This is a genomic window from Streptomyces sp. NPDC086835 (assembly GCF_044745705.1).
Classification (GTDB): Bacteria; Actinomycetota; Actinomycetes; order Streptomycetales; family Streptomycetaceae; genus Streptomyces.
In genome coordinates this window covers 703,433-818,775 of the sequence record NZ_JBIVAU010000003.1, presented here as the reverse complement: position 1 = coordinate 818,775, position 115,343 = coordinate 703,433, and the positions used below count along the sequence as shown (strand labels likewise).

The following is a 115,343-nucleotide window of genomic DNA, read 5'->3' as shown; positions in this document are numbered from 1 at the left end:
GGTGTCCTCGAGGGCGTCGAGGAGGCGGTCGGCGGCGTGCCGGACGCGGGGCAGCATGGCCTGGGTGCGGCGGCCGGTGAAGGCGGGGGCGACGAGTTTGCGCAGCCGGCGGTGTTCGGGGCCGTAGGCGGTGTCCATGTTGTGGACGCCGACCCAGGTGCGGATCCAGGTGTCGTGGTATTCGCCGCGCTGCCAGGCGGGCCAGTGGCGGCGCGGGTCCTTGGAGACGCGGTCGTCGGTGAGGAGGGTCTTGAGGAGGTCGTGGGTGTTGATCGACCAGGCCTGGATGCCGGCGGGGAGTTCGACGAGGACGGCGGGGCCCAGCGCGCGCAGGCGGGCGGCTTCGCCGTGCAGGTCGCGGCCGGCGGGGTCCAGGACGAACGGCCGGGGGCACGACGTGGTGGCGGCGCCGGGCGTGGCGGGCAGGGGCGGGTGCGGGTGGGCCATGGGGTACTCCTCGGGGCTCGGCTCATTCCGGGCGGGGGGCGGTGTCGATGCGGGCGAGGCCGCGGGCGTGACGGCGGGCCTTGCCGCGGGAGACGGCGAGCGGGTCGAAGTCGTCGCCCCGGTGCGGCAGCAGGGACCGGTCGGCGAGGACGGCGCCGCGGGTGACCTCGGGGACGAGCCGGCGGCCGAGGATGCTGGAGGCGCACATCATGGCGCCCGTGGCGACGCCTTCGATGCCGGAGCCGTAGCGGATGCTGGTGCCGACGACGTGCAGTCCCTCGACGCAGGTGGTGGTGTCGGGGCGTTCGCCGGTCGCTCCCCAGCCGGCCAGGCCGTAGGGGGTGCCGCCGCGGGAGTGGATGTAGCGCTCGTGGGTGAGGGGGGTGGCGGCCTCGAGGTGGGTGATGTGGCCGCGGAAGGGGCCGAGTGCCTCCTCGGCGGCGTTCAGCATGGCGTCGGTGAGTTCCTGTTTGCGGCGCCGGTAGAGGTCGGTGCGGCGGTAGCGGCCGCCGTCGGCGGGCGCGGCGTCGGCTCCCCAGTAGGCGTGGTCGGGCGGGACGAGGGTCATCACCTGGAAGTTGCTGTGGCCTTCGGGGGCGATGTTGCGGGCGCCGGGGTCCTTGAGGGAGGAGAAGGACACGAACAGGAACGGCACCGGGTCGATGCGGTGTTCGGCCAGCTGTTGGAAGCCGGTGTCGATGTCGGTGTGCCGGTACCACCACAGGTTGGCGTTGGGGCGCTCGGGGAGGGTGGTGTCGAGGGCGACGTACAGGACGGCGAAGGGCAGCGACATGGTGGAGCCGCGGGTGCGTTCGGCGGTGCCGGGCTCGAAGTGTTCCTCGCCGACGAGGTTCTGGACGGTGCGGGTGTAGTCGGCGTTGGAGACGACGAGCGGTGCGGTGAGGACTTCGCCGTCGGTCAGGGTGACGCCGTGGGCGCGACCGTCGGTGACGAGGATGCGTTCGACCCGGGTGCCGGTGCGGACCTCGCCGCCGTGCGACTCGATGACTTCGACGAGGCCGGCGGGCAGCATCTGGCCGCCGCCCTTGGGGTAGTAGGCGCCGTGGAGGTAGTGGTCGATGATCGCCGCGTGGGTGGGCAGCGGGCACCGGGCGGGCGGCAGTCCGTAGGTGGGCGCGTGGGCGGCGAGGACGGTACGGGCCCGGGTGGACAGGCCGCAGTGGTCGAACAGGTCGGCCAGGGTGCGCTGTTCCCAGGCGGTGAAGGCGGGGCTGCGGGCGGCGAACTGCTCGTCGGTGAGGTCCGTCTCGCTGAGCAGGGCGCTGCGTCCTTCGGCGCCGACGGCCGAGCAGATCGAGGTGAACGTGTCGATGCCGGCGGCATCGCCGGGTAACGCCTCCTTGAGGCGTTTGCGGTAGCCGTCCCAGCCCGCGGGGACGTCGAGGGTGAGGCCGGGTACGACGATGCGGTCGAAGCCGTCCTGGTCCATGGGCAGGTAGGTGATCCGGTCGGCGAGGCCCAGGCCGCCGAAGACGGACGGCAGCAGGCCGCCGGGGCCGCAGTCGCCGAGGTAGTGGATGCCGACGTCGAACTCGTAGCGGCGGCGGCGCCGGAAGACATGGCTGTTGCCGCCGGCGACGTCGTGCTGTTCGAGCACGAGGACGCGCAGTCCGCTCACCGCGAGGTAGGCGGCGCAGACGAGGCCGCCGATGCCGGAGCCGACGACGACGGCATCCCACTCTTTGCGTTTCGCCATGCTGTGAGCAAAGCGGGCGGCTCGCAACAGGCGTGCAAGGCGGCGCGGACGGCGGCGCTCCGGTCCCGGGGCGGGTGTGGTGCCAGGGGGTCCTGGGTTCGGGGGCGGCGGGCCGGGCGGTCAGGCGTCGGGGGCGGGCCGGGCGGGGCCGAGCAGGCGGGTGGTGAGTGCGTCGATGAGGGCGGGGGCGCGGCCGTCGAGGACGGCGGGGACGGTGAGGTCGTCGACGATCATGCCGTGGACGGCGAGGTGGAGCAGGGTGACGTCGGTGCGGTCGCCGGGCAGGCCGGTGTCGAGGTGGAAGCGGATGTTCGTCTCGAGCTCCGCGGCGAGGGCCTTGTTGAGTTCGGCGCCCAGTTCGGGGCGGCGGGCGCCCTCCAGGCGCAGTTCGAGCATGGCCAGGTAGCTGGCGCGGTCGTTGTCCATGCGCTGGTGGACCTGGCGCAGCAGGCGGGCGACGAGGTGGTGGTCGCGCGGGGCGGTGAGCGTGTCGGCGAGCTCGGCGGGGTCGGGGGTCAGGCGCTCGCGGGTGCGGCGCATGATCTGGCCGAGCAGCTGGCCGCGGTGGGCGAAGTAGTTGGAGCAGGTGCCGACGGGGACGCCGGCTTCGGCGTCGACCGCGCGCAGGGTCAGGCCGCGCATGCCTTCGCGGGCCAGGACTTCGATGGCCGCGTCCAGCAGCGCGGTGCGGCGTTGTGGGTTGTGTCGCATGTTCCTTCTCCGTCACGCCACCGGCATCACACCGGGTGGAGTACTGCGCCTGGAGCGCTTTGTCAGCGTACAGGGCGGCGCCTCTCCCGCCTTGGCGGTCGGCGGGGGTCGTGAGGGCTGTTTCCGCGGTGTTCAGGCGGTGGCGGCGAGGCGGGCGGGGCGGGGGGCGGCCGGGCGAGGGTGGTACGGCGCGGGGGCGGCGCTCTCGGCGGCCACCAGGGCGAGGAACTCGTCCCAGTCGAAGACCCGTTCCGCCCGGTGGGCGGTGATCGGCCCGTGGCACCACAGCACGGGACGCGGGTGGCCGGCGTCGACGAGGGCGTCGCAGTTGCCGGGCGAGTCGTCGAGGAAGACGTCGGTGAACCGGCACGCCTTGTCGGCGGCGATGGTCAGCGAGTCGACGGGGAAGTCCCAGGCGGCCAGCCACGCCGCCGTGCGGTTCCAGGCCAGCGGCGCGGGCACGCCGGTGATCGCGCGGGCCGTCACGTAGTGCAGCCGGTGGCCGGCGCGGGCCAGTTCGCGGACCGCCTCGAGCGCGCCGGGCAGCGGGGCGCCCTCGGTGAACACCACGTTGTCGTGCACCCCTCGCCCGCACAGCGCGAAGAACTCCTGCTCGCTCAGGCCCCATTGGTGCACGTACCAGTCCCACGACTCGGCCTTCGCCGAGCACGGGCGGCCCAGGGTGTCCTCGGCGTAGCGGGCGACGACGTCGACGAAGGGGTAGAGCACCCCGTCGATGTCGAGACCGATGTCCAGTGTGCGGGCCATGGCTGCCTCCTTGACCTCGTACCGCGTTCAGACGAGCTCCGGGCAGCGGGGGACGGTGCCGCCCGGTCGGCATCGTGGGCCGCCGCCCGCAAGGTGCCCGCAAGCGGCGGGCCGGCAGGGCGGTGCGGGGCGAACTTGCACCGCGCTTGCTCCCTGCGGGATTTGCTGGCCTGTGGACGCCGGGACCGTTCGCCAACGCCGAAAGGCAGATCTGTGACGCAGCAGCACGAACATGCCGAAGCCATCGCCGTCGTCGGGATCGGCTGCCGCCTGCCGGGCGGGATCGACACCCCCGACGCGTACTGGACGTTCCTGACCGAGGGCCGTGAGGCCGTCGGCGATCTGCCCGAGGGACGCTGGGACGCCTACCGGGGCCGGCCGGGCACGGCACGTGCGCTGGCCGGCGCACCGCGGCGGGGCGCGTTCCTCGCCGACGCGGCCGGTTTCGACGCCGCGTTCTTCGGGATCACCCCGCGTGAGGCCGAGCTGATGGATCCCCAGCAGCGGCTCACGCTGGAGGCGGGCTGGGAGGCGCTGGAGGACGCGGGGATCGCCCCGCACACCCTGGCCGGTTCGGACGCGGGCGTGTTCATGGGCGCCGGGTCCGACGACTACGGGCGGCAGATGCTCGAGGACCTGCCCGCGGTCGAGGCCTGGTCGGGGATCGGCGCGTCGCTGTGCGCGATCGCCAACCGCCTCTCCTACGTCCTTGATCTGCGCGGGCCCAGTCTCGTCGTCGACACGGCCTGTTCGTCCTCGCTGGCCGCGCTGCACCTGGCCTGTCAGAGCCTGCGGGCCCGCGAGTGCACGCACGCGCTGGCGGGCGGGGTGCACCTGGTGGCCGCCCCGGGCCTGTCGATGGTCCTGGACGCCGCGGGGGCCACCTCCCGGGACGGGCGCTCGAAGTCGTTCGACGCGTCGGCCGACGGCTACGGCCGCGGCGAGGGCGTGGGGGTCGTGGTCCTCAAACGGCTCTCGGACGCGCTCGCCGACGGCGACCCGGTACGGGCCGTGATCCGCGGCAGTGCGCTGGCGCAGGACGGCCGCACGAACGGGATCATGGCGCCCAGCGGTGCCGCGCAGGAGCGGGTGGTGCGGGCCGCGCTCGAACAGGGCGGCGTCGAGGCGCTGTCGGTGTCGTTCGTGGAGGCGCACGGCACCGGTACCCGGGTGGGCGATCCGGTGGAAGTGGGGGCGCTGGCCCGGGTGTTCGGGGCCGGACGGGCCGCGGAGCGGCCGTGTCTGATCGGGTCGGTGAAGGCCAACATCGGGCACCTGGAGGCAGGCGCCGGGGTCGCCGGGGTGATCAAGGCCGTGCTGGCGCTCCAGCACGGTGTGATCCCGCCGACCGCGAACGTCCACGAGCTCAACCCCGACATCGACTGGGCCGCCTCGGGGCTGGCCGTGCCCACGGAGCCGGTGCCCTGGCCCGCGCAGGACACGGTGCGGCGGGCCGGGGTGTCCGGCTTCGGCTACGGCGGCACCGTCGGCCACGTCGTACTGGAACAGGCCCCGGACACGGCGGACACCACCACGGACGGTACGGGGACGGCGGCGGCTGCCGGGAGCCTGGATGCGGCCGGTGTGGCTGCGGGTGCCGCGCGCACCGAGGGTTCGGGTGACGCGGCGGGCCCGGGGCTGTTCGTGGTGTCCGGGGCGTCCGGGGACGATGTGCGGGCGCAGGCCGCCTCGCTCGCGGCCTGGCTGCGGGGCGAGGGCGCCGGCGCGCCCCTGGACGGTGTCGCGCACACGCTGATGGCCCGGCGCAGCCATGCCGTGCACCGGGCCGCGGCCGTCGCACAGGACCACGGCGGGCTCGCCGCGGCGCTCGAGGTGATCGCCGAGGGCGGCACCGCGCCGGCCGCGGTCGCGGGCCAGGTCCTGCCCGGTGGTGGGGGCGGCGCGGTGTGGGTGTTCTCCGGGCACGGCTCGCAGTGGGAGGGCATGGGCCGCGAACTGCTGGCCACCGAGCCGGTGTTCGCTGCGGCGGTCGACCGTCTGGAGCCGGTCTTCGCCGAGGAGCTCGGCATCTCGCCGCGCCGGGTGCTGAGCGAGGGGCCGCTGGGCGGGACGGACCACGTCCAGCCGATGATCTTCGTGGTGCAGGTCGGGCTGGACGCCCTGCTGCGCGCCAAGGGCCTGACGCCGGCAGCCGTGGTGGGCCACTCGGTCGGCGAGATCGCGGCCGCGGTCAGCGCCGGGGTGCTCGGCGCGGCGGACGCCGCCCGGCTGATCTGCCGCCGTTCCGTCCTGCTGCGCCGGGTCATGGGGCGCGGCGCGATGGCGATGGCGGGCGTCGGGTTCGACACCGTCCAGGGCATTCTGGGGGACCGTACCGACGTGGTCGCCGCGATCGCCGCCTCCCCCGCCTCGACCGTCGTCTCCGGCACGCCGGAGGCCGTCGAGGAGGTGTGCGCCCGTCTGGAGGCACAGGACGTGATGGTGCGGCGTGTCGCCTCCGACGTCGCCTTCCACAGTCCGCAGATGGACCCGCTGCTCGGTGAACTGGCGAAGGCGGCCGACGCATTGGAGGTACGGGAGCCGAGTGTGCCGCTGTATTCGACCGCGCTGGAGGACCCGCGGTCGACCGTCGTGCGCGACGGCGCCTACTGGGCGGCGAACCTGCGCAACCCGGTCCGCCTGGACGGTGCGGTGCGGGCGCTGGCGCAGGACGGGCACCGGGTGTTCGTCGAACTGTCCGGGCATCCGGTGGTCACCCACTCCGTCGGCGAGACGCTGGAGGCGGCCGGTCACGACGACGTGCTCGTCACCGCCACCCTGCGCCGTGAGCGGCCGGAGCGGGCCACCCTCCTCGCCCATCTGGGCGCCCTGCACTGCCACGGCGCCGCCGACGGCCTCGAAGTGCCGCACGGTCCGCTGACCGCACTGCCCCGCCGGGCCTGGCAGCACGTGCCCTACTGGCGCACCCCGTCCTCGCAGGGGCCCGTGGCGGAGGAGCACGACACCGGCTCGGGGACCCTGCTGGGCGGGGAGGTGACGTGGGCGGGCGCCGTCTCGCCGCGGCTGTGGCGGACCCGGCTCGACGAGGACTGCCGGCCCTACCCCGGCTCGCACCCCATCCACGGCGTCGAGGTCGTCCCCGCCGCGGTGCTGCTGAACACCTTCCTCGCCGCCGGCGGCACCGACACGCTCCACGACGTGGCGCTCAAGGTGCCGGTCGCCGTCACCGGCGAGCTGGAGCTGCACGTGGTGCGCGACGACAGCGGGATCCGTCTCGCCTCCCGCCGCACCGCCGCCGCTTCCCCTGCCTCCGCCGCCGGTACGGACGGCGGCGCGGCGCAGGCGGGGGCGGGTTGGAGCACCCACACCACGGCGCGGCTCACCTCCGGCCGTGCCGGCGGCGGTGACGACGGGGGCCGTGAGGTCGCGGACCGTGCCGGGGACGGGGAGTGGGACGAGTCGGCAGCCGTGGTGCTGGACCCCGGGGCGGTGAACGAGCGGCTGCACGCGGTCGGTGTCGCCGATGTCGGGTTCCCCTGGCAGATCACCGAACTCGCCTCCTCTCGCGGGCAGTTGCGGGCCCGGGTGCGGCCCGCGCCCGGCGGGGACCTCTCCCCCGCCCTCGCCCGCGCCTCGCTGCTGGACGCCGTCTTCTCCATCGCCCCGCTCGCCTTCCCCGCCGACGGCCGGCTGCGGATGCCGGCCGCGGTGCGGCGGGTACGGCTGCCGCTGGCTCTGCCCGAGACCGTCACCGTGCACGTCAGCCCCTCCCCCACGGGCGGCGACACCACCGACGCGGTCGTCCGCGACGAGGACGGGCGAATCCTCGGCACACTCGAGCAACTGGTGTTCGCCACCCTGGACGGCGGCACGGGCAGCGGCGCCGGGCTCCCGCCGCAGCGCCTGACCCACACCCTCGGCTGGTCCCCCGCCGCGCTCACCGCCGATCCCCGAACCCGGCTGCGGACCCTCGCCCTGGTCGGCGACGGCGCCCCCGCCGGACTCGCCGACGACGTCACCCGCGCGCTCGGCAAGGCCGGACTGCGCTGCCTGCACGCGAAGGACGCCGACGCGCTCGCCGGCCTGGTCGACGAACTCGGCCCGGGCGACGCGGTCCTCGTCCTCCCCGACGTACGGGGCCCGCTGGCCGAAGCGGCGCGCCGCTCCGCCTGGCGGCTGGCGTCGAGTGCCCAGCTGCTGCTGGAGCGCTGCGGATCCCTCCCGCCGAGGCTGTGGGCGCTGACCCGCGGCGCCTGGGAGGCCGCCGGCGACGACGCGGTCGCGCAGAGCGCCCTGCTCGGCCTGGTCCGCATCGTCGCGGGCGAACACCCGGAACTCAACGCCCGCGCCGTCGACCTCGACACCGGCACCCCGCCCGATCTGCTCGCCGGGCCGCTGGCCGAACTGCTGCGCTGCGCACCGGAGGCGGACGTCTACCGGGTGGGCGAGGACGGGGTACGGGCCGCCCGGCTCACCCCCCTGACGCCGGACCCGGACGGCCGGGACGGCCAGGACGGCCGGGACGCGGGGCCGGGAGCGGGAGCGTGCCGGGCGGACGGCACGTATCTGATCACCGGCGGGTTCGGCGCGCTGGGCCTGGAGGTCGCCGACTGGCTGGCCGGCCGGGGCGCGCGGCGGATCCTGCTCGCGGGCCGCACCGCCCTGCCGCCGCGCCGCAGTTGGCCCGCCCAGAGCGACCCGGCCACCGTGCGGCGTATCGAGGCGGTCCGGCGGCTGGAGGCGCGCGGGGTGAGCGTCACGAGCGTGGCCGTCGACATCGCCGACAGCGCGGCGGCCCGCGCGGCGCTGGACACCGACGCGCTCGGTCTGCCGCCCGTGCGCGGTGTGGTGCACGCCGCCGGCGTCCTCGACGACCGGATGCTCGGCGACCTCGACGAGGCGTCGCTGGAGCGGGTGCTGGCGCCCAAGGCTGGCGGGGCGCTGGTGCTGCACGAGCTGTTCCCGCCCGGCAGCACCGACTTCTTCGTGCTGTTCTCCTCCGTCGGCTACCAGCTGGGCCTGACCGGCCAGTCCAGCTACGCCGCCGCCAACGCCTGCCTCGACGCCCTCGCCCGCCACCGGCAGGCGGCCGGCGACGAAGGCAGTACCGCCTACGCGTGGACGTCGTGGCGCGGCGCGGGCATGGCCGTCAGCGACTTCGTCGACGCCGAACTCGCCGACCGCGGCAGCGGTTCCGTCGAGCCGGCCGACGCGCTGCGGGCCTGGGAGTACGCGCTGGGCTGCGGTGCGCGGCCCTATGTCGCCGTCCTGCCGGTCGCCGGCGCCACCGGCCTGCCCGTCCTCGGTGAGTTGTCCGCGCCGGGCGGGGAGGCGGCGGGCGGGCCGGACGAGGAGGCCGCGTTCCGGGCCGAGGGGCTCACGCAGGAGGAGCTGGGCGCGCTGCTGCTGGCAGAGGTCGGCCGCCAGATCGAGGCCGAACTCGGGCTGAGCGCACAGCGGTTGGACGTCCACCGGCCGCTGACCGAACTCGGCCTGGACTCGGTGATGACGCAGGTCCTGCGGCGCGGCCTGGAGCGGCGGCTGGGTCTGAAGCTGCCCGCCACGCTGGTGTGGAAGCACCCCACGGCCGCCGCCGTCGCCGCGTTCCTCACGACCCGGCTGGCCGCCCCCTCCCCCGCGTAACGCCTCCCCCGTCCCCGCTCCGTCCTCGCCCGTCCCCCGCTCTGTTCCGTCCCCCTCCCCGCGCCCGTTCCTGTGCCGTCACGAAAGGACCGTCCCATGCGCCACGACGACATCCATCTCGCCGCCACCGGTGCCTGGCACCCCAAGACGGTGCCGGTCGACGAGGCCATCGCCGACGGCCGCTACAGCCGCGAGTACCAGCGTGCGACCGGGCAGCAGCGGGTCGCCGTCTGCGACGACGACGCCGACTCGCAGCCCGCGATGGCCCTGCGGGCGGCGCGGGCCGCGCTCGGCCGGTCGAGGATCGGGGCCGAACGGTTCGCGCTGCTGCTGCACGCGGTGGCGACCCACAACGGGCTGCCCGGCTGGAACGCCGCCTCCTATCTCCAGCATCACGTCCTGGACGGGCACGGTGTCTCGCTGGAGATCCACCAGCTGTCCAACTCCGCAGTCGGCGCGCTGGAGTTGGCGTGCACGCATCTGGCGGCCGGCCCGGCCGGCCGGGCGGCGATGATCACCGCCGCGGACCGGTTCGGCGACGGCGCCTGGGACCGGTGGCGTGCCGCGCCGCCGGTGTTCGTCTTCGGAGACGGGGCGAGCGCCGCCGTGGTGACCCGCGGTGAGGGTTTCGCCCGGGTCGTGTCCACCGTGTCCGTCGCCGACACCGGCCTGGAGGGCATGCAGCGCGGCTCGATGCCGTTCTCCGCCGATCCGCGGGCCGGCTATCCGATCGGCTTCTTCGACCGGGTGATGGAGTTCTCCGACACCCTCGCCGGCGGGCTCGACGAGGCCAAGCAGCGCATGGCCGACCTGATGCACCGGGCCGGTGAGCAGGCCATGGCGGAGGCCGGGATCACCGCCGCCGACGTGCGGTGGGTGGCCGGGCCGGCGCTGGGCCGCGAGGCTCTGTACGAACAGTGCCTGGACCCGCTGGGCATCGACATCGACCGCTCCACCTGGCCGTTCGCCCGCCGGGTGGGGCACGTGGGCTGCACGGACCAGTTGGCCGCCCTCGACGACCTGATCGTCTCCGGCGCGATCGAGGCGGGCGAGAGGGTGCTGGTCGCCGGGCTGGGCGGCGGCTACAACTGCACGGTCGCCGTGCTGGAGTTCACCGCCGCACCCGCCGTACCGGAGGCCGGGGAATGTCGCTGACGCCGGCCGTGGTGCGGATACCCGAGGACGTGCGCCGCTGTCTGGAACCCGGCCGCTACGTCGACAGCGCCCACCCCGCGGTGCGGGAGGCCGCGGCCCGCGTCGCGCCGGGCGCGCACGGCGTCGACAAGGCGCGTGCCCTGTACGAGCAGGTGCGCGACCGGATCGGCTACTGCAGCATCCCGCCGGGCCGGGCGATCTCGATGGGCGCGTATCTGCGGGACAAGGAGACCTACCGGGCCAGCAGCGTGCTGGCCGAGGGGCACGGCTTCTGCGTGAGCAAGGCGTCGCTGCTGACGGCGCTGGCGCGGGCGTCGGGGATCCCGGCCCGGGTGGCGTTCGCCGACGTGGTCAACCACCATCACACCGGGCGGCGGCTGCGGGCGGCGACCGGCACCGACGTGTTCGCCTGGCACGGCTACAGCGAACTGTGGCTGGAGGGCCGGTGGGTGAAGGCGACCCCGATGTTCCACCGCACGCTGTGCGAACGGCTGGGGGTGGAACCGACCGACTTCGACGGACGCGGCGACGCGCTGCTGCCCGACCGGGACCGGCGGGGCGCGGCGTTCTTCTCCTACGCCGCACGGCACGGCAGCTTCCACGACGTGCCGGCCCTGTTCCTCACCACGCAGATCCCGCAGCGCTACCCGGGGCTGGACGAGTACCGGCAGCTGGCGGACCCTGCGCAGGGTCCGGGCGGCGGGCCGACGAGACCTTGACGCGGGGAGGGGCGCGGCGGTGGTCGGCGCGCGTCCGGCGGGCCCGGGGGCGGCGAAGGTGGCGGGTGAGGCGCCGTCCGTCCGATGATCGTGCCGCAACCGATCAGGCTCCGGAAGGGTCTTCACCCCCATGGCACCCGCCCCCTCTCAGCCGCCCTGGCCGCACTGCGGGCACGGCACCACGGCCGGCGATCCCGTCGGCTGCACCGGCCGCGAGGTCGAGCCGTACACCGCCTGTCTGGCCCACCTCAGTGAGAACCTGCGCAGCGGTTACCTCGCCACCCTGGCTCCCGGCAGCGACGTCGACCACCGGGGCACCGAGTTCGATGCGCCGCTCCTCGGCCGTCTCCTGGGCGCTCTGCACGATCCGGCGACCGGCGCACCCCGTCTTGGCACCGCGGACTTCGAGTCGGCGGCGTTCACGGGCGGCCTCGCCCTTTTCGAGGAGGCGACGTTCGGTGGCCAGGCACGGTTCGAGGCGGCGGAGTTCAGTGGTGACGCCTTCTTCGGGTCGGCGACGTTCGGTGGCCGTGCCTCCTTCAGGGCGGCGAGGTTCGACGGCTCTGCACGCTTCGACTCGGCGGAGTTCGCCGGCGAAGTGCGCTTCGACTTGGCGGAGTTCCGGCGCGAGGCCTGGTTCGAGGAGGCGGTGTTCGCACGGGACGCCCGCTTCGATTCGACGGGATTCAGGGGCGAGGTCCGCTTCGATTCGGCGACGTTCAACGGCGATGCCCTCCTCGATCTCGCGGGGTTCGCACGGGACGCCCGCTTCGGGTCGGCGGTGTTCAACGGCGCCGCTCTGTTCGAGGCGGCGACCTTCACCCGCGAAGCGTGGTTCGAATCAGCAACGTTCACCGGCGAGGCCGGATTCGGATCGGCGACCTTCAGTGACACGGCCTGGTTCGACAGTGCGACGTTCACCGGCGAGGCCCGGTTCGAAGCCACGGCCTTCATGGGCGAGGCCCGGTTCGAGGCGGCCGCCTTCTTGGGCCAGGCACGGTTCGAGGCGGCGGAGTTCGCCGGCGAGGCCCGATTCGATTCTGCCGTGTTCGAGCGTGCGGCGAGTGTGGGGCCTTTGGTGTGCGCGGGGAGAGCCGTGTTCTCGGGCGCGACGTTCGGCGGGCCGGTGACCCTGGCGATCGCGGCACGGAGTCTGGTGTGCCGGCGCACCCGGTGGTCTTCCACCGCGTCCCTGCAACTGCGTTACGCGACCGTGGACTTCGGCCATGCGGTGTTCGAGTACCCGCTCAGCATCGCGGCGGAGGCCGACCCATTCGCCCTGCCGGACGGCCGGGTCGTCGACGAGGTTCCCCTTGCCGGCGGCGCGGGCCCCGGCGTCCGGATCGGCACGCTGCGGGGTGTGGACGCCGCCCACCTGGTGCTGGCCGATGTCGACCTGTCGCGCTGCCTGTTGACCGGCACGGTGCATCTCGACCAGCTGCGGCTGGAGGGCGCTTGTTCGTTCGCCGAGGTTCCACCGCACCGGCGCTGGCGCCCCGTGCGGTTCACCGCGCGCCGGACGCTCGCGGAGGAGCAGCACTGGCGGGCGAGGCACCGGTCGTCCGTGCGGGGTTGGGACGTGTCCGTGCTCGGGGCGCAGGATGTGCGGCCGGCGTCGCTCGCGCCGGTGTACCGGCAGTTGCGGAAGTCGTTCGAGGACAGCAAGAACGAACCGGGCGCTGCGGATTTCTACTACGGCGAGATGGAGATGCGCCGCCACGATCCACAGACGCCGCGTGCCGAGCGCGGTCTGCTGAACGTGTACTGGGCGCTGTCCGGGTACGGGCTGCGGGCGCTGCGGGCGGTGAGCTGGCTGGCGCTGGCCACGGTGACGACGCTGGTGGTGATGATGCTGTGGGGGCTGCCCGAGGGCGATCCCAAGCCCGTGTCGAAAGGGACGGTCGCCGGCAGTGAGGTGAGCCTGACGACCGACACGCCCAAGCCGGTCAACCCCGACAGCGGTTACCTGGAGCGTCTGTCGTCCGACCGGTTCGAGAAGAGCCTGCGGGTGGTCGTGAACTCGGTGATCTTCCGGTCCTCCGGCCAGAACCTCACCACCACCGGCACCTACACGGAGATGCTGTCCCGCCTGACCGAGCCGGTGCTGCTCGGCCTGGCCGTGCTCGCGGTGCGCGGGCGTGTGAAGCGTTAGGCCGGGCCTCCCCGCGCCGGTCCCTGGAGGCCCATCGCCCCCTGGGGCCTGGCCTGTGAGGCGCCATGAGCAGGCGCCCGGCGCGGTGGCCGGTGGTCAGCCGGTGCGCGGGGCGTACGGCGGGAAGTGCGGCGGCGGGGCCTGCGGGGCGGTGGGGGCCGGGGTGGTGGCGGTGGCGCGGCCGTGGAGTTTCAGGCAGTGGGCCAGGCATCCCAGCGCGCCGGCGCACAGCAGGGTCCGCATGATGTTGGTGGTCTCCCAGATGCCCTTGAACTTGTCGACGAGGGCGAAGTCGGTGGCCTTCGCCGGGTCGCCGAGCTGCGCGAGTTCCATGTTCAGGGGGATGTTGACGGAGAACGTGATGAGCAGCGCCACCAGGTAGAGGGCCGCGGCGATCGCGGCCCACAGGGCCGGTGAGCGGTGGCCGCGACGGAAGTCGAGGACGGCGGCGGTGGTGGTGGCGATGAACGCGCCGATGAAAACGAGTGCGAACAGGCCGCTGTTGTCGATGAGTTGGTTGAAGTTCTGCATCGCTTCGACGTAGACGCGGTCGTCGGTCCGGGCGAGGCCCGGCATGATCGACACGTCGAAGGTGAAGAACAGGCCGGCCATCAGGCCCATGGTGACGGTCGAGATCACCAGCAGCGGGCCGGTCGTCCTGCTCGGTCGGCGGGCCGGGCGCGGGGGCGGCGGCGCGGGCGCGTACGGGTTCGCGGGGCCGTACGGGTGGTACGGGTTGGCAGCCATGGGGTCCTCACTCGGTCGGTTGCGAGGCTCGCGGCAGGTGTCGGGCGACGCGCACACGGGCGTCGGGAGCCTAGGCGCGGGCCCGGTGGCCGGCCAGGGCGGTTGGAGCGGATCTGGACCGGGTCTCGAGGGCACCGGCCGGTTGGTGGGTGGCGCCGTGTGCGGCGGGGTGTCGGGGCGAGCGGGTGTCGACGGTTTCTCGAGCGGTCCCTGAGAGCGTGCCGGGGGCGCTGTCCGCGCCGGGAAGCATCTCGAGGAGGCCGACCATGACCGCGCAGCTCTCCGACCAGCCCTTGCCGGCCGCCCCGGCGGGGCCCCGGCCCGCGACCGCGACCGCGTCCGGGCCCGGGCCCGTGTCCGTCACCGGGCCCGGTGCGGGTGGGTGTGCGGGGAAGAAGCGGCGGGCGGCCGGTGCGCTCGCGGTGATCGCCGGCTGCAACGCGATGATCCAGCTGGACGATCCGATCGTGAACATCGCGCTGCCGGGGATGCGGGCCGACCTGGGTCTGTCGGCCGTCGGGGCCTCGTGGGTGCTGACCGCCTATCTGCTGGCGTTCGGCGGGCTGTTGCTGCTCGGCGGGCGGCTGGGTGATCTGCTGGGCCGGCGGCGGGTGTTCATGGCGGGGGTGGGGCTGTTCACGGCCGCCGCGGCGCTGCGTGGCGCGGCTTCGTCGGGCGAGATGCTGATCGCGGTGCGGGCGGTGCAGGGCGTGGGTGCGGCGCTGGCCGCGCCCAGCGGGCTGGCGCTGCTGCTGAGCATGTTCCCCCAGGGTCCCGCGCGGACGCGGGCGATCGCGGTGTGCACGGCGGCCGGGGCGCTCAGCACGGCCGGCGGGCTGCTGCTGGCCGGTGCGCTGACCTCGCTCGGCTCGTGGCGGTGGGTGGTGTATCTGGATGTGCCGGTGGGGGTGGCGATCGTGGTGGCGGCGCCGTTCGTGCTCCGCGAGACGCCGCGGGTGCGGGGCCGTCTCGACGCGGCGGGGGCGCTGCTGTCGGCGCTGGGCGCGGCGGCGCTGGTGTTCGGGCTGGCGCGGGCGGCCGAGCGGCCGTGGGGCGACATGAGTGTGGCAGGCAGTGTGCTGGCGGGGGTCGCGGGGCTGGTGCTGTTCGCGGTGGTCGAACGCCGGGTCCGGCAGCCGCTGGTGGCGCCGGCGCTGTTCGCCGACCGGGACCGGCTCCTGGCGTACGGGGCGACGCTCGCGGTGCCGGGGGCGGTGATCGGCACGTACTTCTTCCTCAACCAGTTCTTCCAGGCGGGGCGGGGCTGGTCGGCGCTGGTGGCGGCGTGTGCGCTGCTGCCGCTGCCGGTGACGACGGCGCTCGCCGCGGCCGGTGGTGAGCGGCTGCTGCGGCGGCTGGGGGCGCGGCGGATGCTGGCGGTGGGTGCGGGGCTGCTGGTGTGCGGGAACGGGTGGCTGGCGCTGTCGGCGACGGGCCCCTACCCGGTGGTGCTGCCGGCGCTGGTGCTGCTGGGGGCGGGGATGGCGTGCGGGGTGCTGCCGCTGACGGTGCTGGCGACGTCGTCGCCGGCGCCGGACGGGGTGGGGGCGGCGTCCGGGGTGCTGAACGCGGTGCAGAGCGTGGGTGGTTCGGTGGGGCTCGCGACGCTGGTGACGGTGGCGTCGCACGGCCGCGGGGCGGCGGCCGGGTTCGTCGCAGGCGCCGGGTTCGCGGCTGTGGCGCTGGTGGCCGCCGCCGCGTTGCGGAGGCGGCCGGCGGCCGGCGTCAGCTGATGCGCATCTGGGCCATCATGCCCATCGCGGAGTGGTCGAGCAGGTGGCAGTGGTAGACGTAGGTGCCGCGGTAGGTGTCGAAGGTGGCGTGGAGCCGGACGGTTTCGCCGGGCAGCAGCCGCACGGTGTCCTTGAGGCCGGACTCGGAGGGGTCGGGGGCCTGGCCGTTGCGGGCGAGGACCCTGAACTGCACCAGGTGCAGGTGGAAGTTGTGCGGGACCAAGGTGTTCGGGTTCGTGACGGTCCAGATCTCGCTCGCGCCGTGGCGGATGCGGGTGTCGATGCGGTCGTGGTCGAAGACATGGCCGTTGATGAGGCCCTGGGCGGTCGGGGCGCCGCTCTCGTCGCTCATGCGCAGTTCGAAGGAGCGTTCGGCGGTCGCGGTGGGCAGCGGCGGCAGGGTGCGCAGCACGGCCGGGACGCGGCTGGGGTCGGATGCGGTGCGCACGACGTCGAACCGCAGGACCTGGCCGACCTGTTCGGGGCTGCCGGGGCCGAGGGTGTTCTCGAGGACGAGCCGGGTGCCGACGGGGTAGCGGGAGAAGTCGATGACGATGTCGGCGCGTTCGGCGGGTGAGAGCCACAGGGAGTCGAGGGTGGCGGGGGCGGGCAGCAGGCCGCCGTCGGAGCCGATCTGGGTGATGGGGCCGCCGTCGGCGAGGCGCAGGTGGAAGAAGCGCAGGTTGGAGGAGTTCAGCAGCCGGAAGCGGTACTTGCGGGCGGCGACCTGGAGGTAGGGGTAGGGCTTGCCGTTGGCGAGGAGGGTGGTGCGGCCGAGGGCGTCGTCCATCTCGTAGACGAGGCGGCCGCGTTCGTCGAGGCGGGCGTCGCGCAGGGCGATGGGGATGTCGTAGGAGCCGGCGGGCAGCGGCAGTGCCTGTTCGGTGTCGTCGGTGAGCAGGTAGGAGCCGGACAGGCCGCGGTAGACGTGTTCGGACTCGTGGTGGTGGGCGTGGTCGTGGTACCAGAGCGGGGCGTGGGGCTGCCGGTTGGGGTAGGTGTAGGTGCGGGTCGTGCCGGGGGCGAAGGTGTCCATGGGGGCGCCGTCGTCACCGGGCGGGACTGAGGCGCCGTGCAGGTGGACGGAGGCGGGGTTCTCCAGGGAGTTGCGGTGGTGGACGACGACCGGGCGGCCGGATCTGGCCTTGATGGTGGGACCCGGGAAGTGGCCGTTGTAGGTGAGGACCTCGGTGCTGATGCCGGGGAGTATCTCGGTGCGGGCGCGGCGCAGGGTGAGGGCGTAGGTGTCCTTGCCGCCGGCGGTGGACACCGGGGTGAGGACGGGCGGTACGGGCAGCGCGGTGGCGAACAACGGGGCGCTCGCGGGGCTGGTGCCGGCCTGGGCGTTGCGGGCCGTGAGCAGCGGGGTGAGAGCGGCGGCGGTGAACAGTGAGGTTCCGGTGGTGGCGAGCGCTGCGCCGAGCAGGCGGCGTCTGGTGACCATGGTGTTCTCCCTTGAGGGCAGGGGCTGGGCGGGCTGAGTGCAGCACGGGCGGCTCGCACGGCACTCGGGTACGCCCGCGCCTCGCGGGACGGGGCCCGGGGCGGGGCACCGGGGCACCGGGGTCGTTGGGGTCTGGCGGGGCGCGCGGGTGGGGTGCGCGGCGTCGGGGCGGGTGGCGGCCAGGGCCGGGCCGGGGCTCGCGTTGCGGGGGCGTTGCGCCGCTGTCCGTATACCTGGGGCGTCGGTCGTGCCGCCCTGGAAGGACGTTGTCGTGGATCTTCGGTACTGGCTTCCGCGTGCGGTGGACGTCTTCGAGCGGTTCGGGGAGCGGTTCGGCCCGTTCACCGCCCATCCCAGTCACCGGATCGACGACGCGGCGTTCACGCCGGTCTTCGAGCGGTTCGCCAAGCGGCTGGACGACAACTATCCGTTCTTCCACCCGTCGTACGCGGGGCAGATGGTCAAGGCGCCGCATCCGGCGGCCGTCGTCGGCTATGTGACGGCGATGCTGTTCAACCCGAACAACCATGCCGCGGAGGGCGGTCCTGCGACCACCGAGATGGAACGTGAGTGTGTCGCCTCGCTCGGTGCGATGTTCGGTCTTCAGGAGCCGCTGGGCCATCTGACGACCAGCGGCACGATGGCGAACCTGGAGGCGCTGTACGTGGCGCGCCAGTCCCATCCGGGCCGGGGTGTCGCCTACAGCTCCGAGTGCCATTACACGCATGAGCGGATGTGCCATGTGCTGGGCATGGAGGGCCACCGGGTGCCGGTCGACGCGCGGGGCCGTATCGACCTCGAGGCGCTGGAGCGGCTGCTGGCGACGGGCCGGGTCGGGACCGTGGTGGTGACGCTGGGGACGACGGGGCTGGGCGCGGTCGACGAGGTGCACGAGGTGCTGCCGATGGCGCGCCGCCACGGGGCGCGGGTGCATGTGGACGCGGCCTACGGCGGTTTCTACGCGCTGCTGGGCCGTTCCGTGGACCCGGTGGGCCTGGACCCGCGGCCGTGGGCGGCGGTCGCCGGGTGCGACTCGGTGGTGGTCGACCCGCACAAGCACGGTCTGCAGCCCTACGGCTGCGGGGCGGTGTTGTTCAACGACCCGGGGGCCGGGCGGCATTTCGCGCACGACTCCCCCTACACGTACTTCACGCAGGCGGAGCTGCATCTGGGCGAGATCAGCCTGGAGTGCTCGCGGGCGGGTGCGGCGGCGGCCGGTCTGTGGCTGACGTTGCAGCTGCTGCCGCTGAACCGGGAGGGCTTCGGCGAGATGCTCGCCGCGAGCCGCCGGGCGGCGCTCCGCTGGGCGGATCTGCTGGACGGCTCCGACGTGCTGGAGCTGTACCAGCGGCCGGATCTCGACATCGTCACGTATGTGCCGGCGGTGCGGCCGTTCTCGCTCGCGTCCGTCGACGCGGCCTGTGAGCGGCTGCTGCACGAGGGCATGTACGCGGCCGACGATCCGGTGTTCCTGAGTGTGCTGCGCGCGGACGCCGACGCGTTCGCCCGGCGTCATCCGCGGGTTGTGCGGGACGCCGGTGCGGCGCGGGTGATGCGCAGTGTCCTGATAAAGCCGGAGGCCGAGCTCCGTCTCGACCGGCTCCACGCCAGGGTGGAGCAGCTGGCCGCCCTGGCCGCCGGGAGACAGTAGGCCCCTTTCTTCGCGGGCCGGTCCGCCCGGTGAGCGGGGACCTGGTGCCGCCCTCCGTGATGCGCGGGCGCGGGCACGGCTTCGCCGTGTCCGGCGCCGGCGGCGCGGCGGGCCGGCGGCGGGGCCCGTGAGCCCGGCCGGGCCCGTGGGGGCGGGGCGTGCGGGGCGCGGACGGCCGGCGCCGTTCTCTTTGGAGGGATGGGTCCCTTGTCCTCGTCAACAGTTCCGGCGGTGCCGGCATGTGTCGGCAGGCCCGCGTCGCGGGCCGATTCCGATGTGCTGGCCGCGCTGCTGGCCGATGCTTTCTTCGATGATCCCCTCGCCCGGTGGATCACTCCCGACGACAAGCGCCGCGCCGCGGTGCTGCCCGGTTTCTTCCGGGTGTTCCTTTCCATGTCGTTCGCGTTCGACGCGGTGCGCACCACCGCCGGGCGGGATGCGGTGATGACGTTCCTGCCGCCGGGCGGCTGGGAGGAGGTGGAGCGGCACGGTGACGCCTACGGGCGGCAGTTCGCCCAGGTGCTGGGCGAGGACGCGGCCCGGCTGGCGGAGATCACCGCTCTGCAGGCGGCCAACCATCCGGTGGGCCGGCCGCACTACTACCTGGCGTTCGGTGCGGTGTCCCCCCGGGCGCGCGGCGCGGGTGTGCTGTCGTCGCTGGTGGGTGAGGTGACGAAGTGGGCGGACGCGCAGGGCGTGGGTGTGTACACGGAGGCGAGCTCGCCCGGCGGGCGGGCGGCGTGCCTGCGGCACGGTTTCACGCCGGCCGGGCCGGCGCTCACGCTGCCGGGCGGCGGGCCGTCGCTGGAGCCGCTGTGGAGGGATCCGCGTTGAGGGGCGACGAGACGCTGAGGATCTTCTCCGCCTCCGAGGTGGAGCAGGACATGGTGCCGCCGGAGCATGCCGGGCCGCTGCGGCAGGTGCTGGAATGGAGCCGCGAGTTCCTGGTGAGCGGGCATCCGGCGCTGGGCCGCAGCGGCCCCGTGTGCCCGTACACGCAGCCGTCGCTGCGCCGTGACCTGTTCCTGCTGGCCGTGCCGGCGGCGGGGACGGACGAGGCCGAGCTCGCGGACGCGGTGGCGCATCTGCGGGTCTGGTACGAGAAGCTGGCGGTGGACCTGGACGCGGAGGAGCGGGAGCTGCTCACGCTGCTGATGGTGCTGCCGCATCTGGACCGGTCGGACTCGGCGCCGCTGGACGCGCTGCAGCGGGCGGCGAAGGACGAGTTCGTCGCCGAGGGGCTGATGATCGGCCAGTTCCATCCGGAGTGCGCGGAGCCGGGCCTGTGGAACGAGGACTTCCGGCCGTTGCGTTCGCCGGTGCCGCTGCTGGCGGTGCGCCGGCTGCTGGTGTTCGACCTGCCGTTCCTGGTGAACACGGACTTGCATCTGTCGCACTATCTGCGGCAGTTCGCGCCGGGGATCCCGGCGCGGATGCGGGACGAGCTGGTGAGCCGGGTGGTGTCCTGACGGTTCCGTGCACGCTGCTGCCCCGGCCCCCTGTCGAGGGGGCCGGGGCAGCGTCGTGCGCAGCGGCGGTCAGCGGCGCAGGCACTCCTCGAGGAAGGCGAGGGCGCGCAGGTGGTAGGGGCGGGCGGCCCAGCCGAGGCTGATGTTGTGGCCGGCTGCGTCCTGGCGGTCGACACGGACCCGGGGGGAGGCGCTGAGGCGGGCGGCCATCGCGGTGAGCGCGGCGTCGTCGGTGTGCCACCACTGTTCGTGCTCGGCGAAGGTGAGGCGTACCGGGACCCGCACGCGGGGGGCGAGCTGCCGGTAGCGCAGCGGCCAGGGCGGGCCGGGGTCGTGTTCCTCGCGGCGGGGGGTGGGGGCCATCAGGGCGCGGGCGCCCTGGAAGGTGCCGGGCGGGTAGAGGTGCATGGGGCCCCAGTTGAGGCTCCAGGCGCCGCCGCCGAGGGTGGCGGGGAAGCCGCGGGCGGCGGGGGCGTAGTGGTGGCCGAGGCCGGAGATGTCGAGGCCGATCAGGGTGTCGTCGGTGTCGTCGGCCGCGGCGTGCAGGGCGAGCTTTCCGCCGTAGGAGTGGGCGAGGAGGAAGAACCCGGCGCCGGTGGGGTGTTCGCGGGCGAACGCGGCGAGGGCCCGGTGCAAGGTGGCGGACTGCTCGGCGAGCGGCTGGCCGTCCGGGTGGCGGGCGGCGAGGCGGCCGTGGCCGGGGCGGTCGACGGCGAGGACCGGGTGGCCGAGGCGCGCGGCGAGGGTGAGCAGGGACAGGTCGGGGTGGGCGGGTGAGTGGAAGTAGCGGGCGTGCATGCCGAGGCCGTGGACGGCGACGACGACGGCCCGGGGCTCACCGGCGGCGGGGTGGGGTCTCGCGTACAGGGCGGACAGCTGAAGGGCGCCGGTGTCGAGGGTGATCTCCTCGATCCGCACGCCCTGGCTCGCGGCGTCCGTCGTCCCCGGCCGGGCGGTGGGCCCGGGCCCGGCGGGGGCGGCTGCCGCCCGCGGCGCCGGGGGCGCGGGTACGGGCGCGGCGGGCGGCCGGGACGGCGCGGGCGCGGCGGGCGGTTCAGGCAGCCGGGGCATGGCGGGCGCTGCTGACGGTGGGCCAGGCGTGCAGGTCCTCGGTGCGCAGCAGTGCGGTGGCGATGAGCAGGCCCCGGTAGCCGGCCCGCAGCAGGCGGGCGGCGGTCTCGGGGGTGTCGATCGCGCTGGCGCTGACCGGGCAGGGCGTGCCGGCGGCGGTCAGGGCGGGCAGCAGGGCCAGGCTGCGGCCGATGTCGCCGGTGTCCTGTTCGCGGGTCTTGATGTCCTTGTTGTTGACGGCGATCACGCACTCGTCGGCGTGCGGGACGTGTCCGAGCTCGGCCTCGTCGGTGATCTCGACGAACGGGGTGAGGCCGGTGCGCAGGGCGGCGGTCACCAGGGAGCGCATGCTGGAGGCCGGCAGCAGTGCGGCGGTGAGCAGCACGGCGGACGCGCCGAGGGTCCTGGCGGTCTCGAGCTGGTCGCGGCGGGTGATGAAGTCCTTCTGGAGCAGCGGGAGTTCGGTGAGGCGGGCAACATCGCGCAGCAGGTCGGGGGTGCCGCCGAACCAGCGTCCGGTCACCACGGAGATGCAGGGGGCGCCGGCCGCCTCGTAGCCGGCGACGATGTCGGCGGGCGTGCGGCCCGACATGAGGTCGATGCCGTGCGCGTCGCGCCGCTTGACCTCCATGACCAGGGGGCGTTCGGCGCCGAGCAGGGCTTCGATGAAGCGGGACGACGTCATGGTGCTCCTTCGAGGGCGAGAGGTGCGGGGCGGTGTGCCGGCCCGGCCGCCGGAAGGCAGGGTGGACCGGCGCACCGGAGCGGGGGCGCAGTGCCGGTGGAGGGCGCCGGCACTGCGCCGGAGCGCCGGGTGCCCTCAGGGCAGCAAAGCGCGCCGGGGGCAAGCGGGGTGCAAGGGGGCCGCGGGCGGGCCCGCCCGGCGCGCGGGAGGTGCGGGCGGGGCGGGCGGCCGGGGCGTTGCGCCGGCGTTGCGGGGCGCGCGGTGAGGCGGGCGGGCCGCCCGGGGCGCGTGGGGCCGGCCGCACACCCGCCGGGAGCTTATGTCGGGAATGTCACTGTGCGGGGGTGGTGATTTCCCGCGGGGGCGGCACATACCCTGTCGCTGTCCTCCGCGCTGTGCGGTCCCGAGCATCTGGAGCTCCCTGGTGGAACGCGTCCGCGGCCCGCTCGTTCCCGGGCAGGCCGCTCCGCAGGCGCCCCTGCCGCCCGGCGAGCTTCCCCTCGACGCCTCCAGGCCGCGCAGCCCCCTCGTCCCGCCGCAGGCCGGGCCCCCGCAGGTCCCCGCCGGGCCCCAGGTCCCCCCGCCGCAGGCCGGGCCGTCGCAGGCCGGTGTGGTTCCGCCGCAGGCCGGGCCCGCGCAGGCCGTCGCCGGGGCCCCGGCCGCCGGGCTCGAGGAGCTGCGCCGGCAGGCCGCGCAGGTGCTGCTGGGCAACTGGACGGGCGCTTCGACCGTCCCCTCCCCCGCCCTGTATCCGCACCAGTGGAGCTGGGACTCGGCGTTCATCGCCATCGGGCTGCGTCATCTGTCGCCCGAGCGGGCCCAGCGTGAGCTGGAGACGCTGCTGGCCGCCCAGTGGGCCGACGGGCGCATCCCGCACATCGTCTTCAACCCGGCCGTGCCGCTCGGGGCGTACTTCCCGAGCCCCGACTTCTGGCGGTCCTCCAGGGCGGGCCGGGCGGCGGGCGCCCCGGCCGAGGTGGAGACATCCGGCATCGTGCAGCCGCCCGTGCACGCGCTGGCCGCCTGGCTGGTCCACCGGAGCGACCCGGACGCCTCACGCGGCCGGGGCTTCCTGGAGCGGGCCTGGCCCGCGCTGGTGGCCTGGCACGACTATCTGCTGCGCTGCCGCGACTTCGGCGGCCAGGGGCTGGCGGCCGTGCTCCACCCGTGGGAGCCCGGCATGGACAACAGCCCCTGCTGGGACGAGCCCCTCGAGCGGGTGGAACCGGCCCCGGCCGGCTCCTTCCGGCGGGCCGACCTCGGTCACGGCGACCGTGCGGACCGGCCCACCGATCTGGACTACGGCCGGTATGTCGCTCTGGCCGCGCACTACCGGGACCACGGCTACCGCGACGCGGGCACGGAACACGCGTTCGTCGTCGAGGACCCCGGGTTCAACGCGCTGCTCGCCCTGTCGGAGCACGCCCTGGCGGCCATCGCCGGCGAGCTGGGGCAGGATGCGGCGCCGCACCGGTCCCGGGCGCAGCGGCTGACCGCCGCGCTGGTGGAGCGGCTGTGGGACGAGGGGGCCGGGCTGTTCCTGTGCCGGGACGTGCGCACCGGCGCGCTGGTGCGCGACAGGAGCGTCACCGGTCTGCTGCCGCTGGCGCTTCCCTCGCTTCCCGGGCCCGTCGCGCAGGCCCTGGTGCGCACCATGACGGGGCCGCATTTCGGGCTCGGTACTGCCTGTGGCCTGGTGCCCAGCTACGACCTGCGCGGCCGTGCCTTCGACGCGTCCCGCTACTGGCGCGGGCCGGCCTGGTTCAACGTGAACTGGCTCCTGGAGCGGGGGCTGCGGCAGCACGGCGAGGCGGGCCTGGCCGACGCCCTGGAGCAGGCGGTGCTCGCCTTCGCCGGTGGTTCCGGCTTCGCCGAGTACGTCGATCCGCACACCGGGCAGGCGCGCGGGGCGACCGGCTTCAGCTGGACCGCCGCCGTCGTCCTCGATCTGCTGGCCCGCACCGGCCCGGCCGCGAAGGCGGGTGCGCAGGCCGGTACCGCGGCCGGTGCGGCGGCCGCGGTGGCGGAGGCCGGCGGGTGACGGTTCCCCGCCCCGGAGGGCGGGGACGGTGTCACGTGCCCAGGCCCAGCATCGAGGCGATGCGGTTGTACTGGATCTCGTTGGTGCCCGAGTAGATCGTGCCGCCGACCGCGTTGCGCACGCCCTGCTCGAGCCCGTACTCGGACATGTATCCGTGCCCGCCGAAGATCTGCACGGCGGCCAGGGAACTGGCCACGTTGGCCTGGCTGGTGAGGAGTTTGGCGATGGCCAGGTCGATGGTGACGTTATCGCCGTCGTCGAGGCGCTGGGCGGTGTCGTACAGCCATTTGCGGGCTGTCTCCAGGCCGATCTTGGTGTCGACGATCTTGTTGGCGATCGATTGGTGGGAGCCGATGGGCTTGCCGAAGGAACGGCGGGTCTTCGCGTAGTCGAGGCAGCGGTCCAGCCGGTGCTGCATCTCGCCCGCGTTGACGACGAAGGAGAAGAGGACCTCCCGTTTCATCACGTAATCGAGGACGATGAACCCGCCGCCGACCCGGCCCAGCACCCGGGTCCTCGGGACGCGGCACCCGTCGAAGTAGAGCTCGCTCAGCGGCGAGGTCCGCAGTCCCATCTTCTTGATCGGCTTGCCGACGGTGAGGCCGGGGGTGTCGCGGTCCACGAGGAACGCGCTGACACCGAGCGCTCCGCCGTCGGGGCGGGTGCGGGCGTAGACGACGAACACGTCGGCGACGGGACCGTTGCTGACGAACGTCTTGCTGCCGTTCAGCACGAAGTGGTCACCGTCGCGTTCGGCGCGGGTGGTCATCGCCATCGCGTCCGAGCCGCCCTCGGACTCGGTGATGGCGTGGGCGCCGATCGCCTCGCCGGAGCAGATCAGGGGCAGGTACCTCTCTTTCTGTTCGGGCGTGCCGAACCGGGTGAGGGGGATACCGGTGCTGGCCAGGGTGGTGGTGACCGAGAAGTTCAGGCCGGCGTCCTGGCAGTGCTCCCCGAGGCCTTCGAGGACGTACATGGTGGTGAGGAGGGACTGGCCGAGGCCGCCGTGTTCCTCCTCGAAGGGCAGGGCGAGGATGCCGGTCTTCTGGATCAGTTTCCACTTGTCCCAGGAGAACTCGGCCTGCTCGTCCAGTTCTATATGGTCGGCGCTGAGCGCCTCACCCCACCGTGCCAGACCTTCGCGGAACTCGGTCTGTTCGGTGTTCCATCGGATCACTTCGGACCGCCTTACGGTTTTCGCGTCATCAGTACGCGGAGGAGACGTGCTCGTCGAGACTGTGGGTCTCGTCGCCCTGCAGGGCCGGGCTGAAGACGCACACGAGCCGCAGGTCCTCGTGGGGGCTGGCCACCAGGTAGTGGGCGTCGTGCTGGTCGAGCGCGTACATGCGGCCCGGGGTGATGGGGTGGGAGGTGCCGTCGAGCTCGATGACCTCTCCGGAGCCGGCGATGCAGTAGCAGGCCTCGAGGTGGTTGCGGTACTCGAGGCGGGACTTGGTGCCGGCCAGGACGACGGTGTCGGTGAGCGAGTAGCCGACGCCGTCGGAGGCGAGGAGGAAGCGGCGGCTGACTCCGTTGCCCCAGTCGACGGTCTTCACGTCCTCGAGGTCGCGGATGATCATGGTCAACTCCGATCTGGGTCGTGTGCGGCGCGGTGCCGCACGCTGGGAAGGACCCGAAGGTGGCCGGCGGCCACCGCTCGTGTCCTGGCCCCGCGGCCGGCGGCCGGGCGGGGACGCATGGGGGCGCCGCGGATGCGGCGGGTTCATCGGGCGGCGGGTGCGCCCGCCGCCGGGGCGGGGGTGCGCGGTGCGGTGCGCAGCCGGTCGGCCAGGGCGCGGGCGGCGCCGGAGGCGACGGCCTCGCGGGTGGCGGCGAGCGCGCTCGGCCAGTCGCCCGGGTGGCCGGAGGCGAGGACGAGGGCCGCGGCGTTGAGGCACACGGTGTCGGTGGCGGCGGGGTGGGCGGTGCCGGCGAGGACGGCGAGGAAGTGGTCCGCGGCGTCGGCGGGCGGCACGGGGCGCAGGGCGTCGAATCCGCCGCCGGGGGCGATGAGTTCGCCGGGTGCGAGCCGCCGGACGCTGCCGTCGTCGAGGTGGACGGTGTTGTCGGCGAAGCCGAGGAGTTCGTCGGCCCCCTGGTCGTTGGAGGTCAGCCAGATCCGCCGGCCGGGGAGCGTGCGGGCGAGCTCGCGCAGCACGGGCAGCGGCATGGCGGCGCTGACGCCGGTGACCTGGGCGGTGACCGGCAGGTCGGCGAGGAAGGGGCCCAGCGCGTTGAGGAAGCGGCCGAACGGTTTCATGCCGAGCGGTGCCACCGTGCGGGCCAGGCGGGTCAGTTCGGCCGGGTAGACGAACGGGCCGGCGAACGCGATGCCGTGCCGCTCGAGCATCTGCTCGGTCTGCCGGTAGGAGGCGGTCAGGCGGATCCCGAGCCGCTCCAGCAGGTCGACGGAGCCGAGGCTGGAGGTGTAGGCGCGGGAGCCGGTCTTGACGACCCGTACGCCGGTGGCCGCGGCGGTGACGGCGGCGGCGGTGGAGATGTTGAAGGTGGCGGGTCCTCCGCCGGTGCCGACGATGTTGACGGTGCCGGGCCAGGGGCCGGGCGGGGGCGTGGTTCTGCGCTCCCGCAGGGTCTCCAGCAGGGCGTGCAGGGTCTGGTGGCCGGGGAGGCTGGTGGTCAGGGAGGCCAGCAGGGCGACGGCCTGCTCCTTTTCGAGCGTGCCGTCACCGAGCCGGTCCCACAGTGATCGCCAGGTCTCGCGCTCGGTCACCGGGGCGCCTGCGAGCAGGCCGGTGAGCGCGGGATGCATGGCTAGCTGCTCACCCCCTGGCGGGCGTCCTCGATGAAGGCGTCGATGGCGCGCACGCTGCGGAAGTTGTCGGGGTCCAGGTCGGCGTCGCCGACGGCGAGCTGGAAGTGGTCCTCGACCCAGGCGATGAGCTTGAGCACGCCGAGGGAGTCGATGACGCCGTCGGAGAGCAGGTCGTGGTCGTCGGCAAGCTCGTGGACACCAAGGTCGGGCAGGAATTCCTCGATGACGAACTTCTTGATGGTGTCGTTGTGGCTCATGACGTCCTTCCTTGGACTGGGATCGGTTCGTGCGGTCGGCCGGGCGCGGCGCGTCCGGCCCGTCGGGTGGTGGCGGGGGGCCGTTGTGCGGCGGTGACCCGCCGCGCGGCGGGGGCGGGCGTGCCGGTCCGGTGCCGGGTGCCGCGGACGGTGGTCCGGGTGTCGCCGGCGCGGCCGGTCAGGTGGAGCAGGCCGTCGGCGTCGCGACGGACGAGGTCGCCGGTGCGGAACCAGGTGCGGCCGTCGTCGGCGCCCAGGGGGTGGGCGGTGAACGGGTCGCGGTGGCCGGTGCGGCCGAGGTAGCCGGGCGACTGGAAGGGGGTGGAGACGTACAGTTCGCCGGTGCCGGGGCCGTCGACGGGTGTGCCGTGGGCGCCGAGGACGAGGGTCCGCACGCCGGGCAGGGGCCGGCCGACGGGGACGGGCGGGAAGACGGTGGCGCCGGTGTCGATCTCGTGGACGAGGCTGGGGCTGGTCTCGGTGCAGCCGTAGAGGTTGTGCAGGCGTGCGCGGGGGAACAGGCGCGGCAGCGCGGCGACGGTGCGGTCGGGCAGGGCGCGGCCGGTGAGCACGGCGTGGCGGACGCTGTTCAGGGTGGTGCCGGTGGCGCGGGCGGCGTCGGTGAGCGGCCCGTAGAGCGGGGGGCGGGCGGCCACGACGTGGATGTCGTGGCGGGTGAGGAGTTCGAGCAGGCCGGTGGCGTCCGCGGCCCGGCCGGGTTCGGCGAGGACGACGGTGGCGCCGGCGGCGAGGGGGGTCCAGAGGTCGAGGAGGCCGGCGCCCGCGGCGAGGGGGCCTGTGCCGAGGACGGTGGTGCCGGGGCCGATGCCGAAGCGGCGGGCGGCCCAGGTGGTGAAGCGGTCCACGGCGGTGCGCGCGAGCGGCACGATCCTGGGCGGTGCGGTGGCGCCGGAGGTGGTGAACAGCAGGGCGGGCCGTTCGCCGTCCGGGTGGGGCAGGGCGCCGGCCGCCGACGGCGGAAGGCGGACGGGGACCGGTTCGCCGGCGGGGACCAGGACGCGGGCGCAGCCTGCCTGGGCGGCCAGGTCGGCGAGCCGGCCGGCCGGTGCCGGGGAGGGCAGCAGGAGGGGGCGTTCGGACAGCAGGCCGGCCAGGACGAGGGCGATCGCGGCGGGTGAGGTGCGGGCGAGGACGCCGATGGTGTCGTGGGGTGCGGTGCCGAGCACCGCGAGGCGTTCGCGTTCGCGGCCGGCCGCCTCGTACAGGGCGCGGTAGGTGGTGTGTTCGCCGCCGTGGATCAGGGCGGTGGCGTCGGGGCGGTGGCGCACCTGGGTGAGGAAGCCGGCGACGAGGCCGGCGGGGGCGTTCATCGCAGTTGGGCCCAGCCGCTTTTGACGGCGGGTCCGTTCGGGGTGCGGCAGGTGAAGCGCACCACGGTGCGGGCGTCGTCGGGCTGGAGGGTGATGTCGAGGGGGACGCCGGGTGCCACGGGGGCGGAGAAGCGGCCGCCGAGGGCGTGGATGCGGGTGATGTCGCCGTCGGCGTAGCGGTCGGCGATCTCCTCCAGGGCCAGGGCGACGACGCTCATGCCGTGGGCGATGACGGTGTCGAAGCCGGCGGCGCGGGCGGCTTCCGCGTCGAGGTGGATGGGGTTGAGGTCGCCGGAGGCGTGGGCGTAGGCGCGGATCGTTTCCTCGGTGAGGACGTGGCGGGCGGTGGCCGGCCCTCCGCCCGGGCCGGTGGGGCCGGGGGTGGCGGCCGGGGGGATGTCGCCGAACGGTTCGGTGCCTTTGGCGCCCAGGAGCAGGGCGTGGGTGGTGAGTTCGGCGAAGGCGGTGCCGTCGTCGCCGGTGAGGCGGCTGCGTACGGCGATGCGGGTGCCGCGGGCCTCGCGGCGGGCGCCGGTGACGTCGAGCTGGACGGTGACCTGTTCACGGGGCCGTACGGGCCGCTCCAGGCGGATGTCCTGGCCCAGGTGGACGACGGAGGTGGTCTCCTCCCCCGCGGTCAGCGCGCGCACGGCCTTGTCGGCGAGTGTGTGGGCGAGGACGAAGGTGTGCACGGGTGAGGCGTCGACGCTCGCCGCCGGCGCAAGGCCGGGGCGGACGGCGGTGCGGTAGGCGTGGATCTCGGCGGCGCTCGCGGTGCGCTGCGCGGTGCGGGCGAGGGCGGGGGTGGTCGTCATGCCGGCGCCACCACCAGCGCGGCGTTGTGGCCGCCGAAGCCGAACGAGTTCGACAGGGCGGGCCCGGAGGCGATGGGTCGGGGGCGGTGGTGGACCACGTCGATGTCCATTCCTGGCTCCAGGCGGTGGTGGTTGGCGGTGGGCGGTACCTCGCGCTCGCGCATGGCGAGGACGGCGGCGACGGCCTCGACGGCGCCGGCGGCGCCGATCAGGTGGCCGAGGACGCCCTTGGGTGCGGTGACCGGCGGGCAGGCGGTGCCGAACACCTTGGCCAGGGCGGCTGCTTCGGCCCGGTCGTTGTGGGGGGTGGAGGTGCCGTGGGCGTTGATGTGGGCGATGTCCGCGGGGGTGAGGCCGGCGTCGGCGAGGGCGGCGGTCATGGCGCCGGCGGCGCCGGAGCCGTCGGGCAGCGGCATCGACAGGTGGTGGGCGTCGCAGGTGGCGCCGTAGCCGGCGACCTCGGCGTAGGGGCGGGCGCCTCTGGCGCGGGCGTCGTCGGCGCGTTCGAGGACGACGAAGCCGGCGCCCTCCCCCATCACGAACCCGTCGCGGTCCGCGTCGAAGGGGCGGCTGGCCTGCTCGGGTTCGTCGTTGCGCAGGGAGACGGCGTTGAGGTTGCCGAACCCGGCCAGGGTGACGGGGGTGAGGGTGGACTCGCAGCCGCCGGCGATGACCACGTCGGCGCGGTGGGTCTGCAGCAGCAGCCGGGCCTGGCCGATGGCGTCGGCGCCGCTGGCGCAGGTGGTGGCGATGGTGGTGGCGGGGCCGGTCCAGGCGAGGCGCATGGCGATCTGGGCGGCGGCCGCGTTGGGCATCGTCATCAGCGGCATCAGCGGGTTGACGCGGTGCGGGCCGTGTTCGGAGAAGTGGGCGGACTCCAGGTCGCTGGTGGCCCGTCCGCCGACCGCGTTGCCCACCACGACGGCGGTGCGGTGCGGGTCGGGGGCGGGGGCGCCCGCGTCACGGTGGGCGGCGAGGGCGGCGGTGGTTCCGTACAGGGCGAACGGGTCCATCCGTCGGGCGTCCTTGGCTCCGACGAGGCCGACGTCGTCGAGTCCGCTGACGCGGCAGCCGATCCGTACCCGGTGGCGGTCGAGGTCGAGGTGGGTGAGGCGGGCGGCGGTGGAGCGGCCGGCGCGCAGCGCGGCCCACAGGGCGCCCGGGGTGCAGCCCGCCGGTGTGACCACGCCGATGCCGGTGATCACGACCGGGGGTGGGGTGGAGGTTGCCATGGTTGGTTTCCCGTTCCTGTGTGCCTTCGGTGTACGGGCCGGTCCGGTCAGGCCGGGAGGATGCCGCACTCGCGGGCGGAGGTGAGGAACGCCTGGGCCGCGAAGTCGATGTCGGCCTCGGTGTGGCGTGCGGTGACCGCGATCCGCAGGCGGGCGAGGTCGTTGGGGACGGCGGGGGTGACCACGGGCAGGCCGATGACGCCGTTCTTGCGGCAGGTGGTGGCCAGGTCGTAGGCGGCGTCGTCGGAGCCGGCGATGAGCGGCAGCACGGCGGTCTCGCTGTCCTGGGTACGCAGCCCCTCCGCGTTGATGATCTGCCGCAGGCGGGCGGACTGGTGCTGGATGTGGGCGACGCGTTCGGGTTCGCGCTGCAGGATGCGCAGCGACTCCAGCGCGGCGGCGGCCTGGGCGGGTCCAAGGGCGGCGGAGAACAGGAAGGGGCGTGCGGCGTAGCGAAGGTGGCCGATGAGTTCGGCGGGTCCGGCGACCCAGCCGCCCATGGAGGGGATGGCCTTGGAGAGGGTGCCGAGCTTGACGTCGACCCTGGCCTGCCAGTCGAAGTGCTCCTCGATGCCGCGGCCGGTCCTGCCGATGACGCCGAGGGCGTGGGCCTCGTCGACCATGAGGAGGGCGTTGTGCTCGTCGCAGACCTTGCGCAGTTCGGGCAGCGGGGCGATGTCGCCGTCCATGGAGTAGACGCTGTCGACGATGACGAGCCGCACCCCGTCGGGGCTCGCGGCGCGCAGCCGGCGCTCGAGGTGGTCGACGTCGTTGTGGCGGAAGCGGGTGACGGTGGCGCCGGACAGGCGGCAGCCGTCGACGATGGAGGCGTGGTCGTACTTGTCGATGAAGACGGTGTCGCCGGGGCCGACGAGGCCGCCGACGGTGCCGGTGTTGGCGGCGTAGCCGGAGCCGAAGACCATGGAGGACTCGCGGTCGGCGAACCGGGCGACCTCCGCCTCGAGTTCCTCGTGCAGGGGAATGGATCCGGCCAGGGCGCGCACGCCGTGGTTGCCGGTGCCGTAGAGGTCGACGGCGGCCTTGGCGGCGGCGACGACACGTTCGTCGCCGGCCAGGCCGAGGTAGCTGTAGCCGGACATCATCAGCAGCCGCCGGCCGTCGAGGTCGGCGTAGGCGCTGTCGCGTTCGACGGTGTAGGCGACGAAGCTGTTGCGGCGGTCGGGTTCCCATTCGAGTGCCTGGACGCGGCGCCGTGTTGCCGCCAGCTTCGGCTCGAGGCGTTCCCATCCTCCAGATGCGTTCACGTGCGTCTCCTCATCCACTTCTCGGTTGCTCCAGGCGCGCCGTCCTTTCTATGCGCCGGGCCGCAAGGCGGGCGCAACACGGTTTTTGACGTCGCAATTCCCGTGGTGGCGTGGGAAGTCGACCTTCAAGACGAATACCGGAGGCGCTGATTCCCAGTTATTCCCCCCGGTATGTTTTTGGCCACGGTTGAATGTGGCGACAATTGGCCGGTACGGTCGAATCCACGGGAAAGTGAGTACGAACAAAGATCTGGCTGCGAAGCCGGGGCGCGAATTCGCGGCCTCCCTTTCCTTAATCGCGCCCCCGCACGTGTGATGACCGCGTGCAGCCGAAGTCTTGGGGGACTCAGCGTTGCTGATCAGACTCGTAGGTCTTGTCACCATCGAACACGACGGGACGGCGCCCCAGCACCTGTCGAGCGCGCAGGCCCAAGTGGCCTTCGCTCGACTGATACTGGAGCGAACGTCGGGAACCAGCCGCGACCAGCTCGCGGACACCGTGTGGCCGGAAGGGCTGCCCGACACGTGGGCCTCCGCGCTGCGCAGTGTGGTGAGCCGGGTCCGCGCCTATGTCACCGGCCCGCTGCAGAAGCCGGGCGGGACGCCCCTGATCGCACAGAGCGGCCGGTACATACTGCGACTGCCGGACGACGCGGCGGTCGACCTGGAGGCGGCGGAGGCCGCCATGACGGAAGCCAGGACGGCCTTCGCGGACGGTGCGCACGCGGTGGCGCACCAGCTCGCGGCGGGCGCCGTGTCCAACCTGCGCGGCTCGTTCCTGCCGGCGCACGAAGGCGAGTGGGTCAACGCCGTTCGTGAGCGGGTCGACGAACTGCGCCTGATGTCACTGGAGCTGGCGAGCCTGTCCTCGTCGGCCCTGGGCGCGGAGCACCACGCGGTGCGCTACGCCGACGAGGCGGTACGGCGCGCGCCGTTCCGTGAGAGCGCGCACCGGTGCCGGATGACGGCGCACGCCGCCGCGGGCAACCGGGCGGACGCGCTGCGCGCCTACCAGCAGCTGCGGGAGGTCCTCGCGGACGAGCTGGGCATCGACCCGGCGGCCGAGACCCAGGCCGCCTATCTGGAGCTGCTGCGCGCCGAGCCCGCCGGCCCGCAACGCCGGGCCCCCGCGGGGCGGATGACGGCCGACGCGCTGGACCCGCTGCTGATGGGAGCGTTCGAGGCCCTGACCCCACCACCGGTGGCGCCGTTGCCGGCGCGCTGAAACCGCCACGACGCCGGGTGGCCCGGCACCTGCCAGGTGCCGGGCCACCCGGCGTCCGCGCGCGTGCGCGCCAACGGCGCGCGGCAAGGACCGCCGGCCCGCGGCCGGGTGTTGGGGCAGCCGGTGCGCCGCCGGGACGGAGCGCGCAGGGAAGCGGCCCGCGGCCCCCGGGTGAAGGGGGCGGCGGGCCGCGGGAGGCAGCGGGGCTCAGGTGATGGAGACGCCGCTGTCGATGCTGATCACCTGGCCCGTCATGCAGTCCTGGTCGAGGAACAGGGACGCGCTGCGGGCCACCTCCTCGACGGTCACGAAGCGCGGGATGGGGGCCTTGCCCTCCATGCCCTCGACGACGCGGTCGGGGAGGTCCTTGGTCATGCCGGTGATCATGAAGCCCGGGGAGAGGGCGTTGACGGTCACCCCGCGCCGGCCGCACTCGGCGGCCAGCGTGCGGGTGAAGCCGATCAGGCCCGCCTTGGAGGCGGAGTACGCCGTCTGTCCGGCGGTCGCGATCAGGCCCGAGGGCGAGACCACGTTGATGACACGGCCCCACCTCTGGCGCAGCATGTGCGGGACGGAGACGCGTGCGGTGTGGAACGAGCCGATCAGGTTGGTCCGGATGACCTGGGCCCAGTCGTCCGGGTTCTGCATCGCCATCAGCGCGTCCTTGCGGATCGCGCCGTTGTTGACGAGGACGTCGACGGGGCCGAGGCGCTCGCCGATCTCCCGGTACAGCGCGGTGACGGCGTCGTAGTCGCCGACGTCGCCGCTGACGAGGACCGAGTCGTTCGTGAGTTTGTCCTGCACGGCCCGGGCCGCGTCCTTCGAGCTGTTGTAGTGGACGGCGACCCTGCAGCCCAGCGCGTCCAGTTCGAGGGCCAGGGCCTGGCCGAGGCCTCCCGAGGCGCCGGTGACCAGGGCCACCGGCTGCTCGGGGCGGTTTCCGGTCTGTGGGCCCGTACTCATCGTTACCTCCGTGGATACTCCGCCCTTCACGGCGGAAGCGACTCCTGCCGGCGGGGCAGGGGAAAGTGATCCGCCGTCAGGGCCGGCCGTCGCGCGGGACCACCCCGCCGGCCGGCCGTGTGGCGTCAGGCGTGGTCCAGTGCCGGCCGGCCGGCGTTGACGGTGGTGGCGAGCTGGTACTCGCCCAGGTCGAAGCGGCGCGTCGCGCGGCGGAACCGCCACGTGTAGGTGGGCCAGATCGACGGGTTGCGGCCGTGCTCGTCCAGGTACCAGCTCTTGCAGTTCCCGGCGTTCCACACGGTGCCCTCGAGCCGGCCCTGCAGCCGCTCGTTCCACTGCTGCTGGGCCTCGGCGCGGACCTCGACACTGGCCAGGCCGCGCTTGTCCATGTGTCCCAGCGCGTCGATGACGTAGCCGATCTGCGCCTCGATCATCACGACCTGCGAGGAGTGCCCCAGCGTGGTGTTGGGGCCCAGCAGCAGGAACAGGTTCGGGAACCCGGCGACCGTGGTGCCGCGGTGCGCGGCCATGCCGCCCTCGCGCCACACGTCCCGCAGCAGCCTGCCGTCGCGGCCCGTGATCCGGCCGGCGACGGGCCGGTCGGTGGCCTTGAAGCCGGTGCCGAGGATGATCGTGTCGACCTCCCGCTCGGTGCCGTCCGAGGAGACGATCGACTTGGCCCGCACATGGTCGATGCCGTCGGTGACCAGGTCCACGTTGGGCTGCTGGATCGCCGGGTACCACGTGTTGGAGAACAGCAGGCGCTTGCACGCCATCACGTAGTCGGGCGTCAGTTTCGCCCGCAGCTCCTCGTCCGCGACGGACTTCGCCAGATGGTCGCTGGCCATCTTCTGCATCTTGCCCGCGACCTTGGGCCGCTTCATCACGAACGCCAGGACCTCACGGCCCCACATGTTGAAGTTGCGGCGGAAGCGCTGGTAGCCGGGCACGTTGTGCAGCAGCTTCGACTGCAGCGCGCTGGTCGGCTTGTCGTTCTTCGGCCCGATCCAGGCGGGGGTGCGCTGGTACAGGTCCAGCCGCCCCACCTCGGGCTGGATCTTCGGCACGAACTGGATCGCGGAGGCGCCGGTGCCGATGACGGCGACGTTGCGGCCCGCGAGGTCGTGTCCGTGGTCCCAGCGCGAGGAGTGGAACACCGTCCCCTCGAAGTCCTCCAGGCCGGCGATGGCGGGCACGGCCGGCTCGGAGAGGTAGCCGGTGCCCGACACCAGTACCTGGGCGGTGTAGTCACCCTGGGAGGTGCTCACGTGCCAGCGGCGGGCGGTCTCGTCCCAGCGGGCGGCGAGCAGTTCGTGACCGAAGCGGATGTAGGGGCGGACCCCGAACCGGTCGGCGACGTCCCGCAGGTACTCGTACAGCTCCGCCTGCTTGCCGAACGTGGACTTCCAGCCCGGGTTCTGCGCGAAGGAGAACGAGTACAGGTGCGACATCACGTCGCACGCCGCGCCCGGGTAGGAGTTGTCCCGCCAGGTGCCGCCGACCTCGTAGGCCCGCTCGAAGACGAGGAAGTCGTCGATGCCCTTCTGCAGCAGGCGCACCGCCATGCCCAGGCCGGAGAAGCCGCTGCCGATGACCGCGACGCGCAGATGCCGGGTGGGGCCGCCGCCCGTCGCCCGCCCGCCGGGCGAAGGACTCCCGTCGCTGCGCGCGGGTTCCAGAATGCTCGTCACGTGGGCCTCCTCTAGCGGCGCGCGATGGTGACGCGGAAGTTGTTGAAGAACTTGTCCTCGAGCGTGTACGCGAAGATGTCGAGGTAGCGCTCGAAGCGGGCCACGACCTCCTCGCCCTCCAGGGCGACGGCCTCGTCCCGGCGGGCGGCCAGCAGCTTCAGCCAGGCGCGGCAGGCGACGGCGAACGACTCGCGCTCGTTGACGATCTCGACCACGTCGAACAGGCCCTCTGCGGCCTGGGTGAGCTCGTGCAGGTGCGGGATGTGGCAGTTCTCGAACTCGGAGCGCTGGAGGAACTTCAGGTCGTCCAGCAGCTGCCGGTTCATCGGCAGCGCCTCCGCGGTCATGGTGTGCAGCACGAACCGGCCGCCGGGCTTGAGGGCCGCGCCGACCTTGTTGAAGAACACCCGGTACTTCTTGGTCCGCTCGCGCGGCGGGAGCGTGGAGGACACGAAGTGCTCCAGCGCGTTGATGCAGAACGCCGCGTCGTAGGGGTCGTCGGTCGTGTGGTCCTCCCACGACTCGACCCGGGTGGTGATGCGGGGGTTGTCCAGGCCGGCGATGAACGCCTCCTGGGTGCGGCTGAGCGTCAGGCCGACGGCCTGCTCGACGCCGTGGACGGTGGTGAGCCGGTTGAGCATGGTGCCCCAGCCGCAGCCCACGTCCAGCACCCGCCGGCTGCCGGCGGCGCCGGCGAGCTCGACGAACCGGTCGAGCTTGCGCTCCTGGGCCTCGTCGAGGGCCTCGGTGAGGCCCTCGCCCTCCTCCCAGTAGCCGCCCGAGTACATCATCGTCGGCCCCAGCAGGAGGCGGTAGAAGTCGTTGCTCACCTCGTAGTGGTGCCTGATCGCGTCGACCTCGGGGACCGACCTGTCAGCGACCGTCGTCATCTCTTCCTCAACTCCTGTCGGGGTGCGCGGCTGTCGGGGTCGAGGAAAGCGAAGTGCTCGCAACAGATGTGCAAGACGGCGGCGGGCCGGCGGTGTTGCGCCCCGCTTGCGCGGCTGCCGGTTCGATTCCTAGGCGTAACACCCCAAGCCTTGCGAGAGAGGACCGAACCCCATGTCGCTGCCCACCGTCGAAGAACTGGCGAGCCAGCTCGAGGCCGTCTCCGGCGCCCAGAAGGTCGACCCGGACCAGCCGCTCCAGCACATCGCCGACGTCGACTCGCTGGACCTGATGGAGTGGTTGTACGGGTTCCAGAACCAGTACCCGCACATCCCGGCCGACGAGTCGCTGTTCGCCGACATCGACGACACCACGACGCTGCGCGTCGTCCACGACCGGATCGTCCAGCTCGTGCCCGCCCAGGCCTGATCAGGGGAGAGTCCTGTGAACGGCTTCGACATCACCGGGTGGGGCATGGCCGTACCCGAACGCGTGGTCTCCAGCACGGAGCTCGCGCAGCGCTTCGGCGTCGACGAGAACTGGATCGTCAGCCGGTGCGGGATCCACGAACGGCGGGCCGTCGGGCCCGGCCAGACGACCGCCTCCCTTGCTGTCGAGGCCGGCCGGCGCGCACTGGACAAGGCGGGGCTGAGCGGCGGCGACATCGCCCATCTGATCGTCGCCACCGCCACCCCCGAACAGCCTTCACCGGCCACGTCCGCGTTCGTCCACCACGAACTGGGCATCGCCGGCAGCGCGCACGACGTCAACTCCGAATGCGCGGGCTTCGTCTACGGCCTCGTCCAGGCCATGGCACTGATCAAGATCGACCCGCGGCCGATCCTGCTGATCGGTTCCGACACCCACACCCTCACCGCCAACCCCGCCGACCGGGACCTGTCGATCCTCGTCGGCGACGGCGCGGGCGCGGTGGTGCTCCGGCCGGCCCCCTCGGACCCGGTGCTGGGCTGGAACCTGGGCGCCGACGGCAGCTGCGCCGGCAGCCTCAAGGTCCTGGCCGGCGGCAGCCGGATGCCGACCACGGAGGAGACCGTCCGCCAGGGGCTGCACTACGCACAGATCAACGGCAACGAGATCTACCTCAACGCCGTGCGCTACACCGTGCGCACGGTGCGGGAGACGCTGACCAGCGCCAAGGTCGAGGCGGCCGACGTCCGCCACGTCATCCCGCACCAGGCGAACATCCGGATCATCAACTCGATCCTCAGCCACACGGGCCTGCGGCCCGAGGCCCTGGTCACCAATCTGCACAAGTACGGGAACACGGCGTCCGCGTCGATCCCGATCGCCCTGACCGAGGCACTCGACGAAGGCCGCATCAACGACGGCGACCTGGTCCTGCTGGCCGGCTTCGGCGCGGGCATGACCTGGGGATCGGTCCTGCTGGAATGGGTCGGAGGACAGAAATGAACAACGCACTCTCGCGGCGCAAGGTACTGGGTGGCATCGCCGCAACGGTCGTGGGCTGGAGCGTCGCCAACCAGACGTGGGCGACGGCCGCCGAGGTCGACGCCGGCCACCACATCGACGTCAGACAAGTGCCCGCCCTGGACGGGACGCTGACCACGTCGGCGACCGACCTGGACGGATTCCGCCAGGACTTCGGGCGGCTGAAGCCGTCCGCGCCGTGGGCGGTCCTGCGTCCTGGTTCCGACCAGGACATCGTCAAGATGGTCAACTACGCCCGTGCCAACAACCTGAAGATCGCCGTCAACGGGCAGGGCGGCACCGGCGACGACATGGAGTCGCACTCCGTGTACGGCCAGGCGGCGGTGCCGCAGGGCGGCATATCCATCGACGCCCGCGCCATGTCGAAGATCCTCAGCATCAACGCGACCAACGCGGTCGTCCAGGCCGGTGTCACCTGGGGGCAGCTGACGGATGCCGCGCTGAAGGTGGGCAAGACACCGCCGGCGCTGCCCGACTACCTGCACCTGTCCATCGGCGGGACCGTCTCCATCGGCGGCATCGGCGGCACGGTGCAGAAGTTCGGCCTGCTGGCCGACACCGTCCACTCCATGGACGTCGTCACCGGCACCGGTGAGCTCGTCACCGTCTCCGCCTCGGCGCGGCCCGACCTGTTCCACTCGATCCTGTCCGGCGGCGGCCAGACCGCGATCATCCTGCGCGCCAAGGTGAAGCTCGCCCCCGCACCCCAGCGGTCGGTCGTCTTCAGCCTCTTCTACGACGACCTGGCGACCTACCTCGCCGACGGCGAGAAGGTCATGGCGGAGAACCGGTTCCACGTCCAGGCCGGCGAGATGCTGCGCCGCCCCGACGACTCCGGCTGGCGCTACAAGATGGAGGTCGCCGCCAACTACTCCGGCACCGCCGTCCCCGACCGGGCGGCCCTGCTGGCCGGACTGCGCGACAACCGGGCCCAGGCCGTCATCGAGGACGTCGCCTACCGGGACTACATGTTCCGGCTCGACGGCTACGAGGTCTACCTGAAGGAGACCGGCCACTGGTTCCAGCCCAAGCCGTGGCTGAGCCTGTTCCTGCCGGCGTCCAAGACCAAGGCGTTCATGGAGCTGGTGGAGCAGGAGCTGACCGCCTCCGACCTGGGCGGCGGGTTCCTGCTGTTCTACCCGTACTACACCCGCAAGATCACCCGGCCGCTGGCGGTGCAGCCAGGCGAGTCCGTCGGCTACCTGTTCGACCTGCTGCGGTTCCCCAACCCGGGCGACCCGAACATCTCGCAGATGCTCGAGCAGAACCGCCGTCTGTACGACAAGGCCGTGGCGATGGGCGCCAAGCGGTACCTGGTGGGTGCGATCCCCCGGATGACCACCGCCGACTGGAAGACCCACTTCGGCTACCGCTGGGAGGAGTTCTACAAGGCCAAGCGGCGCTACGACCCGGCGAACATCCTCACCCCCGGTCAGGGCTTCTTCGGCTGACGTGTCCGGCCGCGGGCCCCTGACCCGCACACCGACAGGAGAAGGTGCATGACAGGTTACGACCTGATCGACGAGGCGGTCCTCGACGCTCCGCCGGACGTCGTCTGGGACGCGCTGCTCGCCGAGTTCCGCGGCGGCGCGCAATGGTGGGTGCCGGCCAACACCTTCGCCGCCGTGTCCGGTTCACCGGACGAGGTGGGCGGCGAGGTCAAGGTGACGGTCCACACCAAGGGCGTCGACAAGGGCGGCCTGAAGCTGCGGTTCACCTCACGCACGACGGCTGTCGAGACGGGCAGGCGACTGTCGGTCGAGTACGTCGACGGGGTGTTCCGCGGGCCGAGCGACTTCCTGCTCGAACCGCTGGACGGCGGGCGCCGCACCCGGCTCGGTATGCACTTCCGGGGCCGTCCGCACGGCTGGCTGAAGGTGCTCGCCAAGGTCGCCGACATCGGCGCGGAGCACTCCAAGGCCACCAGCGCCGCGTTCACGGCCCTGAACGGCGTGCTGGCGAGGGAGAAGGAGGGGGCGCGATGACGACGACGGCGCCGCCCGCCACGGAGAGCGCACTCGTCACCGACGACGGCGCCCGCCTGGCGGTGAGCGTCCTCGCCCCGCTGGGCGCGCCGTCGGGCCGCACGGTCGTCCTCGCGCACGGCTGGGCCGCGGCCCGGCGGGTGTGGGGCACGGTCGCGGACCGGCTGATCCGCGACGGGCACCGGGTCGTGCTGTACGACCTGCGTGGTCACGGCGCCTCCACGTGCGGCCGGGAGCCGTTCTCGGTGCCCCGGCTGGGAGCGGACCTGGGCGCGGTCCTGGAGCATGTCGGGGCGCCCGGTGACACGATCGTCGTCGGGCACTCGGGCGGCGGGTTCGCGGCGATGACGTACGCCGTCTCGCCCGCGGCCCGGCTGGGCGGTCTGGTGCTGCTGGGCACCGCCGCGCACGACCAGGACACGCCCGACAGCGAAGTGAGGATGATGGGCAGCCCCTTGTTCTCGTGGGCGGTGCGACGGCCGGCGCTGGGCCGCCTGCTGCTGGGGCAGAACATGCTGGGCAAGCGGGCCGACGCCTGTGCCCGGGAGGTCAACCGGCAGATGTTCGCGGCCGCGTCGCCGCAGGTGCGGTCCGAGGCGTTCGCCTCCTCACGCGGGATGGACCTGCGCGGGCAGCTGGCCGCGCTCACCGTCCCTGCGGTGGTCCTGGCGGGCGGCGGCGACAAGGTCATCGCCCCGGCGCTGGGGCGGGCGGTGGCCGAGGCGCTGCCGGGCGCCCGGTTCGAGGAGATCGAGGGTGCCGGTCACATGCTGCCGCTGGAGGCCCCCGACGCGGTCGTGCGGGCGGTCGCGGAGGTGGCGGGGCGGGTGGGGTGACGAGGTCGCCTCTGCCCGCGCGCGGGCGCGAGCCACCGGACTTCCGGTGGCCTGCGCCCGCGTTTCGTGTTCAGGGGGCGTGGACGAGCACCTCGCCCCGTGGGCCGACGACAAGGCGACCGTCGAAGTGACCGCCCGTCAACTCCACGCCTTCAGGAGGTCTTCCGGTGTGAGGCTGAGGACGCCTTCGGCGGTGCAGCCGCTGCGTGCGACGGCCAGGAGAGGGGTGTCGTCGTCGGCACCCGGGAGTTGGGAGCGGTGAGCGATCAGACGGGCGAGATCCCGATGATCGAAGGGCTTTTTCTCCAGCCATTTGATCGACCCGGCGAGGGTGATCCTTTTGGCGATGGGCGAACGGTCGGCACCGATGATGTCGATTTCCGGGTCGTTGGTACGGGTCCAGTACCCGCCGACGGCGTCAGTGCCTTCGGGGAGCCGGTCGTCGGCAAGGCGCCAGAGGGCTTCACGGATGACTGGTTCGACGGCTCGCCCGCGCCAAGAGGTCCAACTGTCCCGGATCGAGGTGAGGACACGGTCACCGCGGCCACGTTCGACCGCTGAAATGCCCGGGCCGACGAAGGAGAGCCAGAAGCGTAGGTACGGGTCGTCGATCCGGTAGCGGGTCTCACGGCTGGGCCTGGTCGACAGAGGCAGGTCGGCGGCTACCATGCGCCGGCTGGTGAGCAGTTCGAGGGAACGTTTCACGGAGCCTGGGTTGAGGTCGCCGGCGGCCCGGCCGATCAGCGAGAAGGTGCGTTCGCCATGGCCGATGGCCCCAAGGACGGTCCGGGCTTGCGCCTCGGTGGGGAACTCGGCGGCAAGGGTGCGCTCGCCGCTGACGAGCAGGGCGGAGGTCGGCCTGCTCAGGGCGTCCTGAAGATAGCCCCAGAGGTCTGCGCCGTGTGGCCACTCCTCAAGAATGAGGGGCAGTCCTCCTGAGACGAGGTACGCGTCGAAGGCATCTGCCGGAGGAAGGTCCAGCATGGTGGCTACGTCGTGCGGGGTGAGCGGCGGGACGACCATTTCCGTGCCGCGTTGGTAGAAGGGGCGCCCATAGGTGTTGAGCTTCTCCATCATGGCCATGTCCGAGCCGATGAGGACGAGCAGTACGGGCAGCTTGGACAGGGTCCGATCGAAGGCCTTCTGCAGCGCGCCCTCGAAGCTCGGGTCCTCGGCAACGAGGTAGGGCATCTCGTCGAGAACCACGACACTCGGCGTGTCGGTCGGCAGTGCCGACGCCAGCAGACCGAAGGCCGCGTCCCAGGACCGCGGAGCGGCGAAGTCCCTGAATTGGTCGGCATTCGGAAGCTCTGAGGCGGCGACCTCGGCGGTGAAGCCCGCCAGGTCCTCCTCTCGGGAGCCTCCGACCGCGGTGAAGAAGACATGGGGAAGCCCGGCTCGCTCGAGGAACTCCTCGACCAGCCGGGATTTGCCGACCCGGCGGCGGCCGCGAATGAGTACCGCCCGCCCCGACCGTCCGCTTCGCCCGCCTGTCCGGACCGGGTTCAGCAGGTCGTCGAGGAGGCCCAGCTCGTGGCGACGCCCGATGAATCCGTTCACATCCACCTCACATACTTGCATCCATGCAACTTGCATCGATGCAAGTATGTCACCTCCGCGGGCGTGACAGCGTCTCTGGTGACCTCGGCCCTCTCTACGCTCCCCCGGCGGGGCGGGGCGGGGATGAGGCGGGTCAGCCGGGGCCCAGGACGACGGTCTGGGCGGGGGCGCCGGCGGGCATCTCCTGTTCGCCGGTGCGGCTGGTGCGGTACTCCTGCGGGCTCATGCCCCGTACCCGTTTGAACGCGGAGCTCAGCGCGAACGCGCTGCTGTAGCCGACGCGGTGGGCGACACCGGCCACCGTGGCGTCGGGTTCGCGCAGCAGGTCGGCTGCGAGGGTGAGCCGCCAGGTCGCCAGGTAGCTCATCGGCGGCTCCCCCACCACGGCGGTGAAGCGGCGGGCCAGGCCCGCGCGGGAGACGCCGACCTTGCGGGCGAGCAACTCCACCGTCCAGGGCTGGCCCGGGTTGTCGTGGAGCAGGCGCAGCGCGGGGCCGACGGTGTGGTCCGACTGGGCCCGGTACCAGGCGGGGGCGCCGGCGCCCGGTGCGGCGAGCCAGGCGCGCAGCACGCTGACGAACAGCAGGTCCAGCAGCCGGTCCAGGACCAGTTCCTGGCCGGGTTCGTCGCGGCTGATCTCGTCGGCGAGCAGGGCGACGAGCGCGTTGTCCTCGGGGCCGGCGGGCCGCACCAGCAGGGCGGGCAGCGCGTTCAGCAGCCGGCGGCCGACCTCGCTGGGCGCCTGGTAGGTGCCGCTGAGCATCACGGACGACCCCTGGCCGAGTGTGTCGCCCCAGGTGCGCACCCCCAGGGCCATGGTGTCGGTGACGTCCTCGCCTTCCGTGGTGTTGCAGCGCTGTTCGGGGCCGACGACGATCTGCACGCCGGTGCCCTGCTCGTCGGCGATGGTGTACGGGTCGGGGCCGCGGAGCACGGCGACGTCGCCGGGGCGCAGCAGCGCGGGCGTGGAGCGGTCGGGCAGGACCCAGGCGTCGCCGCGGACCATGGTGACCAGGGAGATGGGGGCGCGGTCCTCGACGCGCAGCGCCCATGGCGGGCTGAAGACCGATTTGATCAGGAAGGCGCCGCGGGCCTTGGGGCCTTCGAGCAGGCCGGTGAGAGCATCCATGTGTTCAACCCATCGGCTGGGGGTGAGGCGTGGGAGGCCTCGGGGGACGGAAAGGGTCGCGCCCGCCCTGCCGTGCGGGGGACGTCCGGCAGGACGGGCGCAGCTTTTCGGGGGCGCGTGCGCGGGTGTCAGTGGCGCAGCGTCGACAGGGCGCGGCCGAGGCAGAGCAGGGCTGCGGTGCAGGCAAGGGTCCGGGCGGCGTTGGAGGGCGCCCAGGTCTTCTTGAACGTGTCGCGCAGGGCGGCGAGTTCGCCCGCGGCCTCGGGCAGGCCGGCGGCGGCGAGGCGCTTGTTGAGGGGGACGTTGATCCGCATGGTGAGGACCACGGCGGCCGTGTAGAGGGCGAGCGCGGCCCAGGTCCAGCGGGCGGCGGTGCGCTGCCCGATGCGGGTCAGGCGGGCGCCGGCGATGCCGGTGGCGAGGAAGGCGCCGAAGAAGACGAGTCCGAACAGTCCGTTCTCGATGGCCTCGTTGATGTTCTGCATGGCGGCGACGTAGGTGTGGTCGTCGCCGCGGTCGAGGCCGGGCAGGACGGAGACGTCGAAGGAGAAGTACAGGCCGGCGCTCAGGCCCATGGCGATGGTGGCGGCGTGGAGCGCGGGCTGGGCGGCCGTGGACATCGGGGGCTTCCTTCCGGCGGGCGGGGCGCAATCGGTCCCGGGCGGGGCGGGGGCGGTCCGGGGCGCGGTGGTCCCGGGCGGGGTGCTGGGGGTCAGCGGGGGTCGAGGACGGCGCCGAGGCCGCGTTCGTAGCGGCGGCGCAGGACGGTGCGGCCGAGCAGCCGCACGGGCGGTGGCATGGTGGCGGCGACGAGGTCGACGGAGCGCCGGTCGGCGCCGTCGAACATCCACGGCGGCAGGTAGGTCAGGACGCCGGGCGGTGCGGTGCGCACCAGGCGCTGTTCGAGCGCGAGGTACTCGCGGGCGGGCAGTTGCGCGAAGAGGGGGAAGACGGTCTTCTCCTCGTCGGCGAGGTGGTCGTGAAGGACCTGGCTGAAGTGTGCCGCGGCGCCGCCGAGGGCGGCCGGGCCGGCCGTGGGGGTGAGGGCGGCGGTGACCTGGTCCATCGCCCGGTCGAGTTCGGTGTGGTCGCCTGCGAGTTGTTCGGCCTGGGGGCGGAACTGCGGGAGCTTGCGCAGCAGTTCGGGCCACAGGAAGGTGTCCTCGCTGCGGTGGTGCCAGTCGATGACGTCGCGCAGGCGCTGCCACCAGGTGCCGGCGGGTGCCAGGCCGCGGGCGGTGAGGCGGGGTGCGGCGGCGCTCAGGCGGTGGGCGTCGCGGCGCATGGCGATGTGCATCAGGGCGAAGCCGTGGAAGTGGCCGGGCAGGGTGTCGAGGCGTTCGCTCGACATGGGGGTGCTCATGGCCGCCTCCTCGGGGGTGGCTGTGGGGTCGGGCTGGTCCGGTGCCGCGGCCGCGGGTGCGTCCGTCGGTCCGCGGTCGCGGCACCGGGGGCGGGGGCTCCGGGTCAGACGTTCCAGACGCCGGAGGCGGCAGCTTCCCTGGCGTAGTCGGCGAAGTCCTTCGGCTTGCGGCCGAGGGCCTCCTCGACGCCGTGCACCAGGTGGGCGTTGCGGCCGTCGAGGACGTTCTCGAACAGCTCGGCGAAGTCGGCCGGCAGGCCGTGCTCGACGAGGGCGGCCCGGTACTCGTCCTTGGTGATGGGGATGTACTGGATCTGGCGGCCGGTGGCCTTGGTGAGCTCGTCGGCGACGTCGCGGAAGCTCAGCAGGCGCGGGCCGGACAGCTCGTAGGTCTTGCCGATGTGCTTGGGGTCGGTGAGGGCGGCTACGACGACGTCGGCGATGTCGTCGGCGTCGACGAACGCCTCGACGGCGTCGCCGGTCGGCAGGGCGATCTCGCCGGCCAGGACGGGCTCGAGGAAGAAGCTCTCGTCGAAGTTCTGGTTGAAGAAGCTGGAGCGCACGATCGTCCAGTCGGCGCCGGACTCCTTGAGCTTGTTCTCGCCGATCACGGCGCCCTCCTCGCCGCGGCCGGAGAGCAGCACCAGGCGGGTGGCGCCCTTGGAGACGGCGAGCTTGGAGAAGGCGGCGATGTGCTCGTCGGCGCCGGGGAAGGCGAGGTCAGGGTAGTAGGTGACGTAGACGGCGCCGACGCCCTCGAGCGCGGCCTCCCACGTGGAGGAGTCCTCCCACACGAAGCGCGGCTCGCCGGAGCGTGACCCGACGCGCACCGGAAGGCCTCGTGCGGTGAGCCGCTCCGCGACCCTGCGGCCGGTCTTGCCGGTGCCGCCGATCACGAGCGTCGTCTTGGTTCCGGTCGTCTGCGTGTTCTGTGTGTTCGTCATGGTGATGAGTCAACTCCAGTGCGGTGAGACGAGCCATAGCCCAAACGCTCAACCCCATAAGCGTGCGTCTCAGGAGGAGCGGGGCGCGGTGTGACGCCCGGGCCAGACTAGGCAGCATCGGGCGGGTGCGGCCATGGCTCCGGGTCCGTTCTCGAGGCGTCCGCGAGCCCGGCTCCAGGCGGCGCCGGGGGCTGTCCGTCCGGGTGCCCGGTCGCATCGGAGAGGGCCCGGGGCATCGCCCGGGTCCTCTCCGATGTGCGGCGGTGTCAGTAGCGGTAGTGGTCCGGCTTGTACGGGCCGTCGACGTCGACGCCGATGTAGGCGGCCTGCTCCGGGCGCAGGGTGGTCAGCTTGACGCCGAGGGCGTCGAGGTGGAGCCGGGCGACCTTCTCGTCGAGGTGCTTGGGCAGCACGTAGACGTCGGTCGGGTACTCCTGCGGCTTGGTGAACAGCTCGATCTGGGCCAGGGTCTGGTCCGCGAACGAGTTGGACATCACGAAGGAGGGGTGGCCGGTCGCGTTGCCCAGGTTCAGCAGCCGGCCCTCGGACAGCACGATCAGGACCTTGCCGTCGGGGAAGGTCCAGGTGTGGACCTGCGGCTTCACCTCGTCCTTGACGATGCCCGGAAGCTGCGCCAGGCCGGCCATGTCGATCTCGTTGTCGAAGTGGCCGATGTTGCCCACGATGGCCTGGTGCTTCATCCGGGCCATGTCCGAGGCCATGATGATGTCCTTGTTACCGGTCGTGGTGATGAAGATGTCGGCGCTCTCCACCACCTCGTCCAGCGTGGTGACCTGGTAGCCGTCCATCGCCGCCTGCAGCGCGCAGATCGGGTCGATCTCGGTGATGATCACCCGGGCGCCCTGGCCGCGCAGCGACTCCGCACAGCCCTTGCCCACATCGCCGTAACCGCACACGACCGCCGTCTTACCGCCGATCAGCACATCGGTGGCACGGTTGATGCCGTCGATCAACGAGTGCCGGCAGCCGTACTTGTTGTCGAACTTCGACTTGGTGACGGCATCGTTCACATTGATCGCCGGGAAGAGGAGGGTGCCCTCGCGGTGCATCTCGTAGAGACGGTGGACACCGGTGGTGGTCTCCTCCGTCACACCGCGGATCTCGGCGGCGAGTGCGGGCCAGTCGAGGGTGGAGCGGTGCAGGAGTTCGAGGATGACGCGGTACTCGTCGTTGTCCGCGGTGGACGGGTCGGGGACCGCGCCGGCCTTGGTGAACTCGACGCCCTTGTGGACCAGGAGGGTCGCGTCGCCGCCGTCGTCGAGGATCATGTTGGGTCCTGCGTGGCCGGGCCAGGTCAGGGCCTGCTCGGTGCACCACCAGTACTCCTCCAGCGTCTCGCCCTTCCAGGCGAAGACGGGGATGCCGGCGGCGGCGATCGCCGCGGCGGCGTGGTCCTGGGTGGAGAAGATGTTGCAGGACACCCAGCGGACCTCGGCGCCGAGCGCGACCAGTGTCTCGATGAGGACGGCGGTCTGCACGGTCATGTGCAGGGAGCCGGTGATCCGCGCGCCGGCGAGCGGCTGGGCGTCGGCGTACTCCTTGCGGATCGACATCAGGCCGGGCATCTCGTGCTCGGCGAGCGTGATCTCCTTGCGGCCGAATTCGGCCAGGGACAGGTCCGCGACCTTGAAATCCGTGAAATCAGCGGGCGGCTGCGAGGGCATGTGCACTCCTTGAGTTCTGGATGTTCTGGTGGATCTCGAGCGTCGCGGTGGAGCGGTTGAGGGTGATGTAGTGCAGTCCCGGGGCGCCTTCCGACAGCAGCCGGTCGGCCATGGCGGTGGCGTACTCGACGCCGATGCGGTGGCCCTCTGCCGGGTTGTCGCGGGCCGCGTCCAGGCGGCCGGCGAGGTGGGCGGGGAAGGTGGCGCCGGACAGTTGGGCGAAGCGGGCGATCTGCTTCACGTCGGTGGCGGGCATGATCTCCGGGATGATCGGGGTGTCGCAGCCGGCGGCGGCGACCTTGTCACGCAGCCGCAGGTAGTCCTCGGCGTGGAAGAACATCTGGGTGATCGCGTAGTCGGCGCCCGCCCGGCACTTGGCGACGAAGTGGCGGATGTCGTCGTCCCAGTCGGCCGAGCGGGGGTGGCGTTCGGGGAAGGCGGCGACGCCGACGCTGAAGTCGCCCGACCGGCGGACGAGGGAGACGAGTTCGTGGGCGTGGGTGAAGCCGTCGGGGTGGGCGGTCCAGGGCGCGTTCGGGTCGCCGGGCGGGTCGCCGCGCAGGGCGAGCACGTCGTGCACGCCCGCGTCCGCGTACTGGCCGATGATGTGGCGCAGTTCGGCGACCGAGTGGCCCACGGCGGTCAGATGGGCGACGGGCCGCAGGGTGGTTTCCGCTGCGATGCGTTTGGTGACGGCGACGGTGCGGTCCCTGGAGGAGCCGCCGGCGCCGTAGGTGACGGACACGAACGTCGGTGCCAGCGGCTCGATCCGGCGGATCGCGTTCCACAGGGTGCGTTCGCCCTGGGCGGTCTTCGGCGGGAAGAACTCGAAGGAGAACGAGGGCCCTGGTGCGGCGAGGATCTCGCGCAGGGTGCTCATGCGCGGCCTCCGGCGTTGAAGTAGCTCGCCTCGGGGTGGTGGACGACGATCGCGTCGGTGGACTGCTCGGGGTGGAGCTGGAACTCCTCGGACAGCTGGACGCCGATGCGTTCCGGTTGGAGGAGGGCGGCGATCTTGGCGCGGTCCTCCAGGTCGGGGCAGGCGGGGTAGCCGAGCGAGTAGCGGCAGCCCTGGTACTCGGTGCGGAGCATGCCGTCGAGGCCGGTGGGGTCGGCGGCGGCGACGGACAGTTCGGCGCGCACCCGGGCGTGCCAGTATTCGGCCAGCGCCTCGGCCAACTGGACGGAGAGGCCGTGCAGTTCGAGGTAGTCGCGGTAGGAGTTGGCCTTGAAGAGTTTGGCGGTCTCCTCGCCGATACGGGAGCCGACGGTGACGACCTGGAGGGCGACGACGTCGGTTTCGCCGGACTCCTCGGGGCGGAAGAAGTCGGCCAGGCACAGGTGCCGGCCGCGGCTCTGGCGGGGGAAGGTGAAGCGGGTGCGTTCGGAGCCGTCGTCGCCGAGGATGATCAGGTCGTCGCCCTTGGAGACGCAGGGGAAGTAGCCGTGGACGACGGCCGCTTCGAGGAGGTTGTCGGTCTGCAGCCGGTCCAGCAGGCCGCGCAGCCGCGGCCGGCCCTCCGAGGCGACGAGTTCCTCGTAGGTGGGGCCGGTGCCGCGGGCGGCCTTGAGGCCCCACTGGCCCTTGAACAGGGCGCTCTCGTCGAGCCAGGAGGCGTAGTCGCCCAGCGGGATGCCCTTGACGACGCGGCTGCCCCAGAAGGGCGGGGTGGGGACCGGGTTGTCGGTGGCGACGTCGGAGCGGGTGGGACGCTCCGGGGGGCGTTCGTCGATGACCGTGGTGGTGGCCTTGACGCGGCGCTGCTTGAGTTCGGGCAGGACCGCGCCGGGGACGCCGCGCTTGATGCCGATGAGGGCGTCCATCAGGCGCAGGCCCTCGAACGCGTCGCGGGCGTAGCGGACTTCGCCGTCGTAGATCTCGTGGAGGTCCTGTTCGACGTAGGCGCGGGTGAGGGCGGCGCCGCCGAGGATGACGGGGTAGTCGGCGGCCATGCCCCGCTGGTTGAGCTCCTGGAGGTTCTCCTTCATGATCACCGTTGACTTGACCAGCAGGCCGGACATGCCGATCACGTCGGCCTTGTGTTCCTTGGCCGCGTCGAGGATCGCGGAGACGGGCTGCTTGATGCCCAGGTTGACCACGTTGTAGCCGTTGTTGGACAGGATGATGTCCACGAGGTTCTTGCCGATGTCGTGGACGTCGCCGCGGACGGTGGCCAGCACGATCGTGCCCTTGCCCTCGGCGTCCGTCTTCTCCATGTGCGGCTCGAGATGAGCGACGGCGATCTTCATGACCTCGGCGGACTGGAGCACGAACGGCAGCTGCATCTGCCCCGACCCGAACAGCTCGCCGACGACCTTCATACCCGCCAGGAGAGTGTTGTTGACGATGGCGAGGGCAGGCGTGTCCTTCAGGGCCTCGTCGAGGTCGGCCTCAAGGCCGTTCTTCTCGCCGTCGATGATGCGGCGCTGCAGGCGCTCCTCCAGCGGCAGGGCGGCCAGTTCCTCGGCCTTGCCGGCCTTCAGGGACTTGGTGGAGACGCCCTCGAAGAGCTCCATGAGCTTCTGCAGGGGGTCGTAGCCCTCGGCGCGGCGGTCGTGGATGAGGTCGCGGGCGACCGTGACCTGCTCCTCGTCGAACCGGGCGATGGGCAGGATCTTGGAGGCGTGGACGATCGCCGAGTCCAGGCCGGCATTGACGCACTCGTCGAGGAAGACGGAGTTGAGCAGCACGCGAGCGGCCGGGTTGAGGCCGAAGGAGATGTTCGACAGGCCCAGCGTGGTCTGGACGTGGGGGTGGCGGCGCTTGAGTTCGCGGATCGCTTCGATGGTGTTGAGGCCGTCCTTGCGGGACTCCTCCTGGCCGGTGCAGATGGTGAAGGTCAGAGTGTCGATGAGGATGTCCGACTCGTGGATGCCCCAGTTGCCGGTCAGGTCGTCGATGAGCCGCTCGGCGACGGCGACCTTGTGCTCCACCGAGCGGGCCTGGCCCTCCTCGTCGATCGTCAGGGCGATCAGCGCGGCGCCGTGCTCCTTGGCGAGCGCGGTGACCTTCGCGAAGCGCGACTCCGGGCCGTCGCCGTCCTCGTAGTTGACCGAGTTGATGACCGCGCGGCCACCGAGCTTTTCCAAACCGGCCTGAAGGACGGGGAGTTCGGTGGAGTCCAGCACGATCGGCAGGGTGGAGGCGGTCGCGAAGCGTCCGGCCAGCTCGGCCATGTCCGCGACGCCGTCGCGGCCGACGTAGTCGACGCACAGGTCGAGCATGTGGGCGCCCTCGCGGATCTGGTCGCGGGCCATCTCCACGCAGTCGTCCCAGCGGCCCTCGAGCATGGCCTCGCGGAACTTCTTCGACCCGTTCGCGTTCGTCCGCTCACCGATCGCCATGTACGCGGTGTCCTGACGGAACGGCACCGCCTGGTAGAGGGAGGCGGCGCCCGGATCGGGGCGCGGTTCGCGGGCCGGGGGGGTCAGATCACGGACGCGTTCGACGATGCGGCGCAGGTGCTCCGGGGTGGTGCCGCAGCAGCCGCCGACCAGGGACAGTCCGTAGTCGGTGACGAACTGCTCCTGGGCGTCGGCGAGTTCGGCGGGGGTCAGGGGGTAGTGGGCGCCGTCCTTGCCGAGGACGGGCAGTCCGGCGTTGGGCATGCAGGACAGCGGGACGCGGGAGTGGCGGGCCAGGTGGCGCAGGTGCTCGCTCATCTCGGCCGGGCCGGTGGCGCAGTTGAGGCCGATCATGTCGATGCCGAGCGGTTCGAGCGCGGTGAGCGCGGCGCCGATCTCGGAGCCGAGCAGCATGGTGCCGGTCGTCTCGACCGTCACCGAGCAGATCAGCGGCGGGCGGCTGCCGGTGGCGTCCATGGCGCGGCGGGCGCCGATGATCGCGGCCTTGGTCTGCAGCAGGTCCTGCGTCGTCTCCACCAGCAGGGCGTCCGCGCCGCCGGCGATGAGACCTTCGGCGTTCGCCTGGTAGGCGTCGCGCAGCAGGGTGTAGGGGGCGTGGCCGAGGGTGGGGAGCTTGGTGCCGGGGCCCATCGATCCCAGTACCCAGCGCTGCTGCCCGGTGGAGGCGGTGTACGCGTCGGCGACCTCGCGGGCGATCCGGGCGCCCGCCTCGGACAGTTCGTGGACCCGCTCGGGGATGTCGTACTCCCCCAGTGCCGCGTGGTTGGCGCCGAAGGTGTTGGTCTCCACGCAGTCGACGCCGACGTCGAAGTAGGCCTCGTGGACGGAGCGCACGATGTCGGGGCGGGTGACGTTGAGGACCTCGTTGCAGCCCTCGAGGTTCTGGAAGTCCTCGAGGGTGGGGTCCTGGGCCTGGAGCATGGTGCCCATGGCGCCGTCGGCGACCACCACCCGGGTGGCGAGCGCTTCGCGCAGGGCGTCGATACGGGTGCCGGTCACGGCTGCTCCCCCAGTCCGGATGCGAGCAGGAGCGCGGCGGCGGGGCCGTAGGCGCGTTCCGCGGTGGCCAGCAGGCGGGCCCGGTCGGCGTGGTAGGACTGCGAGCCGACCGCGCCGAGGGCCTCGGCCGCGAGGACGCAGCCCAGGCGGGCGGCGCCGGTGAGGTCCAGGCCGCGGGCGGTGCCGGCGAGGAACCCGGCCCGGAAGGCGTCGCCGACGCCGGTGGGGTCGGTGGCGGGCGCGTCGGGGACGGCGGGGACGGTCAGGGGTTCGTGGCCGGCGCGGTCGATGCGGACGCCGGCGCCGCCGAGGGTGGTGATCCAGGCGCCGACCTTGGCGAGGACGTCGGCGTGTTCCCAGCCGGTGCGTTCCAGCAGCAGGGCGGCCTCGTACTCGTTGGTGAACAGCCAGCGGGCGCCGTCGACGAGGTCGCGTACCTCGCTGCCTTCCAGGCGGGCGAGCTGCTGGGAGGGGTCGGCGGCGAACGGCAGGCCCAGTTCGCGGCACTCCGCCGTGTGGCGCAGCATCGCCGCCGGGTCGTTGGGGCAGATCAGGACGAGGTCGGGGCGGGCGCCGGTGGTGGTCAGGTGCCACAGGTCGATGTCGCGGGCCTCTTGCATGGCGCCCGCGTAGAAGGAGGCGATCTGGTTGGCGTCCTGGTCGGTGATGCACATGAACCGGGCGGTCTGCCGCTCGGTGGAGACCAGGACGGGGCCGGTGTCGACGCCGTGTTCCTTGAGCCAGACCTCGTACTCGGCGAAGTCGCTGCCCACGGCGCCGACGAGCAGGGGGGTGAGGCCGAGGCTGCCGAGGCCGAAGGCGACGTTGGCCGCCACTCCGCCCCGGCGCACCTCGAGTGCGTCGACCAGGAAGGAGAGCGAGACATGAGCGAGCTGGTCGGGGATCAGCTGATCCGCGAACCGGCCGGGGAAGACCATCAGATGGTCGGTGGCGATGGAACCGGTGACAGCGATGCGCACGTCAGGTCTCCTCACAGGTCCGGCCGGCTCAGAGACCGGCCGCGGCCTTGAGCCGGTGGGCGCGGTCGGTCCGCTCCCAGGTGAAGTCGGGCAGTTCGCGGCCGAAGTGGCCGTAGGCGGCGGTGGCGGCGTAGATGGGCCGCAGCAGGTCGAGGTCGCGGATGATGGCCGCGGGGCGCAGGTCGAAGACCTCGGTGATGGCCTTCTCGATGCGCTCCTGGGCGACGGTGCCGGTGCCGAAGGTCTCCACGAACAGGCCGACCGGTTCGGCCTTGCCGATGGCGTAGGCGACCTGGACCTCGCAGCGGGAGGCGAGTCCGGCGGCGACGACGTTCTTGGCGACCCAGCGCATGGCGTACGCGGCGGAGCGGTCGACCTTGGACGGGTCCTTGCCGGAGAAAGCGCCGCCGCCGTGGCGGGCCATGCCGCCGTACGTGTCGATGATGATCTTGCGGCCGGTCAGTCCGGCGTCGCCCATCGGGCCGCCGATCTCGAAGCGGCCGGTCGGGTTGACCAGCAGGCGGTAGTTGTCCGTCTCGAGCTTGATGCCGTCCTCGGCGAGTGCGGCGAGGACGTGCTCGACGACGTGTTCACGGATGTCGGGCGTCAGCAGGGAGCCGAGGTCGATGTCGGCGGCGTGCTGGGAGGAGACGACGACGGTGTCCAGGCGCACCGGGCGGCTGCCCTGGTACTCGATGGTGACCTGGGTCTTGCCGTCGGGGCGCAGGTAGGGGACGGTGCCGTCCTTGCGGACCTCGGTGAGCCGGCGCGAGAGGCGGTGGGCGAGCTCGATGGGCAGCGGCATCAGCGAGGGGGTCTCGTCGGTGGCGTAGCCGAACATCAGGCCCTGGTCGCCGGCGCCCTGCTGGTCGAGTTCGTCGTCCTCGCCCTCGACGCGGGTCTCGTAGGCGGTGTCGACGCCCTGGGCGATGTCCGGGGACTGCGCGCCGATGGAGACCGACACCCCGCAGGAGGCGCCGTCGAATCCCTTGGCGGAGGAGTCGTAGCCGATGGCCAGGATCGTGTCGCGGACCAGCTGGGCGATCGGCGCGTACGCCTTGGTGGTGACCTCGCCGGCGATGTGGACCTGGCCGGTGGTGATCAGGGTCTCCACCGCGACGCGTGAGGCGGGGTCCTCGCGCAGCAGGGCGTCGAGGACGGCGTCACTGATCTGGTCGGCGATCTTGTCGGGGTGGCCCTCGGTCACGGACTCCGAGGTGAACAGGCGACGGGACATGACTCTCCAGGAAGCAGCGGGCGGACGGGGCGTCAGGCGGTGGTGAGGGCGTGGCGGCTCTCGGGGCGGGCCAGGCCGAGGCGTTCGCGCAGGGTGGCGGCCGGGGTGCGGTCCGGGCGGCCGGGCCGGGCGGCGAGAGCGGCCAGGACCGGGGCGTCGGAGCCGGTGAGCGCCACGGTGAAGCCGTCCGCGGGGCTGTCGGCGGGCAGTTCGGGGGCCGGGCCGGGCAGCGGCAGGAGGACCTTGGCGTGCGGTGCCTGCTGCTTCACCGAGGCGGCGTCGGCCGCCTCGTCGAGCAGTACGAGGTCGGCGGCCGCGGCGAGGGCGGGGCCGATGACGGCGACGACGGGGTGGCCCTGCGGCGGGCGGGCGACGTTGAGGGGGCCGGCGACGTCGAAGTGCCGGCCCTGGTGGTCGAGGCGGTGGACGGCGGGCAGCCGCCAGTACAGGCCGTCGGCGCGGTCGTGGACGAAGGCGTCGTCGTCGAAGCTGTCCCACAGGCCGCGTACGACGTCGATCAGTTCGCCGGTGCGGCCCTCGGGGTCGGTGGCGTCCGTGGCCGCGAGCCAGCCGGTGCGGCCGTGGGCGAGGTGGTCGAGCGAAGCGGTGATCCGGGCCACGTGGTAGGGCGCCTGGTCGGCCGGCAGCGGGGCGGTGATCAGCCCGATGTGCTCGGTGACGGCGGCCAGCGCGGCGGTCAGCGTCGTCGTCTCGAACCGGCCCTGCGCACCGGCGGCGGCACGGTCGTCGATCAGGACGGCGTCGAATCCGGCGGCCTCCGCGGCCCGCACGGCGCTGGTGAGCGTGCCGAGCGAGGCGGCGGGGCCGCGGGTGTCGAGGGTGGCGACGAGGATGGGCGCGGTCATGCCGCTGCACCTGCCTTCCGGGGGGCGTCGATGCCGAGGTTGGCCCGCAGGGTGGTGCCCTCGTAGCCCGAGCGGTACAGGCCGCGGCGCTGCAGTTCGGGCACCACGTGGTCGACGAAGTCGTCGGCGGAACCGGGCAGATACGGGAAGTCGATGTTGAAGCCGTCGGCGCCGCGGCCGGTGAACCAGCTCTCCATGTGGTCGGCGAGCTGCTCCGGGGTGCCGACGACGATGTCGCCCATCAGCCGCAGGGCCAGCTCGCGGATGCTGAGGTTCTCGCGCCTGGCCAGGCCGACCAGCCGCTCGGTCGTCGACTGGGACTGGTTGGTGTACGGGATGTCGGGGACCGGCCCGTCAATCGGGTACGCGCTCAGGTCGACGTCGCCGAGGTGGTCCTGAAGGGTGCGCAGGGCGACATGGTCGTGGGTGAGGTCCTGCAGTTCCTGCAGGCGCTGCTTCGCCTCGGTCTCGGTGGCGGCGACGATCGGCGCGAGGGTCGGCCACACGAGGACGTGTCCGGGGTCGCGGCCGTGGCGGGCGACGCGTGCCTTGAGGTCGCCGTAGAAGTCCTGGGCGTCGGAGAGCCGGTTGTGCCGGGTGAAGATGACCTCGGCGTGGCGGGCGGCGAACTCGCGTCCCACGGGCGAGGAGCCGGCCTGGATGATGACGGGGCGGCCCTGCGGGGGGCGGGCGATCCCGAGCGGGCCGGGGGCCTCGAAGTGGGTGCCGCGGTGCTCGACGGGGCGGCCGTCGCTGTCCCACAGCTTCTTGACGACGTCGATGAACTCCTCGGCCCGCTCGTAGCGTTTGCCGTGCTCCAGGTGCTCGGGGAAGCCGAAGTTGGCGGACTCCCACGGTGCGGCGGAGGTGACGACGTTCCAGCCGGCCCGGCCGCCGCTGAGGTGGTCGAGGGAGGCGAAGCGGGCGGCGATGTGCGCCGGTTCGTTGTACGTGGTGGTGGCGGTGGCGCACAGGCCGATGTGCTCGGTGGCGGCCGCGTAGGCGGCGAGCAGGGTGAGCGGTTCGAAGTGCTCGGTGCGCGAGGTGCGGCACAGGGAGTCCAGGCGGGTGCCCCACACGGCGACGATGTCCGCGATGAACACGGCGTCGAACAGGCCGCGTTCGAGGGTGCGGGCGTTGTTGCGGTGGAACTCGAAGTCGAGCTGGGCGTCCGCCTTGGTCGCCGGGTGGCGCCAGGCGGCCACATGGCCGCCGGGGCCGTCGATGATGCCGGCGAGGGTGATGCGCCGGCGGGGTGCGGTCATGGTGGGTGTCTCCTCGGTTCAGTTCTTGACGGCGGACGCCAGGATCCGGGCGAGGCTGCGCACGTTGTCGCCGGTCAGCATGGTCACGTGGTTGCCCGGGACGACCCGGATGGCGAGGTCTTCGACGTGGTCCTCCCAGCCGAGGCCGGGGCGGCCGTGGAACCGGTCGCTCTCGTCGTAGTCGGTGCCCTTGCCGAAGCCGGTGTCCCCCGCGCGCAGCACGACGACGGGACCGGGGTAGGCGCGGGGCCGGTAGCGCTGGATCGCCTCGACGCTGTCGCGCATCAGCGCGACCGGGTCGCCGCCGCCGTCGCCGCGCATCCACTCGGCGATCTGGGAGATCTCGGCGAGGTAGGCGGCGGACCCGTCGGGCTCCGCGGTGGCGGCGGGGGCGCCGTCGGGGGCGGGGGCCTTCGGACCGGTGGCGTCGGGCTCGTCGGCGGCGGGGGTCGCGGGGTCGGGCCCGGGTGCGGTGCGGCCTTCGGCGACCGCGCGCAGCTGGTTGGCGAACGAGCCGTCGGCCTCCGCGTCGGTCAGCTCACCGTCCGGCGCGCCCGCGTCGACCATCACCACCAGCGGCGGTGTGCCGCCCTGCGCGGTGATCCGCTGGGCGATCTCGTAGGCGATGACGCCGCCGCCGGAGAAGCCGCCCAGCACGATCCGCTCCCCCGATTCCAGTGCGGGGGCGAGCGCCTGGAGGTAGTGCTCGGCCAGTTGCTCCGTGGAGCGGTACTCGGGCTCGGGGTCGTCGACGCGCGGGTCGCGGATGCCGACGAGCGCCTCGGGGCCGGGGTAGCCGGCGGCGAGCTGCGCGTAGCAGGCGACCTGGCCGCCCGGCGGGTGGACGAGGTGGACGGTGCCGGCGCCGGGCCGGCGGGCGGGACGCAGCGGTACGAGGACCGATGCGGCGCCGCCGTCACCCGGGCTGTCGTCCGGGGTCTCGGCGAGGAGGCGGGCGAGCAGGCCGGCCCTGGGGTTGGCGAGCAGTTCGTCCAGGCGCAGGGTGCGGCCGGTACGCAGGCTGATCTCGCGCAGCAGCCGCATGGCCAGCAGCGAGTGGCCGCCGGCTTCGAAGAAGTGCTCGCCGGGGTCGACGTCGGTGGTGCCGAAGACGGTCCGCCACGCCTGCTTGACCAGGTCCGCCTCCGGGCCGTCCGGCCAGTCGGCGGGTCCTTCGCCGGTGTCGTCCGGCTGCTCGGAGCGTTCGGCCATCCGCGGCAGGTCCGCGTCGGTGACGGTGGCCAGCACGTCGGCGACGGTGGTGGCCTCGTCGTCGGTGGCGGGCAGTTCGCGCAGCAGCCGGGCACACTGGGTGACCAGCTTCTCCGCGTCCGCGTCGGCGATCCGGCCGCGGTCGTGGACGGCGGCGAGGACGAGGCTGCCGTCCACGTCGCGGTAGGCGAGCAGGGTGACCGGGAACGCGGTCTGCGAGCCGGCCGCGTCGGGCAGTTCGACGCGGATGCCCTGGGCGGCGAGGGCCGATTCCAGGTCGCCGGAGGACCGCGGGTAGTTCTCGAAGACGATGAGGCTCTCGACGAGCTTCTCGCCCGGCCTGCGGCCGCTCCACTCGTGGATCTGGCCGGTGGAGACCCACTCGTAGGCCGCCATGTCCAGGGCCTGGTCGCGCAGTTCGGTCAACAGCCGGGGCAGGCTGTGGCCGGGGTCGACCTGGATGGTCATGGGCAGCGAGTTCATCAACAGCCCCGGCAGCCGCTCGACCGCGTCGAGGGCGATGCCGCGGCCGGAGACGGTCACACCGAAACCGACCGGCGCGGGGCCGCTGGTGCCGCCCGCCCGGTACAGCAGCAGCGCCCACACGGCCTGCAGGGCACTGGACTCGGTCGCGGCGCGGGCCGCGGCCCAGGCGCGCAGCCGGTCGGCCTCCGCGGCGCTGAGCCGGCACTCCGCCCGGCCCGAGCCGCTCTGGCCGGTCGCCGGGCCGGGAATGGCGGGCTGGACGACGGGCGCGGCGGCCGGGACGGCGTCGGACCAGAACTCCCGGGCGGGGGCGGTGTCCTGCTCGGACAGCCACTGCGAGTAGTCGCGCACGTCGGGGCGCCGCTCGCCGCCGGGCAGCGCGCCGCCGGCGAGATAGGCGCGGTAGAACTCCTGGAGCAGGATGGACACGCTCCAGCCGTCGAGCAGGACGTGGTGGAAGGTGAGCAGGATCCGCACCGACAGCGGCTCCCCGCCGCCGGCGGGCGCCGGGTCGTCGACGAGGGTGACGCGCAGCAGTCCCGGGGTGCGCAGGTCGAAGCCCCGCAGCCGGTCGCGTTCCATCAGCTCGTCGAAGTCGGCCGGGCCGGCGGCGTGGCGGGTGACCTCGGCGGTGACGTGGTCGTGCAGGACCAGGCAGGGCTCGTCCTGCCAGTCGAAGGAGGCCCGCAGCACGGACTCGCGGTCGAACACCGACTGCCAGGCGGCGGTGAACCGGTCGGTGTCCAACGGGCCGTGCCAGCGCCAGAACAGCTGCTCCACGTAGCGGCCGGTGCCGGGGTGGGCGAGGGCGTCCAGGAGCAGGCCGTGCTGCTGGGGGGTGACCGGCACGGTCCCGGGACCGTCCCCGGCGCCGTGGTCCCGGTCGCCGCGGTGGTCGCCGTCGCCGCTGTGGGCCGGGGCCGGGGCGGCGGGAAGCGCGGGGGCGGGGCGCGGGGTGGGGCGCGTGGCGCCGGGGACGGTGATCTCGGCGGGGGTCACCGCGTGCGGGTCGGCGCCCGCGAGCGTGGCCAGCACCCAGCTCATCTGCTCCACGAGCGCGTCGACACCGGCCTCGTCCACACCGTCCGCCGGGCTCGGTACCCAGGTCAGGCCCATGCGCAGCCGGCCGCCGTGGACGATGCCGTACACCTCGATGCCGTACACGCGCTCGCAGCGGGCCGAGTGCTCGCGCGGGATGGGACGGCTCGACATGCGAAAGCCGCCGTTCGGGCTCAACTGGTCGGCCTGGCCGTAGTAGTTGAAGCACACGAGGGCGGGCGGCAGGTCGCGCAGCAGGGTGCGCAGCCCGGCGTCCGGGGAGAACTCGCGGCAGGCGCCGAAGCCGACGCCGCCGTCGGGTACGGCGGTCAGCGCCGCGCCGATCTGGGCGAGGTACTGCTCGGGGTGCACGGAGCGGTCCGCGCCCAGGACGACGGGGTGGATGGAGGTGAACCAGCCGACGGTACGGAACAGTTCGTCGCGGCCGTGCCGTCCGTGGGTCTCCACGTCGAACGTCACGGCGCGGCTGCCCCGCCAGCGGGCGAGTGCCTGCGCGAACGCGCCCGTCATCACCTGGTGCACCTGAAGGCCCAGCCGGCGCGGCAGCGGGCCGATGAGCCGGGCGGTCGCCTCCTCGTCGAGGCTGAACTCGACCCGGCGGATGTGCTCCTCGTCCGGCGCGGGCGTGGTCAGCAGCAGCGTCTGCGCCTCGGCGCGGGCGGCCGCGAGCGCGCGCCAGTAGTCGGCCTCGCCGGACCGGGCGGCGACGGCGGGCAGGGAGGCGACCCAGTCCTCGTAACGGCACGCCTCCTCGGGCAGGGCGGGCAGGGCGCCGTCGGCGAGGGAGGCGAGGGCGTGCTCGAGGTCCTCCAGCAGGATGCGCCAGGAGACCCCGTCCACGACCAGGTGGTGGACGGCGATCAGCAGATGGGTGGGGGCGGCGTCCGGGGAGCGCCGGTCGTTGGCGAGCAGGGCCCGCACATGCACGCCGCGCAGCGGGTCCAGGCTGCGCTCGAGGTCCTCCATCGCCCGGTCGAGCTCCGGGTCGCTGGTGATGTCCCGCTCCCACAGGACCTCCCGCGCCGGGTAGGCGGCGAACGGCGCGGCGCGGACCATGAGCCGGCCGGCGCCCTCCCGGTCGTCGGGGTCCTCGTCGAACCGGGCCGACAGGGCGGGGTGGGCGGCGACGACCGCTTGCAGGGCAAGACGCAGGACGGTGGGGTCGACGGAGTCGTCCAGCTCCAGCAGGACGGACTGGTTCCACTGGTGGAGGTCGGTCCTGATGTGCCGGAAGAACCACGACTGCACGGGCGCGAGCGGTGACACCGGCCCGGCGGCCTCGGCGGCGGGCCGTGCCTCGCCTTCGGGCTCGTCCGCCGGGGACCCGGCGGGGACACCGGCGCCGAGGTGGGCGGCGAGGTCGGCCAGGACGGGGTTGCGGTAGATGTCGCGCATGGCGAGCGTGAACCCGGCGCGGCGCAGCCGGGACACGAGCTGCATGGCGAGGATGGAGTCCCCGCCGGCCTCGAAGAACTGCGCCTGGTCCCCGGCGTCCCCGAGCAGCTCCGCCCAGACGCCGCGCACGCTCTCCAGCACCTGCGCCGACGGCGCGGTCGCGGCGGCCGGCACCGGTCCCCCGGCCCCGTCGGCGGCCCGGGAGTCGACCGGCCGCGCCGGGGCGTCCGCCGCGTTCGCCGTGGTCGGCGTGGTCGGGGCGGGCGGCGCGGACGGCGCGGTGGCGGCCGGAGCCGTCCGGTCAACGACCGCCGGGCCGAACGGGGTTGACCGCTGCGGCGAACCGCCCGCCGACGCGGCAGGGGCGGCCGGGGCCGGGGCCTGCGGCGAACCGTCCGCCGCGGGCGGGGTGGCGGCAGGGGCCTGCGGCGAACCGTCCGACGTCGTGGTCAGGCGGGCGAGGGCCTGGCGGTCGGTCTTGCCGTTGGGCAGCAGGGGGATGCGCGGGACGTGGTGCAGGTGGGCCGGGAGCATGTGGGACGGGAGCAGGGGCTTGAGGGCCTGGCGGATCGTCGCCGGGTCCGTCGCCGGGGCCACCACGTGGGCCACGATCTGGAGGCTGCCGTGGGCGTGGCGGACGGCCTGGACCGTGGCGTCCTCGACGCCGTCGAGGCACAGCAACGCGGCCCGGACCTCGCCGAGTTCGACCCGGTTGCCGTTGATCTTCACCTGGTCGTCGAGGCGGCCCAGGTGGGTGAGCGTGCCGCCGGGCAGCAGCCGGACCAGGTCGCCGGTGCGGTAGACGGTCTCGGTGCGGCCGCCGAGGTCGAGCGTGCGGTAGCGGTCGGCGGTGCGTTCCGGGTCACCGATGTAGCCGTCGGAGACGGTGCCGCCGCCGATCCACAGCTCACCCGGTGCGCCGGGCGGCAGGGGCCGCTGGTGTTCGTCGAGGACGTGGCAGCGGATGTTGTCGAACGGCACGCCGATCGGCACCTCGGCGCGGCGTGTCCAGAACGCGTCGTCGCCGCGGGCCCAGGAGAAGACCGTGGAGTAGGAGGTCTCGGTCGGCCCGTAGGCGTTGTGCAGCCGGGCCGGGTGGGCGGCCTCGAAGGCGGTGCGCAGCTCGTTGGGCAGGGACTCCCCCGTCGAGACGACGGTGCGCAGGCTGCGGACGGCCCCGAAGTTCTCCGCCTCCAGGAGCAGGCGGAGCTGGGAGGGCACCGCGTGCAGCAGCGTGACGCCGTGCCGCTCCAGGGTCTCGGCCAGCAGGTCGGGGTCGCGTTCCGCGTCGGGCGGTGCGACGGCGAGCCGGGCGCCCGCGACGAGGGCGACGAGCATCTCGTGGGCGCTGACGTCGAAGGTGAACGGCGCCTTGAGGAGCATCGTGTCGCCGGGGCCGATGCCGAAGTGCCGTATCGCGGCGAGCACATCGGTGACCAGGGCGCGGTGGCTGAGCTGGACGCCCTTGGGGGTGCCGGTGGAGCCTGAGGTGTAGAGGATGTGCAGCGCGCTGGAGGGCTCAGGTCCCTGCACGGCCGCCGCCGTGCCCGGCTGCGCCAGTTCGGCCGCCGGTACCTGCTGCGGGCCCGGGGGGCAGGCGGCTGCCGTTTCGGGGTCCACGACCGCGAGCCTCATGCCGCTGCTGTCGGCGATGTGGCGGCGGCGGGCCTCGGGGTGGGCGGCGTCCAGGGGGACGTAGGCCGCCCCGGTGCGCAGGACGGCGAGCATCACCGCGACGGCCTCGTCGCTGCGGGGCAGGAGGATGCCGACCCGGTCGCCGGCGCGCACGCCGCGGGCGGTGAGCCCGGCCGCGTAGGCCTCGATGCGGGCGTCCAGGTCACGGTAGGTCCAGCGGCGGTCGGCGAACTCCACGGCGACGGCGTCCGGCCGCTCTTCGACGACGCCGCGGATCAGCGTGTCGATGTCCGTGTCGGCGACGGGGTGGTCGGTGGCGTTGAGGTGATCGAGGGTGGCGCGGGCGCGCGGCCCGATGCCCTCGAGTCCGGTGACGGGGGCGTCCGGTTCGCGGACCAGCTGGCGGGCGAGAGTGGTGACGTGTTCGGTGAACGCCTCCGCGGTGGCGGCCTCGATGCGGGAGGAGTCGTACTTGAGGCGTCCGCGCAGCCTGCCGTCGCCCTCGTACAGCTCCAGGGTGAGCAGCCCGAGGCCAGGGGTGGGCACGTCCTGGCGCCAGTGGGCGCGCAGGCCGCCGCGCAGGGCGACGCCGTCGGTCGCGGCGGCGGTGGCGTCGGCCCAGCTGTGCAGGACGAAGGTGCAGTTGAACGGAGCGTCGGAGCCGGTGCGGGGGGCGAGTTTGGCGATGCGCGGGAACGGCAGCCGCGAGTGGTCGACGGCGCGGGCCAGTTCCCGCTGGACGCCGGTGACGAAGCCGGCGGCGGTCAGGTTCTCGTCCTGGGCGGGGGCGCGCACCAGGAGGGTGCGCACGAAGTAGCCGACGGTGCGGTCGTAGCGCGGGTCGGTGCGGGCGCCGAGCGGCACGCCGACGGTGGGCGCGGTCTGCCGGCCGTACGTGCCGAGCGCCTTGAGGTAGGCGGCGAGCAGGACGGCGGCGGCTCCGGCGCGGTGGGTGCGGGAGAACGCGGTGATCTCGCCCCACAGCCGGGTGTCCAGTTCCAGCGGTACGGCCGCCTCGCGGCGCTCCTCCCCGGCTGCAGGCACATCGAGGGGGAGGTCGACGGTCAGGTCGGCGCCGTCGAGGTGTTCGCGCCAGTACGTCTCGGCGGCGGCGGTGTCCTTCTCGGCCTCGCGGGCGCGTTCGCCCACGTAGGTGTCGAAGGCGGCCGGGGCGGGGCCGGGGACGTCTCCGTGCTCGTAGGCGGCGAGCAGGTCGGCGAGGAGCAGGCCGGTGGACTCGCCGTCGACGACCAGGTGGTGGACGACGAGCAGCAGGGTGTGGTGGTCGGGGCCGTGGCCGAGGAGGACGGCGCGCAGCACGCCGTCGCGTTCCAGGTCGAGTTCCTGGCGGGCCTCGGCGAGCAGCATGTCCGCGTCCGCGCCGTCGGTGCCCGCGGTGCGCCGCTCCAGGCGGGGGGCGCGGGCGGGGTCGACGTCGAGGAAGGGCTGGCCGTCGCCGTGGTCGTCGTCGGCGACGCGCGCGGACAGCATCGGGTGGCGGGCGACGAGCCGGCCGAGCGCGGCCTCGAGCGCGGCCGTGTCGAGCGGGCCGCGCAGATCGAGGGCGAGGGGCACGTTGTACGGGGAGGCGGCGGGGTCGGCGCGGTGCTGGAGCAGCAGCCCCAACTGCTCCTCGGTGAGCGGTGTACGGCGTGCCTCGTCCGCCCCCGGTCCGGCGGTCGCGGGGTTCTGCGCGCCTGGGGTCTGGAGCTTGGTCATCGGGTGTCTCCTGAATCGGATCCGAGGGCTTGCCGCGGGCGGGCCCCGGCCCGGCGGGGCCTGCACCGTCCGGGCACGAGCGTGGCGGGGGCCGCCGACGTGCCGCTGACGTGCGGCTGACGGGGCGGGGGCGGCGGTGCGGGGGCGGCCGGTACGGCCGGGCCCGGAGGCTGCGGCTCCGGGCAGAGGGGGAGCCCGCCGTGCGGGCCCCCACCGCTTTCCTCCCGGGGCGGGAGCGCGCTTCGCGCGGCGTCCTCGGGCCTGCCCCCGCGGCCCGGCGGCCGTGGGAGGCGCCCCGGACGGGCGGGGACCCCCGTCCCGGCGGGGCCGGCTCCCGCTGGGTTCAGCGGGGCGTGCGGGCGGCGACGAAGGCGGCGAGGCGGTCCAGGCCGGTGGTGATCTCGTCGGGGGTCAGCACGCTGTAGGACAGGCGCAGTTGGGTCAGGCCGCCGGTGCCTGCGTAGAAGTGGTACATCGGTGTCCACAGGACGCCGAAGCGGCTCGCGGACTCCTCCAGGGCCTGTTCGTCGGCGGTGAACGGCACGCTCAGCACGGCGAAGAGGCCGCCCGCGGGGGTGTTCCAGGTGACGCCGCTGCCGGGCGGGAAGCGGGTGGCGAGGCCGTCGAGGAGGACGTTCAGGTTGGTGCGGTAGACGGCGGCCTCGCGGGCGCAGGCTCGTTCCATGCTGCAGCCGTGCTCGAGGAGCAGGCCGCCGATGACGGCCTGGGCGAGGGCGGAGGTGTTGAGGGTGAGCATGCTCTTGAGCTTGGCGAGCTGGTCGACGAGCATGCCGCCCTCGGCGACGGGCTGGTCGGCGACGACGTAGCCGATACGGGCGCCGGGGAAGGCGGTCTTGGCGAAGGAGCCGATGTAGACGACGCGTCCGGAGCGGTCCATCGACTTCAGGGTCGGCGGCCGGCCCTGGCCGTCGTGGAACATCGAGTACGGGTTGTCCTCGATGAGGAGGATGTCCAGCTCGTCGGCGGCGTGCAGCAGCCGGCGGCGGTCGGCCTCCGACATGCGGGCGCCGCCGGGGTTGGAGAAGTCGGGCACGACGTAGCAGGCGCGCGGGCGCAGCCCTTCGGCGCGTGCGGCGTGCACGGCGCGGGTGAGGTCCGCGGCGTCGAGTCCGCCGGGGCCTTCGGGGACCTGGCGGACCGTCATGTCGGTGAGGCGGGCGGCTCCGGTGAAGCCCACGTAGGTGGGTGCGGCGGCGAGGACGGTGTCGCGTGCGTCGCGGCGCAGGGCGCGCAGCAGCAGGACCATGGCCTCCTGGCAGCCGGTGGTGACCAGGACCGCCCCGGGGTCGGCGGTGATGTGCTCGTCGGTGTGCAGCTGGCGTACGAGGAGGTCGTTGATGACGCCTTTGGTGGGCCCGTACTGGAACAGGGTGCGGCGTACCTGTTCCTCGCTGTGGCCGAGGTCCTGCTCGAGGTGGCGGGTGAAGCGCCGCAGGTGGTGGTGGAGGGCCTCGGTGTCGTAGTGGCCCTCGTAGGGGCGGCCCGCGGCGAACGACACGGCCTGGGGGTAGTTGCCGGTGATCTCGTTGAGGAGGGTCATCGAGGTCAGGGCCGGGTCGGTGAGGCTGGCGTGCAGGTCGGCGGTGGTCAGCGGGGACGCGGCCAGCCCGGGCGCCTCGAGCAGGCCCGCGGTCACGCTGCCGTGCCGTTCATGGCGTCGATGAGGCTCTGGGGCCGCATGTCGGTCCACCGGTCGGTGATGTGGGCGAGGGCGCTCTCGCGGTCGGTGGCCGGCAGGGCGACGGTCCAGCCGGCCGGGACCTCGGCGAAGGACGGCCACAGCGAGTACTGGCCCTCGTGGTTGACCAGGACGAGATAGGTGCCCTCGGCGTCCTCGAAGGGGTTGCTCATGTCGGTCTCCCGGTGTTCGGCGACGGTAGGGGTGTGGTGGTCCCCGTCCAGGCTGGCGGGGACGGCTGTCGGCGGGCTGACGTGCCGCTGACGAGGTGGGCGGAGAGGTCGGCGGTGAGGTCGAGCAGGACGGGTGCCGGCTCCTGGGCGAGGTGGAAGTGGCCGCCGGGGAAGGTCTGTTCGCGGACGGGTCCGGTGGTGGCCGCGCTCCAGCCGGCCGCTTCCGCTGCGGTCAGCTCCGGATCGCCGGTGGCGCGGTGCACGGTGAGCGGGGTGTGCAGGAGGGCGCCGGGGCGCGGGCGGTAGGTCTCGGCGAGCGCGTAGTCGGCGCGGGCGGTGCGCAGCACGATGTCGAGCATGTCCGGGTGGGCGAGGAGTTCGTCGGGGAAGCCGTCCAGGCGCCGCAGTTCGGCGATGAGGGCACTGTCGCCGGCGCGGTGGACGGCGCCGGGCCGTACGAGGTGGGGTGCGGGCATGCCGGAGACGACGAGCCGCTGCGGGGGGCTTCCGGCGGCTTGGAGGCGCAGCGCGGTCTCGTAGGCGACCAGTGCGCCGAGGCTGTGGCCGTAGAGGGCGTAGGGCCCGCGGGTCAGGGGGCGGGCGGCCGCGGCGGCCTGGTCGGCGAGGGTGTGCAGGTCGTGCTGGAGGGGTTCGGTGATGCGGTCGGCGTGGCCGGGGTACTGGGCGGCGTGCAGTTCGACGGTGTCGGGCAGCAGGGCGGGCCAGTGGTGGTAGGCGGCGGTGGTGCCGCCGCCGTGGGGGAAGCACAGCAGCCGCACGGCCGCGCCGGGGCGGGGGGCGGGGCTGCGGTACCAGGGGCCGGCGGTGCGGGTGTTCATAGGGCGGCCGTCCGGCGGGCGGGCCATTCCAGGGTGGCGACGGCGTCCAGGATGCGCTGGACGTCGGGCAGGTAGTGGGCCTCGAGGAGGGGTGCGGGGTAGGGCACGTCGAAGCCCGTGACGCGGCGTACGGGTGCTTCCAGGTGGTAGAAGCAGCGTTCGGTGATGCGGGCGGCGATCTCGGCGCCGGGGCCGGCGAAGCCGTGGGCCTCGTGGACGACGACGGCGCGGCCGGTGCGGTTGACGCTGGCGCTGACGGTCTCCTCGTCGAAGGGGGCGAGGGTGCGCAGGTCGATGACCTCCAGGCTCAGACCGCTCTGCGCGGCGGCCTCCGCGGCGGCGAGGGCGGCGGGCAGGGCGGGGCCGTAGGTGACGAGGGTGGCGTCGGTGCCGCGGCGGCGGACGGCGGCCCAGCCCAGCGGGCCGGTGTCGGTGGGCAGGCCGGTCTTCTCCTTGTGCCAGTACAGGCGTTTGGGTTCGAGGAAGACCACGGGGTCGGGCCAGTCGATGGAGCGGCGCAGCAGGGAGTAGGCGTCGGCGACGGTGGCGGGGGTGACGACGGTGAGGCCGGGGGTGGCCATGTAGTAGATCTCGGAGGAGTCGCTGTGGTGTTCCACTCCCCCGATGCCGCCGCCGTAGGGGATGCGGACGGTCAGCGGCAGCGGCAGTGCGCCGCGGGTGCGGGCGCGGAACTTGGCGACGTGGCTGACGAGTTGTTCGAAGGCGGGGTAGGCGAAGGCGTCGAACTGCATCTCGACGACGGGTCGGTAGCCGTACATGGCCATGCCGACGGCGGTGCCGATGATGGCGGATTCGGCGAGCGGGGTGTCGAAGCAGCGGTCGTCGCCGAATTCGCGGGCCAGGCCGTCGGTGATGCGGAAGACGCCGCCGAGGGTGCCGACGTCCTCGCCGAAGACGAGGGTGTTCTCGTCGGCGCGCAGGGCGTCGCGCAGGGCCGTGTTGAGGGCTTTGGCCATGGTGACGGTGCCGGTGCCTTCGGCAGTGCCGGTACCGGTGTCGGTGTTGTGGGCGGTGCCGGTGTTGTGGGCGGCGGCGGTGGTGTCGGTGGTCATCAGGCGTCCTCCCCCGCCGCGGCGGCGGTGGCCGTCTCCGCGGCGAGCAGCGCGGCCTGGGACCTGAGGTGGGGCGGCGGCTGGTGGTAGACGTGCTGGAACATCTCGGCCGGGTCGCGCCGGGGCGGGGAGGCGAAGGTGCGGCGCAGCCTGGCGGTGAGCTCCTGCGCGTCGCGGGTGATGCCGGCGAGAGTGTCCTCGTCGAGGACGCCGTCGGCCAGGAGACGGTGTTCCAGGCGGGTGACGGGGTCCTTGTCGGCCCAGGCGGCGACCTCGTCGGCGCTGCGGTAGCGGGTGTCGTCGTCGGCGTTGGTGTGCGCCTCGATGCGGTAGGTGAGGGCTTCGACGACGGTGGGGCCGCCGCCGGTGCGGGCGCGGTGCGCGGCCCGGGCGACGGCGGTGTGGACGGCCGCGGCGTCGTTGCCGTCGATGCGCACACCGGCCGCGCCGTAGCCGGCGGCCTTGTCGGCGAGGGTGCGGGCGGCGGTCTGTTTGGCGAGGGGGACGCTGATCGCGTACTGGTTGTTCTGGATCAGGAAGACGACGGGCGCGCGGCGTACGGCCGCGTAGTTGACGGCTTCGTGGAAGTCGCCCTCGCTGGTGGCGCCGTCGCCGATGTAGGCGAGGGCGACGGTGTCGTGGCCGCGCATGCGGGCGGCGTCGGCGAGTCCGGCGGCGTGCAGGCACTGGGTGGCCAGCGGGGTGCACTGGGGGGCGGTGCGGTGGGCGTGCGGGTCGTAGCCGCAGTGGCGGTCGCCCCGGAAGAGGGTCAGGACCTCCACCGGGTCGATGCCGCGGGTGAGCAGGGCGACGCTCTCGCGGTAGGTGGGGAAGAGCCAGTCGGTGGGGCGCAGGGCGAGCACGGACGCGGTCTGGCAGGCTTCCTGGCCGCGGGAGGAGGGGTAGACGGCGAGGCGGCCCTGCCGGGTGAAGGCGGTGGCCTGCCGGTCGAAGGCGCGGCCGGTGACCATGGCCCGGTACAGCGCGAGCGCGGTGTCGGCGGGCAGCGGCGGGCCGCCGGGTGCGGCGGTCGGCGGGGCGGCGGGGGCGTCGAGCACGGTCATCGGGATCCGCCGCGGCCTCGGTTGATCCAGGTGCGTTCCAGGGTGCTGATGAGGGCGGGGCTGTGCAGCAGGCGGGCCTGTTCGTAGGCGTACCGGGCGAGGTAGCGGCGGAAGAGGTCGGCGGGTTCCTCGACGAGGTTCAGCATGCGCCGGTTGGCGCCGACGGCGGGGTGGTCGAGGTGCTGGGCGGCGCGTTCGACGGCGCTGTCCATGGTGTCGGCGGGGGCCGTCTCGTCGACGATGAAGGATGCTTCCGGGTCGCCGGCGTTCAGTTTGTGGCCCCAGAAGATGAGGCGGCGGGTGAGGCGGGAGCCGGCCGGGTGCAGCAGGCGCAGGTTGGACACGCCGGGCACCAGTCCCTCTTCCATGGCGGGGAGGCTGAACCATGCGTCGTCGGCGGCGACGACGCGGTCCATGACGGGCAGGATCTGCAGGCCGCCGCCGATGGCGAAGGCGTCGACGGCGCCGACCCAGGGCTTGTCGGCGTCGGGCCACCAGTTGTCGCCGAGCTCGCCCGTGCCGTCGTCGAGGCACAGGCCGCGGACGAACTTGGCGATGTAGCCGGCTTCGCGGCGCAGCAGGAAGCCGAGGAGGGAGATGTCGCCGTGGTAGAGGTGGGTGAGGTTGATGCCGGCGCTGAAGACGCGGCGGCCGGCGTAGGCGGGGTGGGTCTGGGCGGCGCCGCGCAGGACGCCGACGTGGCTGGCGGGGTCCAGGAGCACCAGGTCGCAGCCGGTCTCCAGGGCTTCGACGGCGGCGTCGTCCTCGGCGTTGAGGAACTCGTCGTTGCACAGTTCGAGGTGGGCGATGCCGTCGCGGCGGGTGACGGTGGCGATGCCCAGGTCGGCGTGGCCGGTGAGCTGGTAGTCCAGCAGGGCGGCCCGGGCGCGGGGGGTGGGGCGCAGCATGGAGCGCAGCAGGTGGTTGCCGGCGGCGGGGGCGCTGAGGACGGCCTGGAAGAAGATGCCGACGGCGATCTCCCAGCCTTCCTTGTTGCGTTGCATGTGGCGTGCGTCGTCGGCCAGTTGGGCGGGGGTGGGGACGAGGCCGGGGAAGTGGCGGGCGGCGAGGGCGGTCAGTTCGTCGAGGCGCGGTGTGCGGGTGAGGCCGTCGGTGAGTTCGGCGTAGACCCGTTCGGCGTGGGCGGCCAGGAAGCGCCGGCGCAGGGTGTGGGCGCCGTCGTGGACGGCGGCCGCGTCGCGCTGGCGGTCGGGGCCGCGTTCGGTGCGTGGCGGCAGGTCGGCGATGAGCCGCATGGTGGTGTCGAGGTAGTCGGTGACGGCCGCCCGGTCCTTGGTGAACTCGCCGGTCAGGGCGGGTGGCCGGGCCGGCAGGGCACGCAGGAGGACGGCGGGGGCGGCGTCGGTCGCCGGGGCCTTTGCGGCGAGGGTCGGTGTGCGCACGGTGTGTCTCCGATCGTTCAGTGGCCGGCCCGCGGCGTGGCGCGCTGTGCCAGCGTCCGGGCGACGGCGCCCAGGGCCTCGGGCCGGGCCAGGCCGGCGTGGTCGGTGTCCAGGTGGTGCTCCTCGATCCGGCCGGTGACGTAGGGGCTCCAGTTGCCGGGGGTGAGCGCCGGGTCGTGGTGGCCGGCGGCGGCGGCGAAGAACACCATGTCGCCGGTGAACTGCTGGGGCCGGAAGTTCTGGATGAGGCGCGTGTTGTTGAGGAAGACGGTGACCATGCGGCCGACCGCGTCGTCGTCGAGGTTGCCCAGGGCGCTGCCGCTGCCGCGCAGCGCGTCGAGGACGGCGGCCCGTTCGAGGGGGGCGGCGCCGAAGGTCTCGGCCCGGTCGATGCCGGCGGCGTTGAGGAGGATCGCCAGGACCTGTTCCTCGCCGACCTCGTGTTCGGTGCCGTCGTAGGCGTCGGGGTAGCCGTCGAGGACGGCCAGCAGGCTCACTTCGGCGCCCTCGGCCTGCAGGCGGGCGGCGACGGCGTGGGCGACCAGGCCGCCGAAGGACCAGCCGAGGATCTCGTAGGGGCCCTCGGGCACCGTTTTGCGGATCTGTTCGGCGTAGTCGCGGGCCATGGCGTCGATGTCGTCGGGCAGTGGCTCCTGGCGGGCCAGGCCGCGTGCCTGCAGGGCGTACAGGGGCTGTTCGCGGTCGGTGTGGCGCAGCAGTGCGGAGTAGACCCAGCCGAAGCCGCCGGCGGGGTGGACGCAGAACCGGGGGGTGCGGCTGCCGCCGGTGCGCAGCGGCAGGACCACGCCGAACGGGTCGTGGCCGGTGTCGGCGCCGTCGATGCGGGCGGCGAGGGCGGCGACGGTCGGCGCCTCGAAGAGGGTGCGTACGCCGATGTCGGCGCCGAGGACGGTCTTGACGCGGCCGACGAGGCGGGTGGCGAGCATGGAGTGGCCGCCGAGTTCGAAGAAGTTGTCGTCGGTGCCGACCCTGGGGGCGCCGAGGACCTCGGCGAACAGGCCGCACAGGATCTCCTCGCGGGGGCCGCGGGGCGGGCGTCCGGCGCCGCCGCCCCAGTCGGGTTCGGGCAGTGCGTCGCGGTCGAGCTTGCCGTTGGGGGTGACGGGCAGGGCGGGCAGCGGGACGAACGCGGCGGGGACCATGTAGTCGGGCAGTTGGGTCTCGAGGCCGGCGCGCAGCTGTTCCGCGGTGGTGTCCCCCGCGTCGGGGGCGGTGACGAGGTAGGCGACGAGGACCTTGTCGCCGGCCCGGCCGGGGCGGGCGACGACGGCGGCGCGGGTGACGTCGGGGTGGGCGGCCAGCGCGGTCTCGATCTCGCCCGGTTCGATGCGGAAGCCGCGGATCTTGACCTGCTGGTCGGCGCGGCCGCAGAAGTGGAGGACGCCGTCGGCGTCGCGGCGGGCCAGGTCGCCGGTGCGGTACATGCGGCCGCCGGTGTCGCCGAACAGGTGGGCGTGCGGGTCGGCGGTGAAGCGTTCCGCGGTGCGGGCGCTCTGGGCCCAGTAGCCGCGGGCGAGGCCGGCGCCGGCGATGTACAGCTCGCCGGTGACGCCGGGCGGTACGGGCCGCAGCCGTTCGTCGAGGACGTAGGCGCGGGTGTTGTCCAGCGGCCGGCCGATGGGGACGGCGGGCGGGACCTGGCCGGGGTCGGTGAACGGCAGCCAGGTGCAGCCCAGGGTGGTCTCCGTGGGCCCGTAGAGGGTCTTGACGACGGTGTCGGGGCAGGCTTCGAGGATCCGGCGCACGGCGGTGGGCGGGACGACGTCGCCGCCGGTCCACACGTCCTTGACGCCGGTGAACACCTCCGGGGCCTCGTCGGCGATCACGCCGAGCAGGCCGGCGGTCAGCAGCAGCGAGGTGACTCCGTGGTCGGCGAGGGTGCGCCGCAGGACGGCCGCGTCGATGCCGCCGCGGGGTGCGACGACGATCCGCCCGCCGGCCAGCAGGGGGGCGAACAGCTCGAAGGTGGAGATGTCGAAGGCGTACGGGGAGTGCATCAGGACGCGTGAGCCGCTGTCCAGGTCCCAGCAGCGGTCGACGGCCAGGGCGATGGCGTCGCGGTGGGTGATGCCGATGCCCTTGGGGGTGCCGGTCGAGCCGGAGGTGAACATGATGTAGGCGAGCTGGTCGGGCCGCACGGTGACGTCCGGGGCGGTGGTGTCCTGCTCGCCGATCGCGGCGGACTCGTCGACGGTGAGGGCGGGTGTGTCCAGCCGGGCCGCGGTGGCGGCGTGGTGGGAGTCGGTGAGCAGCAGGGCCGCTTCGGTGTCGGCGAGGACGTGCCGCATCCGGTCGACGGGATAGCCGGTGTGCAGGGGCACGTACACGCCGCCGGCCTTGAGGATCGCGAGGGTGGTGACGACGAGCTGGGCGGAGCGTTCGGCGAGGACGGCGACGCGGGTCTCGGCGGTGACGCCCCGGCGGATCAGGTGGCGGGCCAGCCGGTTGGCGCGGGTGTCGAGTTCGCTGTAGGTGAGCCAGGTGCCGCCGGCTTCGGTGACGGCGACGGCGTGCGGGGTGCGGGCGGCCTGTTCGGCGATGCGGCGGGGCAGGCAGGCGTCGGCGGTGCGCCGGCCGCGGGGGTGGTCGGTGTCGTTCCAGCCGGTGAGGACGCGCTGCCGGTCGTCGGCGTCGAGGATCGGCACGTCGGCGATGGTGCGGCCGGGGTCGGCGGCGACGGCCCGCAGGAAGGTGATGAGCCGGTCGGTGAGTGCTTCGGCGGTGGCCCGGTCGAACAGGTCGGTGCTGTATTCGAGGACGGCGTCGATGCCGTGCGGTTCGCCGCCGGGGCCGTGCCGTTCGGCCAGGTTGAAGGTGAGGTCGAACTTGGCGGCGCCGAGGGTGACGACTTCGGGGCGGGCGGTGAGGCCGGGCAGTTCGAGGACGGCTTCCGGGGTGTTCTGCAGGGCCAGCAGGACCTGGAAGAGCGGGTGCCGGGACAGGGAGCGGCCGGGTGCCGCGTCCTCGACGAGCTTCTCGAAGGGGACGTCCTGGTGGGCGTAGGCGGCGAGGTCGAACTCGCGTACGCGGTCGAGGAGTTCGCGGAAGGTGGGGTTGCCGGAGGTGTCGGTGCGCAGGACGAGGGTGTTGACGAAGAAGCCCACCAGGTCGTCGAGGGCGTCGTCGGTGCGGCCGGCGATGGGGCTGCCGAGGGGGATGTCGGTGCCTGCGCCGTGCCGGGTGAGCACGGCGCTGAGGGCGGCCTGGAGCACCATGAAGAGGCTGGCGCCGCCGGTGCGGGCGAGGTGCAGCAGCTCGCGGTGCAGGTCGGCGTCGAGGGTGCGGAAGACGGCTTCGCCGCGGTGGGCGGGGGTGGCGGGCCGGGGCCGGTCGGCGGGGAGCTGGATCTCCTCGGGCAGGCCGGCGAGGGCGTCCTTCCAGTGGGCGCTCTGCCGGCTGATGACGCTGTCGGGGTCCCTCTCGTCGCCGAGGAGGTCGTGCTGCCACAGGGTGTAGTCGGCGTACTGGACGGGCAGCGGGGGCAGTTCGGGGGCGCGGCCGTCCCGGCGGGCGGCGTAGGCGGTGACCAGGTCGCGGGCGAGGGGGGCCAGTGACCAGCCGTCGCCGGCGATGTGGTGCAGCAGCAGCAGCAGGACGTGCTCGTCCTCGCCGAGGCGGAACAAGGTGGCGCGCAGCGGCGGTTCGGCGGTGAGGTCGAAACGGTGGCGGGCTGCGGCGGCCAGTTCGGCGGCGAGGTCGCCTTCCGTGGTGTCCCGCAGGTGCAGCGCGGGACGGGCGGCGTCGGGGTCGAGGACGAGCTGGTGAGGGCTGCCGTCGTCGCCTTCGGGGAAGACGGTGCGCAGGGTTTCGTGGCGGGTGGCGAGGTCGGCGAGCGCGGCGGTCAGGGCGCTGTGGTCGAGGGCGCCGGACAGGCGCAGTCCGACGGGCATGTTGTAGCCGGGATCGCCGCCGGTGAGGCGGCCGAGGAACCACAGGCGGCGCTGGGCGTAGGACAGCGGGAGCCGCTCGGGGCGCTCGGCGGGGGTGAGGGCGGGGCGGTGTCCCGCGGCTTCCCCGAGCCGCTCCCCCAGCCCGGCGACGGTGGGCGCCTCGAACAGGTCGCGCAGGGTGATCTCGGCGCCCAGGGCGGTGCGGATGCGGGAGATGAGTCGGGTGGCGAGCAGCGAGTGGCCGCCGAGGTCGAAGAAGTTGTCGTCGATGCCGGCCCGTTCGGTGCCCAGCACCTCGGCGAACAGGCCGCACAGGATCTCCTCGCGTGCGGTGCGCGGGGCGCGTCCGGCGGCGGGGGCGTCCGGTGCGGGCAGGGCCGCCCGGTCGAGTTTGCCGTTCACGGTGAGCGGCAGCGCCTCGAGGGTGACGTAGGCGGTGGGGACCATGAAGTCGGGCAGGCGGGCTGCCAGGTGCTCGCGTACGCCGGCCAGGTCGCGGTCCGTGGCGGTGACCACGTAGGCGACGAGGCGGTCGGCGTGCGGGAGGACCGCGGCCTGGGTGATGTGGGGGTGGGCGGTGAGGGCGGCCTCGACCTCGCCGGGCTCCACGCGGAAGCCGCGGATCTTGACCTGGTGGTCGGCGCGGCCGGCGAACTCCAGCTCTCCGCGGGTGTTCCAGCGGCCGAGGTCACCGGTGCGGTACATGCGGGCGCCGGGCTCGGGGGCGTAGGGGTCGGCGACGAAGCGTTCCGCGGTGGTGCGCGGGCGGTGCAGGTAGCCGCGGGCGACGCCGGCGCCGGCCAGGTACAGCTCTCCGGTGACGCCCGGCGGCACCGGGCGCAGTGCGTTGTCCAGGACGTACACGCGGTCGTGGTCGACGGGCCGGCCGATGGGTGCGGAGGGGGGCCAGTGCGCGGGGTCGGCGGCCAGGGTGTGGGTGGTGACGGCGTGGGTCTCGGCGGGGCCGTACACGTTGTGCAGGCGCCGGCCGGGTACGGCGGCGGTGAAGGCGCGGACCCGTTCGGTGGGGGCGAGGGCCTCGCCGCCCTGGAGGATGTCGGTGAGGTCCGGCAGGGTGCGGCCGGCTTCCGCGGCGGCCTGCGCGAGGGCCTCGATGACGAGGTTCGGTGCGAACAGTTCGTTGATCTGCTGTGTCTCGAGCCAGGCGGCCAGCAGTTCGGCGCTGCGGCGGACCTCTTCGGAGGGGACGGCGAGGGTCTTGCCCGTCATGAGCGGGGAGAGGATCTCCTGCACCGAGAAGTCGAAGCCGATGGCGGTGAACTGGGCGGTGCGCACCCCGGTGCCGCCGGGGAAGCGGCGGGCGTGCCAGGTCAGCAGGTTGGCCAGGCCGGCGTGGGGCATGACGACGGCCTTGGGGGTGCCGGTGGATCCGGAGGTGTGGATGACGTACGCCGGGTGTGCGGGCAGCAGCGGCGCGGTGCGGTCGGCGTCGGTGAGGGCGGTGTCCTGGTAGGTGCTCAGGTCGTCGGGCAGGCGGTCGAGGACGGTCACCGGGCGGGCGTCGTCGATCATGAACGCGATGCGCTCGGCCGGGTAGGAGATGTCGACGGGCAGGTAGGCGGCGCCGGTCTTGAGGACGGCGAGCAGCGCCACGTACAGGTCGAGGGAGCGCGGCATGCGCAGGGCGACGATCCGCTCGGGTCCGGCGCCGAGGGTGACGAGGTGGCGGGCGAGCCGGTTGGCGCGGGCGTGGAGTTCGGCGTAGGTGAGCCGGCCGTCGTCGTGGACCAGCGCCACGGCGTCGGGGGTGCGGGCCGCCTGGCGTTCGAGGAGTTCGGTGACGGGTGTGCGGGCGGCGCTGTCGCTGCCGTGGGTGGTGTTCCAGTCCTGAAGGACGCGGTGGCGTTCGGCGGGGTCGAGGAGTTCGACGCGGCCGACGGTGGTGTCGGGGTCGTCGGCGACGGCGGCCAGGAGCCGCAGCAGCCGGTCGACGAGCGCCTGGGCGGTGGTGCGGTCGAACAGGTCGGTGGCGTATTCCAGGGCGGCCTGGATGCCGCCGGGCCGGCCGTCGCCGGCGCGGAGTTCGACCATGCTCAGGTGCAGGTCGAACTTGGCGACGCCGACGCCGACGGGCAGGGCCCGGGCGTCGAGGCCGGGCAGGGCGAGGCGGGCCTCGCCGCTGTTCTGGAAGGCGAGCATGACCTGGAAGAGGGGGTGGCGGGCCAGGGAGCGTTCTGGGCGCAGCTTCTCGACGAGCTTCTCGAAGGGGACGTCCTGGTGGGCGTAGGCGGCGAGGTCCGACTCGCGTACGCGCTGGAGGAGTTCGCGGAAGGTGGGGTCGCCGGAGGTGTCGGTGCGCAGGACGAGGGTGTTGACGAAGAAGCCCACCAGGTCCTCGAGGGCGTCGTCGGTGCGGCCGGCGATGGGGCTGCCGAGGGGGATGTCGGTGCCTGCGCCGTGCCGGGTCAGCAGGGCGGCGAACGCGGCCTGGAGCACCATGAAGAGGCTGGCCCGGCCGTCGGTGGCGAGCGCGTTGAGCCGCTGGTGCAAATCGGGGTCGATCGAGAACGGCACGGTGTCGCCGCGGTGGGTGGCGACGGCGGGCCGGGGCCGGTCGCAGGGCAGTTGCAGTTCCTCGGGGAGGGCGGCGAGGGCGTCGGCCCAGTAGGCCAGCTGGCGGGCGTGGCGGCTGGTGGGGTCGTCCTCGTCGCCGAGGAGGTCGCGCTGCCACAGCGCGTAGTCGGCGTACTGGACGGGCAGCGGCGGCAGGTCGGGGGCGCGGCCGGCCAGGCGGGCGGCGTACGCCTCGCCGAGGTCGCGGGCGAGCGGCGGCCAGGACCAGCCGTCGCCGGCGATGTGGTGCATCAGCAGCAGCAGGACGTGCTCGTCCTCGGCGAGGCGGAACAAGGTGGCGCGCAGCGGCAGTTCACGGGCGAGGTCGAAGCCGCGGCGGGCGGCGTGCGTGAGGTCCGCCTCGAGGGTCTGCGCGGTGGTGTCGGCGGTCTCGAAGTGGGGGCGGACGTCGTGCAGGACGTGCTGGCGCGGGACGCCGCCGGTTTCCGGGTAGACGGTGCGCAGCGCTTCGTGGCGGGCGGTGACGTCGGCGAGCGCGGCGCGCAGGGCGGCGGTGTCGAGGTGCCCGGTCAGGCGCAGGCTCATGGGGATGTTGTAGGTGGGGCCGGGGCCCTCCATGCGGTGCAGGAACCACAGCCGGTACTGGGCGAAGGACAGCGGCACCTCGGCGGGGCGGGTGCGGGCGGTGAGCGGCGGGCGGGCCTCCTGGGCGCCGTCGACGCGTTCGGCGAGCGCGGCGACGGTCGGCGCCTGGAACAGGTCGCGGACGGCGAGTTCGGCGCCCAGGACGCTGCGGATGCGGCTCAGCAGCCGGGTCGCGAGCAGCGAGTGGCCGCCGAGGTCGAAGAAGCTGCGGTCGATGCCGACCGCGGGCAGGCCCAGCACCTCGGCGAACAGGGTGGACAGGATCTCCTCGCGGCGGGTGCGGGGCGCTTGTCCTGCGGCCTCGTCGCCGCGGTCGGGGGCGGGCAGCGCGTCGCGGTCGAGTTTGCCGTTGGCGCTCAGCGGCAGGCTGTCGAGCAGGACGTAGGCGGCGGGCGCCATGTGGGCGGGCAGCCGCTGGGCGACGAGGTCGCGCAGTTCGCCGACGAGGGCGGCGTCCTGCTCGGCGCGGGCCGGGTCGTTGGCGAGCGGTCCTTGCCGGCCGGTGCGGGGGCGGTAGGCGGTGCCGTCGCCGGCGTAGGCGTCGAAGGTGTCGTCGTCATGGCCCCAGGTGCACACGGCGCCCAGCGCGTACACGTCGTGGGGGTCGAGGGCGCCGGCCGGTGCGGGGCCTTCCAGCAGGGCGCAGGCGTCGGCCGCGGACCCGCGCTCGAGTGCCTGTGCGGCGCGTGTCTCCGCGGTGAGGCGGGCGTTGGGGATGCCGGTGACGCGCACGGGGCGCGGGCCGGCGAGGACGCGGGCGAGTTCGTCGGCGGTGTCGAGGTCGGTGCCCCAGCGCAGGGTGGTCTCCGCCGTGGCGGGGCGCTCGCCGCCGCGGTGCAGGGTGACGTCGTAGCGGTGGCGGCTCATCTCGTTGTGGTGGGCGGCCGTGCGCAGGGTGATGTCGGCGCGGGTCAGGTGCGGGTCGCGGGCGGCGAGGTCGGTGAAGAAGTCCGGGTCGAGCAGGAGTTCCTTCTCCGTGGCCAGTGACTGGTCGACGGCGCGGCGCACGGCCGCGGGGTCGGCGAAGGCGCCGGCGCGGCGCAGTTCGACGGCGGTGCGGAAGGCGTGCAGGGTGCGCAGGTTGCGGATGTCGCCGAGGAAGATCGTGCCGCCGGGGGCCAGCAGTTCGGCGGCCCGGTGCAGGATGCCGGCGAGGTAGCGGGCGTCGGGGAAGTACTGGGCGACGGAGTTGAGGACGATCGTGTCGAAGCGGCCCTCGGGCAGGTCGTCCGTCTCGTGTGCCGCGCGGGCGTCCACGGTGACCTTGTCCGACAGGTCGGGGCGCGTGGCGAGGTGGGCCCTGAGCCGGGCGACGACGCTGCGGGAGAGGTCGGTGCCCCGGTACTCCTCGGTGTGCGGGGCGACCTGGGACAGGATCAGGCCGGTGCCGCAGCCGATCTCCAGGACCCGCCGGGGGCGCAGCGCCAGGATGCGGTCGACGGTGGCGGCGCGCCACTCGCGCATCTCCGTGAGGGGGATCTCCTCGGCGGTGTAGCTGCTGTTCCAGCCGGAGAAGTCCTCGCCGAAGGCGCGGCCGGGCTCGGCCTCGTAGAGGGAGTCGTAGGTCTGCTGCCACCGGTCGACCTGGCCGGTGCCGTGGTCCTGGTCCGCTGCGGCGCGGTGGGTGGTGTCGCGGGTCAGGTAGGCGACGAGCTGTTTGTCGCCGGGGGTGTCCTCGCGGGCGATCACGGCGCCGGCGGCGACGGCCGGGTGGGAGGTCAGGACGGTCTCGATCTCGCCGGGTTCGATGCGGAAGCCGCGGATCTTGACCTGCTGGTCGGCGCGGCCGGCGAAGTGCAGGTTGCCGTCGGCGTCCAGGCGTGCCAGGTCGCCGGTGCGGTACATGCGGGTGCCGGTCTCGCCGAACAGCAGGGCGTAGGGGTCGGGCACGAAGCGCTGCGCCGTCAGGGCGGGGCGGTTCAGGTAGCCGCGGGCGACGCCGGCGCCGGAGACGTACATCTCGCCGGTGACGCCGGGCGGTACGGGGCGCAGCCGCTCGTCGAGGACGTAGACGCGGGCGTGGGCGACGGGGCGGCCGATGGGTGGGGCGGCGGCGCCGGTGGCAGGGGCGCTCATGGTGGCGCACACGGTGGTCTCGGTCAGGCCGTAGGCGTTGACCATGCGGCGGCCGGGTGCGAAGCGGGCGGCCTGGTCGGGGGCGGTGGCGTCGCCGGCGACGATGAGGTCGGTGCCGGGCGGCAGGGCGCCGTCGGGCAGGGCGGGCAGGGCGGAGGGCGGCAGGGCGATCAGGGTGATGTGCCGGTCGCGGACGAGGCGGGCCAGCGACGGGCCGGGCAGCAGGTCGTCGGCGTCGGCCAGGACGAGTCCGGCGCCGGTGAGCAGCGCGGAGGTCAGTTCCCACACGGCGGCGTCGAAGCTGATGGACGCGAAGTTCAGGACGCGGCTGTGGGTGCCCAGGCCGAAGGCGGCGGCCTGGGCGGGGAGGGTCGTGGCGAGTGAGCGGTGGGCGACGACGACGCCCTTGGGCGCTCCGGTGGAGCCGGAGGTGTAGATGACGTACGCCGGGTGGGCGGGCAGCAGCGGCGCGCTGCGGTCGGCGTCGGTGAGGCCGGTGTCCGCGTAGGCCGCCAGGGTGGTGTCGTCGGGCAGGGCGTCGACGACGAGGGCGGGGCGGGCGTCGGCGCGCATGCGGGCGATGCGCTCGGGCGGGTAGTCGGGGTCGACGGGCAGGTAGGCGGCGCCGGACTTCCACACGGCGAGGACGGCGGTGACCAGGTCGAGGGAGCGGGGCAGTTGGAGGGCGACGATCTGCTCCGGGCCGGCGCCGAGGGTGACGAGGTGGCGGGCGAGCCGGTTGGCGCGGGCGTCGAGTTCGGCGTAGGTCAGTGACCGGTCCCCCATGACCAGGGCGGTGGCGTCGGGGGTGGCGGCGGCCTGCTGTTCGAACAGGGCGGTGAGGGTGCGCTCTTCGGGCAGCGGGCCGTCGGTGGTGTTGAGGCCGACGAGGAGACGGTGGCGCTCGGCGGCGTCCAGCAGGTCGACGGAGCCGATGGTGCGCTCCGGGTCGTCGGCGACGGCGTCCAGCAGGCGCACCAGGCGGCTGCCGAGGGCTTCGACCGTGCCGCGTTCGAAGAGTTCGGTGCTGTACTCCCAGTCGCCGCGGATCCCGGCGCGGGTGCCGTCGGCGGTGTGCTCCTCGATGACGGCGAGGCCGAGGTCGAACTTGGCGAAGCCGACGCGGACCGGTTCGGCGGTCACGTCCAGGCCCGGCAGGGCCAGGTCGGCGGCGGGCATCGACTGCAGTGCCAGGACGACCTGGAAGAGCGGGTTGCGGGCCAGGGAGCGCTCGGGGTTGACCTCTTCGACGAGCTTTTCGAACGGCAGGTCCTGGTGCGTGTAGGCGGCGAGGTCGAACTGTCGTACCCGTCCGACGAGTTCGCGGAAGGTGGGGTCGCCGGAGGTGTCGGTGCGCAGGACGAGGGTGTTGACGAAGAAGCCCACCAGGTCGTCGAGGGCGTCGTCGGTGCGGCCGGCGACGGGGCTGCCGACGGGGATGTCCTCGCCTGCGCCGTGTCGGGTCAGCAGGGCGGCGAACGCGGCCTGGAGCACCATGAACAGGCTGCTGTCGCAGGCCTTGGCGAGCGCGGTCAGCTTCTCGTGGAGGCCGGCGTCGATGTGGAAGGGAACGGTGGCGCCGTGGTGGGTGGCGACGGCGGGCCGGGGGTGGTCGCAGGGCAGTTCCAGCTGTGCGGGGCGGCCCTCGAGGGCCTTGCGCCAGTGGGCGAGCTGGGCGCCCTGCAGGCTGTCGGGGTCGTCGGCGTCGCCGAGGAGGTCGCGCTGCCACAGGGTGTAGTCGGCGTACTGGACGGGCAGCGGCGCGAAGCCGGGGGCGTGGCCGTCGCGGCGGGCGGCGTAGGCGGTGGCGAGGTCGCGGGTGAGCGGGGCGAGCGACCAGCCGTCGCCGGCGATGTGGTGCAGCAGCAGGAGCAGGACGTGCTCGTCCTCGCCGAGGCGGAACAAGGTGGCGCGCAGCGGCAGTTCGGTGGTCAGGTCGTAGGGCCGTGCGGTGGCCTCGGCGAGCTGCTCGGCGAGGCGGTGCTCCTCGGTGTGGACGATCGTCAGGGCGGGTGTGGCGTCCTGGGGCGCCACGATGTGCTGGTAGGGCTCGCCGTCGTGGCTGGGGTAGCGGGTGCGCAGGGTTTCGTGGCGGGTCACGAGGTCGGCGAGCGCGGCGCGCAGCGCGGCGGTGTCGAGGGTGCCGGACAGGCGCAGCGCGAGGGGGATGTTGTAGGTGCTGTTGGGTCCGTCGAGGCGGCCGAGGAACCACAGGCGGCGCTGGGCGTGCGACAGCGGGAGCCGCTCGGGGCGCTCGGCGGGGGTGAGGGCGGGGCGGGCGCCGGACGCCTGGTCGAGCCGCTCCCCCAGTCCGGCGACGGTGGGCGCCTCGAACAGGTCGCGCAGGGTGATCTCGGCGCCCAGGACGGTGCGGATGCGGGAGATGAGTCGGGTGGCGAGCAGCGAGTGGCCGCCGAGGTCGAAGAAGTTGTCGTCGATGCCGACCCGGGGCAGCTTCAGCACGGCGGCGAAGAGGGTGGTGAGGATCTCCTCGCGCGGTGAACGCGGGGTGCGCGTGAGGGCGGTGGTGCTCTGCGGTGCGGGCAGGGCGGCCCGGTCGAGTTTGCCGTTGGGGGTCAGCGGCAGGGCGTCCAGGGCGACGATCGCGGCGGGCACCATGAAGTCGGGCAGGGTGCGGGCCAGCCGGCTGCGCACGGCGGCCGCATCGAGGCCGGGGCCGGCGGGGACGGCGTAGGCGACGAGGCGTTTGTCGCCGGGCCGGTCCTCGCGGACGACGACGGCTGCGCGGGCGACGGCGGGCAGGGCGGTGAGGGCTGCCTCGATCTCGCCGGGTTCGATGCGGAAGCCGCGGATCTTGACCTGGTGGTCGGCGCGGCCGGCGAACTCCAGTTCGCCGTGGGTGTTCCAGCGGCCGAGGTCGCCGGTGCGGTACATGCGGGCGCCGGGCTCGGGGGCGTAGGGGTCGGCGACGAAGCGCTCGGCGGTCAGCACGGGGCGGTGCAGGTAGCCGCGGGAGACGCCGGCGCCGGCCAGGTACAGCTCTCCGGTGACGCCCGGCGCCACCGGGCGCAGTGCGCTGTCCAGGACGTAGACGCGGGCGCCGGCGACGGGTCGGCCGATGGGGGCGGGTTCGCTCCAGGCGGCCGGGTCCTCGGGCAGGGCGGTGCCGGTCATCACATGGGTCTCTGCGGGCCCGTAGTGGTTGTGCAGGCGCCGGCCGGGCACGGCGGCGGCGAACTCGCGCACGGTGCGGGTGAGGGTGAGGGCCTCGCCGGCCTGGGCGATGTGGCGCAGGGCGGGCAGGGTGCGGCCCGCCTCCGCGGCGGCCTCCGCGAGGGCCTCGATGACGAGGTTCGGCGCGTACAGCTCGCTGACGTGCTGTTCGTCGAGCCAGGCGGCCAGCTGTTCGGCGCTGCGGCGCACCTCCTCCGACGGGACGGCGAGGGTCTTGCCGTGCAGCAGGGTGGCGAGGATCTCCTGGGAGGCGACGTCGAAGCCGATGGTGGTGAACTGGGCGACGGGGGTGCCCGGTTCGCCGGGTATTTCGCGCCGGTGCCAGGCCAGGAGGTTGACCAGGGCGGCGCCGGGCATGACGACGGCCTTGGGGGTGCCGGTGGAGCCGGAGGTGTAGATGACGTACGCGGGGTGGGCGGGCAGCAGGGGCGCGGTGCGGTCGGCGTCGGTGAGGTCCGTGTCGTCGTAGCCGCTGAGGTCCTGGCCGGTCTCCTCGCTGGTGAGGACCACGGCGGGGCGGGCGTCGGCCATCATGAACGCGATGCGCTCGGCCGGGTAGGCGGTGTCGACGGGCAGGTAGGCGGCGCCGGTCTTGAGGACGGCGAGCAGCGCCACGTACAGGTCGAGGGAGCGCTCGAGCTTGAGGGCGACGATCTGTTCGGGTCCGGCGCCGAGGGTGACCAGGTGGCGGGCGAGCCGGTTGGCGCGTGCGTTGAGTTCGGCGTAGGTCAGTGACCGGTCCCCCACGAGGAGGGCGGTGGTGTCGGGGGTGGCGGCGGCCTGTGCCTCGAAGAGGGCGGCGAGTGTGCTGTGCCGGGCGGGCCGGCCGGTGGTGTTGAACTCCTCGAGGACCTGGTGGCGTTCGGCGGCGGACAGCAGGTCGAGGCGGCCGACGGGCAGGCCGACGCCGTGTTCGGCGATGTCGGCGAGGAGCGTGTCCAGGCGCTGGAGCAGCAGCCGGGCGCCTGCCTCGTCCAGGACGTCGCCCCGGTGGTCGAGGCGGAAGCGGAGGGTGTCGCCGGGGATGGCGAGCAGGCTCAGCGGGTAGTGGGTGGCGTCGGCGACCTCGAAGCCCGCAAGGCGCAGTCCGCGGGCCTCGGCGCGCAGGACGGCCGGGTCGAGGGGGTAGTTCTCGAACACGACGACGGTGTCGAAGAGCTCACCGGTGCCGGTGGCGGAGCGGATCTCGGTGAGGGACAGGTGCCGGTGCTCGATGAGGGCGGCCTGTTCCCGCTGCACCCGGCCGAGCAGGTCGCCGAGTGTCTCGGCGGGCCGGACGCGGACGCGGACCGGCAGGGTGTTGATGAACATGCCGATGGTCGACTCGATGCCGGGGATCTCCGGCGGGCGGTGGGCGACGGTCGCGCCGAACACGACGTCGTCGCGGCCCAGTTGCCGGCCCAGCAGCAGTGCCCAGGCGCTCTGCACCAGGGTGTTGAGGGTGATGTTGCACGAGCGGGCGAGGGCGGTGAGCTTCGTGGTGGTCGCGGCGTCGATCTCGTGCCAGATCTGGCCGGGCAGGGCGGAGCCGTCGGCGGCGCCGCGGCCGGCTCCGGCGCCCGCGACGAGGCTCGGCTCCTCCAGGTCCTCGAGGGCGGCCCGCCACGCGGCGCGGGCGGCGTCGTCGTCACGGCCGGCGAGGTGGGCCAGGTAGGCGCGGTAGGGGGTGACGGGGGGCATGCCCGCGTCGTCGCCGCGCTGCCCGTAGAGGGTGAACAGTTCGCGTACCAGCAGCGGCATGGACCAGCCGTCGAGGAGCAGGTGGTGGGTGGTCAGGACGAGTTTGTGGTGCTCGGCGGCGAGGGCGAGCAGGGCGAAGCGGATCAGCGGCGGGGCGCCGGGGTCGAAGCGTTCGGCACGGTCGGCCGTGACGTACTCCTCGACGGCCCGTTCACGGTCGCTCTCGCCCAGTGCTGTGAGATCGCGGGTGCGCCAGGGCAGCGGCACCTCGTTCGGTACGAACTGGACGGGCCGTTCGACGCCCTGCTGCCAGAACCCGGCGCGCAGGTTGGGGTGGCGGCGCAGCAGGGTCGCGGCGGCGGCCCGCAGGCCGTCCTCGTCGAGGGGGCCGCGCAGCTCGAAGACCATCTGGACGGTGTAGACGTCCGGGCCGTGGGTCTCGGCACCGTAGGTGACCTGGAAGAGGAGACCTTCCTGGAGCGGGGACAGGGGCAGGACGTCGGCGAGTCCGGACCGGGTCATGGTGACACCTTCCACGCGGCTTCGAGCTGGTCGATCTGGTCCTGGCTGAGTTGGACCAGGGACAGGTCGGAGGGGGTGATGCCGCCCGCCTCCGGGCGTTCGGCATGAGTGACGAGTGCGTTCAGGGCGCGGAACCAGGTTTCGCCCAGGTCTCGCACGGCCGGCTCGTCGAGGAGGCGGCCGGCGAAGGTCCAGGTGGCCGTCAGGCGGGGCCCGGCGGGCTCGTCGAGGGTGAGGGCGTTGACCTCGACGGCGTGGGCGAGCGGCAGGCGGGGGTCGGTGCCGTCGCCGATGGCCTCGGCGTCGGGGGCGGCGGCCCACAGGCTGTCGGCGCCCTGGGCGGGGAAGCGGCCCAGGTAGTTGAAGCCGAGCGGCGGGGTGCCGTGCGGGGCGAGCGCGGCGAGGCTGCGGCCGGTGCGGGGGTCCAGGTGGCGCAGCATGCCGTGGCCGATTCCGCCGTCGGGGATCTGCCGCAGTGCTTCCTTGATGCGTTTGACGGCTGTTCCCGCGGCGGGCCCGCCGGCGAGGGCGTCGGCGCCGTCGAGGGCGCCGAGGGCGAGACGGACCGGGTAGAGGCTGGTGAACCAGCCGACGGTGCGGGAGAGTTCGGCGCCGCTGGTGCCCGGTTCGCGGCCGTGTCCTTCGACGTCGGTCAGGACGGCGTCGCTGTCGCCCAGTCCGCGGCGCCGTCGCCAGTCGGTGACGGCGAGCGCGAACGCGGTGAGCAGGATGTCGTCGACGCGGCCGTTGAACGCGGCGGGCGCGGTGGTCAGCAGCGCGGCGGTGGTGGTGGACTCGAGGGTGAGGGTGAGGCTGCGGGCGGTGGCGGCGGTGTCGAGCCGGCTGTCGAGCGGCTGCGCGGTCACCGGCGGGCTGCCGGCCGCGAGCATCCCCGTCCACAGGGCCAGTTCGGCGGCCCGCTCGGGGCGTCCGGCCTGCTGGTGCAGGTGGTGGGCCCAGGCCCGGAAGGAGGTGGTGACGGGCGGCAGGGCGGGCGCCGCGGCGCCGGGCGCGGTGGCTTCCCAGGCCGCCTTCAGGTCGGGGAGCAGGATGCGCCAGGAGACGCCGTCGACGATCAGGTGGTGCAGGGTCAGCAGCAGACGGCCGGGGCGGTCCGGGCCGGTGTCGAGCCAGACGGCCTGCCCGCCGCGGCCGGCGAAGGGCGCGAGACGGTCGCGGGCGGCCGTGGCCTCGGCCGTGGTCAGGGCGGCGAGGGCCTGCTCGTCGAGGCCGGCGGCGTCCACGCGGCGCACCCAGTCCTCGGCGCGTACGGTGCCGGGTGCCTCGATGCGCATCGTCCAGCCGCCGTCGCCGTCGCCGTCGCCGTCGCGCGAGAACACGGCGCGCAGTGCGTCGTGGTGGTCGATCAGTCTCTGCAGGGCGGCCACGAGCCGTGCCGTCTCCAGGCCGGCCGGGACGGTGACGGCCATCGTCTGGCTGAACGCGTCGACGGGGCCGCCGCGTTCACGCAGCCAGTGCATGATCGGGGTGAGCGGCACGTCGCCGGTCGCGGCGACGGCGGCGGACTCCTTCGGGGCGGTGTCGGCGAGCGTCTCGGCGACGGGGGCGAGCTGGGCGACGGTCTTGTGCTCGAAGATCTGCGCCGCGTTGAGCAGCAGTCCGGCGCGCCGGGCGCGGCCGACGAGCTGGATGACCATGATGCTGTCGCCGCCGCGGTCGAAGAAGCTGTCGTCGATGGAGACCTTCTCGATGCCGAGGACCTCGGCGAACAGCACGGCGAGGAGTTCCTCGCGGGGGGTGCGCGGGGCGCGGCCGGCGCTGTCGGCGGCGCCGAAGTCGGGGACGGGCAGGGCGCGGCGGTCGAGTTTGCCGTTGCCGGTCAGCGGCAGCGCGTCCAGGGGGACGAACGCGGCGGGCACCATGTAGTCGGGCAGCGCGGCGGCGACGTGCCGGCGCAGCACGGCAGGGTCGGCGGTGGCGCCGGGCGCGGGGACGACATAGGCGACGAGGCGTTTGTCGCCGGGCCGGTCCTCGCGCACGAGGACGGCGCTCTGCGCGACGCCGGGGTGGGCGCCGAGGACGGACTCGATCTCGCCGAGTTCGATGCGGAAGCCGCGGACCTTGACCTGGTGGTCGGCGCGGCCGAGGAAGGTGAGGACGCCGTCGCGCCGCAGGCGCACCAGGTCGCCGGTGCGGTACATGCGCTCGCCGGGGGCGTAGGGGTCGGCGACGAACCGTTCGGCGGTGGCGTCCGGCCGGCCCAGGTAGCCGCGGGCGAGGCCGGCGCCGCCGATGTACAGCTCGCCCGTGACGCCGGGCGGCACGGGCCTCAGCCGGTCGTCCAGGACGTGGCAGGTGGTGTTGTCCAGGGGGGTGCCGATGGGGACGGTGGTCTCCTGCTGCCACGGTGCGCGCATGAAGTGGTGGGTGGCGAAGGTGGTGGTCTCGGTGGGGCCGTAGCCGTCGGCGACCATGGTCGAGGGGGAGGCGGCCAGCACCCGGGCGACGGCGGCCGGGGAGACGACGTCGCCGCCGGTCCACACCTCCCGCACGCCGGTGAAGCAGTGCGGGCTCTCCTCCGCGAGCAGGTTGAACAGGCCGGAGGTGAGCCACATGCCGGTGACGCCGCCGTCGACGATCGCCCGCTCGAGGGCGCGGGTGTCCAGGTCGCCGGGCGGGGCGACGACGACCGTCCCCCCGGACAGCAGCGGCACCCACAGTTCGTACTGGGAGGTGTCGAACGAGTACGGGGAGTGCAGCAGGACCCGCTGCTGGTTGCCGGTGCGCCAGCAGGTGTCGGCGGCCAGGGCGGCGACGTCGCCGTGGGTGATGGCGACGCCCTTGGGGTTGCCGGTGGAGCCGGAGGTGTACATCACGTAGGCGAGCTGGTGCGGGTGCGCCGGCACCACGGGCAGCGGCTCGCCGCCGGTGGGCAGTTCGTCGACGACGAGGACGTCGGCGTCGCCCGCCCAGGAGCGGCAGTCGTACGCGGTGTCGGTGTCCCGGTCGGTGAGCAGGACCCGGGCCTGGACGTCGGCGGTGATCAGGCGCATCCGGGAGGCCGGGTAGCGGGTGTTGAGCGGCACGTAGAAGCCGCCCGCCTTGAGGACGGCGAGCAGCGACACGACCAGGTGCACCGAGCGCTGCTGGAGGACGGCGACGGCCGACTCTCGGCCGGCGCCGGCGGCGGCGAGGCGGCGGGCGAGGGCGCCGGAGCGGGCGTCGAGTTCGGCGTAGGTCAGTTCGGTGCCGTCGTCGCCGACGACGGCGACCGCTTCGGGGGTGCGGCGGGCCTGGGCGGCGAAGAGTTCGGCGAGGCCGGCCCGCGGCACGGGCCGGGCGGTGTCGTTGAAGGCGGCCAGGCGGGCGTGTTCGGCCTCTTCGAGGAGGTCGTGGGAGTGAACCGGCGCCTGCGGGTCGGTGACGACGGCGTCGAGGAGCCGCAGCAGCCGGCCGGTGAGGGCCTCGGCCGTGGCCCGCTCGTACAGGGCGGTGTCGTACTCGAGGTCGCCGTCGATGCCGGCGAACTCCTCGCCGTCGCCGCGGTGTTCGACGAGGTTGAAGGTGAGGTCGAACTTGGCGACGCCGAAGTCGACGTCCTCGCGCCGCACGTCCAGGCCCTTCAGGTGTGCCCGTGCCTCGAAGTCCTGATAGGAGAGCACCACTTGGAACAGGGGGTGGCGGGCGGCGGACCGCTCGGGCTGGAGGCGTTCGACGACCCGGTCGAAGGGCACGTCCTGGTGGGCGTAGGCGGCCAGCGCCGTGGCGCGCACCCGGGCCAGCAGTTCGGTGAAGGTGGGATCGCCGGAGGTGTCGGCGCGCAGCACGACCGGGTTGACGAAGAAGCCCACCAGGTCGTCGAGGGCGCTGTCGGGGCGGGAGGCGGTGGGGCAGCCGATGGGGATGTCGGTGCCGGCCCCGAGGCGGGTGAGCAGGGCGGCGAGAGCGGCCTGCAGCACCATGTGGCAGGTCGCGCCGTGGGCGCGGGCGAACGTGTCCAGCCGGGCGTGCAGCTCGGGCGGTACGGCGAGCGGCACGGAGCCGCCGCGGTGTTCGGCGACGGGCGGGCGGGGGAAGTCGGCGGGCAGCTCGAGCTGGTCGGGCAGGCCGGCCAGGGTGCTCTCCCAGTGGGCGAGCTGGCGGGCGGCGAGGCTGTCGGGGTCGCGCTCGTCGCCGAGGAGTTCACGCTGCCACACGGCGAAGTCGGCGTAGCTGACGGGCAGCGGTGGGAAGTCGGGGGCGCGGGCGGCGAGCCGGGCGGCGTAGGCGGTGGACAGGTCGCCGAGCAGGGGGCGCAGTGACCAGCCGTCGCCGGCGACGTGGTGCATCAGCAGCAGCAGCACGCTGTCCCCGCCGGGCAGGGTGAACAGGTGGGCCCGTATCGGCAGTTGGCAGTCGAGGTTGAACGGTTCGCGGGCGGCGGCCGTCAGGGCGGCCGGGAGCTGCTCGTCGTCGACGCGGGACTCGATGACCCAGGGGCGGGCCTGCTCGGGCGGCAGCAGCCTGGGGGTGACGCCGTGCTCGCCGCGCGGGTAGACGGTGCGCAGGCTCTCGTGCCGGACGACGACGTCGTACAGGGCGGCGCGCAGCGCGGTGCGGTTCAACGTGCCCGACAGGCGCAGCGCGAGCGGCATGTTGTAGGTGGGTGCGGCGCCCTCGACCTCGCGCAGCACCCACATGCGGTGCTGGGCGTAGGAGGTGGGGCGGGGGCCGTCGCCGTGGTCCCTGGGCACGAGCGGCGGGCGGCCGGTGGCGGCGGTGCGCACCCGGGCGGCGAGGCCGGCCGGGGTGGGGGCCTCGAAGAGGTCCTGGATGGTGATCTCGGCGCCGAGGGTGTCGCGTACGGCAGCGATGAGGCGCCCGGCGAGCAGCGAGTGGCCGCCGAGGGTGAAGAAGTCGCTGTCCGCGCCCACCTGCCCGGTGCCGAGGGAGTCGGCGAAGATACGGCGCAGGGCCGCCTCGCCGGGGTCGGCGGCCTCGGTCGCCTCTTCGGCTGCCTCGGGGGCGGGTGTGTGGGGTACGGGCAGGGCCGCCCGGTCGAGTTTGCCGTTGGCGGTCAGCGGCAGCGCGTCCAGGACCGTGAAGGAGGCGGGCAGGCTGTGGGCGGGCAGTTGCCCGGCCAGCAGGCCGCGCCAGCCGGCCACGTCGGGCTCGACGCCGTCGGCGGGGACGGCGTAGGCGGCCAGCCGCCGGTCGCCGGGCCGGTCCTCGCGGACGACGACGGCGGCCTGGGCGACACCGGGGTGGGTGGCGAGCACGTTCTCGATCTCGCCGAGTTCGATGCGGAAGCCGCGGATCTTGACCTGGTCGTCGCCGCGCCCCAGGTAGGCGAAGGTGCCGTCGTCGAGGTGGCGCACCAGGTCGCCGGTGCGGTACATGCGGGTGCCGGGCGCCCCGTACGGGTCGGCGGTGAACCGCTGCGCGGTCAGCGCGGGCCGGCCCAGGTAGCCGCGGGCCAGGCCCGCCCCGGCGACGTACAGCTCGCCGGTGAAGCCGGGCGGCACGGGCCGCAGGGCGGCGTCCAGGACGCGAGGGGTGAGGTCGGGGATGGGCCCGCCGAGCAGGGAGGGGGCGCCGGGGACGGCGTGGCCGGGGCCGAGGGGCGCGTACGTGACGTGCACGGTGGTCTCGGTGATGCCGTACATGTTGACCAGGCGGGTGGCCGTGCCGCGGCGGGCGTACCAGTCGGCGAGGCGGGCCACATCGAGGGCCTCGCCGCCGAACACGACGTACCTGAGGGCCAGTTCGGGGGCGTTGGTGCGGGCCCGGTCGGCGGCGTCGAGCTGGTGGAAGGCGGTCGGTGTCTGGTTGAGGACGGTGACCTTCTCGCGGGCCAGCAGGTCGAGGAAGTCGCCGGGCGATCGGCTGACGTGGTACGGGACGACGACGAGCCGGCCGCCGTGCAGCAGGGCGCCCCAGATCTCCCAGACGGAGAAGTCGAAGGCGTAGGAGTGGAAGAGGGTCCACACGTCGTCGGGACCGAAGCCGAACCAGTGGTCGGTGGAGGTGAACAGGCGCACCACGTTGCTGTGCGGGATCACGACGCCCTTGGGGCGGCCGGTGGAGCCGGAGGTGTAGATGACGTAGGCGGGGTGGGCGCCGTCCACGGCGGTGCGCGGGGCGGTGTCCGGGTAGCCGGCGAGGTCCTCGGTCATCGCCTGTGGGTCGAGGACGAGGACGGGGGCCGCGTCCTCGAGCATCCAGGCCAGGCGGTCGGCCGGGTAGTCGGGGTCGAGCGGCAGGTAGGCGGCACCGGACTTGAGGACGGCGAGCAGGGCGACGACCAGGTCGAGGGAGCGCGGCAGGGTGAGGGCGACGAGCCGCTCGGGGCCCGCGCCCTGCTCGACGAGCCGGTGGGCGAGGCGGTTGGCGCGGGCGTCGAGCTGCGCGTAGGTGAGGTGATCGCCGTCGTGGCTGACGGCCACGGCGTGGGGGGTGGCCGCGGCGCGGGCGGCGAAGAGGGTGTGCAGCGCGGGGCCGCCGGTGGCGGGCGCAGCGGCAGCGGGCGCGGGGGCGGTGGGGGTCTCGGCGTGGATCCGGCCGAGCGGCGTGTCCGGGCCCGCCTGGGCGAAGGCGCCCAGGAAGCGGAGGAAGCGCGCCAGATGGGCGTCGGTCTCGCTCTCGCCGTACACGGCGGCGTTGGCCTCGAGGTCGATCCGTGCGCCGGAGCCGTCGGGCTCCTCGTACACGGAGAACTTCAGGTCCTCCACGGGCCCGGTCGACACCGGGTGCGCGGACGCCGCCGGGCCGCCGAAGTCCAGGGCGCGCCCGTAGGGCATGACGTTGACGACGGGTCCGTAGGCCCGCTCGCCGACCGCGCCGAGCTCGCGGCGCGCCTCCTCGTAGGGGTAGCGCTGGTGGCGCAGCAACGGCTCCAGGGCGTCGCGCACGGAGGCGACCAGTTCGGCGAGCGGGGCGGCGGGGCGCGGTTCGACGTGCAGTGCGGGCACGTTGGCGACGGTGCCGGGCGCGCGGCGGGCGGCAGCTGTGCGGCGTGCGGTGACCGGCATGCCGAGGGTGATGGTCCGCTCCCCCGTCAGCCACTGGACGTAGGCGGCGACGGCGGCCGGGAAGGCGACCTGGCGGCCGGTCTCCGCGGCGCGGGCCACGGCGTCGAGTCCGGCGAGCACGTCGCGTCCGGCGAAGGCGGTGCGGCGCAGCGCGCCCGGCGCGGCGGGGGCGGTGGTGCCGGCGAGGGTGACGGGTGCGTGGCGGGGGGCGGCGAGCCAGTGGGCGCGGTCCTTCGCGTAGGCGTCGGAGGCGCGCCAGGCGGCCTCGGCCTCCAGCAGGTCCCGTATGCCCCCCTCGTCGGTACCGGCTTCGGTTTCGCCGCGGTAGGCGGCGGCGACGCGTTCGGCGACGAGGCGGAAGCCGTACCCGTCGAGGAGCAGGTGGTGCACGTGCTGGAACCAGCGGTGGCGGCCGGGCCCGAGGGTGAACAGCGCCTGGGTGAACAGGGGCCCGCCGCAGGTCACGTCGAGGGGCCGGGCGACGACGTCGCGCATCCAGGCGTCGGCGGCGGCCGCGGGGTCGTCCTCGGCGCTGACGTCGACGCGGTGCAGGGTGAAGGGGACGTCGTCGGCGACGGACTGGGTGACGGTCCCCTCGGCGTCGGTGTGGAAGCGCAGCCGCAGGGCGTCGGTGCGGGCGACGGTGGCGCGCAGCGCCGCCTCGAAGCGGTCGGCGTCGAGGGCGCCGGTGAGTTCGACGTATTCGCCGGTGTTGAAGACGGGACTGTGCGGGTCCCGCGCCTGCGCGAACCAGATGCCGAGCTGGGCCGCCGTCAGCGGCAGACGCGCGTCGTCGGGAACGGGCACTCTTCCCCCAAGGTCCGGGCCGTCCGCGGCTGGGCGGCGAGAATCCCGCTCAGCCTCGCGGGAGGGGTTGACGGGGCGCTGACCCGCTCCTGATGTGCCGGCGTGGGCGTCAGCGCAGCCCGGTCTCGAAGGCGTAGATGGCCACATGCACGCGGTTGCGCAGCCGCAGTTTGTTCAGCAGGTTCTGCACATGGGTCTTGACGGTGTGTTCGGACAGCGTCAGCGACTGGGCGATCTCGGTGTTGGACAGTCCGCGGGCCACCAGGTCGAGGATCTGGCACTCGCGGCCGGTGAGCTGCTCGGGCGGCACGTCGGAGACGGTGGCGGTGGCCCGGGGCCGGGGTGCGGCCTTCTCCGGCGTGGCGGCGGAGACGGCGGCGGGTGCCGGGGCGGTGGGGGGCAGCGGGCCGCGGGTCAGTGAGTAGCCGGCGGCGGCCAGTGAGACGGCGGCAGCCAGCTGCTGTGAGGTGGTGGAGTGGGGCAGATGGCCGTGCAGGACGGCCGCGGTCCGGGCCTGGGGCTCGGCCCCGCCGACCGTCAGCACCCGTATGCCGGGGTCGATCTCGCGCAGCAGCGCGTCGGCCTCGTGCGCCTCGCGCAGCCCGTGGACGACGAGCACGTCGGGCGCCTGGGCCCGCAGCGCGGCCAGGGCCCGCGGACCCGGCTCGTCCTCCCCTATGACGCTGATGCCGCCCTGCCCGTCGAGCAGGGAGCGGATGCCGGCCCGGGCGAGCGCGTCGCCGCCGACGAGGAACAGCCGCACGCCCGGGGCGGCGGTCGCCCCGCCGGGCAGCATGCGCAGCACGGAGCCCTTGCCGCCGTGCGCGGGCGCCGTCCGGCCGAGGCCGGTTCCTGCATCCGTCATGACCCGCCCCCTGTGCCGCACTTGTGGTCGTCAAGCACGATCACGCTATCCGCCGGGGGCGGGGCGGCCCGGGCTTCTCCAGCCGGCTTCGAGAGGGCGCTGAGCTGTTCCGGAGCAGGAGTCCTCGCGCGGTGCAGGCCGTGGGTCGGCAGACACCGCTCGAGGCCGGCCCAAGGGCCGCTCGAGGCGCCGGGCCGGCAGGCGGGGCCCTGGTTGACCGGGCCGGGCGGGCGGTGGTGGTATCGCGCTTCACGACGAGGGCATGGGACGAGCAATGGGAACATTCACCGGTCACAGCGACCGGCTCGCGGCATTCGGCAACCAGTTGATCGCGGTCCATCTGTGGCTGCGCGAGGAACTGGCGCGGCTGGCCGACGACGTCGACGCCTTCCTGGAGGGCGGTGAACGGCCACGGGAGCTGCGGGCGCACTGTCTGACGTTCTGCTCCGCGGTGCGCCGCCACCACACCGAGGAGGACGACTCGGCCTTCCCCGCGCTGGCGGAGCAGTTCCCGGAACTGCGTCCGGTGCTGGAGGAGTTGGAGAACGACCACCACACGGTGGCGGACATCCTGCGCCGGATCGAGGAGCTGCTGGGGGGCCTGGGCACGGGTGAGGGCGCGCTGCCCGCACAGGAGGTGCGCAAGGAACTGGACGGTCTGGCGGCCCTGTTGGAGTCCCATTTCGTCTACGAGGAGAAGAAGATCGTCGCGGCCCTGAACGACCTGTCCGCGCTGCCGGGCGGCGTCGTCCTCCAGGACGTCATCCAGGACGTGTCCGGGCAGGACTGAGACGGGCGCCGCCCGGCCGGGCACCTGCGGGATTCCGGCCCGCGCGGCCGCCGTCGGGCCTTGTCCCTGACGCCGGGGTGCGGGGGCGCGTCCCGGTCCTTCGAGGCTCAGGCACTGGCGTTGTCGCCGGCCCTGTCGGTCACCGCCAGATGCAGCGGGTTTTCTGCAAAGTGCACGGGAGCGGTCGGCGCCGGCGGGCTCATAGGCCATCGCGGTCCGCATCTCCGCGACCTCGCGGCGGTCGGTGAGGCGGTCGATGCTTCAAGATCGAGGGCCGGGTGGTGGCCGATGATGATGCCGTGCTCGCGCAGCAGTCTCACGCGCTCCAGCGAGGTAAAGGGAAAGACTCCTGTCCTGGCGGCGGATCGCCCGAGCGGGCTCATGTCGAAAAACGCCGTGCGACAAGTGGTCGAAACCAGAACGATACAGCCCAGTTGCGAGGAAATGCCAAGAGTGGTGCCCTGGGAGAGGGAAACCTCTATCTCTTTACGGTGCTTGCCCGCTGCAAAGAGTTCTGTGAAATGTCTGACGCGATGCCCAGGCTTGCATATGTCAGCGCCACGACCCTTGTTGTGGAAGTGCACCTGAGGCGTCCATGCAGTAGATCCTCGCAGCAAGTCGGCGCTCAAGCATGCTGCCGAGCCTTCTCAGCAGAAGCCGCTTCATCATTTTGAAGTGATGAGCCTGCTCAGTATCACTGCAAAAACACTGTCTGATTGCAAGAATGATCGGAGGACGGTCATGAGCGTCGTCAAGGGTGACTCGAACCAGCCGGGAGAGGCCGGAGTAACTGGCACGAGCGAGCAGTGGAACGGCATGTATGGCGAAGCCCGGGCAGCCGGCCAAGCCGGCATAGCCGGCGTCAACGAAAACGGCGGGAACGGCGTTTACGGGCGAGGATCCACCGGGGTGCACGGGCACGGCACCGGCGAAGGTGGTTCTGGCGTTGCGGGTGCGAGTGATACATGGAACGGCGTATTCGGAGTGACACAAGCTGCCGGGCACGCCGGTGTGGCCGGCGTCAACGAAAACGGCGGGAACGGACTCTACGGCCGGGGATTCACCGGCGTGGCCGGACACGGCACTGGCGAAGGTGGTTCTGGCGTCGTCGGGACGAGTGACACGTGGAACGGCGTATTCGGAGTGACGCAAACATCCGGACATTCTGGCGTGGCCGGTGTAAGTGACCACGGCGGGAACGGCCTCTATGGCCGAGGGCATAATGGAGTGTTCGGCGTAAGCAATACGGAAGGAGGGAAAGCGGCTTTCTTCCAGGGCGACGTGGTGGTTACCGGGGACCTCGAGCTCCCGGGGGCCGATTACGCCGAAGCGCTGACCGTTGCGGAACCGGCGGTCACCGCGGGGATGGTCGTGGTGCTTGACGATGCAGGACGGATCCGACCTTGCACCGAGGAATACGACTCGCGCGTCGCCGGCATTGTCTCCGGTGCAGGCGGAGTGCGACCGGCACTCGTGCTCGACCGGCACGACGGAGGCGCCCCTGTCGCCCTTATGGGCAAGCTATGGGCGCTGGCCGACGCATCGGAAGCGCCCATCCGCTGTGGGGATCTTCTCACCACCTCATCAACGCCCGGACACGCTCGCAGGATCACTGAGCGGGAGCGCGGCTTCGGCGCTGTCGTTGGGAAAGCTCTCACAGACCTGGCGTCAGGGCACGGAATGGTCCGTGTTCTGGTAACCGCGAGCTGAGGCGATCGACGTGTCACGCATACGCATGGCCGTGGAGATTCAGAACGAGTCGTCCGTGCCTCTGGTTTGGGACCGGGATCAGATGGACTCCGGCGACTGGACCGATCCGTGGTACCCGTCCCGAACGGCCACCATCAACCCCGGCGCTACTGCGGAGTGGCGGGCCGAGGGAGACCTCTTCATCGGACCGACGACAGGCACAGAGGGCCGCGTCTGGTACAACATCGGTGGGGACCCAGGGCGGCAATTGTACGTGCACTTCAACAGTCCGCTCGTGGAGTCCCAGTACGGCAATACGTTCCACGTCTGGGCACCGCCGGGTTTCGAGGCGGCGTACAACGGCGGCCAGGGCCACCACGCCCGGCTACGTATTCGCCTACGGGAGACCTCGCGTCGCCAGGTTCGCGGGTTCACCCCGTCGGTCAATGGTTTTCAGTTCTCGAACAACTCGTGGAGTCCGGAACTTCCTGCGATGACTGTCGGCTTCCTCTGGAATCGATTGCTTGACGAGCTTGGCGGGGAGGCCGCCGGGGCCCTGGGTATCGCGCGGGTAGACGACGGGTGGCTGCCCATCACCCAGGCCAGCGCTGGGATGTGTGGCGGAATGACCTTCGCGGCAATGGACTACTTCGCCGCCGGCAAGCTCCCGCCCGCCGAGACGACCTCGCCCACCTCCGACGCGGATCCACTCTTCCAATTCATCCGCGACCGGCTGCTGGACAGCTTCGACATCACTGGTTCCGGGCACCGGTGGCTCGGCTACTCTTCGCCGCACTACCCCAACGGGGATGAAGGATTCATTCAGGTGGCAGGCCTTGCGAGAGGCCGCGCCTGGGTGACCTGCCGGGATGAGTGGCCGCGTATCCGGGACGACATCGACGCCGGTCGACTGTCACCCCTCGGACTGATCCAGACGGACTCGCTCGACATCGGTCAGAACCACCAAGTGCTCGCTTACGCGTACCAGCAGAGCGGTCAGGTCGTCCAACTGTGGGTGTATGACAACAACTACCCTGGAAAGGACGACCTGTACCTCCAGTTCGACATCACGGACACCACAGGTGGCGTCGACATCACCCGCTTCGGCTCCTATCCACCTGGCAGGCCGCGGATCTTTTGCATCTTCCGATCCGACGGCTACAACCCGCACACTCCACCGGGCGGGCGTCAGTTGTCGGTACGTCAGGTGATGGAGCGGGTTACCGGGCGCAGGTTCGGCCGTCTGCCAGACGACATCGGGCTCCCTCGACCGGCTTCACTCCGCGGCTGGCTGAGCAGCGTCTGACCCGGCCGACGGCACCGGCGAGGAACGGCGGCTCATCGGCGCATGACGCCGCTGACGTCGGTGGCCCGCTGGCTGATCGGGGCCGGCCGAGCTGTGGCACGGGTGGGGGCGGTGCCGATGGATGCCCAAAGCGCTGGCCGCGGCTGTGCGCGAACTGATCGCGGCGGACTGGCTGCGCACGGCCCTGGGTGAGAAGCAGCCCTGACGTCGCAGCCGCCCGGGCCGCCGCGGCCGGGCCGGCCCCGTCAGTGCTGGTGGTGGGCCATCGCCGCGAGGAAGCCGGGGTCGAGCATGGTGCGGGCCGAGGTGTCGTCGGCCGGGTCGAGGCCGGCGTCGTGGCAGGCGACGGAGAGCAGGTAGCGGTGGCCGAGGGCGGAGTGGGTGGCGAAGGCCCATTCGCCGCGGGTGGCCGGTGAGCCGTCGGGGGCCAGCAGGCGGCCGCTGCGCAGGCCGAAGCCGAACTCGGTGAAGCCCAGGCGCATGCCCTGGCCGAGAGCCTTGGTGTAGGCCTCTTTGAGGGTCCACAGGCGCAGGGTCTGGGCGGTCTGCTCGTCCTCGGGCAGCGGGGCGAGTTCGGCGGCCTCCGTGGGGGTGCACATCTGCGCCTGGAGGAGGTCGAAGCGCATACGGCGGTCGGCCGGTTCGGCGTCGACGCCGATGCGGCCGTGGCGGCTGAGGCCGACGGCCATCAGGTCGCCGGTGTGGGTCAGGCTCAGGTCGATCTGGTCGAAGCCGCGCAGGTAGGGGCGGCCGCCGAGGCGGTAGGCGAGGTCGAGGGTCTCGGGGTCGACGCGCAGTGCCGCGGCCGCGGTGTGTTTCATCAGCAGCCGGGCGGCGACGAAGCGGTAGCGCACCGTCGGGTCGGGGATGCGGCGGTAGCGGGGCCAGTCGCGGCCCAGCAGCCGGCGCAGGCGGGGTGCGGTGAGCGCGGCGGGCAGCCATTCGCCCCAGGTGGTGTGCACGACCGCGTTGCCCAGCCGGGTCAGGTTCTCGTGCACGCCCTGCCATGGCCCGGCGGGCCGCGGCACGTGGATCGGTGTGCTGATCCTCTGCTCGTTCATCGCTCTCCCTCCCGAAGGCCGGCCGCGCCGGCCCCGCCCGTGGCCGGCCTGCTAGCCGGCGAGCTGTGTGTCGTACAGGTCGAAGCTGCGGTGGTCCCGGTAGCGCGCGAGTACCTCTTCGAGGACCGCTTTGGTGGTGTTCTCGGGGAGTTCGGGGACCGGGACGCCGAGTCTGCGGCCGATGCGGGTGAGGGCGAGGACGGCCCAGGCCGGGTCGGACAGGAAGGTGCCGGTGCCGTCCTGGCCCTGCCACACGCCCAGGCAGGCGGCGGCCGCCAGGACCAGGGCGTAGCGGTCGGCCAGTGCGCAGACGCGGGGGTCGACGAGTGCGGCGTGGGTGATGACGGGGAGGGCGGCGCACTGTTCGCGCAGGGCGCGCATCTCCTGGACGAACGCGTCGGCGAGGTCGGCGAGGGCGGCCCAGGCGTCCGAGGTGGCGCGCAGGGGGGCGAGGCGTTCCGCGGTGCCGATCAGGGACGCGGTCAGGACGTCGTCGCTGCCGGTGAGGGTGAGGGCGCGGTAGTCGAACGCGGGCAGCGGTGCCCGGGGCAGGAACAGCCGGCCGGCCGGCTCGTCGGTGCGGAACCAGGAGCGGCGGGCGAGGGTGGGCAGTTGGGGCACGATGACGGCCTGGCAGGCGGCGGTGCCGGCGTGGCCGAGGCCGGCGACGGGCAGGTCGCGGACGAGTTTTTGGAAGCCGCCGTAGCGCGGGCCGCGGTCGTAGCCGTGCGCGCCGAGGACGGTGGAGAGTTCCTCGAGGTCCTCGCGGAGCAGGTCGGGCATGGTCATCTTGACGGCGGCGGCGAGCAGGTGGGAGCTGTCGGGCAGCAGGCTCAGGGCGCGCAGTCCGGTGACGGCCATGCTGTCGCAGGCCAGCAGGTCGGCGAAGACGCCGGTGAGCACGGTGTGCCAGCGGCGGGGCGGGACGCCGGCGGGCCGTCCGGTGGTGGCGGCGCGGACGGCGAAGCGCAGCACGCTGTCGACGCCGGCGACGACGGTGGCGGGGATGAGGCAGCGGTTGACCTGGTAGGTGCGCAGGGCGAGCGGGACGCCGTCGCCGAGGTCGCCGACGAGGGTGTCGGCGCCGGCGGGGCAGTCGGTGAACTGCAGGCCCGCGAAGCGGCTGCCGCGCATACCCGGGGTGAGGGCGCGCGGCAGCCGGCGCAGGCCGCCGGGCGGCAGCTGCTCGGGGTCGAGCAGCAGCACGGAGTGGCTTCGTGGGCCGGTCGAGGCCGCGGTCCGGGCGTACATGACGTAGGCGTCGGCCCGGTCGGCGTTGATGACGACGTCCTTGCGTCCGTGGAGGACGAAGCCGCCGTCGGGGGTGGGGCGTGCGGTGAACTCGTCGCGCAGGATGGCGTTGGCGTGGGCGAGTTCGTGGTGGAGGATCGGGGTGCGGCCGCCGGCCAGGAGCACGCGGGCGGTCGCTTCCCGCTGTGCGGTGTCGCCGGCCGCCCAGACGGCGGAGGCGCCGAACAGCGAGGTGATGCCGTGGCCGAAGCCGAGGGCGACGTCGCGGCGGAAGAGGGGGCGCAGGACCTGGGCGAGGAGGTCGGGGCGGACCAGGCGGCCGCCGAGTTCGTGGGGGACGAATTCGGCGGTGAGTCCGGCCTCGGTGAGCAGCGCTTCGGTGGCGGCGGGCGCCTCGCGGCGGTCGTCGGCGTCCAGGAGGGGTTTGTAGCCGTGCGGGTTGCGCGGGTCGTCGGGATCGCCCAGGAGGTTCTCCAGCCAGGCGGCCCGCTCGGCGGCGCCGGGCGGGGCACCGCCGGGCGCCCCGGGGCCCGTTGTGGGCCCCGGGGTGCTCCGGCGGTGGGCGGCGGCCGCTGCCGGGGCGGGCGCGGTCACAGGTGTGGTCACAGGACCCGGACCGCGCTCTCCGCGTGCTTCTTGGCGAGGGCGAGGGTGGCGCCGCTGTTGCGGCCCAGGGCCTCGCGGACGTAGCGGCGGGCGGTCTGCACGTCGGCGTCCGGGCCGAGGACGGGTTCGATGTTCTCCGGGCGCAGCACGACGCTGTGCTGGGAGGTGACGGTGACGCCGGTCTCGTCGGGCACGACGGACCATTCGCCGGTGTGGGCGGACATCAGCAGCGGGGTGGCGGTCTGCTTGTAGACGATGCGCTGGGCGTGGGGGAAGCAGACGCGGACGGACTCGGTGGTGTGGGTGGAGCCGTCGGCGGTGACGGTGTCCATGGCCATGACCTGCACGCCGGGCTGGTCCTCCGTCAGGTCCAGGCGGGAGACGTGCGGGACGAGCTGGGGCCAGTCCGCCACCCGGTAGAGGAAGTCGTAGACGAGCTCGGCGGGGCCGTTGACGCGGACGGAGTCCTCGAAGGACATGACCAGGTCGTCGAGTTGGGACCATCGTTCGGCGAGCTGACGCAGGTTGGCCAGTTCGGCGCGGCTGTTGGTGTCGGTGGCGCGTTCGACCCAGGCGATGTCGTCGGCGTTGTCGCCGGCGACGGTGAAGTCGTGCAGCAGGGTCAGCTTGGACCGGTTCGCGTCCAGGGGTTCGACGATCCAGGTGCCGCCCATGGACTGGACCGGGGAGGCGGGCAGTTCCTGGCGGAACTCGATGCGGCGCCGGGCGGGGTCCAGGACGCGGCGGGAGGTCCAGGACTTGACCTGTCCGTTGGCGGTGGCCCACATGCGCAGGCGTTCGCTGTCGCCGTCGAACTCCAGGCGCTCCACGTGGACGTTGGGCGGGAAGAACAGCGGCCACTGGACGGCGTCGGAGATCAGGCCATAGACCACGCCGGCGGGCGCGGCCACGTTCACCTCGTGCGTCGTTGCGTGCACTCGCTCAGCGGACATCTTTTCTCTTCCTTCTTCAGACGTTGCCCAGGCCGCCGCAGACGTTGAGTGCCTGGGCGGTGATGGATGCGGCGTGTTCGGTGGTGAGGTAGCCGACGAGGGCGGCCACTTCTTCGGGGGTGGTGTAGCGGCCGAGGGGGATCTTGGCCTCGAACTGCTCCTGTACGTATTGCTCCGTGGTGTCCCAGGCGGCGGCGTAGCCCTGGCGGACGCGTTCGGCCAGCGGGGTCTCGACGTAGCCGGGGCAGACCGCGTTGACGGTGATGCCGGCGGGGGCGAGTTCCTTGCCGAGGGCTTTGGTGAAGCCGACGACGCCGTGCTTGGAGGCGGAGTAGGGGGCGCCGAGCAGGACGCCCTGCTTTCCCGCGGTGGAGGCGATGTTGATGATGCGGCCCCAGGTGGCGTCGGCGAGGCCGCCGTTCTTGAGGACTTCACGGGTCAGCAGGAAGACGCTGTTGAGGTTGGTGTCGATGACGTCGTACCAGAGTTCGTCGGCGATGTCGGCGGTGGGTCCGCCGCCGCTGCGTCCGACGTTGTTGACGAGGACGGTGACGGGTCCGTAGGTCTCCACGACGGTGCGCACCAGGGCGGCCACCGAGTCGCGGCAGCGGACGTCGGCGGCGGTGCCCTCGGCCTCCAGGCCTTCGTCGCGGAGGTCCTCGACGGTCTGTTTGACCTCCAGGGCGGTGCGGGCGCAGATGAAGACGCGGTGGCCGCGGCGGCCGAGGTCGCGGGCGACGGCGAGGCCGATGCCGCTGGTGGCTCCGGTGACCAGGGCGACCGGCGGGGTCGCCGGCGACGGTGCGGTCATCGTTGTGCCTCCTTGTGCGGTGCGCCGACGGTGCTGTCGACGGTGTCCCGGGCGGCTCGACGGCCGGACGAGGCCCGCTCGAGAACGGCCTCAGGTGTGCTGTGGGGCGGGTGCGGTGCCGTCAGGGACAGCGGGCGCAGGGCGTCGTCGAGGGCGCGGGGGGTGAGCAGGCCGCCGTGGGCGGCGAGGTAGCCGTCGGGACGGATCAGCGCCCAGGCGCCGGACGCGAGGCCCAGGGCGCGGCGCAGTGCGCCGTCGGGGTCGGGCAGGAGGCGGGGGCCGGGGGCGGTGGTGTCGCCGACGGTGCGTACCGACAGCCAGGCGCCGTGGCGGGCGGCGGCGTCGGTCGCGGTGCGTACGGGGGTGCCGGCCGGGGTGTGGGCGCCGGGGGCGACGAGCAGGGTCCAGCGCACGTCGCGCAGTTCGTCGGCGAAGGCGCGCGGGCCGGGTGAGGCGGGCTCGCGGGCGGTGGCGGTGGCGGTGCGTTCGCCGGGGGCGGGCACGTGGCGGCGCCTGGGTACGAAGACGGGGGCGGCGACGGGCGCGGCGACGGGGACGGGTTCGGGGCCGGCGCCGGTGGTCAGGGGGCTGTCGGCGTAGTCGATGCGCAGTCCGGACATGCCGCCGAGGACCTTGCGCTGGATGGCGCGGCGCAGCGGGGGCACGGCCCGCACGACGGTGAAGACGGCCGGCAGGGCGAGGGAGGCGAGGGCGTTCTTGAGCTGGACGAGGAAGGTGGCGGTGCGGGTGGAGCCGAGCAGTTGCCTGCCGATGGGGACGCGTTCGGTGCTGTAGGTGTCCAGGAGCGCGGGGCGGGCGTGGCCCTGGTGGACCATGGCGAGTTTCCAGGCGAGGTTGTAGGCCTCTTGGATGCCGGTGTTCATGCCCTGTCCGGAGGCGGGGCTGTGCACGTGGGCGGCGTCGCCGGCGACGAAGACGCGGCCTTGGTGCATGCGGGGCACCATGCGCTGCTGGAAGGTGAAGACGGAGACCCATTCGGGGTCGCCGACGTGGACCTGGTGGCCGAGGCCGGTGGTGAGGCGGGCGGCGATCCGTTCGGCTGCGCCGGCCGCGTCGGGGGTTTCGGGGGCGGTGTCCAGCAGCCGCCAGTGGCCCGGGCGGGCGTAGGGCACCATCATCAGGGCCTGTTTGCCGGTGTGGACCCAGTAGATGCTGTCGGGTTCGAGGTCGGTGCGCACGGGTGCGTCGGCCAGCAGCCAGGTGTCGCGGCTCTCGCCGATCAGGGGCAGGCCGAGCTGTTTGCGTACGGTGCTGTGGCCGCCGTCGCAGCCCACCAGCCAGGGTGTCTCGCAGGTCTCCTCGGTGCCGTCGGCGTGCCGCAGGGTGGCTCGTACGGTGGTGGTGTCCTGAGAGAGGCCGGTGAGCCGTACGCCCCATTCGATCTCGACGCCGAGCCGGGCGACGGCCTCGCGCAGGACGGCCTCGGTGCGGGTCTGCTCGATGATCACGGTGTAGGGGTGGCGGGTGGGCATGCTGCGGTAGTCGGCCTCCAGGCGCACCAGCCGGCGGCCGGAGGCGAACATGGTGAACGCCCGGTTCTTGCGGCCGGCTTCGATGACGGGCGCGGCGGTGCCCATCTGGTCGAGGGTTTCCAGGGTGCGCGGGTGGACGGCGACGGCGCGGCTGGTGCGGGCGGGGCCGGCGGCGGCGTCGACGAGGCGGACGCGCAGGCCGCGGCGGGCCAGTTCGTGGGCGGCGGTCAGGCCGACCGGGCCGGCGCCGGCGACCAGGACGTCGGGGCGGCGGTCATCGGACACCGGCCGCCTCCAGCGGGGCGGCGGCGTCCTCGGTCTCGTACATGGCGGGTTCGGCGGTCACCAGCGGCTTGAGGTCGGCGACGATGGCGCGGAAGCCGTCGCTGCTGACGGCGGCGCGGTGGGCGTCGGCGTTGTCCCAGACGGCGATCTCGAGGTGCACGTTCGCGGCGCCGAGGGCGCGCAGGTTCTGGTGGCTGACGTAGCCGGGCTGGGCGGACATGTAGGCGGTGAGGCGGGCGCGGACGGCGAGGAAGGCGTCGTGGTCGCCGTGCACGGTCAGCTTGTTGACGAAGGTCACCATGGGTCTCTCCTGGCGGAAGGGGCCCCCGGCCGGTGTGGGCGGGGGTCAGGCGGCGGCTTCTGCGGCGGCGCGGTCGCGCAGCCGGCGGCGCAGTTCCTGGCGGCGTGGTTTGCCGGTGGGGGTGCGCGGGACGGTGTCGAGGGCTTCGACGCGGCGGATGCGTTCGAAGTGGGCGAGCCGGGAGTTGGCCTTCTCGGTGATCGCGTCGAGGACGTCGAGGACGGCATGCGCCGCGTGCCGCGGGGGGCCGGGGGTCTCGCGCAGGACGATGCCGGCCCATACGACGGCGCCGTGCACGGCGTCGGGCCAGCCGACGACGACGCATTCGGCGACGCGGGGGTCGTCGGCGATGATCCGTTCGACGGCGGTCGGTGAGACGAGTTCGTTGTCATACTTGAAGACGTCGCCGAGCCGGTCGACGAGGTACAGGACGCCGTCGGTGTCCTGGTAGCCGATGTCGCCGGTGGAGAACCAGCCGTCGGCGTCGATGCGGGAGGGTTCGTCGTCGTCGAGGTAGCCGGCCATCACCTGCGGTCCGCGGACCTGCACCTCGCCGGTGGCCCACACGTCGGCCGGCTCACGGGAGTCGAGGCCGACGATGCGGCTCTCGGTGCCGGGCAGGGGGTGTCCGACGGCGCCGGGGCGGGTGTCGTCGAGGCGCTGGTTGTGGGACAGCGGGGAGAGTTCGGCCATGCCGTAGCCCTGGACGACGGGGACGCCGAGCAGTTGGCTCAGCCGGCGGGCGGCGGCGGGCGCGAGCGCCGTGCCGCCGGACATGACGGCGGTGAGCCGGGGCAGGGCGGGGACGGCCTTCGGGGAGGCGGTCAGCCGGGGGTCGGCGGCGAGGCGGTGGAGGCGGGCGGGGAGCCCGTAGTAGTGGGTGGCGCCCGTGCGGGCGGCCAGGGCGAGGGAGGCGAGGGGGTCGCCGTCGGTGCACAGCACGTGCCGGGCGCCGGCGCACACGGCCGAGTTGAGGTGCATCACGTGGAACAGCGGCAGGTGGTTGAGGGTGACGGACGCCGGGCCGAGGCCGTGGGCGAGGGCGATCTGGTGGGCGTTGGCGACCAGGTTGCGGTGGGTCAGGCGCACGCCCTTGGGGCGGCCGGTGGTGCCGGTGGTGAACTGCACGCACACGGTCGACGACAGGTCGGCCGGTCCGTGGGCGGGTCCGGCCGGCCCGTCGGCGGTGCCGTCCAGGGCGACGTGCAGGGGCAGCGCGTCGGCGGGGACCACGCCGTCGTCGGCGTCGGTGACGACGATGGTGTGCAGGCGGGGCAGCTGCTCGCGCATCTTGGTGAGCAGTTCGGCGGTGGCGCAGGGCACGAACGCGATCTCGATGGCGGCGGCGGTGAACACGTGCCGCAGCGCCGCCTCACCGATGAGCGGGTTGACCAGGGCGATGGTGCGGCCGCTGCGGCTGGTGCCGTAGTAGGTGGCGGCGAACGCCGTGTCGAGGGTGTTCGCCACGCCGACGGTGGTGCCCGGGCGGCCGGCGGCGGACAGCAGGTAGTGGGCGACGCGGTCGGCGCGGGCGTCGAGTTCGGCGTAGGTGAGGGTGTGCTGCCCGCAGGTCAGCGCGGTGCCGTCGGGGTCCCGAACGGCGGCCTGGCGCAGCAGTCCGTCCAGGGGCAGTTCCGGATGCGTGAATCGCGGCACGGCGTGGTCCTCCTCCGGGTGGCGGATGCCGCGACCGGCTGGGCCTGCCGGGAGGGGCACCAGCGCTGGCAGGCACCGGTCGGGTGTCGGGTGCCACGCTGTGCGGCCGCGCTCGAGAAACCGTGGAAGTCCGCTCGACGGTCCCTCGGCGGGGCGCGGACGGGCGGCGGAGCAGGGGGCCCGCGGGGCGGGGCGGGCCGGTGCGCGAGCAACGCTCCAGCGGCGTGCGGGCGGGCCTCCATCACGGGCGGCCATGTTGGGCCGCGTACGTCATTGCCGTACGGACCTGGGTCCTGTCGCCGAATGCCGCCTCGTGGGCGGACGGCGCCGCGTCGTGGACACTCCCCGGGCCCTGTGTACGGACCGATTCGCCACCCGATGGGGGTTTTCACGCATGACGCAGACGACGATCGACCGGCCGGAGGTCTCGGCTCTTCAGCAGGCCGTGCAGGGCGCGGCGGACCGGCTGGTCCAGGCCGGCGCGGCCGGCGTGCAGTTCCGGGTCACCCGGGGGGACAACTCCTTCGTCGTCACCTCGGGGATCGCGGAGCTGGGCTCCGACCGGCCGGTTCCGGCGGACGGCCGGTTCCGTATCTCGTGCATCACCAAGCCGTTCGTGGCCGTGGTGGTGCTGCAGCTGGTCGCCGAGGGCCGCCTGGACCTGGACCGGAGTGTGGAGAGCTATCTGCCGGGGCTGCTGCCGTACGGCGAGAAGATCACCGTCCGGAACCTGATGCAGCACACCAGCGGCCTCTACAACTACATGGACTCGTTCCAGAAGCCGGGCGACCGGTTCCTGCGCGACCGCTACAAGCACTACGAGCCCGAGGACCTGATCGCCATCGCGGCGGCCAAGCCGCTGGAGTTCGAGCCGGGCACCAAGTTCGCGTACTGCAACACGAACTACTTCATCGTCGGCCTGCTCATCAAGAAGATCACCGGCCGTTCCTACCGCGAGGAGATCACCGAGCGGGTCCTCGAGCCGCTGGGGCTGACGGAGACGACGCTGCCGGGCGACGACCCGAACATCCCCGGGCCGCACGCCCGCGGCTACATGCAGATCGGCGGCGAGCCGGTCGACGTGACGCTGATGAACCCCTCGGAGGCGGGCTGCGCGGGCGAGATCATCTCCACCACCGCGGACCTGGACCGGTTCTTCTGCGCCCTGTTCGGCGGAGAGCTGCTGAAGGAGCCGGAGTTCACCGAGATGACGACGCCGCTGCCGCCGGAGATGATCGAGAACCTGCCGATGGGCATCGGCTACGGCCTGGGCATCATGAAGCTCGAGAACGACGACGACCTGGACCTGTGGGGCCACGGCGCCGGCATCCCCGGTTACGCCACGTTCGCGGCCACCACCCGCGACCGGTCCGCCCGCGTGCAGCTGTCGTTCACGATCGGCGACAAGGACTTCGGCCCGGAGGCCGAGCAGGCCGTCATCCGCGGTGTCAACACCGCCCTGTGCTCCTGAGGCCGCGATGACGGACCAGGTGAGGAAATCGGTCGTCGTCACCGGCGGCGGCACGGGAATCGGCGCCGCCACGGCCCGCGCTTTCGCGGACGACGGTGCGCATGTACTCATTGTCGGACGCAGTGAATCGACGCTGAAGGAAACAGCGGACGGGCACGACCGGATTCGTATTCTGGTCGCCGATGTCCACGACCATGATGCGCCCGATCTTATTGTCCGGACGGCGCTCGAGGAATTCGGCCGTCTCGATGTTCTGGTGAACAATGCGGCGGTCACCGGATTCGCGTCCCTGGACGGTTTGGAACGCGACAGCGTTCGACAGCAATTGGGCACGAATCTGCTCGCGCCGGTCTTTTTGACGCAGGCGGCCTTGGACGCTCTCGAGGCCGCCGGCGGCGTCGTGGTGAACGTCAGCTCGGCGGGTTCGCTGGGCCGTCGCGCCTGGCCGGAGAACTCGGTGTACGGGATGGCGAAGGTGGCGCTCGACTTCCTGACCCGCACCTGGGCCGTCGAGCTCGCGCCGCGCGGCATCCGCTCGGTCGGTATCGCGCCCGGCGTCGTGGACACCGGTGTGGGGGTGCGGGCCGGGATGCCGGCGGAGGCTTACGAGGCGTTCCTCGCACAGATGGCGGAGCGGATCCCGGCGGGCCGGGTCGGCCGGCCGGAGGACATCGCCTGGTGGATCGTGCAGTTGACCCGGCCGGAGGCCGCGTACGCCAACGGCACGGTCGTGGCGGTGGACGGTGCACTGTCGGTGACCTGACGCCCGCCGCGCGCACCTGAAGCGGCCCCCGGGGGTTTCCCCGGGGGCCGCTTCGGGTGCGCTCCTGCTGCCGTGCGTCCGGTGCGCTGCCGTGCGGGCGGTGCGCGCGGTCCGCTGTCGCCCGGCGCTGCCCACGGCCTTGCGGCCGGGGCCGCGGGGTGCGGTTGGTCAGCGGGCGACGGTGGCGGTGACGTAGCGGACCGGGACGTCGATGCGGATGAGGCCGTCGGCGTCGCGCAGGGCGTCGAGTTCGCCGGTCAGGCGGGCGCGCAGGGCGGCGGCCTCGTCGGTGGGCAGGTGCTGCCACAGCAGCCGCATGCCCTGCGTGTGGGACCACTCGACCCAGTCCTCGCCGCTCGCGGCGGTCATCTCCACCACCTCGTCGGTGATGACGGTGTCGGTGAATCCGGCCTGCCGCAGGGCGGCTTCGAGGTCGGCGGGGTCCTCGAGCCAGGAGTGCAGCTGGCGCCGCAGCTGCTCGGGGTGCCAGGCGGGCGGCAGGTGCTGGAGCAGCGACATGGGGATCCAGCGGCTGAACAGCGGCGGCAGGAAGGGGAATTCGTCCTCGCGGAAGACGGGGCTGGTGAAGGCGATCCGGCCGCCGTCGCGCAGCAGGCCGGCGTAGCGGGCGAGGGCGGCGCGGGCGTCGGGCAGGAAGATGACGCTGTAGCTGCCCATGACGAGGTCGAAGGACCGGGCGGGCAGGTCGGGGTGTTCGCCGTCCATGACCCGCAGTTCGACGTTGTCGATGCCCTGGCGCCGCGCCTCCTGGCCGGCCTGTTCGATCATCGCCTCCGCGATGTCGATGCCCAGCGCGTGGCCGGTGGGGCCGATCCGGTCGGCGGCGGGCAGCAGGGTGGCGCCCAGGCCGCAGCCGACGTCGAGGAGCCGCTGTCCGGGCTGCGGGCGGGCGTGCTCGACGAGCCGGCGGCCCATGGGGGTGAAGAACTCGACCCCGAGCCGGTCGTAGGCCGCCGCGGCCTTGTTGAAGGCGGCGGTGACTTTCGTCTTGTAGGTGGTCGCGGTGTCCACGGTCAGCTCCGGGGGTGGTGGCGGCATGGATCTGTTCACGGTGAATGCTGCTGCTTTCCGGCCGGGTGGTGGTGGAGGACCGTTCGAGAGCGGGTCGACGGCGGCAATTCGCCGCTTGCCCGGCCTCTTCGGTCACCGCACAATGTCGGCCAGTGTCCTGAATTTCTGCTGGGCGCCCGGCGAAGGGAATGCGATGAGCAGTCATATAGCGGCGGTACGCCGCATGGTGGAGGCGTACAACACGGGAAAGACCGATGACGTCGCGGAATTCATCCACCCGGATTATCTGAATCCGGCGACGATGGAGCACATGGACCTGCGGGGTCCCGACTCGTTCGCGATGGCCGTGAAGTGGCTGAAGATGACCTTCTCGGAGGAGGCGTATCTCGAGGAGGTCCTCATCGAGGAGCGCGGCGACTGGGTGCGCGCCAACCTCGTCCTGTACGGCCGTCATGTCGGCAACCTGGTGGGCATGGCGCCGACCGGGCGCCGCTTCTCCGGGGAGCAGATCCATCTGATCCGCCTGGTCGACGGCAAGATCCGTGACCACCGTGACTGGCCGGACTACCAGGGCACCTACCGGCAGCTCGGGTCGCCGTGGCCGGAGCCGAACGGCTGGAGGGACTGAGCCATGATTCTCGTCACCGGAGCGACCGGCAAAGTGGGCCGTGAGGCCGCTACGCAGCTCGCCGCGGCGGGCCGCCGGGTGCGGGCCCTGAGCCGTACGCCCGAGGAGGCGAACCTGCCGGCCGGCATCGAGGTGGTGGCGGGCTCCCCCGCCGACCCGGCGTCGCTGGCGGCCGCGTTCCAGGGGGTGAGCTCGGCGCTGGTGGTGCTGTCCGGCGATGTGGCGGGCGAGGCGCGCAACGTCGCCGCGGCCGCGGCGGCGTCGGGCGTGGGGCACCTGGTGTTCCTGTCGTCGGCGAGCGTGCTGCACCCGCTGCCGCACGGCATCGCGGACGAGCACCGGGCCGCGGAGGAGGCCATCACCGCGTCCGGCGTCGACACGACGTTCCTGCGGCCCGGCCCGTTCCACGCCAACACCTCGTGGTGGATCAAGACCGTGCGGGAGAGCGGCGCGGTGCGCTGCTGGATCGGCAACAACCCGGGTGCGCCGATCGACGAGTACGACATCGCCTCGTCGGCGGTGGCCGCGCTCACCGACGAGCGCCACCGGGGCAAGGCGTATGTGCTGACCGGCTCCGAGGTGCTGACCTCCAAGGACCAGGCCCGCATCCTGGGCGAGGTCCTGGGCCGTGAGCTGGACTTCTCCGTCGCGCCGCAGGAGGAGGTCGTGGAGGTCTTCGCGGGCATCACCGGCGACCGCCCGGCCGCGGTGACCAACGTGGCCGCCCTGCACAGCCCCGAGGTGCCGTGGTCCCGGCCGACGCCGGCGGTACGGCTGCTGACCGGCCGTGAGCCGCGCAGCTACCGGGCGTGGGCGCAGGCGAACGCGGCGCTGTTCGCCGCCGAAGAGGTGACGGTATGAGCACAGAGGCGGGCGGTACGGTCCTGGTGACCGGTGCGACGGGCCTTCAGGGCGGGGCGACCGCGCGTGAACTGGTGCGCCGTGGGCGCACGGTGGCGGCGCTGGTGCGCGACCCGGACTCCGAGGCGGCCCGCGCGCTGGCCGACCTGGGCGTGACGCTGGTACGCGGTGACCTGGACGACGAGGCGTCGCTGCGTTCGGCCATGGAGGGTGTGCACGGGGTGTTCTCCGTGCAAACGTTCATGACGCCCAAGGGCCTGGGCGGCGAGGTCCGCCAGGGCCGCGCGGTGGCGCGGGCGGCGAAGGCCGCCGGCGTGGCGCATGTCGTGTACAGCTCGGTGGGCGGCGCGGAACGGCACAGCGGCGTACCGCACTTCGAGTCCAAGCGGCACATCGAGCGGTATCTGCAGGAGCTGTCCGTGCCGGTGACGGTGCTGCGTCCGTCGTTCTTCATGGACAACTTCGCCGCGCACGGCCCCCAGAACGTCGACGGGACGCTGGTGGTGCAGCTGGCGCTGAAGCCGGACACCCGTGTGCAGTTCATCGCCGTGGAGGACATCGGCTTCTTCGCCGCCGAGGCCTTCGAGCGGCCCGCGCAGTACGTGGGCCGTGCGGTGGAACTGGCGGGCGACGAGCTGAGCGCGACCGAGGTCGCGGAGGCGTTCGCCGTGCGGACGGGCCTGCCGGCCCGGTTCGAGGAACTGCCGCTGGACGCGGTGGCCGCGAACCCGTACATCCCCAACGCGCCGGAGATCGCGTTGATGTTCGAGTGGTTCCAGGAGCACGGCTACCGGGCGGACATCCCCGCGCTGCGCGCCGAGCACCCGGGGCTGCTGTCGTTCGGGGCGTACCTGAAGTCCCTGGACCTCTGAGCCCCGGCCACCTGCCACAGGGCCCGGACCGCGTCGGCGGTCCGGGCCCTTGTGCGCGACCGGCCGGGCGCGACGCCGGAGTCCGGGCGGCAGGGCCGCGCGAGGGCGTCCGCGGAAGGTGACCTGACGGGGTGCCGGCCCCCGGAGGGCTCCGTAGGCTGCCGCTCATGACGGGGAGCGGCATCGAGCTGGTGATATTCGACTGTGACGGTGTGCTGGTGGACAGCGAGAGGATATGTGTCGAAGTGGACGCGGTGATCATGGCTGATCTGGGGTGCTCGTTCACCGAGGCCGAGATCATCGAGCGGTTCGTCGGCTCGTCCTCCGAGGTGTACACCGCGGCTGTGGAGGAGCGCCTGGGACGGCGTCTGGAGAAGGGCTGGCACAAGAAGTATGAGCACCTGTACGAGGCGGCCTTCGCGACGGGGTTGACCGCGGTCGACGGCGTCACGGACGCGCTCGACGGTCTCACCGCGGCCGTGTGCGTCGCCTCGAACGGCGATCACGCCGGCATCAGGCGCAGCCTGGACATCGTCGCGCTGTCCGACCGCTTCGAGGGGCGCGTCTTCAGCGCGGCGGACGTCCCCCGGGGCAAGCCCGCACCCGACCTGTTCCTGCACGCCGCCCGCTCCATGGGAGTGGAGCCCCGGGCGTGCGCGGTGGTCGAGGACAGCGCGTACGGGGTCCGGGCGGCGCGGGCGGCCGGGATGCGGGCCTTCGGCTACTGCGGTGGTCTGACCGCGGCCTCGCGGCTGGCGGGGCCGGGCACGGTCGTGTTCGACGACATGCGCGATCTTCCCGGGCTGCTGGCTGCGGCCGGCTGAGCCGGGACACGGACAAGGGCCCGGGCCGCGTCGGCGGTCCGGGCCCTTGTCCGCGGTGCCGGAGTTTCACATGACGTCGGCGGCGACGAAGCCCAGTTCCTTGAGCATCGGCAGGTAGTTGAAGACGTCGTAGTGCTCGATGATCTTCCCGGCGTCGTCGAAGCGCAGTTCCTCGAGCATGAACCAGGTGACCTTCTTGCCGGTCGCGGCCTTGCCCATGAAGTCGCCGAGGTGGGTGGCGGTCACGGTGATCCGCAGGATGACGCGGTCGCCTTCGGAGACGGCGCTCTTGACGTCCAGGTGAAGGTCGGGGAAGGCGGCGAGTCCGCCGCGCATCGCGGCCTTCATCATCTCGGAGTCGACCGGGCGGTCCTCGGAGAAGTGCTCGATGTCCGGCGACCAGTGCGTGAAGATGCCGTCCAGGTCCCAGCGGTTCCAGGCGGCGGCGCAGTCGAGCGCGATCCGCTTGTTGCGCTCCTGGACGCTGAGGGTGGACTGCTCGGCGAGTGTTGCGGTCATGTTCGGTCCTTACCGGGGGTTCAGGGGATCAGGACGTGCTTGCCGACGGTGGCGCCGTCCAGCAGGGCGCGTACCGCGGCCGGGGCCTCGGTCAGCGGGTGGCGGCCGGCGATCTCGGGGCGCAGGACGCCCTCGTCGACCAGCCGGTACAGGGCGGCGAGGTCGGACCGGAAGTCGTCGCCGGGCTTGACGTAGTACATGCTCTGGCGGCGGCGGCGGGTGAGGCGGAGCTTGCGGGCGATCCAGCGGGCGGCGGTGCGGCGCAGTGCGGGCACGTGCGGCCTGAACCACTGGCCGGACCGGTAGCCGGCCACGGAGGAGTCGAAGGAGACGAGGGTGCCGCCGTCGGCGAGCATGGCCCAGCCGGCGTCGAGGCCACGGCCGCCGATGTGGTCGAAGACCGCGTCGACGCCGTCGGGTGCCAACTCCCTTACGGCGGCGGGCAGGTCGTCGGTGCGGTAGTCGAGCGGCTCGGCGCCCAGCGCGCGCACCGCGTCGTGCTTGGCGGGTGAGGCGGTGCCGATGACGCGCAGCTGCGCGTGGACGGCGAGCTGGGTGAGCAGGGTGCCGACGCCGCCGCTGGCGCCGTGCACGAGCACGGTGGAGCCGGCGGCGAGTGCGGTCTGCCGGTGCAGCATCTGGTAAGCCGTGACGCCGTTGGTGATCAGGGAGACGGCGACGGCCGCGTCCAGGTGCTCGGGCACCGCGGCGAGCGCGGCGGCGGGCACCTCGACGTACTGCTGCCAGGCGCCGTGGCGGGGCATCGCGGCGACGCGGTCGCCGGTGTTCCAGCCGGTGACGCCGTCGCCCCTCTCCACGACGCGGCCCACCAGGTCGTAGCCGGGCACGAAGGGGAACTTGGGCGGGAAGGGGTGCAGGTGCTGGAGCATCTGCACCTCGGCGAAGGACACGCCGGCGGCCTCGACGCGGACGACGACCTTGCCCCGGCCGGCGGTGGGCCGTGTGCCGTGACCGGCGACGATGTGGTCCTCGGGGCGGCCGCTGCCGGTGAGTTGCACGTGGGCGTTGGCCGCCTGGCCGCCGGTGGCGGCCGCGGCGGGTGCGCCGGGGGTGGTCCCGGGGTGGGCGGCGGCGGTGCCGGTGTCGAGGCTCACGCCGCCACCGTCTCGCGCTGGGGGGCGAAGTCGGCGGCGTGGTCGGCGGCCCACCGGGCGAAGGTGAGGGCCGGGCGGCCGGTGATCCGCTCGACGGTGTCCAGCGGCACGGGCGGGTTGTCCATGGCGTCGGCGAGGTAGCCGAGGATCATCTCGACGACCGGCGGCGGCATGAAGTGGCCCATCTGCTCGCGCGCCTGGTCGGGGGTGATCTCCTCGAAGGCGACGTCGGTGCCGATGGCGTCGGCGATCGCCTTCACCTGGTCGACCTGGGTGATGGCCTGCGGGCCGGTCAGGACGTACGCCTGCCCGGTGTGGCCGTCCTCGACGAGCGCGGTGGCGGCCACCGCGGCGACGTCGGCCTCGTGGATCAGGACGCGCGGCGCGCCGCCGTAGGGGGTGCGCACGACGCCCTCGGTGCGGATGGAGTGGCCCCACTTCCACAGCAGGTTGGTGGCGAACTCGTCGGGGCGGACGAAGGTCCACTCGATGCCGGACTCCTCGACGGCGCGCTCCACGGTCCGGTGGTGCTCACCGCTGTGGTTGTCGCCGGAGGTGTCGAGCACGGACGACGAGGAGAGCACCACGATGCGGCGCACTCCGGCCTCCTTGGCGAGGGCGACGACCTCCCGCGCGGTCCCGGGGACCGGGAAGAGGTAGAGGCGCTCCACGCCGCTCAGGGCGGCCCGCAGCGTCTGCGGCTGCTCGAGGTCGCCCTCGAACACCTCGACGCCGTCGGGGAGCCCCGCTGTGGCCGGGGTGCGGGTCAGGGCCCGCACCTGCGCTCCCGACGCCACGAGGTGGTCGACCACATGCCGGCCGACGGATCCTGTCGCTCCTGTCACCAGAACTGTCACGCCTGCTCCACCCTGTCGGTCCCGGCTTTCCCGAGACTCCTCGGACCTTGGTGGTGCAAGGCTGAACAGTCCGGCTGGAGGGTCCCCGGAGACCGGCTGGAACGCGACCGGGCCGGGAGGGCCGGGAGCGTCGCTCGAGCCGTTCTCGAGCGGCGGCGGGGATGCTCCCGGCGGAGGGCCTCGCCTGCGTGCCCGTGCGCGCCGCCATGCCGGGGCACGGCCGGCCGCGGGGCTTTCGCGGGGCTGTCGACTGCCTGGTCGGGCCGCTTCCCTGTCCCCCTCGTCCCCCACGAAAGGTCGCCGCTTTGTCCGCCACCGCCGTAAGCCAGTCCCCCACCACGCGGGGCAGGACCAAGAAGAAGTTCGAACTCTCCCGCAGGGCGCGCAGGCTGACGCTCGCCGTCCATGTCGTGACCTCGGTGGGCTGGGTGGGTCTGTCCCTGGCGATGGCCGTGCTGGCCGTCATGGGGTACACCACCGAGGACGCCGCGGTCGCCAAGGGCGTCTACTACGCGATGTACGTCTTCGACGACACCTGCGTCACGGTGTTCAGCATCACCGCCGCGCTGTCCGGCATTCTGCTGTCCTGCGGCACCAAGTGGGGCCTGCTGCTGCACTGGTGGATCATCGTCAAGTGGGTGATCACCCTGTTCATGACGATCTTCGCGTGGTTCGTGATCCACCCGATCGTCATGCAGGCCACCGAGAACACCGCGACGGCGGGCGGCGCGCCGCCGAGGCCGGGCTGGCCGGCGGACTTCCTGCTGTGGAGCGTGCCGGTGCTGTTCGCGCTGCTGACCGTCGCGGCGGTGGTGTCCGTCTACAAGCCGTGGGGCCGAACGTCCCGCGGCCGACGTACCGCGCCGCGCGGCGGGCGTTCCTGACGACCCGTGCATACGACGGCGGGCGGCCCCCCCCGGGGGCCGCCCCCCGCGGGTGGGGGGGGGGGGGGGGGGGGGGGGGGCCCGGGGGGGGGGGGGGCGGCGCCCCGGCCGG

78 protein-coding genes (1 of these 78 cut by a window edge) are annotated in these 115,343 nt (G+C 73.3%); 25 read left to right on the top strand and 53 right to left on the bottom strand.

Going from position 1 to position 115,343, the window contains the following annotated elements:
• From ACIPJI_RS14970 to ACIPJI_RS14955, 4 genes are all read right to left on the bottom strand, one after another.
• Positions 1 to 447, bottom strand: partial view of a cytochrome P450 gene (locus ACIPJI_RS14970; protein WP_402246551.1) — the 5' portion only. Its footprint begins 903 nt before the window's first position; only the first 447 of its 1,350 coding nucleotides appear in the window; the start codon lies at positions 445 to 447; its stop codon lies off the left edge, out of view.
• Between the two features lie 22 nt (positions 448 to 469).
• The gene (locus tag ACIPJI_RS14965) at positions 470 to 2,164 is read right to left on the bottom strand and encodes a phytoene desaturase family protein (protein WP_402246549.1); all 1,695 of its coding nucleotides are present in this window, start codon (positions 2,162 to 2,164) and stop codon (positions 470 to 472) included.
• A 120-nt stretch (positions 2,165 to 2,284) separates the two neighbouring features.
• Positions 2,285 to 2,875, bottom strand: coding sequence for a TetR family transcriptional regulator (locus tag ACIPJI_RS14960; protein WP_356622374.1), 591 nt, complete (start codon positions 2,873 to 2,875; stop codon positions 2,285 to 2,287).
• Between the two features lie 132 nt (positions 2,876 to 3,007).
• Complete coding sequence (locus tag ACIPJI_RS14955; protein WP_402246548.1) at positions 3,008 to 3,643, bottom strand: hypothetical protein; 636 nt, start codon at positions 3,641 to 3,643, stop codon at positions 3,008 to 3,010.
• 213 nt (positions 3,644 to 3,856) lie between these two features.
• Here ACIPJI_RS14955 and ACIPJI_RS14950 point away from each other — a divergent pair, with 213 nt between their 5' ends.
• The 4 genes from ACIPJI_RS14950 to ACIPJI_RS14935 all read left to right on the top strand — a co-directional run bounded on the left by ACIPJI_RS14950 (position 3,857) and on the right by ACIPJI_RS14935 (position 13,273).
• On the top strand, positions 3,857 to 9,247 hold the full coding sequence (locus ACIPJI_RS14950; protein WP_402246547.1) for a beta-ketoacyl synthase N-terminal-like domain-containing protein: 5,391 nt from the start codon (positions 3,857 to 3,859) through the stop codon (positions 9,245 to 9,247).
• Between the two features lie 96 nt (positions 9,248 to 9,343).
• Positions 9,344 to 10,402 (top strand): ketoacyl-ACP synthase III family protein, encoded by a 1,059-nt coding sequence (locus tag ACIPJI_RS14945; RefSeq protein WP_307711098.1) that lies wholly within the window; start codon positions 9,344 to 9,346, stop codon positions 10,400 to 10,402.
• Positions 10,393 to 11,121 carry a transglutaminase-like domain-containing protein gene (locus ACIPJI_RS14940; protein ID WP_402246546.1) on the top strand — a complete coding sequence of 243 codons (729 nt, stop codon included), beginning with the start codon at positions 10,393 to 10,395 and terminating at the stop codon, positions 11,119 to 11,121. Before ACIPJI_RS14945 ends, ACIPJI_RS14940 begins: the two co-directional genes overlap by 10 nt.
• Positions 11,122 to 11,251: 130 nt before the next feature.
• Positions 11,252 to 13,273, top strand: a complete 2,022-nt coding sequence (locus ACIPJI_RS14935) for a pentapeptide repeat-containing protein (protein WP_402246544.1) — start codon at positions 11,252 to 11,254, stop codon at positions 13,271 to 13,273.
• A gap of 96 nt (positions 13,274 to 13,369) precedes the next feature.
• Here ACIPJI_RS14935 and ACIPJI_RS14930 read toward each other — a convergent pair whose 3' ends face one another.
• The gene (locus ACIPJI_RS14930) at positions 13,370 to 14,020 is read right to left on the bottom strand and encodes a DUF1772 domain-containing protein (RefSeq protein ID WP_356622369.1); all 651 of its coding nucleotides are present in this window, start codon (positions 14,018 to 14,020) and stop codon (positions 13,370 to 13,372) included.
• 266 nt (positions 14,021 to 14,286) lie between these two features.
• Here ACIPJI_RS14930 and ACIPJI_RS14925 point away from each other — a divergent pair, with 266 nt between their 5' ends.
• On the top strand, positions 14,287 to 15,753 hold the full coding sequence (locus tag ACIPJI_RS14925) for an MFS transporter (protein WP_402246541.1): 1,467 nt from the start codon (positions 14,287 to 14,289) through the stop codon (positions 15,751 to 15,753).
• Here ACIPJI_RS14925 and ACIPJI_RS14920 read toward each other — a convergent pair.
• The gene (locus tag ACIPJI_RS14920) at positions 15,746 to 17,197 is read right to left on the bottom strand and encodes a multicopper oxidase family protein (protein WP_402246539.1); all 1,452 of its coding nucleotides are present in this window, start codon (positions 17,195 to 17,197) and stop codon (positions 15,746 to 15,748) included. The two genes, ACIPJI_RS14925 and ACIPJI_RS14920, sit on opposite strands and share 8 nt — an antisense overlap.
• A gap of 271 nt (positions 17,198 to 17,468) precedes the next feature.
• Here ACIPJI_RS14920 and ACIPJI_RS14915 point away from each other — a divergent pair, with 271 nt between their 5' ends.
• The 3 genes from ACIPJI_RS14915 (at position 17,469) to ACIPJI_RS14905 (ending at position 20,317) form a co-directional block, all read left to right on the top strand.
• Positions 17,469 to 18,848, top strand: coding sequence for an aminotransferase class I/II-fold pyridoxal phosphate-dependent enzyme (locus ACIPJI_RS14915; RefSeq protein ID WP_307711091.1), 1,380 nt, complete (start codon positions 17,469 to 17,471; stop codon positions 18,846 to 18,848).
• A gap of 231 nt (positions 18,849 to 19,079) precedes the next feature.
• A complete protein-coding gene (locus ACIPJI_RS14910; protein WP_402246537.1) occupies positions 19,080 to 19,682 on the top strand; it encodes a hypothetical protein in 603 nt (200 codons plus the stop codon).
• A complete protein-coding gene (locus ACIPJI_RS14905) occupies positions 19,679 to 20,317 on the top strand; it encodes a DUF6875 domain-containing protein (RefSeq protein ID WP_307711089.1) in 639 nt (212 codons plus the stop codon). The genes ACIPJI_RS14910 and ACIPJI_RS14905 overlap by 4 nt, the downstream gene beginning before the upstream one ends.
• Before the next feature lie 69 nt (positions 20,318 to 20,386).
• On the opposite strand, the gene ACIPJI_RS14900 is transcribed toward ACIPJI_RS14905, so the two are convergent.
• Both ACIPJI_RS14900 and ACIPJI_RS14895 read right to left on the bottom strand, forming a co-directional pair.
• Entirely contained in the window at positions 20,387 to 21,388 is a 1,002-nt protein-coding gene (locus tag ACIPJI_RS14900; RefSeq protein ID WP_402246535.1) for an alpha/beta hydrolase, read from the bottom strand.
• Complete coding sequence (locus ACIPJI_RS14895; RefSeq protein WP_307711087.1) at positions 21,372 to 22,073, bottom strand: indole-3-glycerol-phosphate synthase; 702 nt, start codon at positions 22,071 to 22,073, stop codon at positions 21,372 to 21,374. Before ACIPJI_RS14895 ends, ACIPJI_RS14900 begins: the two co-directional genes overlap by 17 nt.
• Positions 22,074 to 22,749: 676 nt before the next feature.
• Here ACIPJI_RS14895 and ACIPJI_RS14890 point away from each other — a divergent pair.
• Entirely contained in the window at positions 22,750 to 24,114 is a 1,365-nt protein-coding gene (locus ACIPJI_RS14890) for an MGH1-like glycoside hydrolase domain-containing protein (RefSeq protein WP_402246619.1), read from the top strand.
• Between the two features lie 31 nt (positions 24,115 to 24,145).
• Here the strand turns inward: ACIPJI_RS14890 and ACIPJI_RS14885 are convergent, their stop codons facing one another.
• From ACIPJI_RS14885 to ACIPJI_RS14850, 8 genes are all read right to left on the bottom strand, one after another.
• Positions 24,146 to 25,291, bottom strand: a complete 1,146-nt coding sequence (locus ACIPJI_RS14885; RefSeq protein WP_402246533.1) for an acyl-CoA dehydrogenase family protein — start codon at positions 25,289 to 25,291, stop codon at positions 24,146 to 24,148.
• Between the two features lie 28 nt (positions 25,292 to 25,319).
• On the bottom strand, positions 25,320 to 25,694 hold the full coding sequence (locus ACIPJI_RS14880; RefSeq protein ID WP_307711085.1) for an ectoine synthase: 375 nt from the start codon (positions 25,692 to 25,694) through the stop codon (positions 25,320 to 25,322).
• A gap of 143 nt (positions 25,695 to 25,837) precedes the next feature.
• Positions 25,838 to 26,884 carry a hypothetical protein gene (locus tag ACIPJI_RS14875; protein ID WP_356625471.1) on the bottom strand — a complete coding sequence of 349 codons (1,047 nt, stop codon included), beginning with the start codon at positions 26,882 to 26,884 and terminating at the stop codon, positions 25,838 to 25,840.
• A gap of 2 nt (positions 26,885 to 26,886) precedes the next feature.
• Positions 26,887 to 27,144 carry a phosphopantetheine-binding protein gene (locus ACIPJI_RS14870; RefSeq protein WP_159682266.1) on the bottom strand — a complete coding sequence of 86 codons (258 nt, stop codon included), beginning with the start codon at positions 27,142 to 27,144 and terminating at the stop codon, positions 26,887 to 26,889.
• On the bottom strand, positions 27,141 to 28,475 hold the full coding sequence (locus ACIPJI_RS14865; protein WP_356625473.1) for an AMP-binding protein: 1,335 nt from the start codon (positions 28,473 to 28,475) through the stop codon (positions 27,141 to 27,143). Before ACIPJI_RS14865 ends, ACIPJI_RS14870 begins: the two co-directional genes overlap by 4 nt.
• Positions 28,472 to 29,290 carry a MaoC family dehydratase gene (locus tag ACIPJI_RS14860; protein WP_402246530.1) on the bottom strand — a complete coding sequence of 273 codons (819 nt, stop codon included), beginning with the start codon at positions 29,288 to 29,290 and terminating at the stop codon, positions 28,472 to 28,474. Before ACIPJI_RS14860 ends, ACIPJI_RS14865 begins: the two co-directional genes overlap by 4 nt.
• Positions 29,287 to 30,522 (bottom strand): beta-ketoacyl-[acyl-carrier-protein] synthase family protein, encoded by a 1,236-nt coding sequence (locus tag ACIPJI_RS14855; RefSeq protein WP_356625477.1) that lies wholly within the window; start codon positions 30,520 to 30,522, stop codon positions 29,287 to 29,289. Before ACIPJI_RS14855 ends, ACIPJI_RS14860 begins: the two co-directional genes overlap by 4 nt.
• Before the next feature lie 47 nt (positions 30,523 to 30,569).
• On the bottom strand, positions 30,570 to 31,787 hold the full coding sequence (locus ACIPJI_RS14850; RefSeq protein WP_356625479.1) for an aminotransferase class I/II-fold pyridoxal phosphate-dependent enzyme: 1,218 nt from the start codon (positions 31,785 to 31,787) through the stop codon (positions 30,570 to 30,572).
• Positions 31,788 to 32,139: 352 nt separating this feature from the next.
• Here ACIPJI_RS14850 and ACIPJI_RS14845 point away from each other — a divergent pair, with 352 nt between their 5' ends.
• The gene (locus ACIPJI_RS14845; protein ID WP_307711079.1) at positions 32,140 to 33,012 is read left to right on the top strand and encodes a BTAD domain-containing putative transcriptional regulator; all 873 of its coding nucleotides are present in this window, start codon (positions 32,140 to 32,142) and stop codon (positions 33,010 to 33,012) included.
• A gap of 207 nt (positions 33,013 to 33,219) precedes the next feature.
• Here ACIPJI_RS14845 and ACIPJI_RS14840 read toward each other — a convergent pair whose 3' ends face one another.
• The 3 genes from ACIPJI_RS14840 to ACIPJI_RS14830 all read right to left on the bottom strand — a co-directional run bounded on the left by ACIPJI_RS14840 (position 33,220) and on the right by ACIPJI_RS14830 (position 36,556).
• Positions 33,220 to 33,975, bottom strand: a complete 756-nt coding sequence (locus tag ACIPJI_RS14840) for an SDR family NAD(P)-dependent oxidoreductase (RefSeq protein ID WP_402246528.1) — start codon at positions 33,973 to 33,975, stop codon at positions 33,220 to 33,222.
• Positions 33,976 to 34,100: 125 nt separating this feature from the next.
• A complete protein-coding gene (locus tag ACIPJI_RS14835) occupies positions 34,101 to 35,666 on the bottom strand; it encodes an NAD(P)/FAD-dependent oxidoreductase (RefSeq protein ID WP_307711077.1) in 1,566 nt (521 codons plus the stop codon).
• An 11-nt stretch (positions 35,667 to 35,677) separates the two neighbouring features.
• Positions 35,678 to 36,556, bottom strand: a complete 879-nt coding sequence (locus ACIPJI_RS14830) for a class I SAM-dependent methyltransferase (protein WP_159682277.1) — start codon at positions 36,554 to 36,556, stop codon at positions 35,678 to 35,680.
• Positions 36,557 to 36,728: 172 nt separating this feature from the next.
• Between ACIPJI_RS14830 and ACIPJI_RS14825 the strand changes: the two genes are divergently transcribed.
• Genes ACIPJI_RS14825 through ACIPJI_RS14805 form a run of 5 tightly spaced genes read left to right on the top strand, consistent with a single transcriptional unit; the run spans position 36,729 to position 40,845 of the window.
• Entirely contained in the window at positions 36,729 to 36,983 is a 255-nt protein-coding gene (locus ACIPJI_RS14825; protein WP_005321911.1) for a hypothetical protein, read from the top strand.
• Between the two features lie 15 nt (positions 36,984 to 36,998).
• Positions 36,999 to 37,985 carry a 3-oxoacyl-ACP synthase III family protein gene (locus ACIPJI_RS14820; protein WP_005321909.1) on the top strand — a complete coding sequence of 329 codons (987 nt, stop codon included), beginning with the start codon at positions 36,999 to 37,001 and terminating at the stop codon, positions 37,983 to 37,985.
• Positions 37,982 to 39,475, top strand: a complete 1,494-nt coding sequence (locus ACIPJI_RS14815) for an FAD-binding protein (protein WP_356624053.1) — start codon at positions 37,982 to 37,984, stop codon at positions 39,473 to 39,475. The genes ACIPJI_RS14820 and ACIPJI_RS14815 overlap by 4 nt, the downstream gene beginning before the upstream one ends.
• Positions 39,476 to 39,523: 48 nt before the next feature.
• Positions 39,524 to 40,009 carry an SRPBCC family protein gene (locus ACIPJI_RS14810; RefSeq protein WP_307711073.1) on the top strand — a complete coding sequence of 162 codons (486 nt, stop codon included), beginning with the start codon at positions 39,524 to 39,526 and terminating at the stop codon, positions 40,007 to 40,009.
• Entirely contained in the window at positions 40,006 to 40,845 is an 840-nt protein-coding gene (locus ACIPJI_RS14805) for an alpha/beta hydrolase (RefSeq protein WP_356624055.1), read from the top strand. The genes ACIPJI_RS14810 and ACIPJI_RS14805 overlap by 4 nt, the downstream gene beginning before the upstream one ends.
• 138 nt (positions 40,846 to 40,983) lie before the next feature.
• Here ACIPJI_RS14805 and ACIPJI_RS14800 read toward each other — a convergent pair whose 3' ends face one another.
• From ACIPJI_RS14800 to ACIPJI_RS14695, 22 genes are all read right to left on the bottom strand, one after another.
• A complete protein-coding gene (locus ACIPJI_RS14800; protein ID WP_402246617.1) occupies positions 40,984 to 42,405 on the bottom strand; it encodes an ATP-binding protein in 1,422 nt (473 codons plus the stop codon).
• Between the two features lie 133 nt (positions 42,406 to 42,538).
• Positions 42,539 to 43,534 (bottom strand): AraC family transcriptional regulator, encoded by a 996-nt coding sequence (locus ACIPJI_RS14795; RefSeq protein WP_307711071.1) that lies wholly within the window; start codon positions 43,532 to 43,534, stop codon positions 42,539 to 42,541.
• Between the two features lie 128 nt (positions 43,535 to 43,662).
• Positions 43,663 to 44,154, bottom strand: coding sequence for a DUF1772 domain-containing protein (locus tag ACIPJI_RS14790; RefSeq protein WP_307711070.1), 492 nt, complete (start codon positions 44,152 to 44,154; stop codon positions 43,663 to 43,665).
• A 92-nt stretch (positions 44,155 to 44,246) separates the two neighbouring features.
• The gene (locus tag ACIPJI_RS14785; protein ID WP_307711069.1) at positions 44,247 to 44,897 is read right to left on the bottom strand and encodes a hemerythrin domain-containing protein; all 651 of its coding nucleotides are present in this window, start codon (positions 44,895 to 44,897) and stop codon (positions 44,247 to 44,249) included.
• Between the two features lie 104 nt (positions 44,898 to 45,001).
• The gene (locus ACIPJI_RS14780) at positions 45,002 to 45,841 is read right to left on the bottom strand and encodes an NAD(P)H-binding protein (RefSeq protein ID WP_208545331.1); all 840 of its coding nucleotides are present in this window, start codon (positions 45,839 to 45,841) and stop codon (positions 45,002 to 45,004) included.
• 266 nt (positions 45,842 to 46,107) lie between these two features.
• Positions 46,108 to 47,526, bottom strand: coding sequence for an adenosylhomocysteinase (gene ahcY / locus ACIPJI_RS14775; RefSeq protein WP_356624059.1), 1,419 nt, complete (start codon positions 47,524 to 47,526; stop codon positions 46,108 to 46,110).
• A complete protein-coding gene (gene metF / locus ACIPJI_RS14770; protein WP_402246523.1) occupies positions 47,504 to 48,406 on the bottom strand; it encodes a methylenetetrahydrofolate reductase [NAD(P)H] in 903 nt (300 codons plus the stop codon). The genes ahcY and metF overlap by 23 nt, the downstream gene beginning before the upstream one ends.
• On the bottom strand, positions 48,403 to 51,912 hold the full coding sequence (metH, locus tag ACIPJI_RS14765; protein WP_402246615.1) for a methionine synthase: 3,510 nt from the start codon (positions 51,910 to 51,912) through the stop codon (positions 48,403 to 48,405). Before metH ends, metF begins: the two co-directional genes overlap by 4 nt.
• A complete protein-coding gene (locus ACIPJI_RS14760) occupies positions 51,888 to 52,871 on the bottom strand; it encodes a carbohydrate kinase family protein (RefSeq protein WP_307711060.1) in 984 nt (327 codons plus the stop codon). Before ACIPJI_RS14760 ends, metH begins: the two co-directional genes overlap by 25 nt.
• Positions 52,872 to 52,899: 28 nt before the next feature.
• Positions 52,900 to 54,108, bottom strand: a complete 1,209-nt coding sequence (gene metK / locus ACIPJI_RS14755; RefSeq protein WP_356624064.1) for a methionine adenosyltransferase — start codon at positions 54,106 to 54,108, stop codon at positions 52,900 to 52,902.
• Positions 54,109 to 54,140: 32 nt separating this feature from the next.
• Positions 54,141 to 54,974, bottom strand: coding sequence for an LLM class flavin-dependent oxidoreductase (locus tag ACIPJI_RS14750; RefSeq protein WP_402246520.1), 834 nt, complete (start codon positions 54,972 to 54,974; stop codon positions 54,141 to 54,143).
• Positions 54,971 to 56,239 (bottom strand): LLM class flavin-dependent oxidoreductase, encoded by a 1,269-nt coding sequence (locus tag ACIPJI_RS14745; protein ID WP_356624067.1) that lies wholly within the window; start codon positions 56,237 to 56,239, stop codon positions 54,971 to 54,973. Before ACIPJI_RS14745 ends, ACIPJI_RS14750 begins: the two co-directional genes overlap by 4 nt.
• An 18-nt stretch (positions 56,240 to 56,257) precedes the next feature.
• Positions 56,258 to 63,745, bottom strand: a complete 7,488-nt coding sequence (locus ACIPJI_RS14740; protein ID WP_402246518.1) for an amino acid adenylation domain-containing protein — start codon at positions 63,743 to 63,745, stop codon at positions 56,258 to 56,260.
• A gap of 343 nt (positions 63,746 to 64,088) precedes the next feature.
• Complete coding sequence (locus tag ACIPJI_RS14735) at positions 64,089 to 65,402, bottom strand: PLP-dependent aminotransferase family protein (RefSeq protein ID WP_356624070.1); 1,314 nt, start codon at positions 65,400 to 65,402, stop codon at positions 64,089 to 64,091.
• Positions 65,399 to 65,617 (bottom strand): MbtH family protein, encoded by a 219-nt coding sequence (locus tag ACIPJI_RS14730; protein ID WP_159682300.1) that lies wholly within the window; start codon positions 65,615 to 65,617, stop codon positions 65,399 to 65,401. Before ACIPJI_RS14730 ends, ACIPJI_RS14735 begins: the two co-directional genes overlap by 4 nt.
• Entirely contained in the window at positions 65,614 to 66,456 is an 843-nt protein-coding gene (locus ACIPJI_RS14725) for a thioesterase II family protein (RefSeq protein ID WP_402246516.1), read from the bottom strand. The genes ACIPJI_RS14730 and ACIPJI_RS14725 overlap by 4 nt, the downstream gene beginning before the upstream one ends.
• The gene (locus tag ACIPJI_RS14720) at positions 66,453 to 67,433 is read right to left on the bottom strand and encodes an alpha-ketoacid dehydrogenase subunit beta (RefSeq protein WP_307711203.1); all 981 of its coding nucleotides are present in this window, start codon (positions 67,431 to 67,433) and stop codon (positions 66,453 to 66,455) included. The genes ACIPJI_RS14725 and ACIPJI_RS14720 overlap by 4 nt, the downstream gene beginning before the upstream one ends.
• 95 nt (positions 67,434 to 67,528) lie before the next feature.
• On the bottom strand, positions 67,529 to 68,593 hold the full coding sequence (locus ACIPJI_RS14715; protein ID WP_402246514.1) for a thiamine pyrophosphate-dependent enzyme: 1,065 nt from the start codon (positions 68,591 to 68,593) through the stop codon (positions 67,529 to 67,531).
• Positions 68,590 to 69,996, bottom strand: a complete 1,407-nt coding sequence (locus tag ACIPJI_RS14710) for an enoyl-CoA hydratase/isomerase family protein (RefSeq protein ID WP_402246513.1) — start codon at positions 69,994 to 69,996, stop codon at positions 68,590 to 68,592. Before ACIPJI_RS14710 ends, ACIPJI_RS14715 begins: the two co-directional genes overlap by 4 nt.
• 17 nt (positions 69,997 to 70,013) lie before the next feature.
• Positions 70,014 to 84,560, bottom strand: a complete 14,547-nt coding sequence (locus tag ACIPJI_RS14705) for an amino acid adenylation domain-containing protein (protein WP_402246511.1) — start codon at positions 84,558 to 84,560, stop codon at positions 70,014 to 70,016.
• Positions 84,557 to 92,338, bottom strand: a complete 7,782-nt coding sequence (locus tag ACIPJI_RS14700; RefSeq protein ID WP_402246508.1) for an amino acid adenylation domain-containing protein — start codon at positions 92,336 to 92,338, stop codon at positions 84,557 to 84,559. The genes ACIPJI_RS14705 and ACIPJI_RS14700 overlap by 4 nt, the downstream gene beginning before the upstream one ends.
• 109 nt (positions 92,339 to 92,447) lie before the next feature.
• The gene (locus tag ACIPJI_RS14695; protein WP_402246506.1) at positions 92,448 to 93,203 is read right to left on the bottom strand and encodes a DNA-binding response regulator; all 756 of its coding nucleotides are present in this window, start codon (positions 93,201 to 93,203) and stop codon (positions 92,448 to 92,450) included.
• 274 nt (positions 93,204 to 93,477) lie between these two features.
• On the opposite strand from ACIPJI_RS14695, the gene ACIPJI_RS14690 reads away from it, so the two are divergent.
• A complete protein-coding gene (locus tag ACIPJI_RS14690; protein ID WP_307711048.1) occupies positions 93,478 to 93,993 on the top strand; it encodes a hemerythrin domain-containing protein in 516 nt (171 codons plus the stop codon).
• Positions 93,994 to 94,100: 107 nt separating this feature from the next.
• On the opposite strand, the gene ACIPJI_RS14685 is transcribed toward ACIPJI_RS14690, so the two are convergent.
• Positions 94,101 to 94,577 (bottom strand): hypothetical protein, encoded by a 477-nt coding sequence (locus ACIPJI_RS14685; RefSeq protein WP_402246504.1) that lies wholly within the window; start codon positions 94,575 to 94,577, stop codon positions 94,101 to 94,103.
• Positions 94,578 to 94,668: 91 nt separating this feature from the next.
• On the opposite strand from ACIPJI_RS14685, the gene ACIPJI_RS14680 reads away from it, so the two are divergent.
• Both ACIPJI_RS14680 and ACIPJI_RS14675 read left to right on the top strand, forming a co-directional pair.
• On the top strand, positions 94,669 to 95,703 hold the full coding sequence (locus ACIPJI_RS14680; RefSeq protein ID WP_402246502.1) for a hypothetical protein: 1,035 nt from the start codon (positions 94,669 to 94,671) through the stop codon (positions 95,701 to 95,703).
• A 25-nt stretch (positions 95,704 to 95,728) separates the two neighbouring features.
• Positions 95,729 to 96,988 carry a hypothetical protein gene (locus ACIPJI_RS14675; RefSeq protein ID WP_356624081.1) on the top strand — a complete coding sequence of 420 codons (1,260 nt, stop codon included), beginning with the start codon at positions 95,729 to 95,731 and terminating at the stop codon, positions 96,986 to 96,988.
• A gap of 245 nt (positions 96,989 to 97,233) precedes the next feature.
• On the opposite strand, the gene ACIPJI_RS14670 is transcribed toward ACIPJI_RS14675, so the two are convergent.
• From ACIPJI_RS14670 to ACIPJI_RS14640, 7 genes are read right to left on the bottom strand one after another with little or no spacing between them, the layout of a single operon-like run.
• Positions 97,234 to 98,049: a 4'-phosphopantetheinyl transferase superfamily protein gene (locus ACIPJI_RS14670; RefSeq protein ID WP_356624082.1), complete on the bottom strand. Its 816-nt coding sequence runs from the start codon at positions 98,047 to 98,049 to the stop codon at positions 97,234 to 97,236.
• Positions 98,050 to 98,100: 51 nt separating this feature from the next.
• Positions 98,101 to 99,906, bottom strand: coding sequence for an acyl-CoA dehydrogenase (locus tag ACIPJI_RS14665; protein WP_356624084.1), 1,806 nt, complete (start codon positions 99,904 to 99,906; stop codon positions 98,101 to 98,103).
• On the bottom strand, positions 99,903 to 100,859 hold the full coding sequence (locus ACIPJI_RS14660) for an aromatase/cyclase (RefSeq protein WP_402246500.1): 957 nt from the start codon (positions 100,857 to 100,859) through the stop codon (positions 99,903 to 99,905). The genes ACIPJI_RS14665 and ACIPJI_RS14660 overlap by 4 nt, the downstream gene beginning before the upstream one ends.
• Positions 100,860 to 100,875: 16 nt before the next feature.
• On the bottom strand, positions 100,876 to 101,670 hold the full coding sequence (gene fabG / locus ACIPJI_RS14655) for a 3-oxoacyl-ACP reductase FabG (RefSeq protein ID WP_307711044.1): 795 nt from the start codon (positions 101,668 to 101,670) through the stop codon (positions 100,876 to 100,878).
• The gene (locus ACIPJI_RS14650) at positions 101,667 to 103,448 is read right to left on the bottom strand and encodes an FAD-dependent oxidoreductase (protein ID WP_402246498.1); all 1,782 of its coding nucleotides are present in this window, start codon (positions 103,446 to 103,448) and stop codon (positions 101,667 to 101,669) included. Before ACIPJI_RS14650 ends, fabG begins: the two co-directional genes overlap by 4 nt.
• Entirely contained in the window at positions 103,438 to 103,749 is a 312-nt protein-coding gene (locus ACIPJI_RS14645) for an antibiotic biosynthesis monooxygenase family protein (protein WP_402246496.1), read from the bottom strand. The genes ACIPJI_RS14650 and ACIPJI_RS14645 overlap by 11 nt, the downstream gene beginning before the upstream one ends.
• A 45-nt stretch (positions 103,750 to 103,794) precedes the next feature.
• The gene (locus ACIPJI_RS14640) at positions 103,795 to 105,405 is read right to left on the bottom strand and encodes a class I adenylate-forming enzyme family protein (protein WP_402246494.1); all 1,611 of its coding nucleotides are present in this window, start codon (positions 105,403 to 105,405) and stop codon (positions 103,795 to 103,797) included.
• A 394-nt stretch (positions 105,406 to 105,799) separates the two neighbouring features.
• On the opposite strand from ACIPJI_RS14640, the gene ACIPJI_RS14635 reads away from it, so the two are divergent.
• A complete protein-coding gene (locus ACIPJI_RS14635) occupies positions 105,800 to 106,876 on the top strand; it encodes a serine hydrolase domain-containing protein (RefSeq protein ID WP_402246492.1) in 1,077 nt (358 codons plus the stop codon).
• Between the two features lie 7 nt (positions 106,877 to 106,883).
• A complete protein-coding gene (locus tag ACIPJI_RS14630; protein ID WP_402246490.1) occupies positions 106,884 to 107,639 on the top strand; it encodes an SDR family NAD(P)-dependent oxidoreductase in 756 nt (251 codons plus the stop codon).
• Positions 107,640 to 107,807: 168 nt separating this feature from the next.
• Here the strand turns inward: ACIPJI_RS14630 and ACIPJI_RS14625 are convergent, their stop codons facing one another.
• Positions 107,808 to 108,671, bottom strand: coding sequence for a methyltransferase domain-containing protein (locus ACIPJI_RS14625; RefSeq protein ID WP_356624101.1), 864 nt, complete (start codon positions 108,669 to 108,671; stop codon positions 107,808 to 107,810).
• Between the two features lie 193 nt (positions 108,672 to 108,864).
• Between ACIPJI_RS14625 and ACIPJI_RS14620 the strand changes: the two genes are divergently transcribed.
• The 4 genes from ACIPJI_RS14620 (at position 108,865) to ACIPJI_RS14605 (ending at position 111,856) form a co-directional block, all read left to right on the top strand.
• On the top strand, positions 108,865 to 109,299 hold the full coding sequence (locus ACIPJI_RS14620; RefSeq protein WP_005321817.1) for an ester cyclase: 435 nt from the start codon (positions 108,865 to 108,867) through the stop codon (positions 109,297 to 109,299).
• Between the two features lie 3 nt (positions 109,300 to 109,302).
• Positions 109,303 to 110,160, top strand: coding sequence for an SDR family oxidoreductase (locus tag ACIPJI_RS14615; RefSeq protein WP_307711039.1), 858 nt, complete (start codon positions 109,303 to 109,305; stop codon positions 110,158 to 110,160).
• Positions 110,157 to 111,032, top strand: a complete 876-nt coding sequence (locus ACIPJI_RS14610; RefSeq protein ID WP_402246488.1) for an NmrA/HSCARG family protein — start codon at positions 110,157 to 110,159, stop codon at positions 111,030 to 111,032. Before ACIPJI_RS14615 ends, ACIPJI_RS14610 begins: the two co-directional genes overlap by 4 nt.
• Positions 111,033 to 111,199: 167 nt before the next feature.
• Positions 111,200 to 111,856 carry an HAD-IA family hydrolase gene (locus tag ACIPJI_RS14605; RefSeq protein WP_356624094.1) on the top strand — a complete coding sequence of 219 codons (657 nt, stop codon included), beginning with the start codon at positions 111,200 to 111,202 and terminating at the stop codon, positions 111,854 to 111,856.
• A gap of 66 nt (positions 111,857 to 111,922) precedes the next feature.
• On the opposite strand, the gene ACIPJI_RS14600 is transcribed toward ACIPJI_RS14605, so the two are convergent.
• From ACIPJI_RS14600 to ACIPJI_RS14590, 3 genes are read right to left on the bottom strand one after another with little or no spacing between them, the layout of a single operon-like run.
• Positions 111,923 to 112,375: an ester cyclase gene (locus ACIPJI_RS14600; protein ID WP_307711034.1), complete on the bottom strand. Its 453-nt coding sequence runs from the start codon at positions 112,373 to 112,375 to the stop codon at positions 111,923 to 111,925.
• A 20-nt stretch (positions 112,376 to 112,395) separates the two neighbouring features.
• Entirely contained in the window at positions 112,396 to 113,490 is a 1,095-nt protein-coding gene (locus ACIPJI_RS14595; RefSeq protein WP_402246486.1) for a zinc-binding dehydrogenase, read from the bottom strand.
• The gene (locus tag ACIPJI_RS14590; RefSeq protein ID WP_356624099.1) at positions 113,487 to 114,347 is read right to left on the bottom strand and encodes an NAD(P)H-binding protein; all 861 of its coding nucleotides are present in this window, start codon (positions 114,345 to 114,347) and stop codon (positions 113,487 to 113,489) included. The genes ACIPJI_RS14595 and ACIPJI_RS14590 overlap by 4 nt, the downstream gene beginning before the upstream one ends.
• 305 nt (positions 114,348 to 114,652) lie before the next feature.
• Here ACIPJI_RS14590 and ACIPJI_RS14585 point away from each other — a divergent pair, with 305 nt between their 5' ends.
• Positions 114,653 to 115,231: a hypothetical protein gene (locus ACIPJI_RS14585; RefSeq protein WP_307711031.1), complete on the top strand. Its 579-nt coding sequence runs from the start codon at positions 114,653 to 114,655 to the stop codon at positions 115,229 to 115,231.
• Positions 115,232 to 115,343 lie beyond the last annotated feature (112 nt).

Bases quoted from the DNA above. Each gene is read 5' to 3' on its own strand.
- ACIPJI_RS14935 (WP_402246544.1), top strand. From the start codon at position 11,252: ATGGCACCCGCCCCCTCTCAGCCGCCCTGGCCGCACTGCGGGCACGGC.
- ACIPJI_RS14875 (WP_356625471.1), bottom strand. From the start codon at position 26,884: ATGCATCCCGCGCTCACCGGCCTGCTCGCAGGCGCCCCGGTGACCGAG.
- ACIPJI_RS14960 (WP_356622374.1), bottom strand. From the start codon at position 2,875: ATGCGACACAACCCACAACGCCGCACCGCGCTGCTGGACGCGGCCATC.
- ACIPJI_RS14785 (WP_307711069.1), bottom strand. From the start codon at position 44,897: ATGAGCACCCCCATGTCGAGCGAACGCCTCGACACCCTGCCCGGCCAC.
- fabG (WP_307711044.1), bottom strand. From the start codon at position 101,670: ATGACCGCACCGTCGCCGGCGACCCCGCCGGTCGCCCTGGTCACCGGA.
- ACIPJI_RS14955 (WP_402246548.1), bottom strand. From the start codon at position 3,643: ATGGCCCGCACACTGGACATCGGTCTCGACATCGACGGGGTGCTCTAC.
- ACIPJI_RS14795 (WP_307711071.1), bottom strand. From the start codon at position 43,534: ATGGATGCTCTCACCGGCCTGCTCGAAGGCCCCAAGGCCCGCGGCGCC.
- ACIPJI_RS14720 (WP_307711203.1), bottom strand. From the start codon at position 67,433: ATGGCCAAAGCCCTCAACACGGCCCTGCGCGACGCCCTGCGCGCCGAC.
- ACIPJI_RS14630 (WP_402246490.1), top strand. From the start codon at position 106,884: ATGACGGACCAGGTGAGGAAATCGGTCGTCGTCACCGGCGGCGGCACG.
- ACIPJI_RS14880 (WP_307711085.1), bottom strand. From the start codon at position 25,694: ATGATCATCCGCGACCTCGAGGACGTGAAGACCGTCGACTGGGGCAAC.
- ACIPJI_RS14750 (WP_402246520.1), bottom strand. From the start codon at position 54,974: ATGACCGCGCCCATCCTCGTCGCCACCCTCGACACCCGCGGCCCCGCC.
- ACIPJI_RS14675 (WP_356624081.1), top strand. From the start codon at position 95,729: ATGGCCGTGGAGATTCAGAACGAGTCGTCCGTGCCTCTGGTTTGGGAC.
- ACIPJI_RS14815 (WP_356624053.1), top strand. From the start codon at position 37,982: ATGAACAACGCACTCTCGCGGCGCAAGGTACTGGGTGGCATCGCCGCA.
- ACIPJI_RS14925 (WP_402246541.1), top strand. From the start codon at position 14,287: ATGACCGCGCAGCTCTCCGACCAGCCCTTGCCGGCCGCCCCGGCGGGG.
- metF (WP_402246523.1), bottom strand. From the start codon at position 48,406: ATGAGCACCCTGCGCGAGATCCTCGCCGCACCAGGGCCCTCGTTCTCC.
- ACIPJI_RS14895 (WP_307711087.1), bottom strand. From the start codon at position 22,073: ATGACGTCGTCCCGCTTCATCGAAGCCCTGCTCGGCGCCGAACGCCCC.
- ACIPJI_RS14740 (WP_402246518.1), bottom strand. From the start codon at position 63,745: ATGACCAAGCTCCAGACCCCAGGCGCGCAGAACCCCGCGACCGCCGGA.
- ACIPJI_RS14730 (WP_159682300.1), bottom strand. From the start codon at position 65,617: ATGAGCAACCCCTTCGAGGACGCCGAGGGCACCTATCTCGTCCTGGTC.
- ACIPJI_RS14605 (WP_356624094.1), top strand. From the start codon at position 111,200: ATGACGGGGAGCGGCATCGAGCTGGTGATATTCGACTGTGACGGTGTG.
- ACIPJI_RS14780 (WP_208545331.1), bottom strand. From the start codon at position 45,841: ATGACGAACACACAGAACACGCAGACGACCGGAACCAAGACGACGCTC.
- ACIPJI_RS14645 (WP_402246496.1), bottom strand. From the start codon at position 103,749: ATGGTGACCTTCGTCAACAAGCTGACCGTGCACGGCGACCACGACGCC.
- ACIPJI_RS14790 (WP_307711070.1), bottom strand. From the start codon at position 44,154: ATGTCCACGGCCGCCCAGCCCGCGCTCCACGCCGCCACCATCGCCATG.
- metK (WP_356624064.1), bottom strand. From the start codon at position 54,108: ATGTCCCGTCGCCTGTTCACCTCGGAGTCCGTGACCGAGGGCCACCCC.
- ACIPJI_RS14965 (WP_402246549.1), bottom strand. From the start codon at position 2,164: ATGGCGAAACGCAAAGAGTGGGATGCCGTCGTCGTCGGCTCCGGCATC.
- ACIPJI_RS14670 (WP_356624082.1), bottom strand. From the start codon at position 98,049: ATGAACGAGCAGAGGATCAGCACACCGATCCACGTGCCGCGGCCCGCC.
- ACIPJI_RS14660 (WP_402246500.1), bottom strand. From the start codon at position 100,859: ATGTCCGCTGAGCGAGTGCACGCAACGACGCACGAGGTGAACGTGGCC.
- ACIPJI_RS14920 (WP_402246539.1), bottom strand. From the start codon at position 17,197: ATGGTCACCAGACGCCGCCTGCTCGGCGCAGCGCTCGCCACCACCGGA.
- ACIPJI_RS14870 (WP_159682266.1), bottom strand. From the start codon at position 27,144: ATGAGCCACAACGACACCATCAAGAAGTTCGTCATCGAGGAATTCCTG.
- ACIPJI_RS14865 (WP_356625473.1), bottom strand. From the start codon at position 28,475: ATGAACGCCCCCGCCGGCCTCGTCGCCGGCTTCCTCACCCAGGTGCGC.
- ACIPJI_RS14825 (WP_005321911.1), top strand. From the start codon at position 36,729: ATGTCGCTGCCCACCGTCGAAGAACTGGCGAGCCAGCTCGAGGCCGTC.
- ACIPJI_RS14635 (WP_402246492.1), top strand. From the start codon at position 105,800: ATGACGCAGACGACGATCGACCGGCCGGAGGTCTCGGCTCTTCAGCAG.
- ACIPJI_RS14930 (WP_356622369.1), bottom strand. From the start codon at position 14,020: ATGGCTGCCAACCCGTACCACCCGTACGGCCCCGCGAACCCGTACGCG.
- ACIPJI_RS14900 (WP_402246535.1), bottom strand. From the start codon at position 21,388: ATGCCCCGGCTGCCTGAACCGCCCGCCGCGCCCGCGCCGTCCCGGCCG.
- ACIPJI_RS14840 (WP_402246528.1), bottom strand. From the start codon at position 33,975: ATGAGTACGGGCCCACAGACCGGAAACCGCCCCGAGCAGCCGGTGGCC.
- ACIPJI_RS14615 (WP_307711039.1), top strand. From the start codon at position 109,303: ATGATTCTCGTCACCGGAGCGACCGGCAAAGTGGGCCGTGAGGCCGCT.
- ACIPJI_RS14705 (WP_402246511.1), bottom strand. From the start codon at position 84,560: ATGACCCGGTCCGGACTCGCCGACGTCCTGCCCCTGTCCCCGCTCCAG.
- ACIPJI_RS14695 (WP_402246506.1), bottom strand. From the start codon at position 93,203: ATGACGGATGCAGGAACCGGCCTCGGCCGGACGGCGCCCGCGCACGGC.
- ACIPJI_RS14610 (WP_402246488.1), top strand. From the start codon at position 110,157: ATGAGCACAGAGGCGGGCGGTACGGTCCTGGTGACCGGTGCGACGGGC.
- ACIPJI_RS14725 (WP_402246516.1), bottom strand. From the start codon at position 66,456: ATGAACACCCGCACCGCCGGCCCCTGGTACCGCAGCCCCGCCCCCCGC.
- ACIPJI_RS14745 (WP_356624067.1), bottom strand. From the start codon at position 56,239: ATGACCGCACCCCGCCGGCGCATCACCCTCGCCGGCATCATCGACGGC.
- ACIPJI_RS14620 (WP_005321817.1), top strand. From the start codon at position 108,865: ATGAGCAGTCATATAGCGGCGGTACGCCGCATGGTGGAGGCGTACAAC.
- ACIPJI_RS14860 (WP_402246530.1), bottom strand. From the start codon at position 29,290: ATGACGACCACCCCCGCCCTCGCCCGCACCGCGCAGCGCACCGCGAGC.
- ACIPJI_RS14810 (WP_307711073.1), top strand. From the start codon at position 39,524: ATGACAGGTTACGACCTGATCGACGAGGCGGTCCTCGACGCTCCGCCG.
- ACIPJI_RS14805 (WP_356624055.1), top strand. From the start codon at position 40,006: ATGACGACGACGGCGCCGCCCGCCACGGAGAGCGCACTCGTCACCGAC.
- ACIPJI_RS14945 (WP_307711098.1), top strand. From the start codon at position 9,344: ATGCGCCACGACGACATCCATCTCGCCGCCACCGGTGCCTGGCACCCC.
- ACIPJI_RS14715 (WP_402246514.1), bottom strand. From the start codon at position 68,593: ATGACCGTGCTCGACGCCCCCGCCGCCCCGCCGACCGCCGCACCCGGC.
- ahcY (WP_356624059.1), bottom strand. From the start codon at position 47,526: ATGCCCTCGCAGCCGCCCGCTGATTTCACGGATTTCAAGGTCGCGGAC.
- ACIPJI_RS14690 (WP_307711048.1), top strand. From the start codon at position 93,478: ATGGGAACATTCACCGGTCACAGCGACCGGCTCGCGGCATTCGGCAAC.
- ACIPJI_RS14855 (WP_356625477.1), bottom strand. From the start codon at position 30,522: ATGGCAACCTCCACCCCACCCCCGGTCGTGATCACCGGCATCGGCGTG.
- ACIPJI_RS14600 (WP_307711034.1), bottom strand. From the start codon at position 112,375: ATGACCGCAACACTCGCCGAGCAGTCCACCCTCAGCGTCCAGGAGCGC.
- ACIPJI_RS14940 (WP_402246546.1), top strand. From the start codon at position 10,393: ATGTCGCTGACGCCGGCCGTGGTGCGGATACCCGAGGACGTGCGCCGC.
- ACIPJI_RS14830 (WP_159682277.1), bottom strand. From the start codon at position 36,556: ATGACGACGGTCGCTGACAGGTCGGTCCCCGAGGTCGACGCGATCAGG.